This is a genomic window from Pararhizobium gei (assembly GCF_029223885.1).
Lineage (GTDB): Bacteria > Pseudomonadota > Alphaproteobacteria > Rhizobiales > Rhizobiaceae > Pararhizobium > Pararhizobium gei.
The window spans coordinates 3,372,501-3,484,193 of the sequence record NZ_CP119409.1; the positions used below are offsets into that span (position 1 = coordinate 3,372,501).

Annotated in this window: 118 protein-coding genes and 2 tRNA genes (1 of these 120 cut by a window edge); 59 read left to right on the top strand and 61 right to left on the bottom strand. The window is 59.5% G+C overall.

Features of this window, described 5'->3' with window-relative positions; genetic code table 11:
* From PY308_RS16360 to PY308_RS16370, 3 genes are all read left to right on the top strand, one after another.
* A protein-coding gene (locus PY308_RS16360) for a M23 family metallopeptidase (RefSeq protein WP_275784537.1) crosses the window boundary here: on the top strand, positions 1-87 show its final stretch. Its footprint begins 1,878 nt before the window's first position; 87 of the gene's 1,965 nt are visible here — the last part of the coding sequence; the start codon falls outside the window, past its left edge; it ends in the stop codon at positions 85-87.
* Positions 88-297: 210 nt separating this feature from the next.
* Entirely contained in the window at positions 298-1,044 is a 747-nt protein-coding gene (ubiG, locus tag PY308_RS16365; protein WP_275784540.1) for a bifunctional 2-polyprenyl-6-hydroxyphenol methylase/3-demethylubiquinol 3-O-methyltransferase UbiG, read from the top strand.
* A gap of 26 nt (positions 1,045-1,070) precedes the next feature.
* Entirely contained in the window at positions 1,071-1,982 is a 912-nt protein-coding gene (locus PY308_RS16370; RefSeq protein WP_275784543.1) for a DUF3616 domain-containing protein, read from the top strand.
* A gap of 31 nt (positions 1,983-2,013) precedes the next feature.
* Here PY308_RS16370 and PY308_RS16375 read toward each other — a convergent pair whose 3' ends face one another.
* Genes PY308_RS16375 through PY308_RS16390 form a run of 4 tightly spaced genes read right to left on the bottom strand, consistent with a single transcriptional unit; the run spans position 2,014 to position 4,389 of the window.
* Positions 2,014-2,442: a DUF1178 family protein gene (locus tag PY308_RS16375; protein WP_275784545.1), complete on the bottom strand. Its 429-nt coding sequence runs from the start codon at positions 2,440-2,442 to the stop codon at positions 2,014-2,016.
* A complete protein-coding gene (locus tag PY308_RS16380) occupies positions 2,439-3,296 on the bottom strand; it encodes a carbon-nitrogen hydrolase family protein (protein ID WP_275784547.1) in 858 nt (285 codons plus the stop codon). The genes PY308_RS16375 and PY308_RS16380 overlap by 4 nt, the downstream gene beginning before the upstream one ends.
* 11 nt (positions 3,297-3,307) lie before the next feature.
* Positions 3,308-3,565, bottom strand: a complete 258-nt coding sequence (grxC, locus tag PY308_RS16385) for a glutaredoxin 3 (protein WP_275791169.1) — start codon at positions 3,563-3,565, stop codon at positions 3,308-3,310.
* Between the two features lie 47 nt (positions 3,566-3,612).
* Positions 3,613-4,389 carry a ComF family protein gene (locus PY308_RS16390; RefSeq protein WP_275784549.1) on the bottom strand — a complete coding sequence of 259 codons (777 nt, stop codon included), beginning with the start codon at positions 4,387-4,389 and terminating at the stop codon, positions 3,613-3,615.
* A gap of 57 nt (positions 4,390-4,446) precedes the next feature.
* Here PY308_RS16390 and PY308_RS16395 point away from each other — a divergent pair, with 57 nt between their 5' ends.
* Positions 4,447-5,334 (top strand): methyltransferase domain-containing protein, encoded by an 888-nt coding sequence (locus tag PY308_RS16395; protein WP_275784551.1) that lies wholly within the window; start codon positions 4,447-4,449, stop codon positions 5,332-5,334.
* 1 nt (position 5,335) lies between these two features.
* Here the strand turns inward: PY308_RS16395 and PY308_RS16400 are convergent, their stop codons facing one another.
* The 6 genes from PY308_RS16400 to PY308_RS16425 form a co-directional block, all read right to left on the bottom strand.
* Positions 5,336-5,539 carry a Flp family type IVb pilin gene (locus PY308_RS16400; RefSeq protein ID WP_434064264.1) on the bottom strand — a complete coding sequence of 68 codons (204 nt, stop codon included), beginning with the start codon at positions 5,537-5,539 and terminating at the stop codon, positions 5,336-5,338.
* Positions 5,540-5,632: 93 nt separating this feature from the next.
* Positions 5,633-5,953, bottom strand: a complete 321-nt coding sequence (locus tag PY308_RS16405) for a hypothetical protein (RefSeq protein ID WP_275784556.1) — start codon at positions 5,951-5,953, stop codon at positions 5,633-5,635.
* A gap of 182 nt (positions 5,954-6,135) precedes the next feature.
* The gene (mutT, locus tag PY308_RS16410; protein ID WP_275791170.1) at positions 6,136-6,549 is read right to left on the bottom strand and encodes an 8-oxo-dGTP diphosphatase MutT; all 414 of its coding nucleotides are present in this window, start codon (positions 6,547-6,549) and stop codon (positions 6,136-6,138) included.
* Positions 6,549-7,349 (bottom strand): GNAT family N-acetyltransferase, encoded by an 801-nt coding sequence (locus PY308_RS16415; RefSeq protein ID WP_275784558.1) that lies wholly within the window; start codon positions 7,347-7,349, stop codon positions 6,549-6,551. The genes mutT and PY308_RS16415 overlap by 1 nt, the downstream gene beginning before the upstream one ends.
* The gene (gene argJ, locus PY308_RS16420) at positions 7,330-8,571 is read right to left on the bottom strand and encodes a bifunctional glutamate N-acetyltransferase/amino-acid acetyltransferase ArgJ (protein WP_275784559.1); all 1,242 of its coding nucleotides are present in this window, start codon (positions 8,569-8,571) and stop codon (positions 7,330-7,332) included. Before argJ ends, PY308_RS16415 begins: the two co-directional genes overlap by 20 nt.
* Before the next feature lie 145 nt (positions 8,572-8,716).
* A complete protein-coding gene (locus tag PY308_RS16425; protein ID WP_275784560.1) occupies positions 8,717-9,577 on the bottom strand; it encodes a peptidylprolyl isomerase in 861 nt (286 codons plus the stop codon).
* A 233-nt stretch (positions 9,578-9,810) separates the two neighbouring features.
* Here PY308_RS16425 and secA point away from each other — a divergent pair, with 233 nt between their 5' ends.
* The 3 genes from secA (at position 9,811) to PY308_RS16440 (ending at position 15,623) form a co-directional block, all read left to right on the top strand.
* Positions 9,811-12,522: a preprotein translocase subunit SecA gene (gene secA / locus PY308_RS16430; RefSeq protein ID WP_275784562.1), complete on the top strand. Its 2,712-nt coding sequence runs from the start codon at positions 9,811-9,813 to the stop codon at positions 12,520-12,522.
* Positions 12,523-12,921: 399 nt separating this feature from the next.
* Positions 12,922-14,343 carry a lipopolysaccharide biosynthesis protein gene (locus PY308_RS16435; RefSeq protein ID WP_275791171.1) on the top strand — a complete coding sequence of 474 codons (1,422 nt, stop codon included), beginning with the start codon at positions 12,922-12,924 and terminating at the stop codon, positions 14,341-14,343.
* The gene (locus PY308_RS16440) at positions 14,340-15,623 is read left to right on the top strand and encodes a GNAT family N-acetyltransferase (RefSeq protein WP_275784564.1); all 1,284 of its coding nucleotides are present in this window, start codon (positions 14,340-14,342) and stop codon (positions 15,621-15,623) included. Before PY308_RS16435 ends, PY308_RS16440 begins: the two co-directional genes overlap by 4 nt.
* Here PY308_RS16440 and PY308_RS16445 read toward each other — a convergent pair.
* From PY308_RS16445 to PY308_RS16460, 4 genes are all read right to left on the bottom strand, one after another.
* Positions 15,616-17,253 (bottom strand): AMP-binding protein, encoded by a 1,638-nt coding sequence (locus tag PY308_RS16445; protein ID WP_275784566.1) that lies wholly within the window; start codon positions 17,251-17,253, stop codon positions 15,616-15,618. The two genes, PY308_RS16440 and PY308_RS16445, sit on opposite strands and share 8 nt — an antisense overlap.
* 109 nt (positions 17,254-17,362) lie before the next feature.
* The gene (locus PY308_RS16450; protein WP_275784568.1) at positions 17,363-17,584 is read right to left on the bottom strand and encodes a hypothetical protein; all 222 of its coding nucleotides are present in this window, start codon (positions 17,582-17,584) and stop codon (positions 17,363-17,365) included.
* 426 nt (positions 17,585-18,010) lie between these two features.
* Positions 18,011-18,244: a DUF6894 family protein gene (locus PY308_RS16455; RefSeq protein WP_275784571.1), complete on the bottom strand. Its 234-nt coding sequence runs from the start codon at positions 18,242-18,244 to the stop codon at positions 18,011-18,013.
* Between the two features lie 2 nt (positions 18,245-18,246).
* Positions 18,247-18,429: a hypothetical protein gene (locus tag PY308_RS16460; RefSeq protein ID WP_275784572.1), complete on the bottom strand. Its 183-nt coding sequence runs from the start codon at positions 18,427-18,429 to the stop codon at positions 18,247-18,249.
* Between the two features lie 182 nt (positions 18,430-18,611).
* Between PY308_RS16460 and PY308_RS16465 the strand changes: the two genes are divergently transcribed.
* From PY308_RS16465 to PY308_RS16475, 3 genes are all read left to right on the top strand, one after another.
* Positions 18,612-18,761, top strand: coding sequence for a hypothetical protein (locus PY308_RS16465; protein ID WP_275784575.1), 150 nt, complete (start codon positions 18,612-18,614; stop codon positions 18,759-18,761).
* A 135-nt stretch (positions 18,762-18,896) separates the two neighbouring features.
* A complete protein-coding gene (locus PY308_RS16470; protein WP_275784578.1) occupies positions 18,897-19,616 on the top strand; it encodes a Crp/Fnr family transcriptional regulator in 720 nt (239 codons plus the stop codon).
* Between the two features lie 74 nt (positions 19,617-19,690).
* On the top strand, positions 19,691-19,894 hold the full coding sequence (locus tag PY308_RS16475) for a hypothetical protein (protein ID WP_275784581.1): 204 nt from the start codon (positions 19,691-19,693) through the stop codon (positions 19,892-19,894).
* 31 nt (positions 19,895-19,925) lie between these two features.
* On the opposite strand, the gene PY308_RS16480 is transcribed toward PY308_RS16475, so the two are convergent.
* Both PY308_RS16480 and PY308_RS16485 read right to left on the bottom strand, forming a co-directional pair.
* On the bottom strand, positions 19,926-20,312 hold the full coding sequence (locus PY308_RS16480) for a response regulator (RefSeq protein WP_275784584.1): 387 nt from the start codon (positions 20,310-20,312) through the stop codon (positions 19,926-19,928).
* A 126-nt stretch (positions 20,313-20,438) separates the two neighbouring features.
* Entirely contained in the window at positions 20,439-20,690 is a 252-nt protein-coding gene (locus PY308_RS16485) for a hypothetical protein (RefSeq protein WP_275784586.1), read from the bottom strand.
* An 87-nt stretch (positions 20,691-20,777) separates the two neighbouring features.
* On the opposite strand from PY308_RS16485, the gene PY308_RS16490 reads away from it, so the two are divergent.
* Both PY308_RS16490 and ku (PY308_RS16495) read left to right on the top strand, forming a co-directional pair.
* Complete coding sequence (locus tag PY308_RS16490; RefSeq protein WP_275784590.1) at positions 20,778-21,014, top strand: hypothetical protein; 237 nt, start codon at positions 20,778-20,780, stop codon at positions 21,012-21,014.
* A 35-nt stretch (positions 21,015-21,049) separates the two neighbouring features.
* A complete protein-coding gene (ku, locus tag PY308_RS16495) occupies positions 21,050-21,844 on the top strand; it encodes a non-homologous end joining protein Ku (protein ID WP_275784593.1) in 795 nt (264 codons plus the stop codon).
* A 101-nt stretch (positions 21,845-21,945) separates the two neighbouring features.
* Here the strand turns inward: ku (PY308_RS16495) and ku (PY308_RS16500) are convergent, their stop codons facing one another.
* Positions 21,946-22,809: a non-homologous end joining protein Ku gene (gene ku / locus PY308_RS16500; protein ID WP_275784596.1), complete on the bottom strand. Its 864-nt coding sequence runs from the start codon at positions 22,807-22,809 to the stop codon at positions 21,946-21,948.
* 155 nt (positions 22,810-22,964) lie between these two features.
* Here ku (PY308_RS16500) and PY308_RS16505 point away from each other — a divergent pair, with 155 nt between their 5' ends.
* Positions 22,965-23,255, top strand: coding sequence for a hypothetical protein (locus PY308_RS16505; protein WP_275784599.1), 291 nt, complete (start codon positions 22,965-22,967; stop codon positions 23,253-23,255).
* Positions 23,256-23,366: 111 nt separating this feature from the next.
* On the opposite strand, the gene PY308_RS16510 is transcribed toward PY308_RS16505, so the two are convergent.
* Positions 23,367-23,451: transfer RNA gene (locus tag PY308_RS16510), tRNA-Leu, on the bottom strand.
* A 177-nt stretch (positions 23,452-23,628) separates the two neighbouring features.
* Between PY308_RS16510 and PY308_RS16515 the strand changes: the two genes are divergently transcribed.
* Entirely contained in the window at positions 23,629-24,216 is a 588-nt protein-coding gene (locus PY308_RS16515) for a YqaA family protein (protein WP_275784601.1), read from the top strand.
* Positions 24,217-24,232: 16 nt separating this feature from the next.
* A complete protein-coding gene (locus PY308_RS16520; protein WP_275784604.1) occupies positions 24,233-24,742 on the top strand; it encodes a disulfide bond formation protein B in 510 nt (169 codons plus the stop codon).
* Between the two features lie 47 nt (positions 24,743-24,789).
* Here PY308_RS16520 and PY308_RS16525 read toward each other — a convergent pair whose 3' ends face one another.
* Both PY308_RS16525 and PY308_RS16530 read right to left on the bottom strand, forming a co-directional pair.
* Positions 24,790-25,347, bottom strand: coding sequence for an HNH endonuclease (locus tag PY308_RS16525; protein WP_275784607.1), 558 nt, complete (start codon positions 25,345-25,347; stop codon positions 24,790-24,792).
* 108 nt (positions 25,348-25,455) lie between these two features.
* Positions 25,456-26,103: a DNA-3-methyladenine glycosylase family protein gene (locus PY308_RS16530; RefSeq protein WP_275784609.1), complete on the bottom strand. Its 648-nt coding sequence runs from the start codon at positions 26,101-26,103 to the stop codon at positions 25,456-25,458.
* A gap of 94 nt (positions 26,104-26,197) precedes the next feature.
* Here PY308_RS16530 and gluQRS point away from each other — a divergent pair, with 94 nt between their 5' ends.
* Complete coding sequence (gene gluQRS, locus PY308_RS16535; protein WP_275784611.1) at positions 26,198-27,085, top strand: tRNA glutamyl-Q(34) synthetase GluQRS; 888 nt, start codon at positions 26,198-26,200, stop codon at positions 27,083-27,085.
* On the opposite strand, the gene PY308_RS16540 is transcribed toward gluQRS, so the two are convergent.
* Positions 27,080-28,006, bottom strand: a complete 927-nt coding sequence (locus PY308_RS16540; protein ID WP_275784614.1) for a YihY/virulence factor BrkB family protein — start codon at positions 28,004-28,006, stop codon at positions 27,080-27,082. The genes gluQRS and PY308_RS16540 overlap by 6 nt on opposite strands.
* An 86-nt stretch (positions 28,007-28,092) precedes the next feature.
* On the opposite strand from PY308_RS16540, the gene PY308_RS16545 reads away from it, so the two are divergent.
* The 7 genes from PY308_RS16545 (at position 28,093) to PY308_RS16575 (ending at position 33,631) form a co-directional block, all read left to right on the top strand.
* Complete coding sequence (locus tag PY308_RS16545; RefSeq protein WP_275784617.1) at positions 28,093-28,926, top strand: SDR family oxidoreductase; 834 nt, start codon at positions 28,093-28,095, stop codon at positions 28,924-28,926.
* A 24-nt stretch (positions 28,927-28,950) separates the two neighbouring features.
* Complete coding sequence (locus PY308_RS16550) at positions 28,951-29,148, top strand: twin transmembrane helix small protein (RefSeq protein WP_275784622.1); 198 nt, start codon at positions 28,951-28,953, stop codon at positions 29,146-29,148.
* A 3-nt stretch (positions 29,149-29,151) separates the two neighbouring features.
* Positions 29,152-29,730, top strand: coding sequence for a cob(I)yrinic acid a,c-diamide adenosyltransferase (locus PY308_RS16555; protein WP_275784625.1), 579 nt, complete (start codon positions 29,152-29,154; stop codon positions 29,728-29,730).
* A 33-nt stretch (positions 29,731-29,763) separates the two neighbouring features.
* Positions 29,764-30,558 (top strand): rhomboid family intramembrane serine protease, encoded by a 795-nt coding sequence (locus tag PY308_RS16560; RefSeq protein WP_275784627.1) that lies wholly within the window; start codon positions 29,764-29,766, stop codon positions 30,556-30,558.
* Between the two features lie 272 nt (positions 30,559-30,830).
* Positions 30,831-31,580 (top strand): electron transfer flavoprotein subunit beta/FixA family protein, encoded by a 750-nt coding sequence (locus PY308_RS16565; protein WP_275784630.1) that lies wholly within the window; start codon positions 30,831-30,833, stop codon positions 31,578-31,580.
* A 23-nt stretch (positions 31,581-31,603) separates the two neighbouring features.
* Positions 31,604-32,533 (top strand): electron transfer flavoprotein subunit alpha/FixB family protein, encoded by a 930-nt coding sequence (locus PY308_RS16570; RefSeq protein WP_275784632.1) that lies wholly within the window; start codon positions 31,604-31,606, stop codon positions 32,531-32,533.
* 225 nt (positions 32,534-32,758) lie between these two features.
* The gene (locus tag PY308_RS16575) at positions 32,759-33,631 is read left to right on the top strand and encodes a 3-hydroxybutyryl-CoA dehydrogenase (RefSeq protein WP_275784634.1); all 873 of its coding nucleotides are present in this window, start codon (positions 32,759-32,761) and stop codon (positions 33,629-33,631) included.
* A 150-nt stretch (positions 33,632-33,781) separates the two neighbouring features.
* Here PY308_RS16575 and PY308_RS16580 read toward each other — a convergent pair whose 3' ends face one another.
* The 4 genes from PY308_RS16580 to argH all read right to left on the bottom strand — a co-directional run bounded on the left by PY308_RS16580 (position 33,782) and on the right by argH (position 39,535).
* Positions 33,782-36,415, bottom strand: a complete 2,634-nt coding sequence (locus PY308_RS16580) for a TIGR02302 family protein (RefSeq protein WP_434064160.1) — start codon at positions 36,413-36,415, stop codon at positions 33,782-33,784.
* A 156-nt stretch (positions 36,416-36,571) separates the two neighbouring features.
* The gene (lysA, locus tag PY308_RS16585) at positions 36,572-37,840 is read right to left on the bottom strand and encodes a diaminopimelate decarboxylase (RefSeq protein ID WP_275784638.1); all 1,269 of its coding nucleotides are present in this window, start codon (positions 37,838-37,840) and stop codon (positions 36,572-36,574) included.
* Positions 37,841-37,852: 12 nt separating this feature from the next.
* Positions 37,853-38,047 carry an LPS translocon maturation chaperone LptM gene (gene lptM, locus PY308_RS16590; RefSeq protein ID WP_275784641.1) on the bottom strand — a complete coding sequence of 65 codons (195 nt, stop codon included), beginning with the start codon at positions 38,045-38,047 and terminating at the stop codon, positions 37,853-37,855.
* 84 nt (positions 38,048-38,131) lie between these two features.
* The gene (argH, locus tag PY308_RS16595) at positions 38,132-39,535 is read right to left on the bottom strand and encodes an argininosuccinate lyase (RefSeq protein ID WP_275784644.1); all 1,404 of its coding nucleotides are present in this window, start codon (positions 39,533-39,535) and stop codon (positions 38,132-38,134) included.
* A 42-nt stretch (positions 39,536-39,577) separates the two neighbouring features.
* Between argH and tlpA the strand changes: the two genes are divergently transcribed.
* Positions 39,578-40,246, top strand: coding sequence for a thiol:disulfide interchange protein TlpA (tlpA, locus tag PY308_RS16600; protein ID WP_275784647.1), 669 nt, complete (start codon positions 39,578-39,580; stop codon positions 40,244-40,246).
* Positions 40,247-40,350: 104 nt separating this feature from the next.
* Here tlpA and PY308_RS16605 read toward each other — a convergent pair whose 3' ends face one another.
* The gene (locus tag PY308_RS16605; protein WP_275784649.1) at positions 40,351-41,394 is read right to left on the bottom strand and encodes a DUF2125 domain-containing protein; all 1,044 of its coding nucleotides are present in this window, start codon (positions 41,392-41,394) and stop codon (positions 40,351-40,353) included.
* Positions 41,395-41,570: 176 nt separating this feature from the next.
* Here PY308_RS16605 and PY308_RS16610 point away from each other — a divergent pair, with 176 nt between their 5' ends.
* A complete protein-coding gene (locus PY308_RS16610; RefSeq protein WP_275784651.1) occupies positions 41,571-42,116 on the top strand; it encodes a gamma-glutamylcyclotransferase in 546 nt (181 codons plus the stop codon).
* Here the strand turns inward: PY308_RS16610 and PY308_RS16615 are convergent.
* The 4 genes from PY308_RS16615 to ftsE all read right to left on the bottom strand — a co-directional run bounded on the left by PY308_RS16615 (position 42,107) and on the right by ftsE (position 45,429).
* A complete protein-coding gene (locus tag PY308_RS16615; RefSeq protein WP_275791172.1) occupies positions 42,107-42,892 on the bottom strand; it encodes a lysophospholipid acyltransferase family protein in 786 nt (261 codons plus the stop codon). The two genes, PY308_RS16610 and PY308_RS16615, sit on opposite strands and share 10 nt — an antisense overlap.
* Before the next feature lie 103 nt (positions 42,893-42,995).
* Entirely contained in the window at positions 42,996-43,676 is a 681-nt protein-coding gene (locus tag PY308_RS16620; protein WP_275784653.1) for a YdcF family protein, read from the bottom strand.
* 90 nt (positions 43,677-43,766) lie between these two features.
* Positions 43,767-44,777, bottom strand: coding sequence for a cell division protein FtsX (locus PY308_RS16625; protein ID WP_275784655.1), 1,011 nt, complete (start codon positions 44,775-44,777; stop codon positions 43,767-43,769).
* Positions 44,770-45,429 carry a cell division ATP-binding protein FtsE gene (ftsE, locus tag PY308_RS16630; protein WP_275784658.1) on the bottom strand — a complete coding sequence of 220 codons (660 nt, stop codon included), beginning with the start codon at positions 45,427-45,429 and terminating at the stop codon, positions 44,770-44,772. The genes PY308_RS16625 and ftsE overlap by 8 nt, the downstream gene beginning before the upstream one ends.
* Positions 45,430-45,681: 252 nt before the next feature.
* Between ftsE and PY308_RS16635 the strand changes: the two genes are divergently transcribed.
* The 3 genes from PY308_RS16635 to PY308_RS16645 all read left to right on the top strand — a co-directional run bounded on the left by PY308_RS16635 (position 45,682) and on the right by PY308_RS16645 (position 47,470).
* Complete coding sequence (locus tag PY308_RS16635; protein WP_275784660.1) at positions 45,682-46,326, top strand: hypothetical protein; 645 nt, start codon at positions 45,682-45,684, stop codon at positions 46,324-46,326.
* Positions 46,327-46,410: 84 nt separating this feature from the next.
* A complete protein-coding gene (gene hpt / locus PY308_RS16640) occupies positions 46,411-46,956 on the top strand; it encodes a hypoxanthine phosphoribosyltransferase (RefSeq protein WP_275784662.1) in 546 nt (181 codons plus the stop codon).
* A 154-nt stretch (positions 46,957-47,110) separates the two neighbouring features.
* A complete protein-coding gene (locus PY308_RS16645; protein ID WP_275791173.1) occupies positions 47,111-47,470 on the top strand; it encodes a response regulator in 360 nt (119 codons plus the stop codon).
* 89 nt (positions 47,471-47,559) lie between these two features.
* Here PY308_RS16645 and PY308_RS16650 read toward each other — a convergent pair whose 3' ends face one another.
* The 3 genes from PY308_RS16650 to PY308_RS16660 form a co-directional block, all read right to left on the bottom strand.
* Entirely contained in the window at positions 47,560-48,486 is a 927-nt protein-coding gene (locus PY308_RS16650) for a prephenate/arogenate dehydrogenase family protein (protein WP_434064161.1), read from the bottom strand.
* Positions 48,483-49,589: a histidinol-phosphate transaminase gene (gene hisC, locus PY308_RS16655; protein ID WP_275784666.1), complete on the bottom strand. Its 1,107-nt coding sequence runs from the start codon at positions 49,587-49,589 to the stop codon at positions 48,483-48,485. Before hisC ends, PY308_RS16650 begins: the two co-directional genes overlap by 4 nt.
* Positions 49,590-49,716: 127 nt before the next feature.
* Complete coding sequence (locus PY308_RS16660) at positions 49,717-50,463, bottom strand: class I SAM-dependent methyltransferase (protein WP_275784668.1); 747 nt, start codon at positions 50,461-50,463, stop codon at positions 49,717-49,719.
* A gap of 91 nt (positions 50,464-50,554) precedes the next feature.
* Between PY308_RS16660 and gloB the strand changes: the two genes are divergently transcribed.
* Together gloB and PY308_RS16670 are read left to right on the top strand one after the other, a co-directional pair.
* Complete coding sequence (gene gloB, locus PY308_RS16665; protein WP_275784670.1) at positions 50,555-51,325, top strand: hydroxyacylglutathione hydrolase; 771 nt, start codon at positions 50,555-50,557, stop codon at positions 51,323-51,325.
* Positions 51,325-51,768: a cupin domain-containing protein gene (locus tag PY308_RS16670; protein WP_275784672.1), complete on the top strand. Its 444-nt coding sequence runs from the start codon at positions 51,325-51,327 to the stop codon at positions 51,766-51,768. The genes gloB and PY308_RS16670 overlap by 1 nt, the downstream gene beginning before the upstream one ends.
* Positions 51,769-51,770: 2 nt before the next feature.
* On the opposite strand, the gene yddG is transcribed toward PY308_RS16670, so the two are convergent.
* Together yddG and PY308_RS16680 are read right to left on the bottom strand one after the other, a co-directional pair.
* Positions 51,771-52,661: an aromatic amino acid exporter YddG gene (yddG, locus tag PY308_RS16675; protein WP_275784674.1), complete on the bottom strand. Its 891-nt coding sequence runs from the start codon at positions 52,659-52,661 to the stop codon at positions 51,771-51,773.
* A gap of 25 nt (positions 52,662-52,686) precedes the next feature.
* Positions 52,687-53,463 (bottom strand): DUF3108 domain-containing protein, encoded by a 777-nt coding sequence (locus PY308_RS16680; RefSeq protein ID WP_434064162.1) that lies wholly within the window; start codon positions 53,461-53,463, stop codon positions 52,687-52,689.
* A gap of 351 nt (positions 53,464-53,814) precedes the next feature.
* Between PY308_RS16680 and rpmB the strand changes: the two genes are divergently transcribed.
* Together rpmB and PY308_RS16690 are read left to right on the top strand one after the other, a co-directional pair.
* Positions 53,815-54,111 carry a 50S ribosomal protein L28 gene (rpmB, locus tag PY308_RS16685; protein WP_275784676.1) on the top strand — a complete coding sequence of 99 codons (297 nt, stop codon included), beginning with the start codon at positions 53,815-53,817 and terminating at the stop codon, positions 54,109-54,111.
* Between the two features lie 148 nt (positions 54,112-54,259).
* Entirely contained in the window at positions 54,260-54,898 is a 639-nt protein-coding gene (locus tag PY308_RS16690; RefSeq protein WP_275784678.1) for a VUT family protein, read from the top strand.
* Between the two features lie 21 nt (positions 54,899-54,919).
* On the opposite strand, the gene PY308_RS16695 is transcribed toward PY308_RS16690, so the two are convergent.
* The 4 genes from PY308_RS16695 to PY308_RS16710 all read right to left on the bottom strand — a co-directional run bounded on the left by PY308_RS16695 (position 54,920) and on the right by PY308_RS16710 (position 59,637).
* On the bottom strand, positions 54,920-55,888 hold the full coding sequence (locus PY308_RS16695; protein WP_275791175.1) for an esterase-like activity of phytase family protein: 969 nt from the start codon (positions 55,886-55,888) through the stop codon (positions 54,920-54,922).
* Between the two features lie 121 nt (positions 55,889-56,009).
* Positions 56,010-57,911: a cobaltochelatase subunit CobT gene (gene cobT / locus PY308_RS16700; protein WP_275784679.1), complete on the bottom strand. Its 1,902-nt coding sequence runs from the start codon at positions 57,909-57,911 to the stop codon at positions 56,010-56,012.
* Positions 57,912-57,914: 3 nt separating this feature from the next.
* The gene (gene cobS, locus PY308_RS16705; RefSeq protein ID WP_275784681.1) at positions 57,915-58,910 is read right to left on the bottom strand and encodes a cobaltochelatase subunit CobS; all 996 of its coding nucleotides are present in this window, start codon (positions 58,908-58,910) and stop codon (positions 57,915-57,917) included.
* A 91-nt stretch (positions 58,911-59,001) separates the two neighbouring features.
* Positions 59,002-59,637, bottom strand: coding sequence for a J domain-containing protein (locus PY308_RS16710; protein WP_275791176.1), 636 nt, complete (start codon positions 59,635-59,637; stop codon positions 59,002-59,004).
* 141 nt (positions 59,638-59,778) lie between these two features.
* Here PY308_RS16710 and PY308_RS16715 point away from each other — a divergent pair, with 141 nt between their 5' ends.
* Positions 59,779-60,060: a BolA family protein gene (locus PY308_RS16715; protein WP_275784683.1), complete on the top strand. Its 282-nt coding sequence runs from the start codon at positions 59,779-59,781 to the stop codon at positions 60,058-60,060.
* 47 nt (positions 60,061-60,107) lie between these two features.
* Here the strand turns inward: PY308_RS16715 and PY308_RS16720 are convergent, their stop codons facing one another.
* From PY308_RS16720 to PY308_RS16730, 3 genes are read right to left on the bottom strand one after another with little or no spacing between them, the layout of a single operon-like run.
* Positions 60,108-61,421, bottom strand: a complete 1,314-nt coding sequence (locus tag PY308_RS16720; RefSeq protein ID WP_275784684.1) for an HlyC/CorC family transporter — start codon at positions 61,419-61,421, stop codon at positions 60,108-60,110.
* Positions 61,418-62,551, bottom strand: a complete 1,134-nt coding sequence (aroB, locus tag PY308_RS16725; RefSeq protein WP_275784686.1) for a 3-dehydroquinate synthase — start codon at positions 62,549-62,551, stop codon at positions 61,418-61,420. Before aroB ends, PY308_RS16720 begins: the two co-directional genes overlap by 4 nt.
* Positions 62,552-62,555: 4 nt before the next feature.
* On the bottom strand, positions 62,556-63,134 hold the full coding sequence (locus tag PY308_RS16730) for a shikimate kinase (protein ID WP_275784689.1): 579 nt from the start codon (positions 63,132-63,134) through the stop codon (positions 62,556-62,558).
* A 128-nt stretch (positions 63,135-63,262) separates the two neighbouring features.
* Between PY308_RS16730 and PY308_RS16735 the strand changes: the two genes are divergently transcribed.
* From PY308_RS16735 to PY308_RS16755, 5 genes are all read left to right on the top strand, one after another.
* Complete coding sequence (locus PY308_RS16735) at positions 63,263-63,412, top strand: hypothetical protein (RefSeq protein ID WP_275784691.1); 150 nt, start codon at positions 63,263-63,265, stop codon at positions 63,410-63,412.
* Positions 63,409-64,365, top strand: a complete 957-nt coding sequence (gene xerD / locus PY308_RS16740; RefSeq protein ID WP_275784694.1) for a site-specific tyrosine recombinase XerD — start codon at positions 63,409-63,411, stop codon at positions 64,363-64,365. The genes PY308_RS16735 and xerD overlap by 4 nt, the downstream gene beginning before the upstream one ends.
* A gap of 77 nt (positions 64,366-64,442) precedes the next feature.
* A complete protein-coding gene (locus PY308_RS16745; RefSeq protein ID WP_275784697.1) occupies positions 64,443-65,396 on the top strand; it encodes an acetyl-CoA carboxylase carboxyltransferase subunit alpha in 954 nt (317 codons plus the stop codon).
* Between the two features lie 203 nt (positions 65,397-65,599).
* Entirely contained in the window at positions 65,600-67,060 is a 1,461-nt protein-coding gene (locus tag PY308_RS16750; RefSeq protein WP_275791177.1) for a L,D-transpeptidase family protein, read from the top strand.
* Entirely contained in the window at positions 67,060-67,302 is a 243-nt protein-coding gene (locus PY308_RS16755) for a sulfurtransferase TusA family protein (protein ID WP_275784700.1), read from the top strand. Before PY308_RS16750 ends, PY308_RS16755 begins: the two co-directional genes overlap by 1 nt.
* Before the next feature lie 5 nt (positions 67,303-67,307).
* On the opposite strand, the gene PY308_RS16760 is transcribed toward PY308_RS16755, so the two are convergent.
* Together PY308_RS16760 and PY308_RS16765 are read right to left on the bottom strand one after the other, a co-directional pair.
* The gene (locus tag PY308_RS16760) at positions 67,308-68,459 is read right to left on the bottom strand and encodes a CobW family GTP-binding protein (protein ID WP_275784702.1); all 1,152 of its coding nucleotides are present in this window, start codon (positions 68,457-68,459) and stop codon (positions 67,308-67,310) included.
* 20 nt (positions 68,460-68,479) lie between these two features.
* The gene (locus PY308_RS16765; protein WP_275791178.1) at positions 68,480-69,529 is read right to left on the bottom strand and encodes a D-alanyl-D-alanine carboxypeptidase family protein; all 1,050 of its coding nucleotides are present in this window, start codon (positions 69,527-69,529) and stop codon (positions 68,480-68,482) included.
* A gap of 207 nt (positions 69,530-69,736) precedes the next feature.
* Here PY308_RS16765 and PY308_RS16770 point away from each other — a divergent pair, with 207 nt between their 5' ends.
* The 3 genes from PY308_RS16770 (at position 69,737) to PY308_RS16780 (ending at position 71,948) form a co-directional block, all read left to right on the top strand.
* The gene (locus PY308_RS16770) at positions 69,737-70,900 is read left to right on the top strand and encodes a M20 aminoacylase family protein (RefSeq protein WP_275784704.1); all 1,164 of its coding nucleotides are present in this window, start codon (positions 69,737-69,739) and stop codon (positions 70,898-70,900) included.
* A gap of 20 nt (positions 70,901-70,920) precedes the next feature.
* Complete coding sequence (locus tag PY308_RS16775; RefSeq protein ID WP_275784709.1) at positions 70,921-71,385, top strand: Lrp/AsnC ligand binding domain-containing protein; 465 nt, start codon at positions 70,921-70,923, stop codon at positions 71,383-71,385.
* A gap of 200 nt (positions 71,386-71,585) precedes the next feature.
* A complete protein-coding gene (locus tag PY308_RS16780) occupies positions 71,586-71,948 on the top strand; it encodes a hypothetical protein (protein WP_275784712.1) in 363 nt (120 codons plus the stop codon).
* Positions 71,949-71,997: 49 nt separating this feature from the next.
* Here PY308_RS16780 and PY308_RS16785 read toward each other — a convergent pair whose 3' ends face one another.
* Positions 71,998-73,035, bottom strand: a complete 1,038-nt coding sequence (locus PY308_RS16785; protein WP_275784714.1) for an NAD(P)-dependent alcohol dehydrogenase — start codon at positions 73,033-73,035, stop codon at positions 71,998-72,000.
* Between the two features lie 226 nt (positions 73,036-73,261).
* Between PY308_RS16785 and PY308_RS16790 the strand changes: the two genes are divergently transcribed.
* Together PY308_RS16790 and PY308_RS16795 are read left to right on the top strand one after the other, a co-directional pair.
* A complete protein-coding gene (locus tag PY308_RS16790; protein ID WP_275784716.1) occupies positions 73,262-74,203 on the top strand; it encodes an AraC family transcriptional regulator in 942 nt (313 codons plus the stop codon).
* Between the two features lie 204 nt (positions 74,204-74,407).
* Positions 74,408-74,641 carry a hypothetical protein gene (locus PY308_RS16795; RefSeq protein WP_275791179.1) on the top strand — a complete coding sequence of 78 codons (234 nt, stop codon included), beginning with the start codon at positions 74,408-74,410 and terminating at the stop codon, positions 74,639-74,641.
* 127 nt (positions 74,642-74,768) lie between these two features.
* On the opposite strand, the gene PY308_RS16800 is transcribed toward PY308_RS16795, so the two are convergent.
* A complete protein-coding gene (locus PY308_RS16800) occupies positions 74,769-77,792 on the bottom strand; it encodes a calcium-binding protein (protein ID WP_275784719.1) in 3,024 nt (1,007 codons plus the stop codon).
* Positions 77,793-78,255: 463 nt separating this feature from the next.
* On the opposite strand from PY308_RS16800, the gene PY308_RS16805 reads away from it, so the two are divergent.
* Together PY308_RS16805 and PY308_RS16810 are read left to right on the top strand one after the other, a co-directional pair.
* Entirely contained in the window at positions 78,256-79,053 is a 798-nt protein-coding gene (locus PY308_RS16805; RefSeq protein ID WP_275784722.1) for an alpha/beta fold hydrolase, read from the top strand.
* Entirely contained in the window at positions 79,050-80,696 is a 1,647-nt protein-coding gene (locus PY308_RS16810; protein WP_275784725.1) for a PAS domain-containing hybrid sensor histidine kinase/response regulator, read from the top strand. The genes PY308_RS16805 and PY308_RS16810 overlap by 4 nt, the downstream gene beginning before the upstream one ends.
* A gap of 83 nt (positions 80,697-80,779) precedes the next feature.
* Here PY308_RS16810 and PY308_RS16815 read toward each other — a convergent pair whose 3' ends face one another.
* Positions 80,780-81,718: an XdhC family protein gene (locus PY308_RS16815; RefSeq protein ID WP_275784727.1), complete on the bottom strand. Its 939-nt coding sequence runs from the start codon at positions 81,716-81,718 to the stop codon at positions 80,780-80,782.
* A gap of 250 nt (positions 81,719-81,968) precedes the next feature.
* On the opposite strand from PY308_RS16815, the gene PY308_RS16820 reads away from it, so the two are divergent.
* Positions 81,969-82,592, top strand: a complete 624-nt coding sequence (locus tag PY308_RS16820) for a nucleotidyltransferase family protein (RefSeq protein WP_275784729.1) — start codon at positions 81,969-81,971, stop codon at positions 82,590-82,592.
* 142 nt (positions 82,593-82,734) lie between these two features.
* Here the strand turns inward: PY308_RS16820 and PY308_RS16825 are convergent.
* The 3 genes from PY308_RS16825 to PY308_RS16835 form a co-directional block, all read right to left on the bottom strand.
* A tRNA-Met gene (locus tag PY308_RS16825) sits at positions 82,735-82,811 on the bottom strand.
* A gap of 161 nt (positions 82,812-82,972) precedes the next feature.
* Positions 82,973-84,178, bottom strand: a complete 1,206-nt coding sequence (mnmA, locus tag PY308_RS16830) for a tRNA 2-thiouridine(34) synthase MnmA (protein WP_275791180.1) — start codon at positions 84,176-84,178, stop codon at positions 82,973-82,975.
* Between the two features lie 148 nt (positions 84,179-84,326).
* Positions 84,327-85,067 carry a helix-turn-helix transcriptional regulator gene (locus PY308_RS16835; protein WP_275784732.1) on the bottom strand — a complete coding sequence of 247 codons (741 nt, stop codon included), beginning with the start codon at positions 85,065-85,067 and terminating at the stop codon, positions 84,327-84,329.
* A 462-nt stretch (positions 85,068-85,529) separates the two neighbouring features.
* Here PY308_RS16835 and sciP point away from each other — a divergent pair, with 462 nt between their 5' ends.
* Entirely contained in the window at positions 85,530-85,805 is a 276-nt protein-coding gene (sciP, locus tag PY308_RS16840; RefSeq protein ID WP_004430042.1) for a CtrA inhibitor SciP, read from the top strand.
* Between the two features lie 132 nt (positions 85,806-85,937).
* The gene (locus PY308_RS16845; RefSeq protein ID WP_275784809.1) at positions 85,938-86,219 is read left to right on the top strand and encodes a GNAT family N-acetyltransferase; all 282 of its coding nucleotides are present in this window, start codon (positions 85,938-85,940) and stop codon (positions 86,217-86,219) included.
* Between the two features lie 125 nt (positions 86,220-86,344).
* On the opposite strand, the gene PY308_RS16850 is transcribed toward PY308_RS16845, so the two are convergent.
* Positions 86,345-86,695 (bottom strand): flagellar export protein FliJ, encoded by a 351-nt coding sequence (locus PY308_RS16850; protein ID WP_275784812.1) that lies wholly within the window; start codon positions 86,693-86,695, stop codon positions 86,345-86,347.
* Positions 86,696-87,138: 443 nt separating this feature from the next.
* Between PY308_RS16850 and ctrA the strand changes: the two genes are divergently transcribed.
* Positions 87,139-87,837 carry a response regulator transcription factor CtrA gene (ctrA, locus tag PY308_RS16855; protein ID WP_056339603.1) on the top strand — a complete coding sequence of 233 codons (699 nt, stop codon included), beginning with the start codon at positions 87,139-87,141 and terminating at the stop codon, positions 87,835-87,837.
* A gap of 195 nt (positions 87,838-88,032) precedes the next feature.
* Here ctrA and PY308_RS16860 read toward each other — a convergent pair whose 3' ends face one another.
* Together PY308_RS16860 and chpT are read right to left on the bottom strand one after the other, a co-directional pair.
* Positions 88,033-88,395, bottom strand: a complete 363-nt coding sequence (locus tag PY308_RS16860) for a response regulator (protein ID WP_275784822.1) — start codon at positions 88,393-88,395, stop codon at positions 88,033-88,035.
* Positions 88,396-88,489: 94 nt separating this feature from the next.
* The gene (gene chpT / locus PY308_RS16865) at positions 88,490-89,149 is read right to left on the bottom strand and encodes a histidine phosphotransferase ChpT (protein ID WP_275784824.1); all 660 of its coding nucleotides are present in this window, start codon (positions 89,147-89,149) and stop codon (positions 88,490-88,492) included.
* Between the two features lie 317 nt (positions 89,150-89,466).
* Between chpT and PY308_RS16870 the strand changes: the two genes are divergently transcribed.
* Together PY308_RS16870 and PY308_RS16875 are read left to right on the top strand one after the other, a co-directional pair.
* Positions 89,467-90,000, top strand: coding sequence for a DUF1134 domain-containing protein (locus PY308_RS16870; protein ID WP_275791181.1), 534 nt, complete (start codon positions 89,467-89,469; stop codon positions 89,998-90,000).
* 146 nt (positions 90,001-90,146) lie between these two features.
* Positions 90,147-91,328, top strand: a complete 1,182-nt coding sequence (locus PY308_RS16875; RefSeq protein WP_275784826.1) for a hypothetical protein — start codon at positions 90,147-90,149, stop codon at positions 91,326-91,328.
* Between the two features lie 6 nt (positions 91,329-91,334).
* Here PY308_RS16875 and PY308_RS16880 read toward each other — a convergent pair whose 3' ends face one another.
* Positions 91,335-92,162 (bottom strand): TrmH family RNA methyltransferase, encoded by an 828-nt coding sequence (locus PY308_RS16880; RefSeq protein WP_275784828.1) that lies wholly within the window; start codon positions 92,160-92,162, stop codon positions 91,335-91,337.
* A 6-nt stretch (positions 92,163-92,168) separates the two neighbouring features.
* Complete coding sequence (locus PY308_RS16885) at positions 92,169-92,552, bottom strand: hypothetical protein (protein WP_275784831.1); 384 nt, start codon at positions 92,550-92,552, stop codon at positions 92,169-92,171.
* Positions 92,553-92,584: 32 nt separating this feature from the next.
* Here PY308_RS16885 and PY308_RS16890 point away from each other — a divergent pair, with 32 nt between their 5' ends.
* The 6 genes from PY308_RS16890 (at position 92,585) to serA (ending at position 99,099) form a co-directional block, all read left to right on the top strand.
* On the top strand, positions 92,585-93,613 hold the full coding sequence (locus PY308_RS16890; RefSeq protein ID WP_275784833.1) for an RluA family pseudouridine synthase: 1,029 nt from the start codon (positions 92,585-92,587) through the stop codon (positions 93,611-93,613).
* A gap of 85 nt (positions 93,614-93,698) precedes the next feature.
* Positions 93,699-93,956: a DUF2171 domain-containing protein gene (locus tag PY308_RS16895; protein WP_275784835.1), complete on the top strand. Its 258-nt coding sequence runs from the start codon at positions 93,699-93,701 to the stop codon at positions 93,954-93,956.
* Positions 93,957-94,188: 232 nt separating this feature from the next.
* Positions 94,189-95,094: an RNA polymerase sigma factor RpoH gene (gene rpoH / locus PY308_RS16900; RefSeq protein WP_275784839.1), complete on the top strand. Its 906-nt coding sequence runs from the start codon at positions 94,189-94,191 to the stop codon at positions 95,092-95,094.
* Positions 95,095-95,300: 206 nt separating this feature from the next.
* Positions 95,301-96,095 carry an outer membrane protein gene (locus tag PY308_RS16905; RefSeq protein WP_275784842.1) on the top strand — a complete coding sequence of 265 codons (795 nt, stop codon included), beginning with the start codon at positions 95,301-95,303 and terminating at the stop codon, positions 96,093-96,095.
* 152 nt (positions 96,096-96,247) lie between these two features.
* Positions 96,248-97,426 (top strand): phosphoserine transaminase, encoded by a 1,179-nt coding sequence (locus PY308_RS16910; RefSeq protein ID WP_275784844.1) that lies wholly within the window; start codon positions 96,248-96,250, stop codon positions 97,424-97,426.
* A gap of 77 nt (positions 97,427-97,503) precedes the next feature.
* Positions 97,504-99,099 (top strand): phosphoglycerate dehydrogenase, encoded by a 1,596-nt coding sequence (gene serA / locus PY308_RS16915; protein ID WP_275784847.1) that lies wholly within the window; start codon positions 97,504-97,506, stop codon positions 99,097-99,099.
* Positions 99,100-99,334: 235 nt separating this feature from the next.
* On the opposite strand, the gene PY308_RS16920 is transcribed toward serA, so the two are convergent.
* On the bottom strand, positions 99,335-100,219 hold the full coding sequence (locus PY308_RS16920; protein WP_275784850.1) for a DMT family transporter: 885 nt from the start codon (positions 100,217-100,219) through the stop codon (positions 99,335-99,337).
* Between the two features lie 205 nt (positions 100,220-100,424).
* Here PY308_RS16920 and PY308_RS16925 point away from each other — a divergent pair, with 205 nt between their 5' ends.
* Positions 100,425-101,723 carry an adenylosuccinate synthase gene (locus PY308_RS16925; RefSeq protein ID WP_275784852.1) on the top strand — a complete coding sequence of 433 codons (1,299 nt, stop codon included), beginning with the start codon at positions 100,425-100,427 and terminating at the stop codon, positions 101,721-101,723.
* 60 nt (positions 101,724-101,783) lie between these two features.
* A complete protein-coding gene (locus tag PY308_RS16930; RefSeq protein ID WP_275784855.1) occupies positions 101,784-104,273 on the top strand; it encodes a hypothetical protein in 2,490 nt (829 codons plus the stop codon).
* Positions 104,274-104,509: 236 nt separating this feature from the next.
* On the opposite strand, the gene PY308_RS16935 is transcribed toward PY308_RS16930, so the two are convergent.
* From PY308_RS16935 to ybgF, 5 genes are all read right to left on the bottom strand, one after another.
* Positions 104,510-105,340: an outer membrane protein gene (locus PY308_RS16935; protein WP_275784857.1), complete on the bottom strand. Its 831-nt coding sequence runs from the start codon at positions 105,338-105,340 to the stop codon at positions 104,510-104,512.
* Positions 105,341-105,559: 219 nt separating this feature from the next.
* Entirely contained in the window at positions 105,560-106,912 is a 1,353-nt protein-coding gene (gene glmM / locus PY308_RS16940; RefSeq protein ID WP_275784859.1) for a phosphoglucosamine mutase, read from the bottom strand.
* 283 nt (positions 106,913-107,195) lie between these two features.
* Positions 107,196-109,139: an ATP-dependent zinc metalloprotease FtsH gene (ftsH, locus tag PY308_RS16945; RefSeq protein ID WP_275784861.1), complete on the bottom strand. Its 1,944-nt coding sequence runs from the start codon at positions 109,137-109,139 to the stop codon at positions 107,196-107,198.
* A gap of 93 nt (positions 109,140-109,232) precedes the next feature.
* Positions 109,233-110,579, bottom strand: a complete 1,347-nt coding sequence (gene tilS / locus PY308_RS16950; protein ID WP_275784864.1) for a tRNA lysidine(34) synthetase TilS — start codon at positions 110,577-110,579, stop codon at positions 109,233-109,235.
* Positions 110,569-111,558 (bottom strand): tol-pal system protein YbgF, encoded by a 990-nt coding sequence (ybgF, locus tag PY308_RS16955; RefSeq protein WP_275784866.1) that lies wholly within the window; start codon positions 111,556-111,558, stop codon positions 110,569-110,571. Before ybgF ends, tilS begins: the two co-directional genes overlap by 11 nt.
* Positions 111,559-111,693: the final 135 nt, after the last annotated feature.

A 111,693-nucleotide genomic window follows, 5' to 3' on the forward strand; every position in this document is an offset into this window, starting at 1 on the left:
CTTGCACAGTTCGAAAAGGAACGCTCGCGCATCGACGAACTCTTGGCCAAGGACAATGGCGGCGCGGAACTGGCGGCGACACAGTAAAAGATCGTCGGAGCCGGAGACGGATGTCCCGCTCCTTGCAAAACGGTTACGAGAAGTTGCAACCGCAGCAAACCGTAAATCGCAATTCGATACGCCGACATTCGGCCGTTGCTCGGAGCAGCGCCGATCGCCGCAGCCTCTGCCCGACCCTTGACTTTCGCCCCCCACCGTCCGACTTCCAGTGCGGACAAGTTTTACGGAGCAAATGCCATGAGCGACGCTGCCCGCAGTACAATCGATCAGGCGGAAATCGACCGGTTTTCGGCCATGGCCGCCGAGTGGTGGGATCCGAAAGGAAAATTCAGGCCGCTGCACAAGTTTAATCCGGTGCGGCTCGCCTATATCCGTGAGCACGTCTCGGACAATTTTAGTCGTGACGCCAAAGCGCCGCAGCCGCTGAAGGGTTTGCGCGTTCTTGATATCGGTTGCGGTGGCGGGCTGCTGTCCGAGCCGATGGCCCGCATGGGGGCCGACGTCATCGGCGCAGACGCCTCGGAAAAAAACATCATGATCGCCAAGGCTCATGCGGCTGGCAGCGGCGTCCCTGTTGATTACCGTGCCGTCACAGCAGAAGCACTGGCCGCGGCGGGCGAAACCTTCGACGTCGTTCTGAACATGGAAGTGGTCGAGCATGTCGCGGATGTCGAATTCTTCATGACGACCTGCGCGTCCATGGTCCGCCCCGGAGGGCTGATGTTCGTCGCCACCATCAACCGCACCCTGAAGGCCGCGGCCCTTGCGATCTTCGCTGCCGAAAACATCCTGCGTTGGCTGCCGCGCGGCACCCATCAATACGAGAAGCTGGTCCGACCGCAGGAACTGGAAAAGCCGATCCATTCGAGCGGCATGCAGGTGACGGCTCGCACCGGTGTATTCTTCTCGCCGCTCTCCAACCAGTGGTGTCTGTCCAAGGACATGGACGTCAACTACATGCTCGTTGCCAAACGGCCAGCATGACCCCGGTCCATAGGAGGACGGATATCTTGACGGCACTGCCGCTGCAGACATTTTTCAACGCCAGCGCCCAGCCCGGGCAATCGGAACCGTTTCTCTATTCCGGTCTTTTCGAAGCCTCTGCGGCTACCGCTTTGGAGCATGATCATTTCGTCGTTGCCAGCGATGAAATCAACAGGCTCCAGATCTACAGGCGCGGTACCTCGGGCCCTGTCGGGTCGGTGCAGCTGAAAAAATTCATCGGCAGCCTCAAATCCGACATCGAAGCCAGTGCTCGCATCGGCAGGCGCATCTACTGGATTACCTCCCATTCACGCAAGGACGGCAGCAAGGGCGGCGCCAAGAAACGCTCCGTTCTGTTTGCAACCAAAATTGGTGGCAAAGGCGGCCCTCCAAAACTGAGGGGCGTCGGTACGCCACACCGGAAACTGCGCAAAGCGATCCGAAACGCAACCGGGATCGAACCGAGACACATCAACATCGAAGGCCTCGCCGACACGTCGGAGGGCATGCTGCTCATCGGTTTCCGCAGCCCCCTGGCGAGCAACGGCAACGCGCTCGTCCTTCCGCTGAAAAACCCGGCCGCTGTCACGCAAAAGGGCCGTTCCCCGCGTTTTGGTAAATTGCTTGAACTTGATCTGGGCGGCCTTGGCATCCGCAGCATCGACAGGCTCGACATGGCCGATGCCTCCTATCTGATCCTTGCCGGCCCGCAAACGGACGAAGGCGATCGTTTCGCGCTCTATTCCTGGACTGGCGGAACAGAAGCTCCGGTGCAAATCTCAGAACTTAAGATCAATGATTTCAAGGCGGAGGCTCTGGTTTTCTATCCGGAAAGCCGGACGATCCAGATCCTCAGCGATGACGGAACGGCAATGCATGACGATGAAAAAACCCCGGAACAGGAGCGCCGATTCCGCAGCATCGACATGCATTACTGAGGGAGGGCAAACTCTTCTGTGTCAGATGGGGTCAGTTGACATCGTCGGGCAGCACCGGCAGCGGTGCGATCTCGATACCCTCGTCAAGAAGCGACCGCACTTCGTCCACGGAGGCCTTGCCTATCAAGCCGCGTTGCTCGGCTTCGCCGTAATGGATCTTGCGGGCCTCTTCAGGAAACTTTTCGCCGACATCCACCGCGTTCTCGCGGATCGCCGTCACCAGTTCCCGGATCTTTCCGATGGCTTCCTTGCGGGCCTTGTCCATCATGAGGACCTGGGACTCGTCGCGTTTCCGGCTGGTGGATACCGACGGCGCCATCAGCTCTTTTCCGATTGCAGCGGAGCCGCAGACCGGGCAGGAGACCAAGCCCAGTTCGGCCTGGCGGTCGAAATCCGCACCGGAGGAAAACCAGCCCTCGAAGGCGTGGCCGGTGTCGCAGGACAGCGTGTATTTGATCAAGCCGCCACACCTCCGGCGGCAGACAACGGCACTTCATCCAGCGAAAAAACGCGACCGTTCTTCAGGTTGGGAATTTTGCCCCGTGCCGCCGCAACGGCAGCGACATTGATGTCGGCGACAATGATGCCCTCGCCGGTTCCGCCGGCAGAAGCAAGCACCGCGCCCCAGGGGTCGATGATCATCGAATGACCATAGGTCTCCCGGCCATCCTCATGCAGCCCGGCCTGTGCGGCAGCGATGACGAACATGCCGTTCTCGATTGCCCTCGCCCGAAGCAGCACGGCCCAATGCGCCTCACCTGTCTGGCGCGTAAAGGCCGCGGGCACGGACATGATCTCGGCCCCGGCCTGGGCCTGCATACGGAAAAGATCCGGAAAACGAATATCGTAGCAGATGGCGCAGCCAAGCTTTCCGAACGGAAGGTTGATCAGGCGCGCCGTAGCCCCCGGCGTATAGGCGGAGCTTTCGCGCCAGCTCTCGCCATTGTCGAGATCGACATCGAACATATGGATCTTGTCATAATGCGAGATCTTGCCGCCGTCCGGACCGAACAGAAAGCCGCGATTGGCCATCTTGCCGTCTGCGAGACCGATCGCCGTTGAACCGACATGAAGATAAATGCGCAGTTCGGACGCCAGTTCCGACGCCATCCTGACGATAACGTCGTTTTCCTCGTCCCGTAAATTGGCTTTCATAGCAGCACGGTCGCGCTGCAGGGCGCCGGTCATTTCCGGAGTCTGAATGTAAATGGCCCCATGGCCCGCGGCTTCGCGCACGAGCCTGTCCATTGCCTCGGCATTGCGCTGGGGCTCGACACCCGAGCACATCTGGACGGCAGCAGCTTTGAACGTCATCGCAGATCTCCTCAGGCGGCAAGCATTGCGTCCAGTTTGCCGGCACGATCCAGCGCGTGAAGGTCGTCGCAGCCTCCGACATGGACATCGCCGATAAAAATCTGCGGAAAGGTGGTTCCACCGTTCGAGCGGCTGATCATCTGCTGGCGCAGTTCAGGCGCATAGGTCGCGTCATGCTCCTCGTATTGCGCTCCTTTGGAGTCCAGAAGCTTCTTCGCAGCCGAGCAATAGCCGCAAAACTGACGGGTATAGATGACCACAGAAACCATGATATCGACCTGCTTCTCGGCCGGCCCTTTGCCGGCGCCCATGCCCTTCATATAGGACCGGATATCGCTCTTGCAAAGGTCAAAACCGTGACCTCGACGGCCCCTGCCTTCTTCAAGGCCCGGGTCGCAGCCGAAACCGTCGCTCCTGTCGTGTAGACATCGTCGACCAGAACAAGCCGTTTGCCAAATACCTCAGCCTTGCCCGTTTCCGTTACGGCAAAGGCCCCGCGCACATTGTCTTCGCGCGCCGTCGCGCCCAGCCCGACTTGCTGCATCGTTCGCTTGGTGCGGATAAGACCCGTCGCCAGAAAAGGTTTGCCGGAGAGACGGGCGATGGCGCGTGCAAGTTCGGCCGATTGGTTGAAACGGCGCCGCCAAAGCCGCGTGGCATGCAGCGGAACCGCGATGATCGCGTCCGAAGCCGCAACCCTGCCGTCGCTTGCCCGGATCATCCAGCCGGCCATCATGGGCGCGAGGTCCGTGCGATCGCTGTATTTCAGGCCATGCACCAAGGACTTAGCGATGGTCTCATGAATGACCGCGGATCGCAGCCTGTCGAATACCGGTGGATGGGCAATGGCGTCGGCACAGAGAATGCCCGTCCCGAGATCATGTGAGAATGGCAGGCCAAGCACTTCGCAATAGGGTCGCTCAATTTGCCGCAAACTTGCCCAGCAGGCCGGGCAGGTTGCGTAATGTTCGCCGACCATGCGTCCACATGCGCTGCAAACCGGCGGATAGACAACATCGACCGCTGCGGCCCACAGATTGTGCAGCCTGCTCACGAGCCTCCAACCTGGATTTTCTGACCTGTTCCCTTGCATAAGATTGACTTTACTGCCAGCCAGGCGTCATTGCGACGAGAATCTTGGAGAGCTACCATGGATATCGTTTTCGACCAGGCGCTGATAGAGGCGCGCCGCAAAAGGGCGCTTCTCCACGGTGATCCGAAAGCGCAGTTTCTTCTCGAAATCGCCGCCCGGGAAATTGCCGAGCGACTGAGCGTTGTCGAGCGTCATTTCGAAAAGGCCGTCGAACTCCACGGATATACGGGCCTGACAGCGGCATTGCTGGCACAAACAGGCAAGGTTTCCGAAATCGTCCGGATTGAAACGGACGATGACTTCGCCAAAGAAAAAGACACGCTGACTGCAGCTTCGCTCGAAACCGTGCCGCTGCCGCCGCAATCGGTCAATCTTATCGTCTCGCCGCTGTCGCTGCATCTGACGAACGACACGCCCGGCGTCTTCATTCAGGTGCGCCGTGCCCTGAAGCCGGACGGCCTGTTTCTCGCGGCGATACCGGGCACCGGCACGCTTCAGGAACTGAGGGAAGTGTTGCTTCAGGCCGAAAGCGAGATTTCAGGCGGCGCCAGCCCCCGCGTCATCCCCTTCGCGGATGTTCGCGACATAGGCGCATTGCTGCAGCGTGCCGGCTTTACCCTGCCAGTGGCCGACACCGAGACCTATACCGTTCGCTACGATTCGCTTTTTGGCCTGATGAGAGATCTGAGAGCGATGGGCATGACCAATCCGCTGGCGGCGCGCAGCCGGGCTCCTGTTGACCGGAAATTTTTCGTTCGCGCCGCCCAACTCTACGCCGAGCGGTTTTCTGACCCGGACGGCCGAATCCGTGCAACGTTCTCAATCATCTATATCTCGGGCTGGGCGCCACATGAAAGCCAGCAGAAGCCTTTGAAGCCCGGTTCGGCGAAACAGAGGCTGTCGGATGCACTCCGCACGAACGAGCGACAGCTCAAGGAAAACTGATTTACGTCCCTGCGCCCTGCATTGCTGCCGTAATCGTCTCAAAAACGATGAGCAGTTCGTCCGAGAAGTTCGAGAGACCGGATATCATCGCAACGGAAATGAGCCCAGCGAGCAGGCCGTACTCCACTGCGGTTGCGCCGGAAACGTCAGAAAAAAACCGAAACGAAAATATCTTCATGCGCTCCCAGCCTTGCTTCCCGTGCATTGCCCGGACATACCGGTCCGCGGGATACACATTATGATATCGAGCCTTTAAGGCTGGGGCCGGCAGCGCGCGCGGTAAAGTCGCCGCCACGCGTCAGCAACCGCTCCTGCTCCCGTCTCCATCGATGATGCAAACCGCCCCCGGCATCTCCTGCAGCACACTGCGGCGGACCGTATAGCGCTTGCTGGTGTTGCCGTTCGGAATGGAGCCGGTCGTAATGTTGTCATAGTCGATCGGCGCATCGGCAAGAACCTTGTTCTCGGTCTTTGACGCCAGCATGGGTGTCAAAATGAGAGTGAGAGCGATGACGGCAGTTCCAAACAACAGCGATAGATTGAGTACGCCGGTCCGGCGGCTCTGGCCGGTCGCCAAATCCTTGTCCTGAACCGTTCTCCAGAAATCGTCATCCACCATGTCTGCCTCTCGAATGCCTGCGCCAACCGGAACGGCGGCGGTCACCGCCCTGTCAGCGCCGATACAAAACCGGCGTTCCCACGGGAATTATCGTGAATCTGCACGCCAGCGCATAACCAAGCCCGATTTTGAACGAGGGTGATAAATGTTCGATTAATAAAATCGAAATTTTCCCGTGTAGCTCACAGCAAATCGATCAAATACGGGATGAGCGGCTCGTCTGCCGGGGGCATCGGATAATCGCGCAGGGCCTTGGGCCGGACCCATTTGATGGCCTGCCCTTCACAGCCATGAGCCACGCCTTCATAACGCCGGCAAACATACAGCGGCATCAGCAGGTGGAATGTTTCGTAAGTATGGCTGGCAAAGGTCAGGGGCGCGAGACAGGCCACTTTCGTCTGGATTCCAAGTTCTTCGTCCAGTTCCCGGATCAGCGTCTCCTCCGGCGTCTCGCCCGGCTCGACCTTGCCGCCTGGAAACTCCCAGAGCCCGGCCAGCGATTTTCCTTCGGGGCGTTGCGCCAGCAGAATGCGGCCATCGCCATCGACCAGCGCGCAGGCGGCGACCAGCAGGATCTTCCGGCTTGCTGCTTCCATCACTTGCACGGCCTTCTGTAGCAGTAGCGGTAAACGTCGCGAAACCCGAATTTGCGGTAAAGCGCAATGGCTGGCTCGTTTGCGGCCTCAACCGCCAACCAGCCCGTCCGCGCGCCGCGAAGCCTCGCCCAGCGAAGCGAAGCATTGACGATCGCCGCACCGACTCCCTTCCGCCGAACCTGCGGTGAAACAGCAAGCTGCAGGATACCGGCAAGATCATTGTCCTGCACGGCAAGTGACACGGCAATCGGCCCCAGTTCCTGATCCTCGAACAGAAACAGTCCGCATTCAGGCTTGATAGCATTGATGACTTCGGCAAGACCCGCCTTCTGATCGGGGCTTTCTCCCGATATCTTCAAGCGCGCATCCACGAAGCGGCCGACATCTCGCAAGGGCAGATGTTCGATCGCCTCGGTCGTATCGTTCGGTGGAATATCCGCCATCATCACGATAGACTCGGAAAGGGACAGCCAGCCCTGCCTGTCCATGAGATCGATAAGCTGTGGCGGCGTCAGGGGCGTCTGCCGCACCGTTAACGGCAGGTCGTATTCGGTAAAACGCCGGGCGGCCTTCTCGATCCGGGATTCAACGTCGCGGTAATCGGAAGGGTCAAGCGGATTGAGCGAGTTCAGCCGTTTGGACGCATGCCCCGCCGTCAGCCGAATGAGCCAGCTTCCATCATACTGAACAGAGGTCGCAGGCCAGGCGCGAAAGGCGACCGCTTCGAGGCGGCGAACATTCGGCAGGTCGGCCTTCAGGATTCCATTCCGCACGTTGATGTCAGCTCCGGTAGTCGCCATTGATTTCGACATATTCCTTGGTCAGGTCGCATGTATAGACCGTCGCCCGGCCTGCACCGAGCCCGATTTCGACACGGATTGCGATGTCTTCCTCTTTCATCACGGCAGACGCCGCGTCTTCCGAGTAGGACGGATCGCGCTCCCCTTCGAAGGCAACACGGATATTGCCGAACCAGATCGCCAGCCGGTCCCGGTCGGCCATCTCGCCCGACTTGCCGACAGCCATGACGACGCGGCCCCAATTGGCGTCTTCCCCTGCAACCGCCGTCTTGACCAATGGCGAATTGGCGATCGACAGGGCAATGCGCTTGGCGGCCTCATCGCTTTCCGCGCCTTCGACGGTGACCGCCACCATCTTGCGGCCTCCCTCGCCGTCCCGCACAACCTGGAGCGCCAGATCATGTAACAGGTCGTTCAGGGCCAGACGGAAACCGGCAAGGACCGGATCGGCCGCATCGACGACCTTCTTCTGGCCGTCCTCGGCCGCTGCCGCCGTCGCAAAAAGAAGAAGCGTATCGGATGTCGAGGTGTCGCTGTCGACCGTGACAGAATTGAAGCTGGGGCCGGTCCCTTCGGACAAGAGCACCTGTAGCGCGTCAGGCGCGATATCGGCATCCGTGACGACGAAGGACAGCATCGTCGCCATATCCGGCGCGATCATGCCCGCGCCCTTTGCGATGCCATTTATGATGACGCTTACACCACCGATGTCTGCGCTGCGTGTGGCAACCTTGGGATAGGTATCGGTGGTCATGATGGCCTTGGCGGCTTCGAACCAGAAATCGCCGGTAGCATTCCGGGTCATGTCTCCGAGGACGCCAGCGAATTTGGTGGCGTCCAACGGTTCGCCGATCACCCCGGTCGAGGCCAGAAACACTTCGTCCGTGGCACAGCCGACCGCCTGAGCAGCGGACTGCGCCGTCAGTTCCGTCGCCGCCCTGCCCTTCTTGCCGGTGAAAGCATTCGCATTGCCGGAATTGACGACGACGGCGCGGGCTACGCCGTTCGACAGGTTCTGGCGGCAGAAATCGACGGGCGCGGACGGGCAACGCGAGCGCGTGAAAACACCGGCGACCGCAGCCGGCTCGTCGAAGACCATCAGCAGCACATCCGTGCGGTTCTTGTACTTGATGCCAGCGGCGGCCGTTGCCATGCGCACGCCGCGCACCGGCGGCATATCGACAAAGGATTTCGGGGCGAGCGGCGAAATGGAACCGGACATGATCAACCTGCGCAAACAAAAAGCCCGGAATGCGGGCCAAAACGAAATCCCGAAGAGCTTTCAGCTCCCGGGATTCCGGACAATCTTGGCTTCATCTTGAACCACAAAGACATGACCGCTCCAAGACGAGCGATCCGTCAGGCCCTCAATTCGCCGCTTCTTCCTTGTTGGCCTCGTCATAGGCCTTCTTCAGAGCAGGATCGGTGATATCGACCCCGGCATCGGCCTTCGCCTTGGTCAGAAGCTCGATATATTTGTCGCGCATGACGAGTTGCTTGACCTGCGGTTCGACCTGTTCCAGCGGCGGTGGCGCCTGCTTGCGCTTATCCTCAAGCAGGATGACGTGATAGCCGAACTGTGTCTTGACCGGGGTTTGCGTATACTTGCCCTTCTCCAGCTTGAAGGCTGCCTCGGAGAATTCCGGAACCATGCGGTCCTTGGTGAAGTATCCGAGATCGCCGCCATCGGCCTTGTTCGGATCGGTCGATTTTTCCTTGGCAAGGGTCGCGAAATCCTTGCCGCCATCCAGATCCTTGATGATCGCCTTGGCTTCGTCCTCGGTCTTCACCAGAATGTGACGGGCCTTCGCTTCTTCCTGGGCCGGGATCTTGGCGATTTCGGCATCGTACCGCGCCTTCACTTCGTCCGGCTTGACGGCATCGACCACATGTTTCTTGAAGAAGGCGTTATGCAGTTCGCGCTCCGTCAGATAGGCAAGGCGTTTTTTGAAGGCTGCGTCGTCCTGCAGACCTTCCTTTTCCGCATCCTTGGCCAACAGCTTCACGTCGATCAGCCCGGACAGCGCAGCTGCGCGCTTCTGCTCTTCCGGCAACTGCGCCAGCTGAGGGTCAAGACCCGTCATCGCAAGATCGAGTTCCGACTTGTGAATTGCCGCTCCGGCGACCTTGGCAATGACCGGATCTGCGGCGTCCTGCGCAAACGACGGCGCTTGGACAGCCATGACGGATATCGCGGCAACGGCCGCAAGCAACTTGTATTTCAACATTCTCATACCTTCCAATTCGAGCAGTCGAAGCCTTCGTTTCGGCCAGCAATACTGCTTAACATCACCAGATTGTGGCCGTTGTTAAGCCTGAAAGGCCGCCTCAACTCCCGTTGACATAATTCGACCCCCCTCTTATCTGTCACGCAACCTCGCGTCCAGAACAGTTCCGGGCGTTTTCTAGGATTTCGCGGAAATTCGCCCGCGTTGGCGACATACAAGAAAGGACCATTCTTATGGTCAGTCTCGGCGGCCTCGCCCGCAAAATTTTCGGGTCATCGAACGACCGGCGCGTGCGCGGTTACAAGGCCAAGGTCGATGCCATCAACGCACTGGAAGCCGAAACACAGGCGCTTTCCGATGAGGCGCTGGCAGCAAAGACCGTCGAATTCCGCCAGCAGCTTGCCGACGGCAAGACATTGGATGATCTGCTCGTGCCGGCATTCGCGGTCGTGCGCGAGGCGGCGCGCCGGACGCTGGGCCTGCGCCCCTTCGACGTCCAGCTGATCGGCGGCATCATCCTGCATGAGAAATCGATCGCTGAAATGAAGACGGGTGAAGGCAAGACGCTGGTAGCGACCCTGCCGGTCTATCTCAATGCGCTCGCCGGCCGCGGTGTGCATGTCGTGACCGTCAACGACTACCTCGCCGCCCGCGACTCGGCGACCATGAACCGCATATATTCGTTTCTCGGCATGACCACAGGCGTCATTGTTCACGGCCTGAACGATGACCAGCGCCGCGAGGCCTATGCCTGCGATATCACCTACGCCACAAATAACGAGCTCGGCTTCGACTATCTCCGCGACAACATGAAATATGAGCGCAACCAGATGGTTCAGCGCGGCCATTTCTTTGCGATCGTTGATGAAGTGGACTCGATCCTTGTCGATGAGGCGCGGACCCCGCTGATCATCTCGGGACCGCTTGACGACCGCTCGGATCTCTACAATACGATTGATGCCTTCATTCCGCTCCTGTCGCCGGAGGATTACGAAATCGACGAGAAGCAGCGCTCGGCGAACTTCTCCGAGGACGGCACGGAAAAGCTCGAAAATCTTTTACGGCAGGCCAATCTGCTGAAGGGCGAAACACTCTACGACATCGAGAATGTCGCCATCGTCCATCACGTCAACAATGCGCTGAAAGCGCATAAGCTGTTCCAGAAGGACAAGGACTACATTGTTCGTAACGACGAGATCGTCATCATCGACGAGTTCACCGGCCGTATGATGCCGGGCCGCCGCTATTCGGAAGGTCAGCATCAGGCGCTGGAAGCGAAGGAAAAAGTGGCTATCCAGCCGGAAAATCAGACGCTAGCCTCCGTCACCTTCCAGAACTACTTCCGCATGTATGAAAAGCTTGGCGGCATGACCGGCACCGCCTCGACCGAAGCTGAGGAATTCGGTAACATCTATGGCCTCGAGGTTGTGGAAGTACCGACCAATCTGCCGATCAAGCGCATCGACGAGGACGACGAGGTCTATCGGACCACCGAAGAAAAGTTCAAGGCCATCATCGCCGAGATCATGGACAGCCACAAGCGCAGCCAGCCGGTTCTGGTGGGCACCACCTCGATCGAGAAATCCGAGTTGCTGGCCGGGCTTCTGAAGCAGACCGGCTTTACCGATTTCCAGGTTCTCAACGCCCGCTATCACGAGCAGGAGGCCTATATCGTTTCCCAGGCCGGCGTTCCCGGTGCGGTAACGATCGCCACCAACATGGCGGGCCGCGGCACCGACATCCAGCTCGGCGGCAACCTTGAGATGCGCATCGCCGCCGAACTGGGCGACATGGAGCACGGACCTGAGCGTGACGCCAAGGAAGCCGCGATCAAGGCCGAAGTCCAGCGCCTGAAGGACGTCGCGCTTGCCGCCGGCGGCCTTTACGTTCTGGCCACCGAACGCCACGAAAGTCGCCGCATCGACAACCAGCTGCGTGGCCGTTCGGGCCGTCAGGGCGATCCGGGTCGCTCGAAATTCTTCCTGTCCCTGCAGGACGACCTGATGCGGATCTTCGGCTCCGACCGCATGGACGGCATGCTGCAGAAGCTCGGCCTCAAGGAAGGCGAATCCATCGTTCATCCCTGGATCAACAAGGCCCTGGAGCGCGCGCAGAAGAAGGTCGAGGCCCGCAACTTCGACACCCGCAAGAACCTCCTGAAATATGACGACGTGCTCAACGATCAGCGCAAGGTGATCTTCGAGCAGCGTATCGAACTGATGGATGCCACCGATATTTCCGAAACCGTGGCCGACATGCGCCACGAGGTCATCGACGATATCGTGACCAAGCGTATCCCGGAAAAGGCCTATGCCGAGCAATGGGACGTTCAGGGTCTGAAGACCGACGTTCAGAATTCCCTCAATCTCGACCTGCCGATCGTCGAATGGGCGGCCGAGGAAGGCATCGATGACAGCGATATCCGCGAGCGCATCACGGCGGAAGCAGACAAGGCCGCCGCGGATCGTGCCGAGCGTTTCGGGGCCGAGATCATGCTCTACGTCGAACGCTCGGTGGTCCTGCAGACGATTGACCATCTGTGGCGCGAACACATCGTCAATCTCGACCATCTGCGCTCCGTCGTCGGCTTCCGCGGCTATGCCCAGCGCGACCCTTTGCAGGAATACAAGTCTGAAGCCTTCGAACTTTTCCAGGCCCTTCTGGCGAACCTTCGCCAGGCTGTAACGGCGCAGTTGATGCGTGTGGAACTGGTGCGCGAAGCCGCCGAAGCCCCGCAGCCGGTGCCACCGGAGATGGTGGGCCATCATATCGATCCGCTGACCGGCGAAGACGATTTCGGGGCGAGTGCCGGACTGAACTTCGTCGAACCGCAGAACCGCGATCCACAGGATCCCTCAAGCTGGGGCAAGGTTTCCCGCAACGAGCCCTGCCCCTGCGGTTCGGGCAAGAAGTACAAGCATTGCCACGGCGCGTTCGAAGCGTAGTTTGCTCGATACCTTGCATTTACGACGTGCAGGGTTTATTTCTGGAGTGGCAGACGGGACGGCTATCCCGCCTGCCTTGAACTTATTTTGTGAAATTGACCCGAACGGCTATCGACCAGCCCGTTCGGGTTTTTCGCATAATAAGCGCGATACTAAATGGTTTTTGCCACATAGATCACCTCCAGATTCGACGGCAAGGCTGTTACCTCAGCCGGGAAGCCCGTCTTCCCGGTGGCGCAAGCTGATATCGCGCACTCTGCTTCTGCCGCCGAATGCAACTGACAATAGCACAACGGTTGCTTTTGTCAGCAAAGCCGCCTTTGCAACCTCACTGTTTGTTAACGCTGTTGTGGCAAGACTGGTGACCTGTATTGCGTAGTTTCGGGTACTTTCTTGTTCATGGCAGCGTGTCACACGGCCGGACGTTTATTGCCGCCCGCATTGCGGGACCGGTTGTCGCCGTTGTTCGCCAGGCTCGAGCCGGTTCTCACCAGCAGCGATGCGAAATATCTTGCGCAGCGAACCGCACTTGTCGCCTTTGCCATACGTGTCGTCAGCGCCGCGATCGCTTTCGTGTCCCAAATCATTCTCGCCCGCATCATGGGCGAATTCGAATATGGCATTTTCGTTTTCGTCTGGGTGCTGGTCGTCCTGTTCGGCAATCTTTCCTGCCTCGGCTTTCACACCGCCATCATCCGTTTCCTGCCGCAATACCACGCGCGGGATGCCCTGCCCGAAATCCGGGGACTGACGACGACGGTGCGCGTTTTTGCCCTCCTGTCGGCAACGGCGCTGGCGGCAGTCGGGATCGCTGGCCTCTGGCTTTTCGGCGACACCATCGACGCCTTTTATCTCGTGCCGCTTTATCTCGGGATATTTTCCCTGCCAATGATTGCCCTGGGCGATGTCATGGATGGCACGTCACGGGCGCATAGCTGGGCAGTCTCGGCGCTAAGCCCGACCTACCTCATCCGCCCGCTTCTCATTCTCGGTTTCATGATGCTCGCCATTGCCGGCGGGGAGCCACATAGCGCCCGAACAGCCATGATCGCGGCGATGGCCGCCACCTATGTGACGACCGTCACGCAATTTTTCATTCTCGGCAGACGGTTGCGGCGACGATACTTGAAGGGGCCACACCGCATCGAATTCGGCACATGGATCCGGGTGGCGCTGCCGATCTTCCTGATCGAGGGCTTTGGCTTCATGCTGACCAATTCCGACGTGATCATCGTCGGCCTTTACCTTGATCCGCAAAGCGTCGCCATTTATTTCGCCGCAGCAAAAACCATGGCGCTGGTGCATTTCGTGATGTTCTCGGTCAAGGCTGCGGCGTCGCCACGCTTTTCGGCGGCCATGGCGGATCCGGATCGACAGCAGCTCGCCGTCATTGCCATCGAGAGCGCCAAATGGTCCTTCTGGCCGTCGCTGATCGTGGGCGGAGCGGTGCTGGCCTGCGGCACGCTGTTGCTGTCCCTGTTTGGTGCGGCCTTCGTTTCCGGTTATCCGCTGATGGCGATCCTGTTTGCAGGGATCATGGCAAAAGCGCTTGTCGGACCTGCCGAGGCCTTTCTGACCATGGCCGGGCAGCAGACGCTCTGTGTCTTTCTCTACGCTGGCGCGCTTCTTGCGAATCTGGCCCTCAACGCCACGCTCATACCGCTTTTCGGTCTCACCGGCGCGGCACTTGCCACGACAGGCGCGATGATCGTCGAAGCCACACTTCTTCATATCGCGGTCCGCCGCACGTTCGGTATCGTCCTTTTCGCCTTTGCCGATCCGCACGCAAGACTCATCAAACCGGAGGCAGCCCGATCATGACTGGCAACCAGCATATTCCGGATGACGCCAACAGCCGTTCGGCCCGTGTTCTCGGCGGCCTCGTGCCGCCGCCGCCTGCTCGCCCCCTTGCCGAAAACACGATCGCGATCGGCCGTCCGGGCCGGGAACTTTGCGTCTATCCCGCCCGCCACGGCTACGAATTGCAGGCCGAACTGGACTTTCTGTCCCATCGGGCCTTGGAGCCCAACGTGTTCTTCACCGGGCGCTTCCTCGCTCCCGCCATGCCGCGACTGGAGGACCGGATCATCCGTCTGGCCCTGATCCGCGACAATGACGAGCGTCGCAGCCGGATCCGTTTCCTCATGCCGTTCTCAATCGAAAAACCCGGATTTTCCATGGGCGCGGCCATCATTCGCGCCTGGTCGAACCCCTTCGGACCGCTGGGTGTACCATTGCTCGATGCGGAGGAAGCGGCAGAGACGATCGACAATCTTTACGAAGCGCTCGCCGACCCCTCGGCTGGAATGCCCGGCGTCCTCGTCCTGCCTGATATTCGGCTGAAGGGAAAATTCGCCCAGATGGCGCGCGCGGTTGCCATCGGCCGCAACCTGCCGCTCACCGTCACGGACACGTTTACCCGACCCATGCTGGAAAGCCTTCAGGACGGCGATACCTATCTGAGCCAGGCCATAAGCTCGCACCACGTGCGCGAACTTCGGCGCCAATGGAAAAATCTGAGCCTGCTTGGGCCCCTCTCCTACAATGTGGCGCGCCAGCCGACGGAAATCCGGCTGCGCATGGAGGAATTTCTTGCGCTGGAGGCAAGCGGCTGGAAGGGGCGGCAGCGCACGGCCATGGTGCTCGATCGATACCGCGCCGCCTTTGCGCGGGAGGCGATCACCAATCTTGCCGAAGCCGACAGCGTCCGCATCCACACGATCGACCTCAACGGCACAGCCATCGCGTCGATGATTGTTTTCATGATGGGCGGTGACGCCTATACTTGGAAGACGGCCTTTGACGAAGCCTACGCAAAATATTCGCCCGGCAAGCTTCTGATGACGGAATTGACCGAGTGGCATCTCGACGACGCCAACATCGTTCGCTCAGACAGTTGCGCCGTGCCGGATCACCCGGTGATGAGCCGCTTCTGGCAGGAGCGCGAGGATATGGGCACGCTGGTGATCGGTCTTGCCCAGAACCGTGACCGCGATGTGCGGCAGGTTGCGGCGCAGTTGCATCTCTACCGCAATACCCGCAACATGGCGCGGCTGCTACGCGACAAGATCAGGGCACTGGCGCCACGCCGGTCTAAGTAGCACCGGCATCCGCTGCCGCCCGTTCGCGCAGCAGGCGTCGAATGACCTTTCCCGAGGTCGTCAGGGGCAGGCTGTCGACGAATTCGATTTCGCGCGGATATTCGTGCATGGACAGCCGGCTCTTGACCCAGTCGCGAATCTCCGCGGCAAGATCCGGGCTCGCCACCTGTCCGGGCTTCAGGACGATATAAGCCTTGACGATCTCCGTGCGCACGGGATCCGGTTTCCCGATGGCTGCTGCAAGTTGAACCGACGGATGGCCGGCGAGACAGTCCTCGATTTCCCCCGGGCCGATCCTGTACCCGGACGACGTAATCACATCGTCATCGCGCCCGAAAAAGGTGATATAACCTTCGCTATCCATGACACCCTGGTCGCCTGTCGTCATCCAGTCGCCGATGAATTTGGCGGTCGTCGCCGCCTCGTTACGCCAGTAGCCAAGGAACATCACAGGATCGGGCCGACGAACGGCAACCTGTCCGACTTCATCGACGCCGAGTGCGCGCCCATTGAGATCGATGATGGCAACCTCGTGTCCGGGCGCAGGCTTTCCCATCGAGCCAGGTTTCAGAACACCGAGATTGGCCGCGGACGACACAACGATGTTGCATTCGGTCTGCCCATAAAACTCGTTGACCGGAACGCCGAAGGCTGCGCTTGCCTGTTCGAAGGTTTCGCGCCCGAGCGCCTCCCCGGCCGAGCCGATCGTGCGCAGATTGAGCGTGTAGATCGAGCGGGGATTTTCGATCGCCTTCATCAGGCGAAGGGCTGTCGGGGGAATGAAGGCGTTGCGAACATCCATCTCTTCCAAAATGCGGAATGCCGTGTGCGGATCGAACTTCTGTCCGGGCGAAGAAACGACGGGGACGCCCAGCATCAGCGATGGCAGGAGCGCATTCAAAAGCCCCCCGGCCCAGGCCCAGTCGGCCGGCGTCCACATCCTGTCGCCCGGCTGAGGCAGAAAGGCGTGGTGGAACTGGAAGCCGGGAATATGGCCGAGCAGGACACGGTGTCCATGCAAGGTGCCCTTGGGCGGCCCGGTCGTTCCGGACGTATAGATCATCAGGGCCGGATCGTCCGGTGCCGTATCGGCGGGAACGAAATCTGCCGCGTCATGGCTGGACACGTCATCAAACGACACGGTGCCGGACGCTTCGTCCTCGGTCAGAATGATCGATTTCAAATCCGGCAGGCGATTCCGGACAGCAGCCAGCCTCTCCAGTCCGAACCTGTTGGTGACGACAGCACAGGCACCTGCGTCCCGGAGGCGGTACTCCAGCGCCTCGGCCCCGAAAAGCAATGCGAGCGGCAGGGCAATGGCCCCGAGCTTGTAAATGGCGGCGTGGGCAATGGCAGTCTCGAAGCATTGCGGCAACAGAATTGCGACCCGGTCTCCCGTGCAACAGCCCTGCGCGAGAAGCCCTGCGGCAAAGGAGGACGACCGCAGCGCGAAGTCGCCATATGACAGCGAGAGGTGCCGCCCGTCCGGACTGAAATGCTGCAGGCATATGCGCTCGGGCTCATGCAACGCCCAGGCATCGCTTACGGCCGTGCCGATATTGAACGTCTCCGGAATCTGCCAGCAGAAATCACGCCGCAAACTCTCATAGGTCTCTCGGATCGGAAGCATGGGTCGCCGTCAAATACTGTTGCATTGCGACTAGCATTTTCGGCCCACAAATCCAATTGTCTTACGACAGCCGGATTTTGCGCGAGAAGCACAGATCAGATGGCCAGCATCAGGAGAACGTGATCTCCGTGGCGTCCCGGCTGCTCAGGGCACCCAGAATTTCGTCCTGGGTCGTATAGCCGGCCAGGAAAAGATCAATGACCACGCTGGCCGCGCTGACGCCTTCCTGACTGCGTAAACGGATGCTGCGCTCGGCGCACCATGAAAAAAGCGCGCCGGACAGTGCTTCGACTTCTTCAAACGCCGTACCGGATGTAACAGTCTGGAACATTCCCACTCTCCCTTTTTCGCAGCCGGGGGCCGAATTTCTCACAGATTGAGCACGGAATGCACGTTTAGCAATCGCGATGCAGGATACAGGTTAACGCCTCCACATACGTGTCTGGTTTTGGCACAAAGGGCGCATGGTCGAGTGCACGCTCGCCTCTCTCACCTTTGCCGGACGCCGGCTCAGAGATTTTCGCGATCCAATCCAACGTTCAAGCCACCTGGCGGAACAAACGCGGATCGCTGCGGTTTCCATACCGGGAGGAAGACTGAGATGAACACTTTCATTTTCTTTACTGCAGGCGCATTACCGCTCATTGCCGTCCTGGCGATACTGTGGATCGGCCCGATCTGGCGTGGCCCGCGAAACTGACGGAGGCCTATCGCTCTGGTTCGGCTTCGTTGGCGCAAGCCTTCGAACAAGGCGAAACTACGGGTACGCGATCTCAAGCCTAAGAGAAACCTTGGCGAGCGGCACGTGATGTTCGTCCTCCAACTGCACTTCCAAAATGCTGTTCTGATTACTCGGGAGACCGTCGCGGGCGATTTCGGCAAGCACGATCTTCGCCTGTGCAACGGCAACCTCGAGATCAGTAAACTCGAAGGGCTCATCTCCCGGCATCACGCCATCGTTGTCAGTCACTTGAAAGTAAAAGAAAGCCATCATCAACCCCGATCGCTGGAGGTCTCCACCCAGCCCTGTTTGCGGCAATAGATTTCAGCGGCGGCCAAGGCTGTCTGGCGGTCTGCGAACGGGCCGGGAAGAATATGCGCTCGCCCCTCGCAGTGCACGAGGACTGTTTTGTCTACCGTATCGAAAACAATGGTCATATCTTTCGGCTGCTTCATGTCCGTCTCCACGCGTCCTGCGTCAAAACAGGCGGGAGAGCACATAGTTCCTGAAATTTCCACCATACCGAGGCGAGAGAGTGTCTCACCGATAGCGCAGTTTGGCGCACATGGCTGAGGAGTTCACCTGCGATGGGAACAAAACAACCTTGTGGTTGTTCTTTTTAAAAGGAGATCGCAAAATGGAAAACTACGTTTGGCTTTTTGCTATTATCGGCGGCACTACGATTCTAGGTCTGGCGCTAGCGTACGGGACAATTAGACAACACCGCTTATCGGCCGTGAAGCAGCAGCGTCAGGACGACAAGGTCGACCAGCTTTATAAACGATAAACAGTCGCGATCCTTAGGCGGTGTCACAACGCCGCCTCGCATTCACCATCCGCCAATTCGGATACGGTGAAATTCTTGTCGATCTTGCAAAGGCTGTGCAAGGCTTCTCCTATTGAGGGGACTTTGGAGACTGCTGTGATCAATCCACTGATTTCCAATTTGAAATCACATGATACGCTGACGCTGCATGAGGAAAAGGTACTCAGTCGGTTGTTCACGCGCGACAAGCGCGTCCTCGTCGATGAGGATATTGTACTTCAAGGGTCGCGCCCGCCTTTCAGTACGCTGCTTCTGGAAGGCATCTCTGCGCGCTACCGGGTCATGGAAGACGGCAGTCGGCAGATAACGGCTATCAACATCGCCGGGGATTTTGTTGATCTCCACGCTTTCATGGTCAAGACCATGGATCATGGCATCGTCGCCTTGACACCATGTCATATCGCTTTCGCAGATCATTCCGACCTGAAAATCCTGACCGAGCAGGAGCCCCATCTAACGCGGCTTTTCTGGCTCACGACCGTCATCGACGCCGCGATTCATCGAGAATGGATTGTCGCGATGGGCAGGAGAACAAAGAAAGCCCATCTGGCACATCTTGTCTGCGAGTTGTTTCTCCGCTTACAGGTCGTGGGGCTTACCATAGGAAGAAGCTTTTCGCTCCCTTTGTCGCAGGTGGAGCTCGCCGATGTTCTCGGCCTGTCGGTCGTGCATCTGAACAAGACGCTGCAGGGCCTGCGCAAAGATGGTGTATTGACCTGGGCCGACCGCACTGTGGAAATTTTCGACTGGGATCGGCTGCTGGAAATTGCAGAGTTCGATGCGACTTATCTCAACCTGGCCGTCGAGCCACGGTAGCGGCACGAAACGACACTCACGTGATTAAAAAGTTAAATGCGGGGCCCCTCAGAGCCGTGGCAAGGTGATGTCAATTGCAACAATGGATCGACGAATTGGCGAAAGAGGAAAAAGAGAAAACGACCCGTGGGTCTTCCCCCCGGGGCGAATTTGAGAAATCAAAAGCATATGCGCTTGCGGAACAGGCGGCTCAAGCAGCTAAGCGGCAGATCAAAACGGAGGCCCTGCGTGCACTTCGTCTTGGTGTTCGAGGAAAGCGCGAGACAGATGAAGCATGACAAGGGAGCGTGAAACCCCGTGGCACAAACATTAGATTTGCGTACCAGTTCCACCGTTGATCAGTTGAGAGATCGCGGTGACCAGTTGGGCCATTGCAAAGGGCTTCTGTAGAATAAGACTGTTGGGCACTCCTTTAGACGCCCAATCGTGGGCGCTGTCACCCGTCATATAAACGACCGGCATCTCCGGCGTATGCTCACGGGCACGCTGGGCCACTTGCCAGCCGGAGATTTTCGACCCCAGGCGAATATCGGTGATCACGCCTTTGAAACGCGCAGCATCTGCATCCAGTTCAGTCGTGGCGGCGTCGCCGCTCGATACAAACAGCACGGCATAGCCGGCCTCTTCCAGGGCGTCCTCGATTGCCAAATGAAGAAGGGGCTCGTCTTCCACCACCAGCAGGAGCGGCTTTTCCATAGAACTATGATCCTAAGCACTGCGTCATTTCATAACAGGAAGGTGTTAATTCTTACCCTTGATCAAGTCCCACGCCCAGCGCTCGCCTAAAAGTCCATGCACAATGAACGGATGAACCGCTTGTCGTCAAGGAGCAGAGGCTGGCCAATCATTGGCTGGATCAGTTTCAACCGGAGTATCCACCGGATCCGGATCGGCGCTGTAGACGGAACGTTGCGCCTTCACGACTTCTTCGATAGCCATGAATATCTCCGGTGCAGTCCAACCTGCCGTTACCGCCTCATCGACGAGCTGTCTGATCGGTGCGTCCAGATGCCCCTCACATTCCAGGCTTCGGTTCATATCCCCAACGGGATGGGTTGGTGCCGCGATGCGCATACTGCTCTCCTTTCAGGGCAGAAACTCCAGGCGGGGTACAACGTTCCGCACAGCTTGGCGATTTCCCTCATACGGATGAGGTCCGGGTTGAAAGCGCGCGCCGACGCGGTGGGAACCATCGTGCGCCTTTTACGTTTCGGTCCAAAGGAGAACCTCATGTCGAAAATCAAAGACTACGTGAAGTCGCTGGCCACCGAGGTGAACGGAAAAGCGGAAAAAACCGATCCGGAGAAAGGCGATGTCAAAACGAGATCCATGCCACAGAAGCCGGACCCGGAAGAAGTGCAATATCCTGGTTATTTCAAGGACGGCGGCAGCCTCTAAACCTTTGCCAAGACAGCAGCAACAGAGTTCTTCCCATGGCGTCGCGATCTTTCTGGAAGGGTTACCTGAAATTATCGCTGGTGACGTGCCCTGTGGCCATGGTGCCGGCCACCACCGAAACGCAACGAGTCCGTTTTCACACCCTTAACCGAAAGACGGGCAACCGTGTTTCGAGCCGTTATGTGGACGCCGTGACCAACAAGCCTGTTGACGAAGATGATGAGGTGAAGGGCTATCCCCGCGGCGAGGATGATTATGTCATGCTTGAAGACGAAGACATCGATGCGGTAGCGCTTGAAAGCACCCGCACCATTGACATTGATGTCTTCGTTCCCCGCGAAAACATTGATTGGATTTGGTACGACACGCCGCATTATTTGACGCCGAACGACAAGGTGGGAGAAGAGGCCTTTGCGGTTATCCGGGAAGCAATGGCCAAATCAAAGGTGGTCGGGATATCGCGGCTGGTTATGTACAGGCGTGAAAGGGCAGTCATGCTTGAGCCGCGCGGAAAAGGTATCATTCTATGGACCCTGCGTTACGGCGACGAAGTCCGCGATCCCCAGGATTACTTCAAATCTGTCGGCAAGACGAAGAGTAGTGGCGAACACCTGAAACTGATGGAAAAATTTATGACGGTGCATTCACGATCTTGGGATCCGTCGATCGTCGAGGATCCCGTTCAGGACCGTCTCTTGGATATCATCGCGGCCAAAAAGAAGGGCAAAAAGAACAAAGCAGCACGTCCACCCAAGGAAAGCGCGCCAAGCAATGTGGTCAATATCATGGATGCGCTACGAAAGAGCCTGGCGGAAGGAAAGCGGAAATAGGATTCGGTTAGCCGGCGCATCAGTCCAGTCTGCCGTCGCTAGTGACCGTTAGTCGGGACGCGTGCTTCAAATGCTGCGAAATGTCCGCACTTAGATAAGAATTAGCTGGCCTTTTTCGCCGGTGTTTTCCTGGCGGGTGATTTTTCAGCAGACTTTGATGCTGCGGTTTTCTTGCCTTTGCTCTTGGCGGTCCCGGTACCCGCACTTTGCCGCAATGCCTCCATGAGATCGACCACCTTGGTCGGCTGAAGCGCCGGTTTCGGCTTGATCTTGCGGCCTTCGATCTTAGCCTTGACCATTTCGGCGAGAGCCGCCTCATATCTGTCCTCGAAGGTCCCCGGATCGAACCTCCCCATCTTGGTGTTGATGATATGGGCGGCGAGATCCAGCATTTCGCTCTTTATTTCGAATTCAGGAGCGTCCTCGAAAGCCTCGTCGGCCGAGCGAACCTCATAGTTGAAATTCAATGTCGAAGCCATCAGGCCCTGGTCGTGCGGCTGAATGAGGAGCGTGCGCACCCTGCGAAACAGCACCGTTTCGGCGATCGCCGCCATCTTCTTCTTTTTTAAAGCGTCACGAACGAGTCCGAAGACCTCCTGGCTCGCCTTGTCAGCCGGCGCCAGATAATAGGGCTTGTCCAAGTAGACGTCGTCAATATCGCTCCAGCCGATAAATGCCTCGACATTGAGGGTCTTGTCTGCGTGCGGAACGGCAGCGGCGACTTCATCCGGTTCAAGGACAACATAATCGCCGTCCGTGACCTCATAACCCTTGACTTGATCCTCCCGCTCCACCGGCTTGCCAGTCTCGCTGTCGACAAACTCCCTGTGGAGACGATTCCCGGTTTTTCTATTGATCATATGGAAAGCAATGCGTTCCGCCGTCGAGGCGGCCGTGTAAAGCGCCACGGCACAACTCAATTCGCCAACCTTCAGAAAACCCTTCCAGTTCGCCCGCGGCGCCATGCCTTACTCCAATCGATTGGCAGGGGAATGCGGTGGCATTGTTTTGGTTCCGGAACGTTTGACAGGCAAAAAATAAAAATGACTGGAACTTATAGAATCGACGCCGGTTTTTTGATCCGTAACGGCCCTGTTAACGAACAATGAGGAGAATGATCATGAAGATTTTCGCAATCACCGTCTTGGCACTTGGCATGGCAACCGCACCGTCCTTTGCCCAATCCACAACCGTGGATACCATGCAGCCAAAAGCTGAAAACTGCACCGTTCCCGGCGCAGACAACGTCAACTGCAAACCCAATGCGGCTGGTGGAGCCATGAGCACCGATACGATGAGCACCGGCGCTATCGCGACACCGATGGAAGCTGATCCGAATGCCAAAGCCCGGTCGCAAGCTGACTGCGAAGTTCCAGGTGCCGACAACGCAAATTGCCGCGCCGGCCAGTAATGATTTTACAGGCCAGTGATGACTTCAAGGGGATCCGGCGAGCTCCGGTTCCCCTTTTTATGCCATCTCTCATCAAACTGAATAATTCTCGGCGGCTCGGCGGAAGGCGAATGGTGCCCCATGCCGGAATCGAACCAGCACTCCTTTCGGAACTCGATTTTGAGTCGAGCGCGTCTACCAGTTCCGCCAATGGGGCACGGCTATTTCCAGCGGTAGCAGAAAGCGTTTACACGATGGGTTTCGCGCCGGTCAACCGTGATTTTGACGAAGCGGCTGCCGGATTCACAAAACTGTGCGGTTCGCATCTGCAGCAAATGATTTACAGCATTGGCATTCCTGCCTAAAAGGCTTCGACGCCAACGGGAATGCCCTTATGCTGCGCAGACTGTACGATTGGACCATGTCGCTTGCCGGCCGTAAATCGGCAGAGGTTTGGCTCGCTGTTATCGCTTTTGTCGAAAGCTCGGTTTTTCTTGTGCCTGCCGACGTGCTGTTCCTGCCGATGGCCCTGGCACGGCCTGAGCGCGCATGGCGCTATGCGCTTGTGGCAACGGTCGCCTCGGTGTTGGGGGGCATTGCCGGATGGTACATCGGCCATTATGCGTTCGAGACGCTGGCCAAACCCATCCTGCATTTCTACGGCAAACTCGAAGCCTTCGAGACGATGAAGTCCTCGGTCGGCTATGAGACCCTCGTTCTGCTCCTGGTGACGTCAGGCCTGGCGCATCTGCCGCCTATCAAGGTCGTGACGATCCTGTCCGGTGCCGCCAATATCAATCTCGGCCTGTTTATCGTCACGGCCATTGTGGCGCGGGGCGCGCGGTTTTTCCTGCTGGCCTGGTTGCTGCGTCGCTACGGCGAGGAAATTCGGCATTTCATCGAAAAACGGCTTGGGCTTCTGGCGGCTGTCGCGGCCGGCTTGCTGATAGCGATGTTTGCAGCCTATCGTTTCCTTGTCTGACCTGGTGGAGCATTCCTTGACCGATAGCATCATCCGGCCCGTCCGCGGGCTTTTCAGTTCCCTCGCGGTCACCCTTGGCATGGCCGTGACTATAGGAGGCGCGCTGGCCTTCGAGCATCTCGGCGGCTACATCCCCTGCGCGCTCTGCCTGATGCAGAGGACGCCCTATTACTGGGGCATACCATTCGGCATTCTCGCCATCGTCACCTGCGCATTGAAAATGCCGGCCTGGCTGACCCGCCTGCTGTTGGTGATTATCGGCCTGCTGATGCTGGCAGGCGCTGGCATTGGGATCTATCATGCCGGGGTCGAGTGGCATTTCTGGGCAGGCCCTGCCAGTTGCGCCACGACCGCATCGGGCGTTTCCTCGAATGTCGGCGATCTGCTCGGCGATCTCGACAGCAAACATGGACCCTCCTGCACGGATGCGGCCCTCCGGGTGCTGGGTCTATCTTTTGCCGGATGGAACGTCATCGCCAGCCTCGTGCTCGCGGCAATTGCTTTGCGCGGTGCCGCAAAGGCGTAAGCGTCGCCACACCTGCCCACAGCTAACGCACCCTTTGCGGCCAACCGTTATGGCTGCAGCTCGACATCCCAGTAGAGGTAATCCATCCAGCTGTCATGCAGATGGTTCGGCGGAAAAAGCCGGCCATTGTTGTGCAGGTCCTGAACCGTCGGGTGAAACGGCTTCTGGTGCGGGAACATCCCGGCCTGCTTCGGCAGCTTGCCGCCCTTTCGCAGATTGCAGGGCGAACAGGCGGCAACGACGTTTTCCCAGGTCGTCTGGCCGCCGCAGCAGCGGGGGATGACATGGTCGAAGGTCAGGTCGTCGGGAGAACCGCAATACTGGCACTCGAAACGGTCCCGCAGAAACACATTGAAACGTGTGAAGGCGGGATGGCGCGAGGGCTGGACATAGCTTTTGAGGCAGACGACGCTTGGCAGACGCATCGAAAAACTGGGTGACGAAACCTGGTGGTCATATTCAGCCAGGATATGCACGCGGTCCAGAAAAACAGCCTTGATCGCGTCCTGCCAGGACCAGAGCGACAAGGGATAGTAACTCAGCGGCCTATAGTCAGCGTTCAGCACGAGCGCCGGTAGGCCGTGTGGTGAGACTGCAATCGTCAAGCCAGTATACTCCTGCTCGATTCGGCACTTTCACATTCTATATTAGGCGTGTTGCGTCAAGATTGTGAAGCCAAAACCAAAAAGGAAACATAAGATTCGCTTTTGTCCTCAAAGTCCCGTTGGAACGCCGTCCCGCCGCATCTGCGTTGCGTAATAAGCCCAGAACAACCGCGCGGCGACGCTGCGCCAAGGAGCCCAGAGCTCCGTCAGTTGTTCGAGTTCACGGGCAGACGGCCGGACCTCCAGCATCAGCGCGTGGCCGACGGCATTCTGCAGCGCGACATCGCCGACGGGGAAAACATCCGGGTGCCCGGCGCAGAACAAGAGATAGACCTCGGCCGTCCAGCGTCCGACGCCCTTGATCGCGGTCATCTTGCGGATGGCGGCGGCCGCCTCCATCTCGCAGATGGCCGAAAGGTCGAGGTCTTCCGCACCCACGGCATTCGCGACCGCGCGCAAGGCGTCGGCCTTGGCGCGCGACAGGCCTATCTCGCGGCAATCCTGATCCGTGACGGCAAGAAATGACGCGGCGGTAATTTTGCCCAGCCGCCCCTCCATCCGCTGCCAGATGGCTGCCGCACTGGCCTTCGACACCATTTGCGAAACAATGATATTGGCGATGCCGGAATAGCCCGGGTCCATGCGGCGAAGGGGCACAGGCCCTGCCTTGACAACTACCGGCTCCAGCCGCGCATCAAGCATGACCAGTCCCTGCAAACCGGCGGCGATATCGTCATGTGTCCGAATGATCCGCATCGTCCGTCCTTCAGCGCTTGCAAGTCGAAATCGGGAACAAATTGCAGGACCAGAAACCATGGCTCGGCAGTTTCTTCCATGGCAAGATGAAGCCATGAATCCGCTTTTGTCAAAACCACGTATCTTCCGCTTCGCACCCAGCCCCAACGGCCGGCTGCATCTCGGGCACGCCCTCTCCGCCTTCCTCAACCATGACAAGGCACGAGAAAAAGGCGGACGGTTCCTGCTGCGGATCGAGGATATCGATACGACACGCTGCACGCCGGAGTTCGAAACCGCGATCTATGAAGATCTGGCCTGGCTCGGGCTCGCATGGGAAAACCCGGTGCGGCGGCAGTCGGACCATCTCGATCTTTACCGGGACGCTCTCGACAGGTTGTTCGAACGCGGTCTTGTCTATCCGGCTCTCCTCAGCCGCGGCGAGATCAAGGCGGCTGTCGCAAGATTTGAGGCGGAGGGCAAACAATGGCCCCGCGATCCCGACGGCACGCCGCATTATCCGGGGACCGAGCGGACATTGTCATCGGCCGGCCGACGGGAAATCCTCGATAGCGGCAGGCCGCACGCATTGCGACTCGATATGGGTAACGCGATCGCACAGCTTGATGCCGGGTTGAGCTGGCAAGAAACAGGCGCCGGTCCGCAAGGTGAAACAGGCCTGATTGCAGCCGACCCGGCCGCATGGGGCGACGTGGTTCTCTCGCGGTCGGACGCACCCTCCAGCTACCACCTGGCCGTCACGGTCGATGACGCGTTACAGGGCGTCACCGATGTCGTGCGTGGCCGTGATCTTTTTCACGCAACGGCGGTGCACAGGCTGCTGCAGCACCTGCTCGGCCTGCCTGAACCGGGCTATCACCATCACCGCCTGATTCCGGGAGCCGACGGGCGAAAGCTCTCCAAGAGCAACGGGGATACCGGCATTGTCGCCTTTCGCGAAGCAGGACGATCGCCCGGCGACATCAGGGCCATGGTCCTATAGGACGCGCTCCTTGGGCACCTCATTGGATATGTCGCCCATCTGTTCCGTTCCGTCCCTTGCGTTGCGGAACCGCTGGATCACCATGCGCTTGACCTTGTATTTCATGATCGCGGCATTGATTTCCGCGCCGATGATGAAGATCGCGCCGACGATGTAAAGAAACACCAGGGCCACCATGATCGAGGCAAGGCCCGCATAGGTCGAGACATAATTGGCGAAGGTTGCGAGATAGGACGCGAAGACATAGGCACCGACGGACCAGGCCACCAGCGTCAGGATAATGCCCGGTAATACATCCATGATCTTGCGCTTGCCGTCGGGCAACCACAGATGACTGACGATCAGGCCTGTCGTGAGCATGACGAAGACGCCGGCGAGGCTCCAGCTATCGATCACCGACAACAGTCCGTTGAGCCAGGGAAGATATGTTCCCGCATAGCGGATCGCCAGCGGCACGGCGACGAGAAGAATGCTGACGATGGCGAGGACGAGGACGCCGGCCAGCACGAAGGCGAGGCTGGCGATGCGCGTCTTGTACCAGGCCCGGCTTTCCGCCACCCGATAGGCGCGATTGAGCGACACCCTGAGCGCCTCGACGCCATTCGAGGCAAAATAGGCGGCAGCCAGCACCGAAACGGTCAGCAGGCCACCGCGCGGAATGGTCAGGACCTGTACCACCTCATCCGAAATCGGCTTCGCAATCGATTCCGGCCATGTGTCGAAAATGAAGTGGACCGCCGTGATGGCGAACTGGTCGGCACCGAGAAAGCTGCCGAGCGCCGTTCCGAAGATCAGGAACGGAAAGATCGCAAGCAAGGTGGACAGGGCGACATGGCTCGCCATCGCCCAGCCGTCATCCTCGCTGAAATGCCAGACAGCGTCGAACACGACCTTCCAGGCGATACGAACGAAAGCCGGCATTCAAACTGTCTCCCGCTGCTGCCCGGATTGTAACCCGTTCCCGAATATGGGAAACCGGACTGCAATTTCTACAGGGATAAACCAGAATGACCGACCGTCCCACGATAATCGTCACCGGCTGCTCGTCAGGCATCGGTGCATGGTGCGCCCGGGCGCTTCAGAAAGATGGCTGGCGCGTGTTTGCGACCGTGCGGCAGGAAAAGGATCTGGCCCCCCTCGAGCAGGACGGCATCGAAGCCTTCCGGATGGATTACACCCAGCCGGAGGAGATAGCCGCCCTCGTCGACCAGGTCTTTGCCCGCACCGGCGGCAAGCTTGACGCGCTGTTCAACAATGGCGCCTATGGCCAGGCCGGTGCCGTGGAAGACCTGCCAGTAGAAGCTCTGCGGCTTCAACTGGAAACCAATGTGATCGGCTGGCACGACCTGACCCGGCGTGTCATTCCGGTCATGCGGGCGCAGGGCCACGGACGCATCGTCCAGTGCTCATCCATCCTTGGCATCGTCCCGTACAAATGGCGGGGAGCCTACAATGCCTCGAAATTCGCTCTGGAAGGACTAAGCCTGACGATGCGCATGGAACTGTCGGGAAGCGGCATCGAGGTGAGCCTGATCGAACCCGGGCCGATTGCATCGCGCTTCACGGCAAATGCCGCGACCTATATAGAGCGCTTCATCGACCTGAAAGGATCGGTGCATGCCAGGGAATATGAACGGCAGATGCGCCGGCTGAAAGGCGAAAGCGCGCCGGCGAAAGGCAGACTGGAACCGGATGCGGTGTATGCTGCGCTGAAACGCGCATTGACGGACAGATATCCGAAGCCACATTACATCGTGACGACGCCGGCGAAGCAGGGAGCCATGCTGAAGAAGCTGCTCCCTGCAGCGGTGTTCTACAGGATCATCGGGCGTCTCGGCTGACACCAAGGACGAAAGTAAATCGACATGAACAGTTTCCTGACCTTCCTGACGTTGCTCGTCATGGGCCTCGTGGTCATCGTTCTCATCCGCGGTCTCTTCAACATGGCCAAGGGTGGCAACAGCAACACGTCCAACAAGCTGATGCAGGCGCGTGTGCTTCTGCAGGCCTTGGCTGTCGCACTTATTATGCTGACGCTCTGGTTGACCGGCGGCGGGCGCTGACGGATGGTCAAGCTGAACAAGATCTACACCAGAACCGGCGACGACGGCACCACGGGGCTGGCGCTCGGCCCGCGGCGTCTGAAAAGCGACCTGCGCGTCGAGGCCTACGGCACGATAGACGAGACCAATTCCGTCATCGGCGTCGCCCGCCAGCACACCGGCGCGTTGAGCGATCTCGACGCGATGCTCATGCGCATCCAAAACGACCTGTTCGATCTCGGAGCTGATCTTTCCACGCCGGACACTGGGGAAACCCTGGCTTACGAGCCCCTGCGGATCATCGCAGCGCAGGTCGATCGTCTCGAGGGTGAAATCGACGCCTTGAATGCGGATCTCGATCCCTTGCGCTCCTTCGTCCTGCCTGGCGGTACTGCCGCTGCAGCAGCGCTTCACGTTGCCCGCACCGTGGCACGGCGCGCAGAGCGGCAGATGGTCGAACTGGCCCGTGTCGAAGGCGAAATCGTCAGCATCGAAGCACTGGCCTATATCAACCGGCTTTCGGATTTCCTTTTTGTCGCGGCCCGCTGGACCAACGACAGGGGTCGCGGGGATGTGCTTTGGGTTCCGGGAAAAAACAGGTAGGTTCAGGCTTTACCATCGGCGTTCGGGGACCCCATGTTTATACCGCTGCACGACGCGAACGCCCTGAAGCACATCAAGGTCCAGTATGTCACGATCGGCCTGATCCTCATCAATATTATCGCCTGGCTCGTCACCGGTCCGCTTCTGGCGCCTGAGAGTTTTTCCAATGCGACGCTGATGGGGCTCGGATATATTCCCGCCGTTTCCTTCGACTTTGCGCGGTTGACGCCGGAACTGATACTGGTGCCCGATGAGGCGACCTATGTCACCTATGCCTTCCTGCACGGCGACTTCTGGCATCTGGCAAGCAACATGCTCTTCCTTTGGGTCTTCGGGGACAATGTCGAGGACGCGCTGGGCCATGTCCGCTATCTGATCTTCTATCTCCTGTGTGCTGCAGCCGGCGCTCTCGTCCACGGACTGATCAACACGGCTTCGGAAGCTCCGCTGATCGGCGCATCGGGCGCAATTTCCGGTGTCGTCGCGGCTTATTTTCTCCTGCATCCGAAGGTGCGGGTCTGGGTACTGGTGTTCTTTCGCATTCCGCTGCCCCTGCCGGCCTTCATCCCGTTGGCGCTCTGGATCGGCCAGCAATTCATCATGCTGGTCATCGATCCGGAAAGCGGCATCTCGTGGGGCGCGCATGTCGGCGGTATTCTCGCCGGGCTCCTTCTGGTGGTCTTTCTGCGACGTCGCGGGGTGCCGCTTTTCGACCGCACCATCGTCACGCCTCGCGCTGTTGAGCATGTCGAGGCAACGGCGGTGAGTCCACAGCCTCCCCACTCAAGCGACGGTGCAAAACGAACGCCTTGGGGCAGACCCTCCTGAAGTGAACTCCATGTCCAGCCGCGATCCCTTAAAACAGTCCCATGAAGTTCATCTGCCTGCGGACATCCCAAGCCGGCACTAAATCGAGACAGGGCCATTATGCATATTGACGCGCACGTAAACGTCAGTATTTTTCACGCGGCAATCTGACGGCAACTGGTACGGCGAAGATTGTAATTGGAGAAAAAACGCGTATCGATGTCGCCATCCGACGATCGGGCCAGAGCCTGAAAGCGCATTTTCCGGGCAGACATTTCCTAAGGAAGGACATCATGAAAATCCTTGTCACCGTCAAACGTGTCGTCGACTACAATGTAAAGATCCGGGTGAAGCCGGATGGTTCGGGCGTCGAACTGACAAACGTGAAGATGTCGATGAACCCGTTCGACGAAATCTCCGTCGAGGAAGCCCTTCGTCTGCGGGAAGCCGGCAAGGCGACCGAGGTTGTCGTGGTCTCCGTTGGTCCGGCCAAGGCCGAGGAAACGCTGCGCACTGCGCTTGCCATGGGCGCCGACCGCGCCATCCTGGTCGAGACCGAGGATCAGGTCGAGCCGCTTGCCGTTGCCAAGATCATCAAGGGTGTGGCGGAAGCCGAACAGCCCGGCCTGATCATCGTCGGCAAGCAGGCGATCGACGACGATTCCAACCAGACCGGCCAGATGCTGTCCGCCCTCTTGGGCTGGGCGCAGGGCACCTTCGCCTCGAAGATCGAAATCGGTGACGGCAATGCCTCGGTCACCCGCGAGGTCGATGGCGGTCTGCAGACGATCGAAGTTAAGCTGCCAGCCGTCGTTACCACCGATCTGCGGCTGAATGAGCCACGCTACGCCTCGCTGCCGAACATCATGAAGGCAAAGAAGAAGCCGCTCGACAAGAAAACACCCGCCGACTTCGGTGTTGACACGAGCCCACGGCTCAAGGTTCTGAAGACCGAGGAGCCCTCCGGCCGCAAGGCGGGCATCAAGGTCAAGACCGTCGCCGAACTGGTCGAGAAACTCAAGACAGAAGCCGGCGTGCTCTAAGCAACGGATAGGAGATCAGACATATGGCCATTCTTCTTCTGGCTGACCACGACGCCGCAACCCTGTCCGACCAGACCGCCAAGGCGCTGACGGCTGCTTCCAAAATTGACAGCGATATCCACATTCTCGTCGCCGGCAAGAACGCACAAGCCGCGGCCGATGCAGCGGCAAAGCTCGCGGGCGTGACCAAGGTCCTGCTCGCCGACAGCGACGACCTTGTCAACAACCTCGCCGAGCCGCTTGCCGCCCTCATCGTTTCGCTGGCGCCCGCCTATGACACGATCATCGCAGCGGCCACATCGACAGGCAAGAACGTTCTGCCGCGCGTTGCAGCCCTGCTCGACGTCGTCCAGATCTCGGAAATCACGGAGGTTCTCTCGGCCGATACGTTCAAACGCCCGATCTATGCCGGCAATGCCGTCCAGACGGTGCAGACGAGCGAGGCGAAAAAGGTCATCACCGTTCGCACCGCCTCGTTTGCATCTTCAGGGGACGGCGGATCGGCTGTCGTGGAAATCGTCTCGGCGGCGGAAAACCCTGGCCTCTCGACCTTCGTCGCGGACGCGCTGTCCTCGTCGGACCGGCCGGAACTGACCTCGGCGAAAATCATCATTTCCGGCGGTCGCGCGCTCGGCTCCTCCGAAAAGTTCCAGGAAGTCATCCTGCCGGTGGCCGACAAGCTCGGCGCCGCCGTCGGCGCATCGCGTGCAGCAGTGGACGCGGGCTACGCCCCCAACGATTGGCAGGTCGGCCAGACCGGCAAGGTGGTGGCGCCGCAACTCTATATCGCCGTCGGTATTTCCGGCGCCATCCAGCATCTGGCAGGGATGAAGGATTCAAAGGTCATCGTCGCTATCAACAAGGACGAGGAAGCCCCGATCTTCCAGGTCGCGGATTATGGTTTGGTCGGCGATCTCTTCGTGATCCTCCCGGAACTCGAAAAGGCGCTGTGAAAGCCTCCTGTTCCGATTTTTACGGCCGCGTCTTTCAGGCGCGGCCGTTTTCTTTTGGCGGGCTCCTTGCCTGTTTTGTGGCGCGATATGGATGGAATAAAGGCTGGAAAAACCCGTGGGATGCCTTTATCACTTGACGCAGAAGCGCCCGCGCTGACACGGGTTTTACCCTTCAGGTAAAAACGCCAGCGCGCCCGCCCTTTCTCACGAATGGAAATCGGCTCGATGATCAAAAATGTCGGAATTGTTGGTGCTGGACAGATGGGCTGCGGCATTGCCCAAGTATCGGCCACGGCGGGGTACAAGGTTCACATTTACGATATTTCCGGCGACCGTATCGAAGCCGGCCTTGCGACCATCAACGGCAACATGGCGCGGCAGGTGTCTTCCGGGAAACTCACGGACGATGAACGCAAGAAGGCCCTGTCCCTGATCAAGGGCTCCTCCGACGTCAATGACCTCTCCCAAGCCGATCTGGTCATCGAGGCAGCGACAGAGGACGAGAGCGTCAAGCGCAAGATCTATGGCCAAGTCTGCCCCGTGCTGAAGGATGATGCAATTCTCGCCACCAACACCTCATCCCTGTCGATCACGCGCCTTGCCTCGGCGACAGACAGGCCGGAACGCTTCATGGGCATTCATTTCATGAACCCCGTCCCGATCATGAAGCTGGTCGAACTGGTACGCGGCATCGCCACCGAGGAAAAGACCTTTGCATCCGCCAAGCAGTTCGTGACGGCGCTCGACAAGACCATCACCGTGGCCGAGGATTTCCCGGCCTTCATCGTCAACCGCATTCTCCTGCCTATGATCAACGAGGCCATCTACACGCTCTATGAAGGCGTCGGCAGTGTCGATGCGATCGATACGGCAATGCGGCTTGGCGCAAACCATCCGATGGGCCCTCTGCAGCTTGCCGATTTCATCGGGCTCGATACGTGTCTGTCCATCATGCAGGTGCTCCATGACGGTCTGGCCGATTCGAAATACCGCCCCTGCCCGCTTCTGGTAAAATATGTCGAAGCCGGCTGGCTCGGACGAAAGTCCGGCCGGGGCTTCTACGACTATCGCGGCGAGACACCGGTGCCGACACGGTAACTGCCGCGTGCAGCAAGCCAGCGACTGGTGCCCGTCCCTCGGCTCATTTCAGACAAAGCACACCTTGGCCTGCCGCGAGAGAATACGTGCTCGATGTCATCGCTTGATGCCTCAAAACAGTCCATGCTCGAACTAAAGAGTAGCTGGCGTTTACCGTATATCCAGCAACCGCTCCAGATATTGCCGCTCGGTTTCGGGCGATGAATTGGTCCCGAGGCGGCGGCGGATTTCTTCCAGGATCTCGCGGGCGCGCTGCGTATCGATCTCATCGGGAACCTTGACCTGATCACCAAAATCAGGCCCAGCATTCTGCTGGCGGCGTCCAAGCGGATCGCGGCCGTTCTGCCCGTACTGGGGTACACCCGGTCCCTGGCCCTGACCCTGGCCTTGCCCTTGACCCTGCTGCATCATTTCCTGGGCACCCTGACGGAGCGCCTGCAGGGCACGGCCTTGACTGCCAAGCGCCTGCTCGCCCTGGCCCTGGCCGAGGGCTCCCGCGGCCCCCTTCATTTCACGTCCGGCCTCGCCAAAACCCTTGCCCGGCTTGATGCCCATGCCTTCGAGACCCTTCTCGACCTCGCCCAGCTGCTTGCCAAGCTGCTCCTGCTGCGCCTTCAGATCCTTCAGGGCCTGCTTCAACTGCTCTTCGGTCATCTGGTCCATAGGCCCAGGCTGCTGATTTTCGCCCTGCTGCTGTTGCTGCTGCTGGTCGAAAAGCTCCTGATCTTCGCCGAGCGGGTCGCCGCGCTGCATGCGGTCGCGCAGCGCCTGGTCGAATTTGAACGTCTCGTCCATCAGCTGCTGTTGCTGCTGCATCAATTGGCCGAGCTTGTCCATCTGCTCGCGCATCTGGCTGTTTTCCTGCCCCTGCTGCTGTTGCTGTTGCATGCGCCCGGCCTGAAGATTGTTCATCATCCGCTGCATTTCGGCGAGCAACTGCTTGGCTTGATCCTTGGCTCCGGACTTGGCGAGGTTTTCGATCTGGTTCATCATCTTTTCCAGATCCTGCTGCCGCAGCACATGGTTCTGGTCGGGATTGGCAGCCATCTGCGGGTTCTTCGCGGCCTGTTTTGCCAGCGCCTCCATATATTCCTGCATCGCCGCGCGCAGCTCCTGCATAAGCTTGGCGATCTCCTCGTCCGGCGCACCTTTTTCGAGGGCTTCGGAAAGCTTCTGCTGGGCATCCCTCAGGCGTTTGTCGGCCAGCGCCATATCGCCGTCCTCGATACCAAGCGCAATCTCCCAGAGATGGCCGGCAGCGTCGCGCAGCATATCGTCGTTGCGGGCCATGGCCATGCGGCTGCGGGCGGACTTCAGCAAAAGGAAATGGGTGAGGTTCGGGATCGTCTCATCAGGGCGCACCATCAGCGCGTCATTGAGGTCCAGGGCCTCCGGCAACTGATTGGCGTCGAGGGAGAAGACCTGCCTTTGCTCGGCGACGGCACCAGCCAGCGGCTCGAAGAACTGACGCGCCGGCAGCACCATCTCCTGCGGCACGCTGCGCCCCTCCTGCCCTGCAGCATCCCTGGCGACCAGGGTTATCCGCACGGACTTGCCGGAAAGAGGATGTTCGCTGAGGTTTCTGCTTGCCATCCCCTTGGCGTCACGGGCATTGCGCCTGGGCAGGTCCAGCCTGTATTCCGGCAGGGGATAGAGCGGACGGACGCCTTCGGCCGCATCCTCGAGCGGCACGATTTCCGCCCAGGCGTCCTGAAGACCGTAGTCGTCCTTGGCGACAAAGCCAATTTCCAGCGCGGCATTTACAGTCGCCCGCGGAATGCCATCGAAGGCGATGTCCGGCACGCTATCGGGAATAACGGTGAAGGACCATGTTTCCTTGCCAACCGAAAGCGATCCGTCCCTGGTTATCTTCAAAAGATGGGTCTGGCCGCTCTGGGCGCCGCTTGGAACGGCAGCCTGCTGGCTCTGAGCTTTGTCTATCTCCGCCGGTTTCTCTTCCTTGACCGGCACGACCAGCGGCTGAGCCGCGCCCTGCTCTTGATAAACGACGGCTGTCGGCTCGCCACCGCCCGTGATGCGCACTGTGAGTTCGCTGAACTGCGGAATACGAAGGACGTCATTGCCGGCAGGCGAAGGCTCGGCACCCTCGCGGGCCGTCAGGAAAACCGGCGCCTTGCCGGTATAGGCCGGAGGTGTTACCCAGGCATCGATACGCACGTCCGGCTTCATCTCCACCGGCTGGGGCGGGTGAAAGATATCCGAAAGCTGTCCGGCACGGTTCGAATAGGAATAGGCAAAGGCAAGGCAGGCAATCAGCACGGGAACCGCACGCCAGCCGTACCGGTCGGTGCGGGCAATATCCGGCCGTGGCAACCCTGCCTCCAGCGTCCCTATCATCCGCGCCATGCGCGTCTGGTGCTCCTGCCACAGCGCCTGACCAAAGGCGCCGCTGGTCGCGGGCCGGTCCTCCTGCACCCTGATCGCCTGATGCGGCAGATTGTTGCGCTCCTCGAGCATCCGGTCCGCATCGCCATCGCCGGGAAGGCGCAGCCGGAGAAGCGGTACCAGCGTAAGCACGAACAGAGCCGCAAAGGACAAGAGTACCGTGGCATGAAGCCACCCTGGCATCGAACGGAAAAGGCCGAACCACGCTGCCGACACGAAAATCATGATGACGCCGAGCAGCGGCAGCGCACGGGGCGCGGCACTTTCAGCCAGAAGAACGGCGCGCATCGATATCCGCTTGGCAGCAAGGACCCTCGCAAGGCCTGCTGTAGCCGGATCTGCTTTCGCTATAGGGACGTCCTGCCGGATTTTCGTCATACGCTCCCTTTCGGCGTCGCCGGAGTCTGCGTTCGAAGCTGAAAGAAGGATAACATTCTTTGTGGCAAAGACGAGGGCGGTCGCGTGATCGTGATCGCTTTTCCCGGTTGCAACGAGACAATGCCCGCGATCCCCTATCGAAAGGGCTTGATCATATCAGGCAAGCCAGTCCGGAACGGAATCGAGACCGATCAGCGCATCGTAGCTGCCGCGTGGCCGAATCACGTGAAAACGGTCTTCCTTGACCAGAACTTCAGGCACGAGAAGGCGGCTGTTATAGGTGCCAGCCTGCACCGCGCCATAGGCGCCGGCCGTGCCGATGGCGAAGAGGTCGCCGGGCTTCGGCATGGCCATTTCCCGGTCCAGCGCCAGATAGTCTCCGGTTTCGCAGACCGGTCCGACAATGTCAGCCTTGATGCGCGGCGCGTTGGCAGCGGAAATCCGCACTGGCCGGATTTCATGGTAGGCGTCGTAGAGCGTCGGGCGGATCAGGTCGTTCATCGCGCCATCGACGATGACGAAAGTCTTCGAGCCGCCATCCTTCACATAGATGATCTCGGTCACAAGAATACCGGCATTGCCGACGATCAGTCGTCCCGGTTCCATGACGATCTTGCAGCCGAGTTCGCGCAGCTGATCCTTGACGATCTCTGCGTAGGCATCCGGCAGCGGCGGCGGATTGTTGTCCTCTTTGTAGGGAACGCCGAGACCGCCGCCGACATCGACATGATCGATCGCGTGGCCATCAGCGCGCAACAGGTCCACCAATTCGCGCAGCAGCTTGAACGCATCCTCGAACGGCTGCAGCTCGGTGATCTGGCTGCCGATATGCATGTCGATGCCTGTCACGCGAATTCCCGGCAGGGTCGCGGCATAAGCATAGACGGCCCGGGCGCGCTCATAGGCAATACCGAACTTGTTTTCTTTTCTGCCGGTCGAAATCTTTGCATGCGTCCTTGCATCGACATCCGGGTTGATGCGGAACGAGACATGGGCCTGCTTGCCGAGACGCACAGCGCGGGAATTGAGGATTTCCAGTTCCGGCTCGGATTCGACGTTGAAACAGTAGATACCCGCCTCAAGCCCGAGGTCCATTTCGCCTGCCGTCTTGCCGACCCCGGAAAACATCACCCGGTTCGCCGGAATGCCCGCCGCCATCGCACGACGCAATTCTCCGCCCGAAACCACATCGACGCCGGCACCGAGGCGGCCAAGCGTCTTCAGCACCGCCTGGTTCGAATTGGCCTTCATCGCGTAGCAGATCATTGCATCCACGTCGGAAAAGGCTTTCGAGAAGACCGAGTAGTGTCGCTCCAGCGTCGCGGTGGAGTAGCAGTAAAATGGCGTTCCAACAGCCTTGGCGATGTCGATAACGGACACGTCTTCGGCAAAAAGAACGCCGTCGCGATAGTCGAAATGGTTCACGGGAATGCTCTGTTACAGGAGGGGATCAAGCAGGAACGGTCGGTCCGGCGTCTCGGGCTGTTTCTGCTCACTACCGGCTTGCTTGCGCGTATTGACGGGTTCGGCGGAGCCGGGCCGATCGAGATCGCCCTTTCGGCCGCAGCTCGACAAGGTCAGCGCGGTGACAGCGAGTGCCGTAAGCAGGAGTTTTGAGTGTCGCAGATGCATGATGCTTCCCGGTCGGGCGTCTCTGACGGTGGTTGTAGAAGACACATATCGGCTTTTCAGGGTGTTGTGCACCCTGTTTTTTGCTCAGTTCCGCGCCCGCCACCAGGCGATCTGCTTCTTCACCTCGCTCGGCGCCGTGCCACCGAAGGACGTCCGGCTCGCGACCGACGCCTCGACGGTCAGCACATCAAAGACTTTGTCTGTGATATCGGGATGAATGGCCTGAAGCTCCTCGAGCGAAAGCTGAGCAAGTTCGCAGGCCTTCTGCTCGGCAAGCGCCACGGCCCGGCCGGTGACATGGTGAGCGTCGCGGAAGGGCAAGCCGGCTTCCCGCACCAGCCAGTCGGCAAGGTCGGTTGCGGTCGAATAACCTGATCCCGCAGCCGCCTTCATTCGGTCCACGCGGATCGTCATGTCGCGCACCATGCCGGTCATGGCGGCAATCGCCAGTTCCAGGCTTTCGGCACTGTCGAACACCTGTTCCTTGTCTTCCTGCATGTCCTTGGAATAGGCAAGCGGCAGACCCTTCATGACGGTGAGCAGCGCGATCAGGGAGCCGTTGATGCGGCCGGTCTTGGCGCGCACCAGTTCAGCCGCATCCGGGTTCTTCTTTTGCGGCATGATCGAGGAGCCGGTGGAAAAGGCATCCGACAGACGCACGAAGCCGAATTGCGGCGTCGACCAAATGACGATCTCCTCGGCGAGCCGGGACAGATGCACGGCGCAGATCGAGGCGATCGACAGGAATTCCAGGGCGAAATCGCGGTCCGACACGGTATCGATCGAGTTGCGCGTCGGCTCGCGGAAACCGAGCGCCTTGGCTGTCATATGGCGGTCGATCGGAAAGCCGGTGCCGGCCAGCGCCGCAGCGCCGATCGGGCTTTCGTCCATATGTTCGATGGCATGGCGCACGCGCTGCCGGTCGCGGCCGAACATCTCGACGTAAGCCATGCAGTGATGGCCGAAGGTAACCGGCTGGGCGGTCTGCAGATGGGTGAAGCCGGGCATCACCGTCTCCGCATGCTCTTCGGCGCGGTCAAGGAAGGCTGAAATCAAGGCCGTAAGCATGCCTTCGCATTTCTGCAGCTCTTCCTTCACCCAGAGGCGAAAATCGAGCGCCACCTGGTCGTTGCGCGAGCGGGCGGTATGCAGGCGTCCAGCGGTAGGGCCGATAAGATCGCTCAGCCGCGCTTCGATATTCATATGAATGTCTTCGAGCCGCCGGGAGAATTCAAACTGGCCGCTCTTTATTTCTGACAGGATCGTGTCGAGACCGTGAACGATCTTGTCTTTATCCTCAGTCGAAATAATGCCTTGATGCGCCAACATGGTTGCATGCGCCATTGAGCCGCGGATGTCTTGGGCGAAAAGCTTCTTGTCGAACCCGATCGAGGCATTTATCTCCTCCATGATCGCCGCCGGTCCTTCGGCAAAGCGTCCGCCCCACATCTGATTGGAGGATTTCGGTTCCGATGTGCCGTCAGCCATGAAGATGCCCGCCTTGAGGATAGTTCCGCTTTGGAAAAACAGATGACAGACAGGAAGAAACGTCTTCCCGCCGCCAGACTGGTGATGATCGCAGCCCTTTTCGGGCTGATCGCCGGTGCGGCAGCGGTATACGTCAGGGAAAGCGGGTCTGGCAATGGTGCCGCAGCCGAAATAGCTGCCGCTGATGCCTGTCTCATGGCGAAGGACAAGGTCGCGGCGATCACGCCCTTCCTCAAAGGACAGGTGGCCGCGATGGCGCCCGTCGCCATACCGCGCCCGCTGACAGGACTTACCTTCAAGGACAAGGACGGCAAGGATCTGACACTGGATGATTTTGCCGGAAAGACCGTGCTCCTCAATCTCTGGGCGACATGGTGCGTTCCGTGCCGGGAAGAGATGCCTGCCCTCAATGCGTTGCAGACGGTCGAGGGCAGCGAACGGTTCGAAGTCGTTGCCGTCAACATCGACATCGGCGACGACGACAAGCCGAAACGTTTTCTCACTGAAACCGGCGTGCACGAACTCGCCTATTATCGGGATGCCTCGATGGGCGTTTTCAATGCGCTGAAGAAAGAAGGTCTCGCCTTCGGTCTTCCGGTGACGTTGCTGATGGATGACAGGGGCTGCCTGATCTCATCGATGAACGGACCGGCTGCCTGGGACAGCGACGATGCAAGGGGGCTCATCCGAGCCGCAGTCAACCGACAGTGAGGACAAGAGACCTTGTCGATCAAAATCGCGGTATTCAGAAGCCTTCTATTGACATGGTAAGGTACCGCCGGTCAGACACGAAAAACGTGGATCTGTAGGAAGCATCATAGCTGCGGCAGTTCCCCGATCGGAAAAAAGGCCAGAAATGCTATTCCGTCGCGCACGTTGAGCTTCACGGTCGCCTCGTTCTTGCCGTCGGCAAGGGCCGTCAGCATGTTGGCGATGTTGTTGATCATGACCGTGCCCTCCTTGTTTGAAAACACCTTGACGAGATTCTGGCGCCAGCCTTCGATATTTTTCATCGTGACGCTGAATTCGCCGGAAATCAGACCCTGATCATTGATCGAGAACGGGCCTGTCGCGGTGGTCACCATGCCATTGCCGAGATCGAGCGACAAATTGCGCATCTCGCCTGTGCTGTCGTGCAAGGCGCCTGGTGCGAAGCCTCCGGTGTTCATCAGCCCAGCGCGGTCTATCAGCGTCAGGTCGATGGCGCCGTTCAAGGGCGGCAGCAGGCTAGGTCCCTTGTTGATCCTGGCATCGAACTTCTCGATGGTCATCGCGGCGTCGAGATCGGTGCCGTTTTGCCGGAAATGCGCTTCCCCATGGCCGGCGCCGAAGGTCAGCGCGAGGGGCACGCCGGTCCCCAGATCGTTTTCGAGAGGTGGGAGAAGCGCGGTTCCGGCAAGATTGTCGTAGGTTAGAGAGCTGCGGTCGAGGCCGGAAAGCGTCGCCTTGATGCTGGCGTGCAGCAGCGACCAATCGGCCGAAAGCGACACAACGGGCGCGACACGGATTTCCGCGGGACCGTCTAGTTCGATCACAGCGTGGCCGGGCTGGTAGACCTGTGCTGCCGAGCGCAACGCGCCAAACGTCGCCGATGCGCCGCGGCTTGAGTTATCCAGGCGTACCCTCTCGCAGAAGACGCCAATGCGGAAGGGAAAGCCGCGGACGTCGAGCTTGTCGCATTCGGCAAAGGTGCCAGCCTGCCTGTTCGCGTCGAGGAGGGTCGGCAGCCTTTTCCTGATCTGATCTGCCGCCAGATACCAGGCACCGGAATAAGTGGCGAGAAACAACAGGATCGCAATCGACAGCCACTTTATCTTCCGTCCTCCGCGGTGGGTGTCGGCGATCTCTGTGGTGGTCATGGTCAACTCCGGGCATTCGGCCGTCTCCGACGCGCTGGCATCAGGACGTGGTCTGATTGATCGAGCCTTGGCCACGGTTTCGCCGGGAATTCGATATCGATTGCCGGTCTTGTGCGCTAGGAAGGCTTGCAAGATGATCCGCTTTGACCGCGTGGCTAAAGCGGCGGCTGGCATGGATGGCAGTGGATATGGACGATTTTTGGGTCTTTGGCTATGGCTCTCTGATGTGGAATCCGGGCTTCGCCTATGAGATGAAGACACCGGCCAAGACATTCGGTTACCGCAGATCTCTCTGCGTCCGGTCCTTCGTTCATCGCGGCACACCGGAGCGCCCCGGTCTGGTGCTGGGGCTCGATCGCGGCGGTTCGTGCCAGGGCATGGCTTTCAAGGTGGCGGCGAAGACCTCGGCCGGTGTCCTTTCATATCTGCGCGAGCGGGAGCTGGTGACCCATGTCTACAGGGAGCGCGTCATGCCCGTGCTGCTGCCCGGTGGGCAACGCATAGCAGCACTCGGCTATGTCGTCGATCGCACCCATGCGCAATATGCGGGAGGCCTTAGTCCGCACGAAGCGGCGGCCATCGTCTCCGTTTCCAGCGGAAAATCCGGCGCTAATCCGGAATATGTTTCCAACACGCTCGCCCATCTCCATGAAATGGGCATCCGCGATCCCTGGCTGGAAGATGTGGTCGCGCTGGTGGAGCAGATGCAGGGTCAGCCCTGAGGCTGCAATTCCCTCAGCCGCTGCACCGCCGTCGGCGGCAGGGGCAAATGCGGGTTTTGCTCTACTGTTTCCACCAGAAGAGCGTCGCTGGCCGCTTCCATCGTTTCGATCAGCCTCTTGAGAAAGACATCCGGGTCAAGGCCGGGTTCGATTGCCGGGAGGATGCGGACCTTGAAATGGCCGGGAAACCGCAGGAACTTGCGGCGAGGCCAGAACAGGCCGGGATGCATGACAACGGGGACAACGGGCATACCGAGATCCCGATAGAGACGGGCGACACCGTATTTGTATTCGGGCGGTGCGCCCGGCGGGCGGCGGGTGCCTTCCGGGTAGATGATCAATTGCCGGCCTGCGGCCATTTCCGCCCGCGCCCGCTGCATCACCGCCACCATGGCCTTGCCCCGGGCGGCCCGGTTGACGGGAACCATCCTTTGTTTGCGCACATAGGAGCCAAACAGTGGGATCCAGGTCAGTTCCCGCTTGAGAATGAAGAAGGGGTCAGCAAGCCACGGCAGAAGCGCGTAAACGTCCCAGAACGACTGATGCTTGGGTGCGAAAATATAGCCGCCCTTGGGCAAGTTCTCCAGCCCTTCGATTTCGAAGGTGGTGCCGACGATCACCCTGAACAGCCAATGATTGCTGCGGGCCCAGTTCTTCGGCACGAACCAGGACGCCTTGCGCGACACGATGAAATAGAACGGCGTCATGACGATCATCTGTGTGATCAGATTGGCGTAGAAGACCAGATTGAACAGAACCGAGCGCAGGATGATCATCGGAAGGCTTTCGGGATCGAGGATGTCACGCTGACTACACGAAACCATCCGCAAGGAAAACTGTTTCGCTGGCGACTGCCGCCTTCGTCGTCGCGCGGCGAGGTCACTCCCCGCCGTCCGTTCGAAGGCCGCTTGCCCGATGCGCACCCAGCGCCTCGCGCACCGAGGCAATCGTCAGCTTGGCATATTCGGACAGGATCGTCTTCCAGACCATAGGGTTCGTAAGCCAGTTGGCGCTCTTCAGATCCGAATTGACCACCGGATAAGCAGTGAATTCAATGTCGGGATTGGCCCGGCGCAGTTCGAGCAGACTGCGCGGCATGTGATAATTGTTGGTGACGACCAGAATGCTCCGGTATTTATTGTTGCGAATCCAGTTCGCCGTTTCATTGGCATTGCCAATCGTGTCCATCGCGTCATGGCCGATATCGACGCAGCATTTGAAGAGATCGGCGGAACTCTGGGTATTCCGGCGGATCTGGCCGCCGGTTGTCGAGGGATTGACGCCGGAAATCAGAAGACGCCTGCCGGCCCCGGTTTTGAGGAGTTCGACCGCCTGGTCGATCCGTTGGAACCCTCCGGTCAGCACCACGATGGCATCGGCTTTGGGATTGGCCGGCGGCTGCAGCGAGGCGACGGAATCGGCGAAATAGAGAAAGCCGCCAGCGTAAATGCCGGCGACAAGCAGCAGCACGTAGAATGTCAGTCGCAGCAGACGGCGGCGAAAGCTCACACGCCTGCGCGTCCGCAGGGCCTTCCGCGGCATGCCTTCATCGTCGCTCATTCCTGTTCCAGGCAGTTCGCCAGCCATCGTGATTCGTCCATAGCGGAAGATTGCGGCAAGGAAGCGATACGAAACAATGCAATCATGTCGTCAACTCTGAGGCATATCGATGCGTGCCGGGTCCGACCGGATCTGGTCAATCTCGTAGATCGTCCGCATCACCGTAAAGCGCGCGGTGAGCGTCGTCAGCAGCGCGATGATGATCATGACGGCTGCAATGCCGAGATAGCCGGTATAGCCGATTGAAAAGCTGCCAAACAGGGCGGTCGCTTGGTCGCTTTCCGGCGTGGCGATCGAGCGCGACTGCCAGAAACCGGCAACAGCAAAGCTTGCCGCCGCCAGCAACCCGCCGGCCCCGGCTCCCTTCAGGCTGATCTTCAGGAAATGCTTCTGAAACTCCGAGGCAACGAAACCCGCTTCCGCGCCGACGAAATGCAGGACTTCGACGATATGCCGGTTTCCCGAAAGCGTGCCGCGGGTGGCAAAGACCACGGTAAGCACCATCGCGGAAAACACCAGAACCAGCACCCCGGTGCCGATCAGCGCCGTCGTATGGGCCATGGCCACCAGCCGGTCGACCCAGGTTCGGTGATCGTCAAGATAGGCCTGGGGAATGGCTTCGGTCAGTGCCGTCCGCATGGCGGCGAAATCCGGCGGGTTCTCCTCGTCGATGGTGATGATGACGAGGCGCGGCACGGGCAGGTCATCGAGATCGAGGCCCTCGCCGAGCCAAGGTTCCAAAAGGCGCGCCGTTGCGGCCTTGTCGACGATATTGCCGTTCGTGGTGCCGTCGAACGTCATGGCGAGATCGCGGGCATCGGCCAGCGCTTTCTCCATGTCGAGCGTGTCATCCGGCTTGATCTGGATGGTAATCTCGCGGGAAATCTGGCTTTGCCAGCTCTGGGCTGTCGATCGCACCATGCTGACAGCGCCCAGCGTCAGGCATGCCAGAAAGGCCATGATGGCGATGACCAGCATCAGCGCATGCCCCGAAACATTGCCGGGAGGAACGATCGGCGCCATCGGCCGCACGCGCAAAGACGCCTTGCGCTCCTGAGGAGCGGCCGGTTGAGACCGTGCCGTGGGCCGGACGTCACTCATAGATATCCAGCCGTCCCTGCGAGAGGATCATGCGGCGCGCCTCGACCTGATCCATCAGCGAGAGATCATGGGTCGCGATGACCACGGCCGTGCCGAGCCGGTTCAATTCCAGGAAGAGGTTGAGAAGCCGCCGCGCCATGGGAGGATCGACATTGCCGGTGGGCTCGTCTGCAAGCAGGATCTCCGGCCGGTCGATCAGCGCTCGGGCAATGGCCGCTCTCTGCTTCTCACCTCCGGACAGGACCGGCGGCAAGACATTGATGCGCTCGCCGAGCCCGACCCAGCCGAGCAGTTCCAGCACGTCGGATCGATAGGACGATTCGTCCTTGCCGCGCACTCGAAGCGGCAGCGCCACATTCTCGTAGGTCGTCAGATGATCGAGAAGCCGGAAGTCCTGGAAAACGATACCAACCCGGCGGCGCAGCATCGGGAACTCGTCGCGGGGAATGCTGGAAATATTCCTGTCGAACATGCGGATCAGGCCGCGTGTCGGCTTCAGGGAAAGAAACAAAAGACGCAGCAGCGTCGTCTTACCCGCGCCCGAAGGGCCGGTCAGGAATTGAAAGGACTTTTTGGGAATGTCGAAGGTCAGGTCGCGGAGAATTTCCGGACCCATTCCATAGCGCAATCCGACATTTTCAAAATGAATCAAAGGGCTCAGTCCAGCTTTTCGTCAGGCTTGATGTCAAAGATTTCCGGCGGGTTGATGGCCTGGGCCGGATGAACAACCGAGCCGCCAGTGCTAAGCTCCCAACATGGTTAAACAATGGTTAAAATTCCGTGAAGGACGGGTGCCCGGCAAGCTCGTTTCCAATACTTTAACCATTTCGGTTTACGTCTGGGAAAGGTTTGTTTCAATGCCCTGATTCTGGCCCTTTGCCGGCGGGCTGCGAGAGGAGAGACCATGACCGCCTTCCGCTCCCGTACCGCCGATGCCGTTCAGGGCATGGACCTTCTCCCGCCCGACCGGCAGGGACGCCGGCCCGAGCGGACCGTCCGCCGCACGGCGGAGATCATCGATGTCGAATTCGAGACCGTTTCTGGGCAAAGCCGCCGTTCTTCCCACCCCGTCTTCAACGACAACAAGCGCAATGCGACCGCTCCGCTTGAAGCGCCGGGCGGCGGACTGTCCGGCAAGGTTTTGCACGGCCTGGAACATCTTTTGCAGACGGCATCCCCCAAAGCCTTCGCCATACTGGTAACCTGCCTTTGCGCGCCGGTTTTCCTGCTGTTTGCCGGTCTTTTCGAGTATCGGTCCCCCATCACTCCCGTGCCGGCGCTGTCGATCAACAACGTCACGACAACACTCGATGATGCCAACGGAATGAAGGTCGTTTCCGTTTACGGCGCGGTCGAAAATCGTTCCGATACGCCCGAAATCATCCCGGTGATACAGGTGGATATCGTCGCCGCCGGGCACAGCCGGACTGCAAGCCGCATATTTGCCGGCCACAGCATCCTGTCCCCCGGCGAGACCCGGCCTTTTTCGGCGCGGCTTCCACACACAGGTGGAAAACTGCCGGAGGTCAAGGTTTCCTTCACCCATTAAGGTGATTCGCGTTGCCGACTATGCTAAGCGGCTAGCGTCCGGAGGCATCAAAGGCAGTCTCCCTATCCGATCTGGAGATACCCTATGCCCGTCGTTCGTGGGAAAAATATCGAGCCGCTCTACACCGCGGAAACCATCGCAGCCCGCAATATCGAGCTTGCCGAAAGCATCGGTCGGGAACCGCTCAACGACCTTCTGGTCATCGCGGTGCTGAAAGGCTCCTTCATCTTCGCGGCCGACCTCATTCGCGCCATGCATGCGACGGGACTGGCACCGGAAGTCGAGTTCATCACCCTGTCGAGCTATGGCACGGGAACGGTCTCGCAGGGTGTCAAAATCATCAAGGACATCGACAGCGATGTCCACGGCCGCGACGTCCTTCTCATCGACGATATTCTCGAATCGGGCCGCACACTGAGTTTCGCCAAAACGCTGATGATGGAACGGGGCGCGAAATCGGTATCGATCGCCGTGCTGCTCGACAAGAAAGTCAAACGTCAGACCAGCCTCGAGGCTGACTATGTCGGTTTCGAATGCCCCGACTACTTCGTCGTCGGCTATGGCATGGATGTGGCCTATGCCTTCCGCGAATTGCCTTTCGTCGGCATCGTGACCGGGGACGCCGAATAGAGGCGCGATCCCGCATGTGCCGGATCAGGCCATCCGGCGTTTACGAAAAACAAACGCGACTCTGGTGGTGTGGCCCCGCAGCGATTCGGCTGCGGCGAGAACGGCGGTGATTGGCTTCGCTGTTCGTGCAAGCTCTATTGAACCGGAGGCCATGATGGCGAAGATCCTGATTACCGAAGATGAGGACGGCTTGCGCCGTTTCGTGGCGCGTGCGCTGCAACTGGACGGTCACGAAACCGTAGAGGCTGCCGATGGCGCAGAAGGCCTCGCCTGCCTTGGAAGCGAGCGCTTCGATCTGTTGCTGTCCGATATCCGGATGCCTGTCATGGACGGCATCGAACTGGCGCATCAGGCGTCAGCCGCCTTCCCTGCGCTCAAAATATTGCTGATGACGGGATATGCGGAACAGCGCGAGCGCGCCGACAATCTCAACGGCAAGGTCATCGACGTCGTCTCCAAACCCTTCAGCCTGCCGGATATCCGCAAGGCGGTTGCGGTGGCCCTGACCGCATAGAGCGGAACACGGGGCAGCGACTCACGATGGCCGATGCCCCATTGCTGCGGAGAGCGCCGGTGCAATTGCAGCCAGAACAATGATTCCGACTATTTCTGATCCATCGCATGCCGACCGAAATCAGCCATGTCGGTGTCCTGACCGGCCTGGACGATCGAGCGGCGAATGGCGCGGGTGCGGGTGAAAAGATCGAACAGCTTGTCGCCGTCGCCCCAGCGGATCGCACGCTGCAGATAGGCGAGATCCTCCGAGAACCGGGCCAGCATTTCGAGGATCGCATCCTTGTTGTGCAGGCAGACGTCGCGCCACATCGTGGGATCGGAAGCGGCGAGACGTGTGAAATCGCGAAAGCCGGAGGCGGAATATTTGATGACTTCCGATTCGGTCACCGCCTCCAGGTCATCCGCCGTGCCGACGATGTTATAGGCGATGATATGTGGCAGGTGGGAGACGATCGCCAGCACCTTGTCGTGATGTTCCGGGTCCATGTCATCGACCATCGAGCCGAGCGTTTCCCAGAATGCGCGCAGCTTCGCCTTGGCCGCCTCGTCCGTGTCCGGTAGCGGAGTCAAAATGCACCAGCGTCCCTTGAACAGGCCGACGAAGCCGGAATCGGGGCCGGAATATTCCGTTCCCGCAATGGGGTGCCCAGGGATGAAGTGCACGCCTTGGGGAATATGCGGCGCCATCTGGGCGATGACGGAGCCCTTGGTCGATCCGACATCGGTCACGATTGCGCCGGGCTTCAGATGCGCCGAAATTTCCGCGGCCACCGTTCCGGATGCGCCGACAGGCACGGAGACGATGACGAGATCGGCATCCCGGACCGCGTCGGCAGCCGATATCGTATAGCGGTCGCCAAGGCCAAGCTCTTCCGCCCGTTTCAACGTCGCCTCGCTGCGCGTGGAGATGGTGACAAAGGCTGCAAGGCCCTTGTCCTTGATCTCGCGGGCGATGGACGAGCCGATCAGCCCGATGCCGATCAGCGCGATCTTTTCGAACTGCTTTGCCATCACGCCCGGCCCATGAACTCGGTCAGCGCGGCGATGACGCCCTCATTGGCTTCCTCGGATCCGATCGTCATCCGCAGCGCATTGGGCAGACCGTAGCCGCGCACCGCGCGCAGGATATAACCACGGCTCGTCAGGAACACGTCCGCATCCGCTGCACGCTTGCCGTCGATATCGGGGAAATGGATCAGTACGAAATTGGCAACGGAGGGAGTGACCTTCAGATCGAGCGAACTCAATGCACCCGTTACCTTCCCAAGCCAAAGCAGATTATAGTCGACGGCCTTGGCGGCAAATGCCTGATCGCTGATTGCAGCCGCACCTGCGGCAATGGCCGGAGCGTTCATGTTGAACGGCCCACGCACACGGTTAAGAGCATCGATGATGGCAAGCGGCGCGTACATCCAGCCTATGCGCAGGGCAGCAAGGCCATGGATCTTCGAGAAGGTCCGAGTCATCACCACGTTCTGGTTGGATGAGACCAGTTCCAGCCCGGCCTCGTAGTCGTTGCGGCGGACATATTCGGCATAGGCGGCATCGAGAACGAGAATGATATTCTTCGGCAGACCGGCCTGCAGCCGGCGAACCTCATCCACGGGAACATAGGTTCCGGTCGGGTTGCCCGGATTGGCGAGAAAAACCATCCTGGTCTTCGGCGTCACCGCAGCAAGGATTGCATCGACCCCAACCCGGCAATCATCTTCCTTGACGGTGACGGGCGTAGCACCGGCGCCCATGATCTGGATCTTGTAGACGAGAAAGCCGTGTTCGGTGATGATCGCCTCATCGCCCGGCGCCAGATAGACATGGCAGAGCAGGCCGAGCAGTTCGTCGGAGCCGTTGCCGCACATCAGGTTGGCGATGTTCAGGCCATAGACGGAGGCGATCGCTTCGCGCAGCTCGATCGCCTGCCCGTCCGGATAGATTTCCAGCTTCGCGGCAGCCTTCTGAAACGCCTCGATCGCCCGGGGGCTGGCGCCCAGCGGGGTCTCGTTGGAAGACAGCTTGTAGACCTTTGCCACACCCGGCGCGTGTTCCTTGCCCGGCACATAGGCGGCAATGTCGAGAATACCCGGACGGGGGACGGGGCCTTGCAAGTCTACGCTCATGGGATCAGCTTTCCGGCGACAGGGACGAAGGCCCAGCCAATACCGGCGAAGACGGTTTTTGTCGAGTGTGATGCGATTTTCTTCGTTCCCGCTCGTTGCCCATTCCGTCAGCAAGAATGCAAGAAAACTAACGCCCGGCATCCCGCGTGGTCGGAACCCCCTGCGGTGCAAGGACAGGCACAAAGACCCGGCGGGATGCGCGGGCCGCGACGGGCAGGCCCTGATAGAGCCGCTTCTGCGCCTCGACGATGATGACGCCGGAAAAGATCGGCCAGAGCGACCGGCCGAGGCGCTCGAACCCCCGCCGCAGCTTCAGCACGGTCTTGAGCTTGGAGGGTGGAAAAAAAAGCGCATCCGAGGAGGCTCCGGGGGTGAAGTTCGTTTCCCGCAGCAGCGTCGTGAGCTGGCCGCGCGAATAGGGCCGGCCCGAGCCGAAGGGGGTATGCTCCATGCGGGCCCAGACCCCGCGGCGGTTGGGCACCACGATGACGAGGCGACCGCCCGGCGCCAGAATGCGCCAGAGTTCCTTCATCGTTTCCCGGGGATTTTCGGCGAACTCCAGCGAATGCACCATCAGGACCCGGTCGATCGACGAATCGGGCAGCGGCAATTCTTCCTCGAAGACCAGGGCGGTCGAGGAAAGTTCGCCCACCGGCCAGTTCACGGCCCCCTGTCCCGCCGGCATGAACGCGAATGTCCGTTCCGTGTCGGTTCGGAAACGCTCCAGATACGGGACGGCGTAACCCAGTCCGACCAGCCGCTCCTCGGGAAGCCGCGCCCAGATCGATGACAGGGCCATGGTGATCGACTGTTCGGCGAAGCGCCCAAGCCGCGAATGATAGAACTGACGGAGATCGACTATATCTGCATGCATGAGGCTCATGTTAGCCGCGAACGGGTAGACTTCAAGACGCTGCTCGCTACATTCCTGTCAGACCCACCGCCGTCCCCTGCCTGGAGCCATCATGGCCAATCTCGAAATCGAACTGTTTATCTGCCGCGCCGATAATTTCGGTGTGCTGCTGCACGACCCTGAAAGCGGCGCGACGGCGTCCATCGACGCGCCCGAGGAGGAGCCGATAATCGCGGCCCTGAAGCGCCGCGGCTGGACATTGACCCATATTCTGACGACCCATCATCACAATGATCACGTCGCCGCAAATCTGGTTCTCAAGGAGGCTTTCGGCGCGACGATAATCGGGCCGGTAAACGAAGCGAGCAAAATCCCCGGCATCGACCAGATGATCGGCAATGGCGGCACGTTCGAGTTCTCCGGACACAGGGTCGATGTATACGAGACGCCGGGACATACGGCTGGACATATCTGTTTTCACTTTCCAGACGACAAGCTGCTGTTTTCCGCCGACACGCTGTTTGCGCTCGGCTGCGGCCGGCTGTTTGAAGGTACCCCGGCCGATATGTGGGCGTCCCTGCAGAAGCTGATGGCTCTGCCGGACGACACGACCGTTTATTTCGGTCACGAGTATACGCTGTCCAATGCCCGTTTCGCTGTGACCGTCGACCCTGAGAATGCGGAACTGAAGGCGCGCGCGGCCGACATCGAAGCGCTCAGGGAAAGCGGCGTCTTTACGGCGCCGACGACACTGGGACTGGAGAAACGAACCAATCCGTTCCTGCGTCCGCACGATCCGGGCATCAGAAAGCAACTGAGCATGCAGGATGCTCCCGATGGCGAGGTCTTTGCCGAGATCCGCAAGCGCAAGGACAATTTCTGATGGATGCGCAACTGCCGCTATCGGCGCCAGCCATCATCGAGACCCTTCGGCTCGAGCGCCACCCGGAAGGCGGATGGTACAGGCAGACCTTTCGCGACGAGGCAGGTGGCGCACGGGGTCATTCCACGGCCATCTACTACCTGCTGGAACGTGGCGACCGGTCGCACTGGCACCGGGTGCACGATGCGGCGGAAGTCTGGCACTTCTATGCCGGAGCACCGCTTGCGCTGACGATCGCCGAAGACGGCAAGTCCGGTGTGAAGGTCACACTAGGATCGAATATCCTCAAGGACGAACATCCCCAGGCAGTGGTGCCGGCGAACTGTTGGCAATCGGCGGCCTCGCTCGGTGCCTGGACGCTGGTGGGCTGCACCGTTGCGCCGGGTTTCGACTTCGCCGTCTTTGAAATGGCCCCGCCGGGATGGCAGCCGCCGCAGGAATGAGCTTACTCTGCAGGCTGCGTTGCTGAAGACCGGTCGCGGAAGATGACATCCTTCGCCGCAAGCACCGCGCCGCCGGTGACGAAAAGGCAGGCAAGCGCGATGCGCCATGAGGGCTCGGCGAAGCCGAACAGGATGAGCACCAGCGTCGACAGAACCGGCGCTGCATAGCTTGCGACGCCGAGGATCTGGATGTTGCCGTTCTTGACCCCGTAATCCCAGGCATAGAAAGCCGCCCCGACCGGCAGCAGACCGAGCCCGACTATCGCGAGCCACTGCGCCGATGTATCCGGCCAGACGGTGGTCTCCAGACCGAGGTGGCACAGCAGCGACAGGAGCGCCGTTGCAAGGCAAAAGCCTGTGACGACGTCGGTCGATACCGCCTCGAAACGTCGCGTGAGCAGGGAATATCCGGACCAGGTGAAGGCGCAGGCGAGCGCTGCGGAATAACCCAGCACATAGGCCTCATCGAATGCGACACCATTGCGCGCCACGATGAGGATCGTGCCGACGAGACCGCAGACAGCGCCAAGCAGATGATACCAGCGCAGCCGCTCGCCCGGCAGAAGGGCCGAGCCGACCACGATCAGCAGGGGCCAGAGATAGGCGATCAGCCCCGCCTCGACCGCCGGCGCATTGCGAAGCGCCGTGAAATACAGAAAGTGATAGCCGAACAGGCCGGCGATGCCGACGATCCAGACCTTGGCCGGCTGCTTCAGGAGTACCAGCCGCTCCGGATTGAGCAAAAGCACGACGATTCCCGGCAGGCTGCCGATGGAGAAGCAGATTGCCGAAAGCTGGAACGGCGGCATTGTGCCTGACGCGGCTGTAAACAAGGCAAGCAGTGACCACATGAGAATAGCCGAAAAGCCGATCAGCGTTGCCTTGACCTTCATGCGCGCCCCTGCTGCGAAGAGAGTGTCAGCCGCCAAACCGGGTGGCCCACACCGTGACCGGTCCAAGCTTCGTCGGGATCCGGACATATACGGGGGCATATACATTTACCGCTTCCGCCTTGGCAAACCATATCTCCATGGTTTCCAGCTTGCGCAGGTAATCCACATCGTCGCGGCCTTTGCGATAGCCGGACTTCGGCATGAACTTGATGCCGCAGACAATGACGTCGCCCTGAAATCCCTCGGTCTTGAACGGCTTTGTCCCCTTGGAAGACAACCGGATGTCCATCCGCGATTCGCCGTCGAAGATCGGCACGCTCTTCGGGCAGACCTTCGTGTCGGCGGGAAAGATGAGGCCGGAGAGCGGATCGACGACGTCGCGCATGTCGGCTTTCGTTACCGGCACCCAGTTTTTCGGGATCTTGCGCGGCGGGGTCATCGAGGCCGATACGACATCGCCATTGCGAAACCGCACGGAAATCGCGCGCCGTTTCTTGCCTGTCTGGTAATTGGCCTGATACTGCGACGCGTTCAGGCGATCCCGGCCGACCACGCCGGACACCGACGTCTCGCCGGACGTCTTGGCAAAGATGTCCGCAAGTCCGGCAGAATTCATGCTGCCGGAAATTCTGTAGCGATCGGCATCGAACTCCGTGTCGAAGGACGCACGGGCAATAGGAAGCCCGGACAATGAGATGCTGTACTCGGTCTTGTGGGACATTTCCGCGGATTGCGCCGCACCCATTGAAAGCATCGGCGCCGTACAGGCCATGAGCGTCAGGAGACCGGTGCGCCAGTTCATTCTTCAAACCTTCCCAAACCGATTATACAATCCTTGCAGATAGGGACGGTTTGCGGCATTTCTACGCCAAGCGCCTGCTCCCTGCAGCATGCTGTAACGCGTTATGATATAGACTGTAATGGCGTGCCAGAAGGATCGGCCCAGGCGGTCGCGGTTTTTTCTGCAACAGGCCGACGCCTCGCAGAACAGCCTGTGGATTTGAAGAGTTTTGGCTGAAAATGCAGGTTTGGCTTGACGTGGCGGCTCCGCCTGACTATAGAACCGCAACTTTCCAATCATGGCCAACGGAATGCGGCCTGGGCTTATGGCCCGCCAACGCATGGACCGAAGGCGAAAAGAAATAGGTGCATCATGTCCCGTAGTTGCGAATTGACCGGCAAAGGCGTCCAGTCGGGCAACAATGTGAGCCACGCGAACAACAAGACCAAGCGCAAGTTCCTGCCGAACCTGTGCCAGGTCACGTTGATCTCCGACGCGCTCGGCCAGCGTTACCGCCTGCGCGTTTCCGCCGCAGCCCTGCGTTCGGTCGAACATCGTGGCGGTCTCGACGCTTTCCTGATCAAGGCGAGCGAAACCGAACTGTCGATGCGCGCCCGCCTGTTGCGCCGCCAGATCGTCAAGAAGACCGCAGAAGCAGTCGCCGCTTAATCGTCAAGCAGCCTGCAAGAGATTGAAAGGCTTGCCCGGGCAACCGGCAGGCCTTTTCTCATTGCGTTTCACTTGCTCCCGCCGTCTGTAAACGTGGCGCGTGGGAGCGGATTTCCCTCCAGCTGGTGGCATACCCCAGGATAAAAAAATGCTGATGAACAGAACTTTCATCGTCTATGTGCTGATGATGACCGCCGTGGTGGTCGCCTCCAATTTTCTTGTTCAGTATCCCCTACCCGGCGCCATCGGCGGCTTGCAATTGGGTGATTTGCTGACCTGGGGCGCGTTCAGTTATCCGGTCGCCTTTCTCGTCACCGACCTCACCAATCGCCAGTTCGGGCCTGGGGTCGCCCGCAGGGTCGTCATCGCCGGCTTTGCCGTGGCGATCCTCCTGTCCTTCCTGATCGCCACACCGCGGATAGCCATCGCCTCCGGCTCGGCATTCCTTCTGGGGCAGTTTCTCGACATTTCCGTGTTCAACAGGCTGCGGGCCAGAAGCTGGTGGCGTGCACCGCTCCTTGGTTCCCTCTTCGGCTCCTTCCTGGATACGGCGATTTTCTTCTCCTTCGCCTTCTCCCCGGTTTTTGCTGTCCTCGGCCCGAATGATCCTTTCGCACTCGAAGCCGCTCCCCTGCTCGGCGTTCTCACAGGCGAGGCACCCCGCTGGATTTCCTGGGCGCTCGGCGACCTCGGCGTGAAGATTGCAGTCGGCCTGCTGATGCTGCTGCCCTATGGGGCCTTGATGAGTGTGGTCAAGCCGATGCCGGGTGTGAAGACCGGCATTTAATTGTCTGGGAATTGGCCGTCGTCATTCGGCGAGCCGGAACTCCAGCATCAAATTTCGCTGCAGAATCGAATGGTTGTCGTCAGAGACGAGGAGGATGCGAACGTCGCCGTTCGCAGCGTTGACGACGTCGATGCCTTCCATGTTGTCGATCTGGAAGCCCATATCCGCCTGGATCAGCACCTCGCCATCAACGACCGCACCCGGCTTGATGGTGTCGCCCGAAATGCGCCGGATCTGCATGCCGACGCCTTCCGCAAAGCTGAAGCGGCGCTCCAGCAGTAGGAGATCGCCGTTTGGAAGAAAGGCGCCATCGGTGACCGCAAAGGGCTCCTTCTGCACCACCGCAAAAATGCCCTTGCGCGGACCGTTCAGTACAGCTGCATAGAGATGTCCAGCTTGATCGAAGCTCAACTCGGCGACAGTCACAACGCCGCCGGCCAGCGGACTGCCCTTCGGTGAGACCGCAACGGTTTCCAGGCCTCGATTACCGCGCAATTCCCCGGCTGGAATGAGAATCGGCAGGCTGGCGATCGGCCTCGACTGTGCAAAACCGGGGTCCGGATAGACATCGACCCGGCTGCGGCGTTCGCAGCTGACCAGCGCTTCCCCTGCCCGCAATGCCAACCCCTCGCAGTCCATCAGGGCCTTGACCTGCTCCGCATTGCCGTTCGCATCAATCATCGAGGTCGCGGCAACGCCGCTGACGCCTGACAGTCGCCCCTTGTCGTCGCGAAGAATTTCACCTTCCAGCCAGTGCCCGGTGTCCATGACCGCCAGAAAATGCTTGCCATCCGGCCGAAAGCGGATCGAGGAGATCGCCCCCAGCAACGCATTGCTGGACGACATCTCGATGCCGCCAATGAATTCCAGCTTTCCGACGCGTGTCACGCCGCTGCCGAACTTGAAGGTGTCGATCTGCCGGCTCTGCACCGGCAGGCTTTCCTTCGGCGGCAGCGTGCCCGCCAGGGTTTGCGAAGAAACGCTCAGCATTGCACACAGACATAGGGTGCGGAAAAAATTCGCGTCGCTCAAGCGGATGTCCTTGCGGCTTGCCGGGAGACGCACGCAATGGCGTCCCCGAAATAGAAACGAATCAACAGCCGCCGCTGGATTAGCTGGCGCGGCGGCGTGCGGGCACCGAGCGACGGCGGCTTTCATCGTCAAACAGGGAGGCAAGCTGCTCCGTCATTGCGCCAGCCAATTCATCCGCATCGACGATCGTCACCGCACGCCGGTAGTAACGTGTCACATCGTGGCCAATGCCAATGGCGAGCAGTTCGACGGGTGAGCGGGTCTCGATCTGGTCGATCACGGCCCGCAGGTGCCGCTCGAGATAGTTTCCCGGATTGACCGAAAGGGTGGAATCATCGACCGGCGCGCCGTCCGAGATCATCATCAGGATGCGGCGCTGTTCCGGCCGCGCAAGCAGCCGGTTGTGAGCCCAGATCAGAGCTTCGCCGTCGATGTTCTCCTTCAGCAAGCCTTCGCGCATCATAAGCCCGAGATTGCGGCGTGCGCGACGCCAAGGGGCATCGGCGGACTTGTAGATGATGTGGCGCAGGTCGTTGAGCCGGCCTGGCGTTTGCGGCTTTCCGCTGGCCAACCATCTTTCACGCGACTGCCCGCCCTTCCAGGCCTTCGTCGTAAAACCGAGAATCTCGACCTTGACGCCGCAGCGCTCGAGTGTCCGGGCAAGGATGTCGGCACAGGTGGCGGCAACGGTGATAGGCCGGCCGCGCATCGAGCCAGAATTATCGATCAGCAGCGTCACAACCGTGTCGCGAAAATTCGTGTCCTTCTCGCGCTTGAAGGAAAGCGGCTGCATCGGGTCGATGATCATCCGCGTCAGGCGCGCCGGATCAAGATAGCCCTCTTCGAGATCGAATTCCCAGGATCGGTTCTGCTGCGCCATCAGGCGACGCTGCAGCCGATTGGCAAGACGACCGACGGCGCCCTGCAAATGAGCAAGCTGCTTGTCGAGAAAGGCACGCAGCCGATCGAGTTCCGCCTCGTCGCAGAGTTCCTCGGATGAAATGGTCTCATCGAACTCTTCGGTGAAAACGGTGTAATCGACCTTGTCGTTGAAATCGTCGAAGGGGTGGTGCGGACGCTTTACCTCGCCGGGCGTCTCGCTGTCGTCCTCGCCGTCATCCGACATGTCGTCATCGGAGATTTCCGCACCGTCCATCTCGCCTTCGTCCATCTGCTCTTCGGCAGATTCGTTTTCATCGGCAGGCGCCGCATCAGAGCCGGCATCCTCGTCGGAGCTGTTTTCGTCCTGCTCCTGGCTGCGCGGCTGATCCTCGTCGGTCGAGCTTTCCGCATCCTCGGGCTCGACCTCGTCGTCGCCGTATTTTTCCGCGACATCCATGGCGCTCAGAATATTGCGCACGACGCGGGCGAAGGCCTGCTGGTCGTTGACAGCCGACGACAGGTTCTTGATGTCGCCGGCGGCTTTTTCCTCGATGAAATCACGCCAGAGATCGAGTACCTTGCCGGCCGAAGCCGGCGGGGCCTGCCCCGTCAGCTTTTCGCGCACCATCAGCGCGACCGCCTCTTCGAGCGGTGCATCCGCCTGGCGTTCGATCGTGCCGAAATTGGCGCGGGCATATTTGTCGTCGAGCATCGAAGTCAGATTGCCGGCGACCCCGCTCATCCTGATGGACCCTATGGCTTCCACGCGCGCCTGCTCGACCGCGTCGAAGATTGCCCGGGCATCCGACCCCTGCGGCGACATGGTGGCGTGGATGCGGGCATCGTGGCAGGCCTTGCGCAGCGCCATGGAATCGCCGAGCCCTCGGGTGATCGCCAACTCCTGCCGTGTGGGCCGCTTGGAGATTTCGGGCAACCGGACACGCTCGCCGGCAAGGCCGGGACGTTCGTTCGCAAAAACCACCTCGATTTCCGGGTCGCCGGCAATCGAGCGGATGCAACCGGTCAGCGCGCGGCGGAACGGCTCGACGTCAACGACACCAGCTGGTCTTGTCTTCGAATTGTCGCCGCGGCCCGCCATCGATCAGGCCGTGGCTTCAAGCACGATATTGGCGGCGCTTTCCTTCAGCTCGACGCCGAAGGCGCGCTGATAGTGTTCCGCCACCAGCGCGCGTTCGAGTTCGTCGCACTTGTTGAGGAAGGTGATGCGGAACGCGAAAGCGACATCGCCGAAGATATGGGCGTTTTCGGCCCAGGTGATCACCGTGCGCGGGCTCATGACGGTCGACAGATCGCCGTTCATGAAGGCCGCGCGGGTGAGGTCGGCAACACGCACCATCTTCGATACGGTGTCGCGGCCCCTGTCCTTGGTGAAACCCTTCACCTTGGCGGCGACGATATCGACCTCGTTGTCATGCGGCAGATAATTGAGCGTCGTAACGATCGACCAGCGGTCCATCTGCGCCTGATTGATCTGCTGCGTGCCGTGATAGAGGCCCGTCGTGTCCCCCAGACCAACCGTGTTGGCGGTGGCGAACAGCCGGAACGCCGGGTGCGGGCGGATGACGCGGCTCTGGTCGAGCAGGGTCAGGCGACCCGACGATTCCAGCACGCGCTGGATGACGAACATCACATCCGGGCGGCCGGCATCATATTCGTCGAAGACGAGCGCGACATTGTGCTGATAGGCCCAGGGCAGAATGCCGTCCTTGAATTCGGTAACCTGCATGCCGTCCTTGACGACGATGGCGTCCTTGCCGACAAGATCGATACGGCTGACATGGCTGTCGAGGTTGACGCGCACGCAGGGCCAGTTGAGGCGAGCGGCGACCTGTTCGATATGGGTTGACTTGCCCGTGCCATGATAGCCGGACACCATGACGCGGCGGTTATGGGCAAAACCTGCGAGAATGGCGAGCGTCGTTTCCCGGTCGAACAGATAGTCGGGATCGAGATCCGGCACATAGGCGTCGGCACGGGAATAGGCCGGCACACGCAGGTCGCTGTCGATGCCGAAAGCATCGCGGACGGAAACGGTCGTGTCGGGAAGATTGGAAATATCGAGGTCTACCTTGCTCATCATGTCTCCAGCACGGACGCTCCCCTGACTTTCCTGGGTAGGGAGGCATCACGTCGATGCTATAAATATCTGATCGTCTTAAAACGGGTTCCTAGCAGAAGCCAGCCTGTTTTAACATTTGATACGCCTGGATCACGGCGCGAAAACGCTCTTCCGATCCCCTGTCCCCGCCATTTGCGTCGGGGTGGTGCTTTTTTACAAGCTCTTTATAGGCGGTCTTGACATCGGCGGGCGTGGCATTGGCATGCAGCCCAAGCGTTTCGAAGGCTTTCGCCTCGAGCGTCTTCAGCTTGCGCAACCGTGGCTCCTGCCGGGCCGCGCGCGCCCGCGCCTGCTCGACAAAGCCGAAGGGATCCCTCATCCGCGCCTGGGCGCCGGCCGAGCCGGAACGCTGCTGCGATTGCTGCGGCGCATTTCTGGCATTCTTGTTGACCCCCACCGTCCAGGTCGGGCGATGTCCCGTCAAGGCTTCCTTCTGGTAGCGGGCAATCTCGTTGTCCGACAGGCCGGAGAAGTAGTTGTAACCCTTGTTGTAGTCCTTCACATGCTCGAAGCAGAACATGAAGAATTCATTTTCGGCATTGCGCCCGACAGGCGCGCGATGCATGCCATTTTCCTCGCACCCGTCCCATTGGCATTTGGGCGCCATAGGCTCGGGTTTCTGGTTCACCCTGCGGCGCGTCCGGATCCCGTCGAAGTATTTTGAATCAAGCTTCATGGCGCTAATTATGGGGCGTGGCAGGCACCACGACAAGAATTGACAAATCGGAATGTTGCTGGCTTTGTAAAACTATTTTGCACCGTGCGAAATGCAATCCGAATGGTGTCGTTCCAGTCAACCGAAAAGCCGGAAGAACGAGGCCAAAACATGTCGCTGCAAACCCGCATCGAAGCAAAACTGAAAGCTGCCTTTTCTCCCGAGCGGCTGATGGTGCTCAACGAAAGCCATCTCCATGCCGGACACCAGCCGGACTTCGATGGCGGCGGGGAAACGCATATGCGGGTGCGCATCGTCGCACAGGCCTTTGCAGGTCTGAGTCGCGTTGCCCGGCACCGGGCGATCAACGAGGTTCTAAAGCAGGAATTCGACGACGGATTGCATGCGCTGGCGGTCGAGCCCGCAGTTCCGGGTGAGGCAACCCGCTGGTAGCGGCCCGGTCTGCCCGCCAAACGCCCTTCGAATGGATTGCCTTCTCCCTATTTGGGCAGAGGCGCCGCTGCCTCATCCGCAGGCCGGATTCGCAGGCGGGTAATGCGGTTCTTCTCCCGCTTCATCACGGTGAAACGCTTGCCGTAGAAGGTGAAGGCCTGCCGCTCCTCGGGTATCGTCTTCGATTCATGAATGACGAGACCGGCGACCGTGGTCGCCTCATCATCGGGCAGATCCCAGTCAAGCGCCCGATTGAGGTCGCGGATCGGCACGCCGCCGTCAACGACGATCGAGCCGTCCGCCTCTTGCCGCACGCCCTGGATTTCCAGATCATGCTCGTCGGAAATATCGCCGACGATTTCTTCGAGAATATCCTCCAGCGTCACCAGACCCTGCACCTCGCCATATTCATCGACCACGACGGCGAAATGCATCTTCCGGCGCAGGAAGGCGTTCAGCTGGTCTTTCAGATTGGTTGTTTCCGGAACGAACCATGGCTTTTGCGATATCTTGACGATATCGAGGTTTTCCGGCTCCACATCCGGCTCGGCCAGGGCGCGCAACAGATCCTTGGCGTGCACCACGCCGATGATGTTGTCGGCCGATCCGCGCCAGACAGGCATACGGGTATAGGGGCTTTCGAGAACCGCACGAACCGCGACTTCGGGCGCATCGTCGGCATTGATGCCGCGCATCGAGGTGCGGTGGATCATGATGTCGGAGACTTCGAGTTCGCCGAGATCAAGCACACCTCCCAGCCTGTCGCGATCCGCCTTGATGACGGAGCCTTCGCGATGCATGAAATCGACCGCACCGCGCAATTCCTCATGCGCGGTCAGCATCGACACCTCGGAGGAGAGGTTGATGCCGAAAATACCGAGGATGTGCCTGACGATCCAATTGACCAGGCTCGATACCGGCCCGACGACAATGACGACCACACGCACGATGGGCGCTACCGTGAGAGCAAAACGATCCGGGGCGGCGATTGCCCAGCTTTTCGGAAGAACCTCGGAAAAGATCACGAGCAGTGCCGTCATCACCAAGGTTGCAATGGCAACGCCGGACGTGCCGAACAGGCCGAGAAACAGGCTGGTGGTTAGGGACGACGCCAGAATGTTCACCAGGTTGTTGCCGATGAGCAGCGTTCCGATCAGCCGGTCGCGGCGGGCGATCAGCGATGTCACAAGCTTGGCACGTTCATCCCCGTTGACTTCAAGCGTATGCATCCGGGCGCGGGAGGCGGCGGTCAACGCCGTTTCAGACCCGGAAAAAAAGGCGGAGCAGGCCAGCAGGCCGAGGACGGAGACGATAATCAGCCAGTATTCGGCCAGAAACGCTGTTACAATTTCGAAGGTCATTCTGGATGCTGTTCCTCAAGGAAACGCAAGACTTCGCTGGCCGGCACATCGTCGGCTACGAAGGACTGGCCGATCCCCCGCGTCAGGATGAAGGTCAGCTTTCCGCCTTTCACTTTTTTGTCCTGCGCGATGGCATCCATCAGTTTATCTGCTGGCGGGAGTACGCCCGGAATATCGGCCATCCGCGTCGGCAAGCCGACCGTCCGCAGATGCGCCTCGACCCGCCGCGCATCGTCAGGGCTTGCAAGGTTCATGCGCGCCGAAAACTGATGCGCCAGCACCATGCCGATCGCAACACCCTCGCCATGGACGAGCCTTGCACCATCATAGTGCGTAGCGGCTTCAAGCGCATGCCCGAACGTATGGCCGAGATTGAGCAGGGCGCGCCGGCCGTTCTCGCGCTCGTCGGCGGCAACGACGTCGGCCTTTGCCTGGCAGCTGATGGCAACCGCCTCGATGCGAGCCTCGCCGCCAGCAAACACCGCCCGCCAGTTGTTTTCCAGCCATGCAAAGAAATCCGGCTTGTCGATGAGACCGTATTTGGCCACTTCCGCATAACCGGCCCGGTATTCGCGCGGACTCAACGTATCGAGCACATCGGTGTCGGCAAGCACCAGATCCGGCTGATGGAAGACCCCGATCAGGTTCTTCCCGTGCGGCGAATTGATGCCGGTCTTGCCGCCGACGGACGAATCCACCTGGGCAAGCAGCGAGGTCGGGATCTGGATGAACCGAGAACCGCGCCGGGCGATGCCCGCCGCAAAGCCGGTGAGATCGCCGATCACGCCGCCGCCAAGTGCGATGACCGCATCGTTGCGTTCGATGCGCGCACCGAGGATCGCGTCGCAGACCGGAATGAGATGCTCGAAGCTCTTGGTCTTTTCGCCGGCAGGCAAAACAAGGCTGACGGTTTCGATCTCTTTCGCCTTCAGGCCCGTCATCAGCGCATCGAGATACAACGGAGCGACGTTTTCGTCGGTGATCACGGCCATCCTGCGGCCCTTCAGCCGGCCTGCAATCTCGGCAGCAGCGGTGGCGATGAGACCGGGGCCGATCAGAATGTCATAGGAACGCTCGCCGAGATCGACGCGGACGGTTCGTGTGGTAACGGCAAGGCTGGCATCTGTCATTGTTTCACTTCTTCGGCATGGCGGCGAGTGCGGAAAGAACTTCTTCCACCATCACCTCCTTCTTCACATCCCGCGAAATCACGGTCAGGTCTGCTTCCGCATAGACGGGATAGCGGAGATGCATCAGCGTTTCGAGGGTCTGCTTCGGGTTTTCGGTTTTCAGGAGCGGTCGCGTGTCGCGCTTGTTGACACGCTCCCACAACACGTCAAGTTCGGCGTTCAGCCAGACGGACAGGCCGTGCTTCCTGATATGCCGCCGCGTCACCTCGTTGATGTAGGCCCCGCCGCCCGTGGAAACGACCCGCGGGCCGGTTTTAAGCAGGCGCTTGATAACCCGGCCTTCGAGCGCCCTGAATTCCGCTTCCCCATAGGCTGAAAACAGTTCGCTGATCGTCATGCGGGAAACACGCTCGATCTCGTGGTCTGAATCGACGAAAGGAATGCCCAGCACGCTGGCCGTCATGCGACCGATCGCGGATTTTCCAGCCCCCATCAGACCGACAAAAACGAGGTTTCGCCGCCCGAGTGACCCTTTCGCTCGTTCTATCAGCGCCTCCGAAACCGGTTCGATCACGTCGCTCATCAAGTTTCCGTTCCCTGTTCCGCTCCGGTATCGACAAATCGGCGGGAGGCGTCAAGGGATCGCCTTGCCGGCGGTTCTTGCGCTTGCGCCCGGCCATGGTCATATAGGCGCAGACCAAGGAGTAAGAAATGCCGACCCTGTTCCGCTTCCTGTCCATCTGCGTCCTGATCGCCGGTGTCATCTACGGAAGCATGGTTGCGCTGGTGACATTCGTCGATCCGGTCGAGCGGGATGTGACCATTCGCATTCCATCCGAGAGGGTCAACAAGAGCCCATGATCGATCTTTCCGCAGCCCATATGGAATCGTTCCTGGAGATGATGAGCGCTGAGCGGGGAGCAGCCGACAACACGCTTCTGTCCTACGAGCACGACCTCGATGATGCCTCCTCCTTCCTGAAGCAGCGCGGCGTCAAGCCGACGGAAGCATCCTCCGACGATCTGCGCGCCTATCTCTCCCATCTTGCAAAGCAGGGGTTCAAGGCATCGTCCCAGGCAAGACGGCTGTCGACGCTGCGCCAGTTCTACAAATTCCTCTATGCCGAGGGCCTGCGCACCGACGACCCGACAGGCGTCCTCGACGCGCCGAAGAAGGCGCGTGCGCTGCCGAAGGTCCTGAGCATCGACGACGTCTCGAAGCTCATTGACCGGGCCGGGCAGGAAGCGACGACACCGGGAGGGGACATCGTCGGACGCCTGCGCATGCATGCGCTGATCGAGCTTCTCTACGCGACCGGCATGCGCGTCAGCGAACTCGTCGCCCTGCCCGCCTCGGTGCTCGCTCAGAACGGCCGCTTCCTCGTCATCCGCGGCAAAGGCAACAAGGAGCGCATGGTGCCGCTGTCGCATTCGGCGATCCGTGCCATGCAGACCTACGGCAGCGCCATGGCCGCAGCAAATGCTGCAGAAAAAACGCCGCCTGCGGAAACGCCGTGGCTGTTTCCCTCCGCAGGCAAGGCAGGCTATCTGCCCCGCCAGGTTTTTGCGCGCGAACTGAAGTCGCTGGCTGCACGCGCGGGCATCCGCGTCGCCTCGATCTCGCCCCATGTGCTGCGCCATGCCTTCGCAAGCCATCTTCTCGCCAACGGCGCCGACCTGCGTGCCGTCCAGGAACTTCTCGGACATTCGGACATTTCAACAACGCAAATCTACACGCATGTGCTTGAAGAACGGCTGCATCAGCTCGTCCAGAATCATCACCCTCTTGCCAAACAGGCGAAAAAACAGGATTAGGAGCGCCAGAACACTTGGCCGCTCCTGTAATCTTCATATCGGCGGCCACGGGCGCAATCTGATCGGAAACGCATCACATGCACAATTACCTCGATTTCGAAAAACCGATCTCTGATCTCGAAGGCAAGATTCACGAGCTGAAGAAGATTGCCAGCGAAGACGAGAGCATCGACACGGCGGACGAAGTCGAACGCCTCGAAGTGCGCGCCCGCGAGGCGATGGCTGAAATCTACTCAAAGCTGAACCCCTGGCAGAAGACGCAGGTGGCCCGTCATCCGCAGCGGCCGCACTTCGAGGACTATGCTGCAAGCCTGTTTACCGAATTTACGCCACTGGCCGGCGACCGCAAATTCGCCAATGACGAGGCGATCCAGGCCGGATTGGCCCGCTTCCAGGGAATGCCCGTTGCCGTCATCGGTCAGGAAAAGGGCAACGACACAAAGTCCCGCATCAAGCATAATTTCGGCAGCGCCCGGCCCGAAGGCTATCGCAAGGCGATCCGCGTCATGGAGATGGCCGATCGCTTCGGCCTGCCGCTGATCACGCTGATCGATACGGCCGGCGCCTATCCCGGCATTGGCGCCGAGGAGCGCGGACAGGCGGAAGCAATCGCTCGCTCGACAGAGATGTGCCTCAATGTCAAAGTGCCGATCGTTTCCGTCGTCATCGGCGAAGGTGGTTCCGGCGGAGCGATCGCGATTGCCACGGGCAACCGCGTTTATATGCTGGAGCACGCGATCTACAGCGTCATTTCCCCGGAAGGGGCTGCGTCCATCCTCTGGCGCGACAGCACCCGCGCCCGGGAAGCGGCGACCAATATGAAGATCACCGCCGAGGACTTAAAATCGCTGGGCATCATCGATGGCATCATCGAGGAGCCCGTCGGCGGCGCACACCGGGATGCCGATGCCGTCATCGAGAGAACAGGCACCGTCATCGCCGATGCGCTGAAGGAACTGTCCGGCCGAAATGGCGACGAACTCCGCTCCGACCGCCGCCAGAAATATTTGTCCATCGGCCGTCAGCTTTAAGATCTCCTTGTGGGCTCGGCGGCACCGGCGGGCAAATTTGAGCTGAAGTCCTACTGAGGCCATAATCTTGTCGTTTGCAAATGGCCGGGGCAAGCTGGATCTGTAAGGTTAAGTTTTTGTAAACGTCGTGGATGTACTGATTCTCGTCGTTAGCCTCCGAGCAAAAGATGCGTTCGACAGTCAATCCTGATAGGCCCTTGCCGATGCGCCTGAAATATCTCGTCTCGACCGCCATGATTGCCGTCATGCTTGCAGGCTGCACGGCGAATGAAGCCATGGAGGACACCGTCGATGTCGACCTGAAAAAGGTGTCGAGCAAGACCAACTACCAGTTGTCGGGCAAGATCGTCCAGAAGATGCAGGCGATGAGCATGGCGAAGGAATCGCCGATCACGCTGCGCATCTTCAAGGAAGAAGGCGTGCTGGAAGTCTGGAAGGCCAACACTGCCAATCGCTACGAGATGCTGCGCCAGTACAAGATCTGCGCCTGGTCGGGCAAGCTCGGCCCGAAATCCAAGGAAGGCGACAGGCAGGCCCCCGAGGGCTTCTATCCGATTACGCCGGGTCAGATGAACCCGAATTCCAGCTATTATCTGGCGATCAACACGGGCTATCCCAATCGTTTCGACCAGGCGAACGGCCGCAACGGCACGAACCTGATGATACACGGCGCCTGCTCGTCGTCCGGCTGCTATTCAATGACCGACGAGCAGATGCTGGAAATCTTCGCTCTATCGCGCGATGCCTACAAGGGCGGCCAGCAGTCGATCCAGTTGCAGGCCCTGCCCTTCCGCATGACGGCGGAGAACATGGCGCGGCATCGCAACAGCCCGCATATCGGCTTCTGGAACATGCTGAAACCCGGCTATGACCAGTTCGAGATCACCAAGCGCCCGCCTGAGGTGAATGTCTGCGAGAAGAAATACGTCTTCAACCAGCAGACCGACGGCAAGTTTTCGCCCAGTGGTCAGTGCCCGGCCATGTCAACCCCGCCGGCAATGCAGGCAGCCCTTGCCTCCTACAACAAGAAATACAACGACGACTATGCCAAGGCGATGAAGAAGCTTGACGGCATGGCCTGGTACGAGCCGTCCGAGGCCGAACGCAAGGCGATCGTCGCCAAACAGCGCGTCGGCAAGGAATTGGCCTATGCGCCGACCGGCACGTCGCTTGACGCGGGCAAGCTGATGAAGGTGGCCGAACTCGAAAAGCAGGAAGCCCGACGCCGCGAGCTTGAAGAAGCCAAGAAGGCCATCGACATCCAGAAGGCCGAACTCGAGAAGACGACCCGCAACGGCAAGAACGTGCCAGTCCCTGTCGAGAACCCCATGCCGCGCCCGGTCGAGCAGGCCGCCGTCGAGCAGAAACCTGCGAAGAAGGGTTTCTGGGGCCTGTTTTCCAAGAATGGTGACGAGGCCCGGAAACTTGAACCTGCGCCGGTCGCCGTAGCCCCTGTCGATACGGCAGATCAACCACGGGCCGGAAAGAAGCCCGTGACGGAAGAGGCCGCGCCGGCCAAGGCGGAGCCAGAGGCGACGGCGGCGGCAGCAAAGCCGGCGAAGGCCGCGACCGAGACGACAGAGGTGGCGCCACCGGCCGAGCAGGCCGCTGTCGTCGAGCAGCAGCCGAAGAAGCGTCCGTTCTGGAAACTCTGGGGCAATTGATGCCCGGAGCGGAAGACGTAATTTACGACTTCAGGGGCCTGAAATGTCCCCTGCCGGTCTTGAGAACCCGAAAACGCATGAAAAGCCTGCCTCCCGGCACGCTGATCACGGTGGAAACGACCGACCCGCTGGCCGCGATCGACATCCCCCATTTCTGCAATGAGGATGGACATGGGCTGGAGAGCACGGAACCGATGCCCGGCGGCCATCGGTTTGTCATCCGGAAGAATGCCAGGCTTTAGAGCGACTACATTTTAAGCCCTGGCACAGCCAGCGGATTGCTTTCCAGTGCCTGCCTGTCCGGACGGTCGATGCGCGGCTTTCCGGTGAAAGCGTCGAACAGATCGCGCACGAAGGCTTCCGGCAGATCCTTGGTGATCAGCACCATGCGCGTGCGCCGGTCGGACGGGTCCGGCCAGGCGGACATGCGCTGGGGCGCGTGGAAGACCGTCTGGACGCCGTGCAATACAAGCGGCCTCTCAGGGTTATCGGACATCGCGACAATCGCCTTCATCCGCAGCAGTTTTTCGCCATGGGCGGAGCGCAGGAGATCGATAAACATCTCCAGCGCCATGGGATCGATCGGCCGGTCGTGGACGATGCTAAAGGAACGGATATCCGAACCATGGCGATTTTCGTCATGGTGATGGTGATCATGACCGCAATGGGCATGATCGTGATCGTCGTGATGATGGCCCGCATACTCGCCGTGCCCCTCGCCCGCAGTCTCGTCCTGGAGCCAGCGCCCGACGTCGGCGATCTTGGTTGCCGGATCGTAGAGCCCGCAGTGGAAAAACTCCGCTTTGCCAGCCTCCGGCAAATCACCGTCAATCATCAGCGCCCGCGGGTTGAGCGCCCTCAGCCGCGTCTTCAGCAACGCCACCGTCTCCACCGTCGCCAGCGAAAGCTTGCTGATCACCAGCCTGTCGGCCATGGCCACCTGCTTGACCGCTTCCTCATGATTGTCGAGCGTCGACAGGCCGTTGACCGCATCGACCACGGTGACCACGCCGTCGAGCCGGTAGCTCTGGGCGATGACCGGATTGCCCATGACAGACTGAAGCACCGGCGCCGGATCGGCAAGCCCCGTGGTCTCGATGACGACGCGCTTCAAGGGCCTGATCTTGCCTGTCTGCATCCGGTCCATCAGGTCGGCCAGCGTATCCACCAGTTCGCCCCTAACGGTGCAGCAAAGGCAGCCGTCCGAAAGCTCGATGATGCCGTCACTCGATGCTTCCACGAGAAGATGATCGAGCGACACATCGCCGAACTCGTTGATGATAACAGCGGTGTCGGTAAGGTCCGGGTCCTTCAGCAGCCTGTTCAGCAGCGAGGTTTTACCGGCGCCGAGAAAGCCGGTGAGGATGGACACCGGCACGGCCTTAAGAAACTGGCTCATGGCCTGTCCGATCTATCGGGTTAGAAAACCGGCCGGGGAACCGGGATCGGGATATTGGCGACGTCGCCAAGCGCTGCCTGATTCTGGGCCTTGCCGACTTTTTCCGTGCCCGGAATGAGACCCGCGGCGACCAGATTGAGCGGTCGGTTGATTTCGTGAATGAAGGGTGAGGTCAGCTTCTGCCGGCCGACATCGTCGCGGTTTTCCGCGCGAACCTTCGCTGCCTTGGGATTGCAGATCTCCTTGCTGATGTCGGCCACCATGTCGCGCCCTTCGCCATAGGGCGCAATCTGCCCCAGGCCCGGTTTTCCCGCACCACTTGAGGTCAGCCCGAGTTGCAGGAGACGCGCGGATTCATCTGCCCGACCCGCAAGACTGTCGGCTCCCAGCACGACGGACACAACGGCACGACCATTGCGGGTCGCAGACGAAACCTGATTGAAGCCGGAAGCGCAGATGAACCCCGTCTTCATGCCATCGGCGCCATCGAAACGGCCGATCAGCATGTTGAGATTGGGGTAGTTCTTCTTACCCGTCGTAAAGCCTTCATAGGCGAAATAGGCCGCATATTGCGGAAATTCGCGTTTGATGGTGATCGCCAGCACGGCAAGATCGCGCGCTGTCGTATACTGGCCGGCGCCGGGCAGGCCATGCGGGTTGATGAAGTTGGAGGATGTCATGCCGATGCGGCGAGCCTCGGCGTTCATCATGGCGATGAAGGCGGGCTCCGAACCTCCGACGGTCTCGCTGATGGCGACGGCAATGTCGTTGGCGGATTTAATGAGCAGCATTTTCAGGGCGCTGTCGAGCGTCAGCGCCTGGCCGGGCTTGTAGAACATCTTGCTCGGCGGCTCGGCCGCTGCATTCTTTGTCATCATAACAGGTGATTCGAGCGTCAGGCGGCCCGCCTTGATCGCGCGGAAAGTCGTGTAGGCCGTCATCAGCTTGGTGAGCGAGGCGGGATACCATTTCAGAAAAATGTCTTCCTGCTCATAGACCTTGAGCGAGTTGACATCCACGACCATCTTTGGATTGGCGGCAGCAGGAGCGGCGGCAGCCACAAGGGACATGCAGACACCTGCCAGAACGAAAAACCGCTTCAACTTGCAATCCGTCCGGATTCCATTCGTCACCACAATCAAACCTCGAAATTCGGGAATTGCCTCGTATCGTCCGGTTATTTAACCTATATGGCGAGGTGATGGCAAAGACCAATCTTGAGATCGATGCCGAAATTCGCCTGCCCAATGCCCGCAATGGACCGACAGGAACCGACTATGCCCATCCTCAACCGTGCAGCAGAACTCCAGACCGAAGTCGCGGAATGGCGCCGTCATATTCACTCCAGGCCCGAACTCCTGTTTGCAGTCGAAAATACCGCAGCCTTCGTGGAAAACAAACTGCGCGAATTCGGGGTTGACGAAATCGTGACCGGTCTCGGCCGGACTGGCGTGGTGGGCTTGATCAGGGGTAATCTCGGCGCAGGCCGCACCATCGGGCTGCGCGCCGACATGGATGCTCTGCCAATGACGGAAACCAGCGGCAAGCCCTGGGCATCGACAACGCCCGGAAAGATGCATGCCTGCGGCCATGACGGCCATACGGCCATGCTCCTGGGCGCTGCCAAATATCTGGCGGAGACGCGCAATTTCAAAGGCGCCGTCGCCGTCATTTTCCAGCCGGCCGAAGAAGGCGGTGGTGGCGGCCATGAAATGGTCAAGGATGGCATGATGGAGCGTTTCTCCATCGAGGAAGTTTACGGCATGCACAACATGCCGGGCATGCCCGTCGGGCAATTCGGCAGTCGCGTCGGCCCGATCATGGCGTCCACGGATGAATTTTCCATCACCATCGACGGACGCGGCGGCCATGCGGCGCAGCCGCACAAGACGATTGACCCGATCGTCATCGGCTCGCAGATCGTCAACGCGCTGCAAACGATCGCCTCGCGCACCGCCGATCCGCTTGCCTCAGTGGTGGTTTCCGTGACGAAATTCAACGCTGGCTTTGCCCATAACATCATTCCGGAACAGGCGACGCTGGCCGGCACCGTTCGCACCCTGGCGCCGGACGTTCGCGATCTGGCCGAGGCGCGAATCCGGCAGATTTCCGAAAGCCTTGCCAGTGCCTATGGCGCCAAGGTTCGTGTGTTTTACGGACGCAATTATCCGGTCACCGTCAATCACCGTGAGGAAACCGGGCATGCCCTGGCCGCAGCGATGACGATTGCTGGCGAAAGCCAGGTCTCCGGCGATCTCGACCCGATGATGGGCGGCGAGGATTTCTCATACATGCTGCTGTCGCGCCCCGGCGCCTTCATTTTCATGGGCAATGGCGATACAGCCGGGCTGCACAACCCGGCCTATGACTTCAACGATGAAGCCATTCCCCATGGCATTTCCTACTGGGTGAAGCTCGCTGAAATGCGACTTTCGGCATAGCCATCGAAGGGCGCGCGCCGATGTATGAAATCGACAGGACAGACCGGCGGATCCTCAACATCCTGCAGGCCGACGGACGCATCACCAACCTCGACCTTGCCGACCGCATCGGCCTGTCGCCGACCGCGACCAGCGAGCGCCTGCGCCGGCTGCTGAAGGAAGGTTATGTCACCGGTTTCGGAGCCCGTCTCGATCCGCACAAGCTCGGGTTCGGCCTTCTCGTCTTTATCGAGGTCATGCTCGATAAAACGACGCCCGAAGTCTTCGACAGGTTCGCCGCCGCCATCAGGAAAGCGCCGTCCGTGATCGAATGCCACATGGTGGCCGGCGGCTTCGACTACCTCGTCAAAACCCGGTTCGAGGACATGCACGCCTACCGCAATTTTCTCGGTCAGGTTCTCTGGATGCTGCCGGGCGTGAAGGAAACGCGGACCTATGCCGTGATGGAAGAAATCAAGAACGATGGGCCACTGCCGCTGGCTTGAGACGCTGCCATTTACCGGTCAACTGAGAACGGGGCATTGATTTCACGAGGACTTGTCCGCCGGTGCTTTCGTTTTGTTGAAAAAGCAATTTTGAATATATCTCGGCCGATGGATGTTCGCCCTCTTTCAAACCGCCGCGATTGCGCCTAGCATTTCTTGTCGACCACTGGCTGGCGGCATTTTTTGTTGGGGGGAAATTCATGAAAAAAATCATACTTGCCGCGGCATTCCTGCTTGCGGCCGCATCCGCCGCACATGCCCAAACGGTGAATGCCGGAAAATACACGGTGGAGGGCACCAATCTCGATGGTTCCGGCTATTCGGGCACCGCGGAAATCACGCTCGCCAGCGATACGACCTGCGTTATCGAGTGGGACACCGCCGGGGTAAAATCCACCGGCGTCTGCATGCTCAATGGCGACGCTTTTGCCGCTGCCTATGTGTTGGGGGATGCGCTGGGGCTCGTTGTCTACAAGGTCAACGGCGATGGAACGCTGAGCGGCACATGGACCGTGACCGGCAAGAACGGTTCCGGCACGGAAACGCTCACCGAAACCAATTGATGGCTCGGAAGACCGGCGCGTTGTTCGCGCCGGTCTTCCATTTGTTGAATTAAAGCGTCGCCATGTCGATGACGAAGCGGTAACGCACGTCGCTCTTGATGACGCGTTCATAGGCTTCGTTGACCTGATCCATGCGGATCAACTCGATTTCCGAGACGATGTTATGCTCGCCACAGAAGTCGAGCATGTCCTGTGTTTCCTTGATCGAACCGATCATCGAGCCGGCAATGCTCTTGCGGCCGGGAACCAGCGAGAAGGCATGCACCGGCACCGGATTTTCCGGAATACCAAGCAGAACCAGCGTGCCATCGACCTTCAAAAGTCCGAGATAGGCGTTCCAATCGATCTCTGCAGAGACGGTGCAGAGGATGAGATCGAAGGTGCCAGCGAGCGCCTTGAAGGTTTCGGCATCGGCAGTTGCATAATAATGATCGGCGCCGAGCTTCAGGCCATCCTCTTTTTTCGACAGCGACTGGCTGAGAACTGTGACATCGGCACCCATGGCATGGGCGAGTTTGACGCCCATATGGCCGAGACCGCCCATGCCGAGGATCGCGACCTTCTTGCCAGGACCGGCACCCCAATTGCGCAATGGCGAATACAGCGTGATCCCTGCGCACAACAGCGGCGCTGTCGCCTCGAAGGGAAGGTTTTCCGGAATGGAGAGCACATAGCCCTCCTTGACGACGATATGGTCGGAATAACCGCCCTGCGTCGGCGTGCCGTCAGCCTCGAAGCTATTGTAGGTTCCGACGAGCCCGGGCTGGTACTGTTCCAGATCGATATCGCGGCTGGCGCAGCCGACGCAGGAATCGACGAAGCAGCCGACGCCGACCCGGTCACCGACCTTGAACTTCGACACGCCAGAGCCAACGGCTGTAACGATGCCTGCGATTTCGTGCCCCGGCACCATGGGGAAAGTCGAGTTGCCCCATTCGTTTCGCGCCTGGTGGATGTCTGAGTGGCAGATGCCGGAATATTTGATGCTGATGACGACGTCATCCTCGCGTGGTTCGCGCCTTTCGAAGGTGAAAGGCTCAAGCGGCTTGGACGCATCCGTCGCCGCATATCCTCGTGCCATGGCCATGGTTTTTCTCCGGTGTTGAAGGGGAACTGCAATGATAATCGAGATGGAACAGGGAGCAGCCTCCCCAAAACTTCCTATGCCAAACAGGCATTGCATCGCTACCGCGATCCTGCAAATTTATTGCACGATTCTGCCGCGCGCCTAACTCGGTTGTCACGCATGTAAGGTAAACCACTATATGTCTGAACGCGAGGTCGAATCTAAATAACTGGAAAGATTTTCGATTATGACGCAGGCAAGTTTACTGCAGAAGGCGGAGTTCATCGATCTCCTTGCCTGTTTGACGCATGCCGATGGTGATTTCGACACAACGGCGCCCGGCTTGACGCTTCACCGGCGCTCCCGGCGGGGCACAAAGATTTGCGGCTCGTACAAGCCCGGCTTTGCGCTGATCGTCCAGGGTGCCAAGCAGGTGATGCTGGGCGACGAGATTTACCGCTATGGCCCTGGCGATTATCTGCTCACCTCGATCGACCTTCCCGTTGCGACGCAGATTGTCGAGGCCTCGCCGGAGATGCCCTATCTGAGCATGACGGTTCAGATCGATACCGCCGGGATCGCCGGGCTGATGGCTGTAACCGATGGACAGAATGCGCCATTGCCCGCTGCGTTGCGCGGCATGGCCGTCAGCGCCCTGACGCCCGAGCTGGAGGATGCAGCCCTGAGACTGCTGCGCCTGGTCAGCCGCCCCACAGACATTCCGGCGCTCGCGCCGCTGATCGAGCAGGAAATCCTGTACCGCCTGCTGACCGGCCCACAGGGCGGGCGGCTGCGCCAACTGGCTGTGACCGACAGCCAATCCCATCAGATCAATCGGGCCTGCCTGTGGCTCAAGGAGCACTATACCCTGCCCCTGAAGATAGAGGAACTTGCCAGCCGCGTCAGCATGAGCGTCTCCTCGCTGCATCACCATTTCAAGGCAATCACCGCCATGAGCCCCATGCAGTACCAGAAGCAGCTGCGTCTGCAGGAAGCCCGCCGGCTGATGCTGGAAGAGATGCTGGATGCCGGCTCGGCCGGACATCAGGTCGGTTATGAGAGCCAGTCGCAGTTCAGCCGGGAATATGCCCGGCAATATGGCGAGCCGCCACTCAGGGATGTCGGCCGGATCCGCCGAAGTCTGATGGACGGTTTATCGAACAACGCCGGGCTTGTGAGCGAGGGTTAGCTGCTCGGCCCCGGGCGACGCGTCTCCCACATGAGGCTGTTTGTCTCGACAACGCTCCATGCGGACATAGGCACGGTTGGAAGGAAAGGCTCTTTTGAGTGAAGAGGACCGACCGCTTTCAAGTCTTCGCGAGGGCGTTGTCGTGCTGTATGTCAATTTGCCATTTTGTGGTATCCGGCGCTTTTAAGACGCAAAGGAGTACACATCGTGAGCGAACAGACCGTCGCCGAGGTAACCGACAACATTTACGCATCGCTCCAATCGGACAATGCCAACATCGACCAGCATATCGTGACCCTTAAGCTGGCTCTGGCGCGTGAAGGCGCCACTGAAGCCGTCTTCGATCCGACCAGACTGGCACAAAACAACCGTTCGGGACGCAAGATGATGCAGGCGTATTTTCGGCAGCGCGGTGTGAGCGTGAAGTTCTCGACCTGACAGGCTGGCGGAGTGTGGGTTCCCCTTGACCGCGCAAGACGACCGTAACCGGGGTAGCAGGTGTCACATGGAGATTGACACAGCCCGCATTCCGAAAATACGGGCTGTGTCGTTTTCAATGGACAGATCAAATCAGAATGAAATCGCTCGTGCCCAGTGTCGTCACGCCGTCCAAGGTTGCGATCAAAACGGCTTCGTGGTCGCCATCTTTGCCATCTTCATCGAACCAGAGCCGCTGCGTGTCTTTCTCGTAAAGGAACGTGGCACCGGCTGTCGTGAAGTCGGCCTCGTCGGCAAGCACTAGCTTGATGGCACCACCCGCGCCGAGACCGAACGCAAGTTTGTCGATTGCGATCCTGTCTTCGCCACGCTTGAAGTCGGTGATCTGGTCTCCACCGTCGGCTAGGTTACCGAACTGGAACGTGTCTTTGCCGGTGCCGCCGGTCAGCAAATCTCCGCCCGAGCCACCGATCAGCGTGTCGTCGCCGCCTCGGCCTTCCAGGATATCGTCCTTGCCGCCGCCCGAAATCCAGTCGCTTATATTCGAGCCGCGGATGTCGTCATCCTGGCTTGTCCCAAGGATCTGTTCGATATTTTTGACCGTGAGGCCACGAGCAAGGCCGTCGTTTTTCGAATTGTCGAGCAAATCGAGTTTTACCGAGGAATCATTGCCATAGTAGTTGAAATCCAGCGTATCGATGCCGGAACCACCGTCGAAAACGTCTTTACCTGTAAATTCATTCCGGGTGAAAGAGTCGTCTCCCGCACCTCCCGACAGGATATCGTTGCCCGCGTCATCGTAAAGTCTATCCTTGCCGTCGCCGCCATTGAGCGTGTCGTTGCCGGCGTTACCGCGCAGAACATCGTCGCCGGAACCTCCCGTGACGGTATCGCTTGCCTTGGTGCCGGTAAAATCCAGTGATTCCATGCCGGAAAATGACGTTGTGGAATTGACCACTACCGTGCCGGTGCTGAAGGCAAATTTGACGCCGGCTGTCAGGGCGGAGACATCGACATAGACCATGTCCGTGCCGCTTCCACCGATGGCACTATCGCCGCCATTGATATGGATGAAATCGTTTCCGGCTCCGGCATCGATGCTGTCCGCGTCCGTATCTCCACTGCTTTCTGCTGCCCAGATTGTGTCTGAACCGTCGCCGCCCTTGAGGGTGTCGCGGCCGTCGCCACCATAAATCCAGTCGTCACCGCCCAGTCCATCGATCGTGTCGTTGCCAACATTCCCGTCGAAAGTATCGGAAAGGCCACCGCCGGTGAACGTGTCGGCGCCTGAACCGCCTGTGATATTGACGCGTTCGAAATTCTTGAGTGTGGCGTCACCATTGACGAGGGTGGCATTGGCACTCAAAATGAAGGTCAGCGCCTTGGTGGTTTCACTGCGATCGATTTGAGCAAGGTCGGTACCGCTCCCGCCTTCGGCAATCAGTTTGCCGAAAGTCTTGCCAATGCCGGCGTTGAGTTCAACGATGTCATCGCCGGCACCGAGATCAAGCGTTGTCGTATCGCCGCCGCTGTGCGCCTCGAAGATGGAAAGCTTGACCGTGTCATTTCCGTCTCCGGCGAAAAAGCTATTGTTACCGCCGAGATCGTACAGCACGTCATCACCCTTGCCGGCGACAATTTTGTCGCTGCCGAGCCCGCTGTCGAGCACATCGCTGCCCTCACTGCCATAGAGCTGGTCGTTGCCGTTCGATGATTTGAACCAGACGCTCTGGGCATTCCCGGCTTTCAAAATGTCATTGCCATAGGCGGTGAAGATATTGAAAATCTCGGTATTCTGGGCAAACGACCCGTTGGACAGTGTTCCCTTGCCATTTATGACGTCGAATGTGTAGCCGGTCGCCTGATAGCCGGAGACGTCGATATAGGCCGTATCGATGCCTGAGCCTCCATCGACCGAGTCTTTCCCGCCTCCGGCAAAGATCGTATCGTCGCCCACTTCGCCGTAAAGCCTGTCATCGCCTGCTCCGCCATCGATATAGTCGTCGCCGGCACCCGCTTTTACGGTGTCGCTGCCATCGTAAGTGACAATCTGGTCGTCGCCGCCGAGCGTCAGGATCGCATTCGCTGCGTTGGTGCCATAAATGTCGTAGTTCTCGATATTGACGATGGTCGAGCCATCAGCAAGTGTGTTGACGACGCTCGCGGCCTTGGCGCCAAAATTTCCGACATTGCGAATCTCGAGTTCGTCATTGCCGCTGCCGCCGTCGATCGCGTCCTTGCCATTGAACAACGTCATCAGAATCTGGTCATCGTCGGAGCCGGCATTCACGGTGTCGATGCCACCGCCGGTGATGATGTAGTCCGCGCCCGCATCACCATTCAGCGTATCGTTGCCATCTCCACCAGAGAGGTAATCGCTACCGTTGCCGGCACTGAGCGTATCGTTGCCATCCTCTCCGTGGAGCGCATCATCCCCGTTGCCGCCGGTGATTATGTCATTGCCGACACCGCCCTGCAGGTAGTCATTGCCGTAACTGCCGGACAGGCCGTCGTCTCCCTCGCCACCGAAGATAAGATCGTCGCCCTGGCCTCCGGACAGCATGTCCTTGCCTTCCCCACCGTCGAGAAAATCATTGCCGCCATTGCCGTTAAGCCTGTCAGCTCCGTCCTGGCCACTGAATTGGTCGTTCCAGCGACCACCGTTCAGCGTATCCGCAAAGCCTGTCGCCGAAATCGCGTATTGCTCGACGCCGATGGCCGTAAAGCCAAAGATCTTGGTCGTTGCCGTCGGATCCTGCGCGGTGAACGCGATGCCGGCTGTACTGGACTGAAGGTTGATATCGACGGTATCCGTTCCCAGTCCGCCGTCTACGATATCATTTTTCCAGTCGCCTATGGCATAATCGCTAAAGCGGTCATCTCCCAGTCCACCAGACAGGGTGTCAGCGTTTGCTCCGCCGAAAATGATATCGTCGCCCTGGCCGCCGGAAATCGTATCCGCGCCAAGCTCTCCAAAGAGCGTGTCGCCTTGAGAGCCGCCGCTGATCGTGTCATTGCCGTCGCCGCCCATGAGAATGTCGGCGCCGAACAATCCGTAGATCTTGTCGTTGCCGCCCATGCCGTAGATGTAGTCAGAGGCGTTCCCGCCGATCAGCGTCTCCGATGCCTCGGTTCCATATTTAATTGCCAATTTGCTCACCATGAATATGTGTTTCAGAAAATTGCAGCCCCTCGCACATCCAGTCCCGGATGTGGTCGGCACCGTCGCAACCGACGCTTAGTCGTCCGTAGCGATGTGTTTCTGCGCACGCACATCTGGCTCCAGGGCGGGACCCATACCTGTATCCGCGGGAACAGCGTTTCATCCGCGAACCACACAGGGACCGTTTTTTCGAGAGAAAATGCGACGACACGTGGATGCGGTGTCAGCAAGGCAAACAGCTGCTCCATCAGCTGGTTGGACGTGGCCAAGATTGGCTTAAAAACTCGAAGCCTGCGCGCCTATAACGGGGATCGACGATAGGGCTCCCATAGGCTCCTATCGTCGATCCCCGGTATTACTTGACCAATGCTCACGTCTGCGAATATCACAGCTCCACGTCTAGCAAAGCGGTCAGCCTTTATCTTTCGAGGCAAAAGAAGGGGTCTAATCCATGTCGGTCGTCCGTCGCAACAATGTGAAGATTGCCGGCAAGGGCGCCCGGGCGATGCTTTTCGCTCACGGGTTCGGTTGCGATCAGAACATGTGGCGCTATGTGGCGCCGCAATTCGAAGCCGATTTCCGCGTCCTGACCTTTGACCATGTCGGGGCTGGCGGCTCCGACCTTTCCGCCTATGATTTCGACAAATACAGCACGCTTGAGGGCTATGCCTCCGACATCGTCGAGATCGGGCGGGAGCTTGGGATCGAGGACGGCATCTTCGTCGGCCATTCCGTCAGTGCCATGATGGGCGTGCTTGTCTCGTTGAAGGCTCCGGGCATGTTTTCCAAGCTGGTGCTCATCGGGCCGTCGCCGCGCTATATCAACGACGGTGACTATCACGGTGGTTTCAGCCAGGAGCAGGTCGATGAGCTCCTGGAGTTCCTGGACAGCAACCATATGGGCTGGTCCCAGGCCATGGCGCCTGTCATCATGGGCAATCCTGAACAGCCTGCGCTCTCCGAAGAGCTGACCAACAGTTTCTGCAGAACCGATCCGGAAATCGCCAAGCATTTTGCGCGGGCGACGTTTACTGCCGACAACCGTGCCGATCTCGACACGGTTACGGTTCCATCCCTTATCCTGCAATGTTCCGAGGACGTGATCGCTCCGGTATCGGTCGGGCACTACCTGCATGCCAAACTGCCGGACAGCAAGCTCGTCCTCCTGAAAGCCACGGGTCACTGCCCGAACCTCAGCCATCCCCAGGAGACAACTGAGGCAATCCGGTCGTTCGTGAGCGCCGAATGAACTCGAACACTGGCAGCGATGTCGATGATCTCGTCGACCTCTTCGAGAACGCACCCTGCGGCTATATCTCGGCCGCACCGGACGGGCGCATCATGCTCGCCAACAAAACGCTGTCCTTCTGGCTTGGCGTGTCCAGCGACAAGATTGTCGGACGCAAGTTTATCGATTTCCTGACCATGCCGGGCAAGATCTATTTCGAGACGCATTTCGCGCCGTTGGTGGCGATGCAGGGGGCATTCAACGAAGTCGCTCTCGACATGGTGAAGGCGGATGGAACCCGTTTGCCCGTGCTGGTGAACGCGGTTGCGCGTATCGCCGAGGAGGGAGCCGTCCGGTTTATCCGGATTACCATCTTCAACGCGACCGACCGGCGCCGCTACGAAAGGGAACTGCTTGAAGCGCGAGCGGCGGCAGAGCGTGCGGCGACGGCGCTGAAGGACCTGAACGCAAGCCTGGAAGAACGTATCGCAAGGGCCGTGCATGAAAAGATCACGGCTGAAAGCGCGCTTCATCAGGCGCAAAAGATTGAAGCGCTCGGTCACCTCACAGGTGGCGTTGCCCATGACTTCAACAACATGCTTGCCGTGGTGATCGGTGGCCTGAGCATGGCGCAACGACGAATGGCGAAAGGCGCGTTTGACGACCTCCCCAAACTGCTTGCCTCTGCCCTGGATGGCGCAAACCGCGCCGCGACGCTGACCCAGCGGCTTCTTGCCTTTTCCCGCCAGCAGCCTTTGTCGCCGGAAACCGTGGATGCCAACAAGCTGGTTGCGAACATGGCAGAGATTCTTGCCTCCACTCTCGGCGAGACCATCCAGAAGGAAACGGTGCTGGCGGCCGGATTGTGGCGGACCAAGGCCGATGCCAACCAGTTGGAGAACGCCGTCCTCAATCTCGCCGTCAACGCTCGGGACGCCATGCCCGATGGCGGCAAGCTGACGATCGAAACCGGGAATGCGTATATTGATGAAGCATATGCGGCGGCCCATGACGTTGCGCCTGGCCAGTATGTAATGATTGCGGTCACGGATACCGGCTGCGGCATGCCGCCGGATATCATCACAAAAGCGGTCGACCCGTTTTTTACGACCAAGCCGGTCGGCAAGGGAACCGGCCTTGGCCTTAGCCAGGTCTTCGGTTTTGCCAAGCAGTCCGGCGGGCATATGAAGATCTACTCAGAGGTCGGCATCGGCACGACCATCAAGATCTACCTGCCCCGTGAATATGAACCGGACGATGCCGTGCAGTCCATTCGAGATGAGAGCGTGCCGCGAGGATCTGCGCGCGAGGTCATCCTTCTGGTAGAGGACGACGCCAGCGTGCGCGAAGTCCATACCCGGATGCTGGAGGAACTGGGCTACGGGGTGATGCCTGTCGATGGTCCGGTTGCGGCACTCGCCGCCATTGACGAGCGCCCGGATGTCAGTCTGCTGTTCACAGATATTGTCATGGCACCAATGAATGGCCGCATGCTGGCGGACGAGGCGCGACGCAGGCGTCCGGGGCTGCCGGTTGTTTTTACGACAGGGTACAGTCGCAATGCGGTCGTCCATAACGGCGTGTTGGATCCCGACGTCATCTTCTTGCAAAAGCCCGCCACGCTCGGGGACATCGCCCGCAAACCGCGAGCCGCTCTCGATTAGGAGCCACGCATTCGTCCGTGCATGAATGGCACTTCGCACCTGAATTCAGTCGTGCACTGCGGCTTTTGGATCGAGCGGATCAATCAATCTGATGCGGCCGAATAGGCTTGGGCAATGTCTGCCATGACTGAAAGTGCGAGCGCATTCGCATCGCGCGCCGGTCCGAACATTCCGATCGGCGCCTTGATCAGATCTGTCTGGGCACGTGAGAAGCCGAGTGCCCACAGCGCCGCGCAGCGACGCTCATGCGTTCGCTTGCTGCCGAGCGCACCGATATAAAATGGTTTTCCGCGCAGCCCCGCCAACAGCCAGGGCAGTTCCTGGTCGAGATCGTGAAACAGCAAAGCGACGGCTGTGTCCTGGTCGATGACGCTCGTGTCGAAATTCTGGGAGGTCTGATCGAAGGACAAGACTTCGAATTTCGAGGCAAGAGCAACCCTGGATGCTGTTGCAAGTTCGATCCCGCGTCCGCAAAGTATCAGCCGGAGCTTCGGCTTGTAGGATCGCATGAAGGACGGCTCGCTCCAGGTGCCCGCTGCTTTCCCCTGTGGCTTGACCGCAGTGATCGCCTGCACGCCGGGATCGTACCGCAGAGTGATCCTCTTGCGCTTCTGAAGAGCCGACAAAATTTGGCGGAGCGGCTTCACGTCCTTGACGACATGGATCGCCAGTGTGATGCCTCCGCCGCAGGGAAGGACGATGTCGAAGAACTGCGAGCCTTCGCCGAGGCGGAGGTATCTGTCCATGCCTTTGTTGATTGCCGCAACCGCCTCCGCAGCGACCGCCGCTTCGGTACAGCCGCCCGAGACATAGCCGCAATAGGCGCCGTCACCGCGGACCGCCATCTGAGCGCCGAGTGCGCGCGCAGCCCCTCCCCGGATCTCGACAAGTGTCACTAGCGCACTGCCATATTTTGTCTCGGCACCATCGGCCGCATACTTGACGATCGCCTCGGCGTCATCGGTCATGAAGGCGCAGAATGGCACAGGTGGAGTGTGAAGCATGGAAAGCGGCGTCGGCATGCGGGGATCCTAACACGTTGGACCGCTACGGCAATGCGCTGTTGCAGTGGTCATCTCACCCGACCCGGATTTTCCAGCATGATTGGAAGGCTGAAAATGCGGCTTCTGACGTCGTTCAGGGTATCGCTGCTGGTCGAAGAGCCTCACGCGCGCTATCTGCTGTCCTGGTGGACAGAGGGCAGTCACATGCTGCAGCATAACATCTTGGGCGAGGCCGATCACGGAGCCGATGGTAGCAGACCGAGAAAACATGCAACATCGCGATAGCATTTCGGTCGCAGCCATCTTGCTGGCGGCGGGACAGGCACGTCGCATGGGAGAAAACGGTCCGCATAAGCTGCTGGCCGAGTTCGATGGTATGCCGCTGGTACGGCGTTCTGCAGCCGTCTTGCTGGCCTCGAATGCGACCCCGGCCATTGCCGTGACAGGGCATCGGCGGGACGATATCGAGCAGGCCTTGGCGGGCCTTGGGATCGACATTGCATTCAACCCATTCTACCGGACCGGCATGGGCAGTTCGGTCGCTTGCGGGGTGTCGCATCCTCAAATTGCCGGGTGCGATGGTGTGCTTGTCATGTTGGCAGATATGCCCGGCATCATGACCGAGCATATCGATAGTCTGGTATACGCCTTCCAGCGCTCGGGCGGAGAAGTCATCGTGCGTGCCGGTTTTCGCGAGAAGCCCGGACATCCCGTCGTATTCCCCAAAGTGCTCCATAAAGATCTGAGGGCACTGACAGGCGATTTTGGCGCACGAAAGCTGATTGTCGAAAGCAACCTCCCGGTCGCGACGATCGATATCGGTCCTGCAGCCTTGCTTGATGTCGATACCCCGATGGCCATTATCGAAAATGGAGGCGTATTGCGCACTTGAGCCGCCTCACAGGCGCCCGCTCAGGATAACTGCCGATTCCGTCGACTTCGACGTCTGTCCAGTGACATAAGAATTTCATTCACTGCCGGAGCGAGCATGGCGCCATCTTCAGGCGCGTGCTGAACTTTTCATCGTTGAAAAGTGGTAGCGGGAGAGGGACTCGAACCCCCGACCCCAGGATTATGATTCCCGTGCTCTAACCAACTGAGCTACCCCGCCGCCGCGACGAAAACTGCAGCTTTTGCCGCGTTGCCATCGTCAGATGGCGGCTTATAAGGTGCGGTTCATGCCGGTGTCAAGCCGAGCCGTTTTAAAAAATCGACGCTTTCCAAAGCGGCTGGACGGTTAAGGGGACTGCTCCAGCATCCCAATGCGTGACGTCAGGCTGCGGCGACCGTTTGCAGCAGATCGCGCAACGCGGCTTGCGCCGCGGGCTCCCGTTCGGACCTCAGGATGAAGCCGCCGCCATAAACCCGTGCGTCTTCGCCTGTACCCGAATACAAGGCGCAGGCCTGGCCGGGCGCGACACCTGCCTCCCCGTCCAAGAGGTCCACGAAAATGCCACCGGCATCGGCATGCAGAACGGCCGGGGCCGGCTGCCGGGTGGAGCGAACTTTTGCGAAACAGGAGAACCCGTCTTTCGCCATAGTGCCAATATCGTCGTCGCCGAGCCAGTTTACGTCGCGCAGATAAACCCGGCGGGTTTCAAGCGCTTCCTTCGGGCCAACGATCACCCGGCGCGAGCGTGCGTCGAGATGGACGACATAGAGCGGCTCGCCGGTTGCAACGCCGATGCCGCGGCGCTGTCCGATCGTGTAATGCAGAATACCGTCATGCCGGCCGAGAACCCGGCCGTCCAGATGTACGATATCGCCGGCCAGAGACGCGTTCGGCTTCAGCTTTGAGACAATATCGGAATATTTCCCCTGCGGCACGAAACAGATGTCCTGACTGTCAGCCTTCTTGGCGACGACAAGACCCATGTCTTCAGCCAGCGCGCGCGTTTCCGACTTGGTCAGATGACCAAGCGGAAACCGCAGATAGTCGATCTGCTCCTGTGTGGTGGCAAAGAGAAAGTAGCTCTGGTCGCGATCCGCGTCGGCCGGCCGGTACAGCGCGCGGCGTCCGGGCGCGCCTGGACGGGGATGGGCCTTGGAGCGGATATAATGGCCGGTCGCCAGTGCATCGGCACCGAGGTCACGCGCCGTTGCCAGGAGATCCGCGAACTTCACCGTCTGATTGCAGGCAACGCAGGGGATCGGCGTTTCGCCGGCCACATAGCTTTCGGCGAAGGGATTGATCACCGTTTCGCGAAAGCGCTGCTCATAATCGAGGACATAATGCGGTATGCCGAGTACGTCGCAGACGCGGCGGGCATCGTCGATGTCCTGTCCGGCGCAGCAGGAGCCGGCGCGATGGACAGCCGCGCCATGGTCGTAGAGCTGCAGGGTGATGCCAAACACATCATATCCCTCACGCTTCAAAAGACCGGCAACGACGGAGGAATCGACGCCACCGGACATAGCGACGACGACGCGCGTTTCTTCGGGCTTGCGATTAAAATCTAGACTGTTCAAGGCTTCCATCCGGCACTGAGCGGGCGTCTGGTTACGCCCTGTGCGACCATACCCTGTTTCCAGCAAGCGGCCAACACCCCGGCAAAGCGGGCTAGGTCCTACCCCCACTCATATAGAAAGTCTCATGGGCTCGAACAAGAGTGCCGGCGCAAGCTGATCAGATCAGCTTCAGGCGCATGGCCCGGGCGATGGCCTGCATTCTGTTGACGGCATCAAGCTTGCGTGTCGCCGTCTTGAAATAGCTTGAAACCGTATAAACCGAAATCCCGAGAATGATGGCGATTTCGTCGCTGCTTTTTCCAGCGGCTGCCCAGCGTAGACATTCGGTTTCCCGGGCTGAAAGTTTTTCGCGCTGGGATGCCGCTGGCCTGAAGGTCTTTTCCAGGATTTCGAACAATTGCACGAGCGTGAGATAGAGATCGGCGGTCTCCTGCCGGCCCGGCTCCCGACGTTCACCGGACAAGAGCGCCACGAAGGCCTCGCCTTCGGTGCTGTGAAGCAGGACTGCAAAGGCGTGGCGGCCAATGCACGTGGTGAGCAGCTCCGCCGGCAAAGCAACGCCGTCGGGTTGTGCCAAAAGATCGATCGTCTGGCCGAACACCGGCAATTTGGTCCGCCGGAGACGCTCTATCAGTACGCAGCCCTGGAATGTCACGGCGGCGTCGTAGTCGCGAACCGTGTTGGAGGGCCAGTTGCTGAGAACCAGGTGCCCTGCAAAACCCTGATGGTCCCCGAACGGCATCCGGGCAATCATAAACTGGCTGAAGCCGAACCGCGCGGCGCACTGGCGCATCAAATGAGTGACTTCATATTCCGTGCGGATTGTGGAGGGCCCTTTTCCAGAGACAAAATCGTCATAGGCATCGCTGTGCAGGGAGGATTTTTCAGAAACTTTCATATATCTCACGACCTGCCGGCCATTCGCCGGCACCTTCGAAATCCGCCAACGCCGATACCCGCAGCGCAAACCGTCCCCAAAGGGCGCCGGTTAAACGGCGCCTCGAAGGGCGATCAAAACAACGGCTCGAAGATCGGGGGGCGATAGGGCGCCGCTTGGCACCCGGAGCATCAGGATGATGTCTCCCTTCAGTTAAGGGAGCCTATCTAGCAAATTTCACCTTTGATTATATGAATATATCTGCATGGCTCCTATGCAGCAGCACCCGCCCCAGGCGCTACAACGATGAAATTCACCGTCACGCTCAAACGCAGCGACCTTGCGCCGCCCCGCGTCGTCAACATCAGCTTTGCGCGGAAGTCTCTAAAATTATGAGCAAATTGTTACCACTGGCTTAGGCAAATGTTAAATGTGGCAGAGTAAGTTGTCTGGATATGGTCTTGAGTATGTGTAGAGAGTCCAATGACCGAAATGATACGACCCCGCGTGAAATATGTCATCGGTCCCGATGGCAGTCCTTTGACGATTGCAGATTTGCCGCCCGCCAACACCCGTCGCTGGGTTATCCGACGCAAAGCTGAAGTCGTCGCAGCCGTTCGCGGCGGGCTTCTGAGCCTGGAAGAAGCCTGTGAACGTTATACCTTGACCGTAGAAGAATTCCTGTCCTGGCAATCATCGATCAGCGACCACGGTCTTGCCGGACTTCGGACAACCCGCATTCAGCAATACCGCCACTAGCGGCGCAGTTGCTATACACGTCTCGGGCGGCAGTCGTGAAACGGCGGGCCGCCCGCAGCATTTTGCACTTCACACGCCCTCGCCCTGCGGGCAAGATGCTGTCGATGCACACTGCAAAAGACGGGGCGGGAAATGCAAATCGAAAAGTCGGACGATGGCGTCCATGGCCGCTACAGCCTGTCGGTTGATGGCCAAACAGCCGAAATGACCTATTCCAGATCATCACCGCATCTGATCATCATCGACCACACTGCGGTTCCCGACGCATTGCGCGGCAAGGGCGTCGGCCAGGCGCTGGCAGCCCATGCGGTAGCGGACGCGCGACAGGGCGGTTGGAAGATCATACCTCTGTGCCCGTTCATGCTGGCGCAGGTACGACGTCACGCGGAATGGCGCGACGTCGTTGCGGCCTGAGCCAAAGGCAGTTGCGCAGCGGTCTCGACGTTTTCCAAACACCGTTTTCCGAAATGCGAAAGCCCTTCTCACGAACTCTCACAAGTCCGTCAGAAGGGCTTTCATACTGATCCGTCGTCCCTTCGTCAGGCGCGCATACGCGTGCCGCCGTCCCGCTCCTCGAGAGCTGTTGCCTTGGCGAACTCCGCTTGGACTTCCTCCAGGGCCAGCTCTGCCGCATCCTGCTGAATTTTCAGTTCGCGAACCGAAACCTGCAGGTTGTCGGCCCTCTGCCGCGCCGCCTTGGCGAAAGTCGGATAGGCAAAATGCGAAGGATCCGTAATCCCCGATTTCTTTTCCTCGAACGTGATCTGGTTTTCCAATTCCTTGGTCATCCGCTCAAATTCGGCCATCATCATTTGAAGCTGGTTCAACTGACGCTGTTTCTCCTTCACCTGAAATTCCTTCAGGCGAACAAGGCTCTCACGTGACTTCATACGCAATACTCCGTGGATGCGAGACCCCGGTTACCGGATTATGACCCGTTCAACCGACCTATCCTGTCGGAAAATAAAAAAATCCCAGCGATCTTAACAAAATCCTACCGCTGGTAACCTTTCGTTTACGGGCATCGTTAATCATAGGGACGATCATTTAAGGGTCGGTAAATGACAAACACCAAATTTGATGTTCGTCATAGAATGAGTCGAATGAGTCGGATAGCGCGACTTCTTAATGTCGAAGATTAAGAAAGCGATTTCGGATTAGCGTGCAAAAACAGGGGAATGCCAAAAATATTTAACAATTTCTACTCTCTTGCCAGAGTGAATCAGAATTTGTTAACCATTTACTGGCAGCCTCCAAATCAGGCAACGACTGGATCCGTATCGCGTAAGACGGCCATCACACGACCTTCGCGGCGGCGGAAAAGGGGACAATTATGCGGGTTCTACTCATCGAAGACGACAGCGCGACAGCGCAGAGCATCGAACTGATGCTCAAGTCGGAGAGTTTCAACGTCTACACCACCGATCTCGGTGAAGAGGGCGTCGATCTCGGCAAGCTTTATGACTATGACATCATTCTTCTCGACCTGAACCTTCCGGACATGTCCGGCTATGAGGTTTTGCGCACGTTGCGCCTGTCCAAGGTCAAGACACCGATCCTCATCCTGTCCGGCATGGCCGGCATCGAGGACAAGGTTCGGGGCTTAGGCTTCGGCGCCGACGATTATATGACCAAGCCTTTCCACAAGGACGAACTGGTTGCCCGCATCCATGCGATCGTACGCCGTTCCAAGGGTCATGCACAGTCGGTCATTTCGACGGGCGAACTGATCGTCAACCTGGATGCAAAGACAGTCGAAGTCGGCGGTCAGCGCGTTCACCTGACGGGCAAGGAATACCAGATGCTGGAGCTTCTTTCGCTCCGCAAGGGTACGACGCTCACCAAGGAAATGTTTCTCAACCACCTCTATGGCGGTATGGATGAGCCCGAGCTGAAGATCATCGACGTCTTCATCTGCAAGCTGCGAAAGAAACTGGCGAATGCCGCCGGCGGCGCAAATTACATCGAGACCGTCTGGGGACGCGGCTATGTGCTGCGCGAGCCGGAAGGTGATCTGGCCGAAAGCGCCTGATCGACCGGTAGATCGGCCCCTCCCCCGCCCGCATGGAGGTAGCGTTGCCGGTTTCTTCGGTTCAAAGCACGGTTATAGCGAACCCGCCTCACGGCGGGTTTTTTCATGCCGATCCCTTCTCCAGAAACTCGCGCCATCACATGCAAAAAGCCGCGACAGAGCGCGGCTTTCCGGCATCAAACTGTATCTCGGCGATCAGGCGGCGAGAGCCAGACTGCCGAAAACGCTGGTGAGGATCTTGCGGTCGAAGGGCTTCAGCAGGAAATCGTCGGCGCCGGCGCGCTTGCCGGCCATCATCTTCTTCAGATCCGCTTCGACGACGCAGTAGTAGATACGGACGCTCTTGCCGTTCGGCAGGGTGCGGATATTGGCGATGAGTTCCAGCGCACCGTCGAGACCAGCATCCACGATGATGATATTGGGAAGTTCGGCCTCGCAGCGCACAAGAGCTTCAAGCCCGTTGGCAGCCTCGGACACAAGAAAGTTCAACCCCGAAAGAATGCGTTTGCCGACCTTGCGCACGACGTCTGAATCATCGGCAATCATCAAGCGCTGCATCTTTGGCTCCTTTTTTACATCGAAACGGGAGTCTCTCCCATCACAATCGTAAACCGGTTTGGCAAAGAATTTCTTACCACGGCCGCCCGAATTCTCATTGTGTTGGAGAGATTTCAGCCATCCTCGCCGAGAAGACGATTTCCTCGGCCGTCGAGCTCACCTCGATCTCCATGCCCGCCTCTTCGGCGAGAAGCACGGTATAGTACGGCTGGATCGTGTGCGCATCGACGTCTTCCTCAAGCGTACCGGAAAGCAGTTCAACGAGTTTCGGAGGAACCCGCATCATCCGCCCCTTGGCGATCAGCTTGAACACCGCGTCATATTCGGGATTCTCGAGGATCACGTCGACCACTCCGCCACGCGGGATGCTGCCATAGGCAATCAGAAACAGGTTGAGCAGCAGCTTCACGCGGTTCTTGGCGATGATAACGCGCGGACCGCTCCAGGTGACTTCCGTCTTCTTCTCGACCAGAGCGAAATCCTTAGCCGCCTTTTCGGCCTCTCCCGTGTCGATGGACGCTCCTACCGAACCGGACGCGCCAAAGGCGAGCCGGGCGAATTTCAGCCGGACCGACGCGTTGAGCGCGCTCGTGCGGATAAGATCCATAGCATCGGCATCGGCGCCGCCTTCGTCGAGAAGTTCGAGCCCGTTGTTGATCGCACCGACAGGCGAAATGATGTCGTGGCAGACCCGGCTGCACAAAAGCGCCGCAAGGTCGGGACCGGTCAGGGTCAGGTTCGGATTTTTTGCCATGTCGTTTCCTTGCTAGCTGCAACCGGCCCGGATGTGGCCTGACAACTGTCGATGAGAATGTCTTACCGCTTGTTAGCCCGCGAAGATTGCGCGCACATAGCGTCAAGAAAGGCAATCATAAAGACACCACATTTGGTAAACCGATTATTAAGACGATCGGTTCAAATTGCTGACGATCGACGCGAAATCGCCGCAGGCGCGAAGGGCCGGACAACCGGCCTCCGCGAGCCATGCAGCCGCTCCCGGACCAGGAGAAAATTATGCAGCTTATTCCCAGTATCGTCAAAGATGTCCTCCGGGGAATTGTCCTTGCCCTGATGGTAGCCTTCGGCATTCTTGCGCCAGCCCATGCGCAGAGCGCCAACAGCAGCCAGTACACAATGCAGGAAATCATCGATACCGGCCACGGTTTTTTCGGATCGGCATCCGGTGGCCTTGCCAAGGTGGTCGAGCGGGCCTTTCAGAGTTACGGCCTGCCGAACGGCTATATTCTCGGCCAGGAAGGCTCCGGCGCTTTTGTGGCGGGGCTGACCTATGGCGAGGGCGACCTCTACACCAAGAATGCCGGCCAACATAACGTCTTCTGGCAAGGGCCCTCGCTCGGCATCGACTGGGGCGGACAGGGCAGTCGCGCGATGGTTCTCGTTTACAATTTGCCAAGCGTTCCCGCACTCTACAAACGCTTCGGCGGCGTTTCGGGCTCCGCTTATGTCGTCGCGGGCGTCGGCATGACGGTGCTGACCGACGAGACCATCGTGCTTGTTCCGATCCGGACAGGCATCGGCGCACGTCTCGGCATCAATGTCGGCTATCTGAAATTGACCGAGCAGCCGACCTGGAACCCGTTCTGAAGCAGGTACGCCACATTATCCATGCTGTTCAAGATTTGGCCACCGCGTCTTGAAAAAAAGTCACGTTGGCCGAATAGTCGCGGTGGTAGTGGTTCGAGCGATGGAGCCGGAATCCTGTCGCGCGCTTCGAATGAGATGGCCAGGCCTTGATTGAATTTGTACTTTTGTTCGCACTGGGCTTCCTGACGGCGGCGATCCTCGGTCTGCTGGTGGCGCCGGCAGTGCACAGGCGCATTATCCGGTTTGCGGAAGACCGGCTGAAGGCCACAATGCCTTTGTCGCCACAGGAAGTGCGGGCCCAGAAAGACGCCGCCCGAGCCGGCTATGCCGCAGAGAATGCGCGCACTAGTCAGACCCTGAAGCGCGAACGCGACAAGAATGTCGCGCTGATGATCAGGAATGGAGAGATCCTGAAGGAGGCGCAGCGCCTGGGCGGCGAGAATGCCGACCTGCATACGCAGCTTGCCGACATGAATGTCGAGGCCGCTGACCTGCGATCGGCAATCCGGCAGATGGAGCAGACCACCGCAAGACTGAAGTCGAGCCTCACGGATGTCGAGCGCGACAATGTCAAAAAGGCGATCGACATCAAGACCCTGACGCGCCAGATCGATCATCTCGGCTCGGAAATAGACGGCATGAGGATTGATGCGGCCGCTCACCAGACAGAAACCGAGCATCTGAAGAGCCGCATAGCCGGCCTGCGGGACGAACGCGAAGGTCTGAGAAACGAGTTGAAAGCCGAGGCGACCAAGGCCAGGGAGATGGAAGCGCGACTGGCACGCGAGGAGACCCGTATCCGCCAGTTCGAGACAAAGCTTGCGCGGGAAATCGCGTCCAATGCCGACAAGGAGAATGCGCTCGAGCGGCGTGCTGCTGAAATCGACAGGCTGAGATCCCGGCTGAAAGAAAGCGGTGCGGATCTGCGGCAAGCCTCGAAGGCCTTGCGTGCCGGGGCCTTGGAACAGCCGAACCACAAAATCGACATCCCCGCCACGCCGCAGGATGACACTCCTTTGCCTGAGGCCCTGCCGTTGGATGCCAATGTCCCGGACGAGGCCAGCCTTGCAATCCCCGCGGAATATGCGCGAACCCGAGCAACGGCGCTGGCGGAGCGGCTCATCAACTCGAAAAATACCACCCATGATGACGCAATGCGCGAGGAAATGGCCGATATAGCGGCGACACTGGTTGCGCTGACCGCGCGCAAAGAGGGCACCGGTTCGCCGATACCGGGACTTGTCGCCTCAAAGGAAGCTGCAAGGGGGAACGGCAACGGCGGTCTCGCGTCCCGTATCCGAAGCATGCTGCCGCCCGAAATATCGTGAACGGCGTCAGAGAATCTCTTTGATCGTCGCGATCTGATGGAGCGCGATACCTGTAGCCGTTGCAACGTTGAGGCTGTCGAGACCCGGACGCTGGCGAATTCGGGCCGTGCGGATGGAGGACAGAATGTCGACTGGAAGCCCCTCCCCCTCGGTGCCCGCAACAAGCGCGATGCGCGGCGCCGCCGGAATATGCTGGAGGTCCGTCTTGCCGCGCGGAGAAAGCCCCCATATCGCGAAACCTGCATCCCGAAGCAGAGACAGGAGGTGGTGGATCGATCCCTGGCGCGCAAACGGCAGGGTGAGCGCGGAGCCGACGGAAACGCGGATCGACTTGCGGTACATCGGATCGCAGCTGGTTGCGTCCATCAGGATCGCATCGACGCCGAAAGCCGCAGCGTTGCGGAACATCGATCCCATATTGTCGTGATTGGAAATATTGCAAGCCGCCAGCACAAGGCTTTTTGCAGGAAGGCTGGCAATCAGCGTCTGGAGTCCGGGCGCCGCATCCCGCTTTCCGAGCGCCAGAACACCGCGATGCATATCGAAGCCGGCAATGGCATTGAAAACGGTCTTGTCGGACACGAAAACCGGAACATGCGCCGGAAAAGCGGCGAGAATATCCGCGATGCCGGCCAAACGGCTTTCCAGAACCAGAACAGCCTCGGCTTCTACGCCCCTTCCAGCCCGGTGCGCTTGTGCCAGCATGCGCAGAACCACGGTACCCTCGGCAATGAAGCGGCCATGCCTGCCGGTGAGATCCCGCTCCTTGATGGAGACGAAACCGGCGATGCGCGGATCCTGCGGATCAGCAATCCGGATTGGAAGCGCCCTCACGGCGGTTCAGTTCGCTGTGACTGCGATATCGCTGACGATCCGCCCGGCGCCTATATCGAAGACGATCGCCTTGCCCTCACCCCCAGGCATGATCCCGTAGAACAGAATCTGGCCGCCCGACAGCGCGACATCCGAAACCTGGAAACCAGGCGGCAGCGCCGCCGTTGCGGCGACCGGCGCGTCGCTGGGCACCGTCGCAGCCGCGCTGCCGGCGCCCTCCCGGTCGTCCAGCCGCGTTAGCTTGTAGACAATCGCGCCGAGCACGACCATAAGCATGACCATCATGACACCGGCCGAGACGAGCTGCAGACGGATCATCTTGCGGCGCACGTTCTCCATCACCGGATCGAGCGGCTTGTCTTCCTGTTCGACTGGCTTCTGACTAGACATGGCTGTGAAACCTTGCGGAATGGAAATGAAGAATGAGCGACCCCTTTAAACAAGCCACGGCAATTAGGAAAGTCCTGACGGCAAATGAGGATGCCGAGGGCCGGATGGATGCCTTTCTCACGCAAGCCTTGGGCGGCGAATTCTCCCGCAACCGCATCAAGAGCCTGATCGAACAGGGCGAGGTCTCCGTCAACGGCAAACCTGTGACGGAAGCCAAGAAGAAGGTTCAGCCCGGCGACATCTTCGAGATCGGCCTGCCGGAGCCGGAAGATCCTGAGCCAAAGGGCGAGGCGATCCCGCTCGACGTGCTCTACGAGGATGCCGACGTGATCGTACTCGTCAAGCCGCCGGGGCTCGTCGTCCATCCGGGAGCCGGCAATTGGACCGGCACCCTGGTCAACGCGCTGATCCACCATTGCGGCGATAGTCTTTCCGGGATCGGCGGCGTCAAGCGGCCAGGCATCGTCCATCGTCTCGATAAGGACACGAGCGGCGTCATGGTCGTTGCCAAGAACGATGCCGCCCACCGCCATCTCTCGGACCAGTTTGCCGATCACGGTCGCACCGGTCCGTTGGAGCGGGCGTACCGGGCAATTGTCTGGGGACGGCCGCGCGGACTGAAGGGAACCATCGATGCGCCGCTTGGGAGAGCGGGAGACCGTGTCAAGCGCGCCGTAAAGCAGGAGGGCACCGATGACGCACGCGAAGCCATCACCCATTACGAGGTTGTCGAACGCTATCATGAAAAGCCGGACGCGACGGCCCTTGCTTCAATGGTCGAATGCCATCTCGAAACGGGACGAACGCACCAGATTCGCGTGCACATGGCCCATATAGGCCACCCGTTGATCGGCGATCAGGATTACGGGGCCGCCTTCAAGACCAAGTCCAATCTGCTTCCGGACGCGGCGAAAATCATTGTCGATCGCTTTCCCCGTCAGGCGCTGCATGCCTTCATGCTGGCGTTCGAACATCCCTCGACGGGCAAAACCATGCACTTCGAATCCCCCGTGCCCAACGACATGCGGGAACTGGAAGCTGCTCTCAAAATGACCTCGTGACCCTTAATCTTTCCCCAATGAAGTACTGCATGCATCTTTTTTAAGCTCGGCGCGTTTCTCTTCCGGTACAATAAGGAGAGAACCAATGATCGATGCATCAAAGATCAACGAGCATGCCGAAGTCATCAGCGCGGATGGTGTCCATGTCGGAACCGTGGATCGCGTCGAAGGCGGCCGCATCAAATTGACCAAGAAGGATAGCGGCGCAGGCCACGAGGATCACCACCATTTCATCGAACTGGCGCTTGTGGAAAGCGTCGATGAAAATCGTGTCCGGCTGAGTGCCAGCAGCGCCGAGGCAATTTCGGCGGAAGAAGAAGAGAGCGGCTCATCCGTTCACTGACCGGACCCGGGTGCGGCAGCGAAAAAAGCATTCCATTTCCTTGATATTTTCGCGCGGCAACCCGATTTACGTTCTACACCCATACAGAGCGAAAGTTCTCCCGCCTTCACGTATCTGTGAGGCGGGAAACCTTGAATCGCGCTTTCGCGGCTCTTATTTATAAGAATGTGGGGTCGACAGACCCACAATCCCGGCCAGCCAAAAGGTGACCGGAACGCGAAAGGGGTGCAGAATGGCCCGCAGTACAATGCCAAGCATTGCCGCCGGCGAAGGCGGTCTTAATCGTTATCTCGACGAAATCCGCAAATTTCCCATGCTCGAGCCGCAGGAAGAGTACATGCTCGCCAAGCGGTATCAGGAGCATGATGATCGCAAGGCTGCTCACCGGCTCGTGACAAGCCATCTGCGCCTCGTGGCGAAGATCGCGATGGGCTACCGGGGATATGGCTTGCCGATCGGCGAAGTCGTATCGGAAGGCAATGTCGGACTGATGCAGGCGGTCAAGAAATTCGACCCGGAACGCGGCTTTCGTTTGGCGACCTACGCGATGTGGTGGATCAAGGCATCGATACAGGAATACATCCTGCGCTCATGGTCGCTTGTCAAAATGGGCACGACGGCCAACCAGAAGCGGCTGTTTTTCAATCTGCGCCGTCTTAAGGGCAAGATCCAAGCGTTGGATGAAGGCGATCTCAAGCCGGATCAGGTGAAGCATATCGCGACGACTCTGAATGTCTCGGAAGCCGAGGTGATTTCGATGAACCAGCGCCTGTCCGGCGACGCTTCGCTGAATGCGCCGATCAAGGCGGGCGAAGGCGAATCCGGTCAGTGGCAGGATTGGCTGGTCGATGATCACGATACGCAGGAAGACATGCTGATCGAGCAGGACGAACTGGAAAATCGGCGCGGCTTGTTGTCGAACGCCATGAAGGTCCTCAACGATCGCGAACGCCGCATCTTCGAAGCTCGTCGCCTGGCGGAAGATCCTGTTACACTCGAAGACCTTTCCACGGAATTCGATATCAGCCGGGAGCGTGTCCGCCAGATTGAAGTCCGCGCCTTTGAAAAGGTGCAGGACGCCGTCCAGAAGGCGGCACTGGCGCGTCAGAACGCCCTTAGGGTCGTCGAAGACGCCTGAACCATCGACAGCGCTTGATCTAAAAAATCACGCCGAAAGTTCATCCGTAACTTTCGGCGTCATTGATTCCGGGCCAATTTTCTCCGTCAAAACCTCATCCGGTTAACAGACATGCTTAACCGAAGGTTAACCAGTGGGTGTGATGATCGCGGCTGACAGGCGCTGTGCGACAATGACACCGCGAACGGTTTTCCAAGGACGGTACGATGAACTGGCGGCCCATTCTCTTTTCTGCATGCTGCACGGCCGCGTTACTTGCCGGTGGTCCAGCGATGGCGGCGGACGATCTTCTCGATGCACCGGAAATCAGCATCGCCGCAGCAAAGGCGGGAGGCCAGGGCTTTTACCTGCGAGGAGATCTCGGTTACGCCCCCTGGACGGATGAGGGCGATGCATCGCTGCAGCTTTTTGACGGTGACACCTTCGACTTCAACGCCGATTCGAGCAAGCCATTCTCCGGATCCCTGGGCATAGGATATCAGATCAACGATATGGTCCGCGCCGACCTGACCGGCGACTATTTCGACGGCCGTTTCGATGGCAGCGGTCAAGCGGATATCCCCTGCGCCGGCGAGGCGGCAGGCACATCGTGCGCGGGCGACCTGCGGGCCAGCTACAAAGCCGTCGGCGTCATGGCGAACGGCTATGTCGATTTGGCCACGGTTGCCGGACTGACCCCTTATGTCGGAGCCGGCCTTGGCGTAACCCAGTTACGGTGGGACGATGTCGCACTGCGGACAGACTGCGTGACGGGCACCGCGGCCTGCTCGGGGGCCGCTCCGGTCGATCAGGCTTTCGACGGAGAAACAAGCTGGCGTCTCACCTATGCGCTGATGGCCGGCGTGTCCTATGACATGACGGAGCGACTGAAGCTCGATGTCGGCTACCGCTATTCAAAGATCGGCGATGGCGACATGTTTGCAAGGGGCGGCGTTGACGGACGCGACGACGGGCTTGGCCGTCACGAACTGCGTGCCGGGTTGCGTTTTTCGCTCTGGTAGGCGAACGCTTCGTAGGCCGGCCGAACCTGGAAGCGCCAGAAATCTTTCTGCAAGCGACACAAGCATCTTGACATCCTTCCGGTCCCGCCATATCCACCGGAGCAGGCCACCTCTCCCTAACGAGAGGCTTTCTATCTGGAAGGATAGCTCAGATGACGACACCTGCCACGCCGGAATTGCGTCCGGCAAACACCCATTTTTCTTCTGGCCCTTGCTCGAAGCGTCCCGGTTGGTCGCTCGACGCGCTCTCTGATGCAGCCCTAGGTCGCTCGCATCGCGCCAAGGTCGGCAAGGCCAAACTCAAACAAGCCATCGACCTCACACGCGAAGTTCTGCAGGTTCCCGCAGACTACCGCATCGGCATCGTCCCGGCGTCCGACACCGGCGCCGTCGAAATGGCGTTGTGGTCGCTGCTCGGCCAGCGCGGCGTCGATATGGTCGCCTGGGAAAGCTTCGGCTCCGGCTGGGTTTCCGATGTCGTCAAGGAACTGAAGCTTCCCGACATACGGAAATTCGTGGCCGATTACGGCAAGATCGTCGATTTCGCCCAGATCGATTTCGACCGCGATGTCGTCTTCACCTGGAACGGCACAACCTCGGGCGTCCGTGTACCGAACGCCGATTTCATCCCGGCAGACCGCAAGGGCCTGACGATCTGTGATGCGACGTCCGCCGCCTTTGCGCAGGACCTCGATTTTGCGAAGCTCGATGTCGTTACTTTCTCCTGGCAGAAGGTTCTTGGCGGAGAAGGCGCGCATGGCATCCTCATTCTCAGCCCGCGTGCTGTCGAGCGTCTGGAAAGCTATGAACCATCCTGGCCGCTGCCGAAGATCTTCCGCATGACCAAGGGCGGCAAGATCATCGAAGGCATCTTTCAGGGCGAGACGATCAACACCCCCTCGATGCTCTGCGTCGAGGATTATATCGATGCGCTTGTCTGGGCAAAGTCGCTGGGTGGCCTCAAGGCGCTGATCGCACGGGCAGATGCCAACGCGCAGGCCATCGAGGATTTTGTCGCAAAAACGGACTGGATCGCCAACCTCGCAGTCGATCCGGCCACACAGTCCAACACGTCGGTTTGCCTGAAGATCGTTGACGCCGACATCGCTGCTCTCGATCCTGCCGGACAGGACGCCTTTGCCAAGGGCATGGTCGCACTTCTCGAAAAGCAGGGTGTAGCTCACGACATTGGCGCCTATCGCGATGCCCCCTCCGGCTTCCGTATCTGGGCTGGCGCCACCATTGAGACGTCGGATCTTGAGGCATTGATGCCCTGGTTCGACTGGGCCTTCGCGACGCAGAAGGCGACGCTTTCACAGGCTGCGGCCTGACCGGCAGATGCCGCGCCTTTGTCGGCGCGGTATTCCCATCCCCTTTCCATTTTTGACGAACCCAATGGAGGCCTCCCATGGCACCGCGCGTACTCGTATCCGACGAACTCTCCGAAACCGCCGTCCAGATTTTCCGCGATCGGGGCGTGGACGTCGATTTCCAGCCGCAACTCGGCAAGGACAAGGACAAACTTGCCGAAATCATCGGCAATTATGACGGTCTTGCGATCCGCTCCGCCACCAAGGCGACGGAAAAGCTGATTGCGGCTGCGACCAATCTCAAGGTTATCGGCCGCGCCGGTATCGGCGTCGACAATGTCGATATCCCGGCCGCCTCGCGCCGTGGCATCATCGTCATGAACACGCCGTTCGGAAACTCGATCACCACCGCGGAACACGCCATTGCACTGATGTTTGCCGTCGCCCGGCAATTGCCGCAAGCCGATACGTCCACCCAGGCCGGCAAGTGGGAAAAATCGAAATTCATGGGCGTCGAGATCACCGGCAAGACCCTCGGCGTCATCGGCGCCGGCAATATCGGCGGCATCGTCTGCGCGCGCGCCATCGGCCTGAAGATGCATGTGCTGGCCTATGATCCCTTCCTGTCGAAGGAGCGGGCCGAGGAAATGGGCGTGACCAAGGTCGAACTGGACGAATTGCTGGCCCAGTCCGATTTCATCACCCTGCATGTGCCGATGACAGACAAGACGCGCGGTATACTCAACCGTGAAGCGCTTGCAAAGACGAAGCCCGGCGTGCGGATCATCAATTGCGCTCGCGGCGGTCTGGTGGACGAGGCAGCCCTTGCCGACGCCATCAAGTCAGGTCATGTCGCCGGCGCCGGCTTCGACGTGTTCGAAGTCGAGCCCGCAAAGGAAAGCCCGCTTTTCGGCCTGCCGAATGTCGTCTGCACACCGCATTTGGGTGCTTCCACAACCGAGGCGCAGGAGAATGTGGCGCTTCAGGTTGCCGAGCAGATGTCCGACTACCTCGTCAAGGGCGCTGTATCCAACGCCATCAACATGCCTTCGATCACGGCAGAAGAAGCGCCGATCCTGAAGCCCTTCATTCGGCTTGCGGACGTTCTCGGGGCGTTTGTCGGCCAGGTGACGGAAAGCGCCATCAAGGAAATCGAAATCCTTTACGACGGCTCGACCGCCGCAATGAACACCAAGGCACTGACGAGTGCAGCACTAGCCGGGCTGATCCGCAGCCAGGTTTCCGACGTCAACATGGTGTCCGCACCTGTGATGATCAAGGAAAAGGGTATCATCCTGTCCGAGGTCAAGCGCGACAAGTCGGGCGTCTTCGACGGCTATATCAAGCTGACGGTTACAACCGGAAACCAGAGCCGTTCGATCGCCGGGACAGTCTTTTCGGATGGCAAGCCGCGCTTCATCCAGATCAAGGACATCAATCTGGATGCCGATGTCGGCAACCACATGATCTACATCACCAACACCGACGTTCCCGGCATGATCGGTTTTATCGGCATGACACTCGGCGATGCCGGCGTCAACATCGCCAACTTCCAGCTCGGCCGTGCCCAAGCCGGATCGGACGCGATCGCGCTGCTTTATGTCGATGGTCCGGTGTCGGATGAGGTTCTGGACAAGCTGCGGGCGAATGCTGCAATCCGCCAGGCCAAGCTCCTGACCTTCAACGTCGAATGAAGCGTTGAACCTATGTGAATATCCGGCACGCCACCTTTTGAAGCACTGGCGTGCCGAACCGGCTTTCAGCCCACAGCGTTGCCGTCCCTCCATCTCCTGTGCAGCCGGCAATAGGGCAAGCCCGCCTGCTTATGGGAATGACGCCGGACCACGCTAGACAAGGCGCAGGCTTCCGACAGCGCCTGTCGACAGCAGCAGTTTCGTATGCCAGGCCATCGATCGTCGGAAAACCCTTTTACCCCTTCGGTCTTCCCCGCTCCGCAACCCCGATACCACCAAGCACCAGAAGCATCGCGATGATGTGGAACGTCTGCAAATCCTCGCCAATCAGCGCGATCGACAACAGCGTGCCGAAGATCGGGATCGTGTTGATGAAAAGGCCGGCCCGGTTGGGGCCAATGAGTTCGACGCCCCGCACGTAGAGAATCTGCGCCATAAGCGAGGCAAGAAGTCCCGCATAGGCAATGATCGCCCATCCCGTCATATCCGGCCAGTTGACGTTTCCGCTCGAAAATTCCCACAGGACCAGGGGAAGACTGCTCAGCAAGGCACCGAAAGCAGAAACCGCTATCAGGCTTTTCCAGTGAATATCGGGCTTCCACCTGAGCGCGACCGTATAGGCGGCATAGACGAGCACTGCGGCCAACATCAGTGCGTCGCCCCGGTTGAGCTGGAGGGACAGGAGCGTGCTCAGGTCGCCATGCGAAGCGGTGAGCGCCACGCCGAACAGTGTCAGCGTAAACCCGGCAATCTGCGCAACCGAGATAGCTGTCCTGAATAGAGCGTAGTTCAAAACAAAGATCACCATCGGAATGCCGGCCTGTTCAATGACGGCATTGATGGCGGTGGTATATTGAAGCGCGGAATAGAGGAAGGCGTTGAACGCGGTGAAGCCGATCGTGCCGTAGCTCAACAGCAGCAGCCAGTTTTTCCGAAGTGCCGGCAAGTCGCGACGCACTTGTGGCGCAGCGAAGATCAACAGCACGGTGCAGGCAATCACCCAGCGCAAACCGGTAAGCATCATGGGGCTGACATGGCCGACCGCCATTTTCCCGGCGACTGAATTTCCACCCCAGATCAGCGTTGTAATGCAAAGAATGACATAAGCTTGAAGATTCACGAGACGTCATTCCTTGCAATGCTGTTCGAGCCGATACCGATCCGCAGGCGCCTGAAGCTCTCCTGATATAGGCTAAACCGCGCAAATACCATGCAAAAAGCCGGGATGCAGTTGAAACGGGGTCGCTTTCTAAAAAACAAAACAGTATAGATGCGCGGGTTTGAAGACAGCGCTTTGCGAGCGCGTGGCAACGGGAAAGCTTTAGATGACGAATGTCGTGGTGGTCGGTTCGCAATGGGGTGACGAAGGCAAAGGCAAAATTGTCGACTGGCTTTCGGAACGTGCCGACATTGTCGTGCGCTTCCAGGGCGGTCACAATGCCGGCCATACACTGGTGATCGACGGCACCAGCTACAAGCTGTCGCTTCTGCCTTCGGGCGTCGTACGTCCAGGCAAACTTGCGGTCATCGGCAATGGCGTCGTCATCGATCCGCATGCCCTGATCGCCGAGATCGAAAAGCTCGACAAGCAGGGCGTGACGATCACGCCGGAAAACCTGCGCATTGCCGATAACGCCACGCTGATCCTGTCGCTCCACAGGGAGCTTGACGGCATTCGCGAAGACGCGGCCTCCAACAGCGGCACCAAGATCGGCACGACACGCCGCGGCATCGGCCCGGCCTATGAGGACAAGGTCGGCCGCCGCGCCATCCGCGTCATGGATCTCGCCGATCTCGACACGCTACCCGCCAAGGTCGACCGGCTGCTGACCCATCACAACGCGCTGCGCCGTGGGCTAGGCGAGGCGGAAGTCGGCCACGATGCAATCATGGCCGAGCTGTCGTCGATCGCCGCCCGTGTCCTGCCGTTCATGGATACCGTGTGGCTGCTGCTTGACCGTCATCGCCGCAAGGGCGCGCGTATCCTGTTCGAGGGCGCCCAAGGCACGCTGCTCGATATCGACCATGGCACGTATCCCTTCGTGACCTCGTCCAACACGGTGGCCGGGCAGGCCGCAGCCGGGTCGGGCATGGGGCCGGGTTCGCTCGGATATATTCTGGGGATCACCAAAGCCTATACCACGCGCGTCGGAGAAGGTCCGTTCCCGACTGAGCTTCATGACGAGATCGGCCAGTTCCTTGGTGAAAAGGGGCACGAGTTCGGCACCGTCACGGGACGAAAGCGGCGCTGCGGCTGGTTTGATGCGGCTCTTGTTCGCCAATCGGTCGCCACGAACGGCATTACCGGCATTGCGCTGACCAAACTCGACGTGCTGGACGGCCTTGACGAGTTGAAGATCTGCGTCGGTTACACGCTCGACGGTATCGAGATCGATCACCTGCCGGCAAGCCAGGCCCAGCAGGCGCAGGCAAAGCCGGTTTATATAACGCTGGAAGGATGGAAGGAATCGACCGTCGGCGCCCGCAGCTGGGCAGCTCTTCCCGCCCAGGCAATCAAATATGTGCGCCAGGTGGAAGAACTGATCGGTGCGCCGGTCGCTCTTCTTTCGACCAGCCCGGAGCGTGACGATACGATACTTGTGACAGACCCGTTTGAGGATTAGTCTTTAACCCAGGTCTAAGGGAATTTGGCGTGATTTCGCCAATTGAATGAGAAAGTTCTGATGGCGGATTTTGTTGCAGTTATTCGAAGGACCGTCGATGGTCTGTCGGACAATGTTCCCGAGATGCGGACCAAGGTCTATGACAAGGCCCGTGGTGCCGTTCGCCGTCAGCTCGAAAATATGAAGCCTCGTCCATCGGACGAGATGATCGAACGCCAGATGACCAAGCTGGAAGCCGCGATCCGCGAGGTCGAGGATGACCACGCGGAAGCGCTTCCACCGTTGGAAGACGAGCCTGCAGCCGCCATTCCCGCCGCCACGGTACTTCCACCCGAACCCGTTGACACGCAGGTGCAGCCCGTTGCGGCGGAAAACGTGGCTCCGGCGGCGGAACTGGAACCAGAACCAGAGCGCGAACCTGACCCGGTAGTGGTTCCCGACGTCATGTCTGCCGAGCCCGCAAACGTCCCGGCCGAGGCGATCGACGAACCGTCGATCCCGCCCCAAGCAGAACCGGTTGCCGAGCAGCCGGACGAGGAACATCCGGTTGCAGAGGCAGAGCCGGTCGTGTCATCGACTGAAGATGCAGCCGAAACGCCCCTGGCCGATGACCCGGCGACTGAGCAGCAAGCGGCCGAACCACTGGCGGAACATAGTCCGGTCGTTGCCGACGAGCCGGTTGACGCTGCCGCCGCCGAGGAGCCGGAATGGCAGCAGCCGGTGCAAGCGGTGGAAACTGCGGAAACTGGGGAGGCCATTGACCATCTTCCGGAGGCAGTGGATGTCCAGCCAGCCGACGAGGAGACTTATGTCGAGCCGCCTGTGGAAGTGCCGCCAGAGATTGGCTCTCAAGATGTTGGTACGATAGAGCAGCCCCCGCTCGAGGCCGCCCAGGACCGGCCAATGCCGCCGGCGACATCGGAATGGGAATTGCCGGAGTGGAACGATCCCGTACCGGTCTCCGCGCACAGCGAACCTGTTTTGACGGTGGTCGCCGACGAGGTGACGGTTGCGGAAGAGATCCCGGATCTGTCGAGCTATGAACCCGTGGAGACGGTAACCGTACTTGACGCCGAGGGCGAAGCACCGGCATCCGCCGGCGATCCGTCCCATTCCTGGTCCTGGGAGGAAACGGATCCATTTGCCCAGACTGCTGAACCCGTGGCTCCCGACAGCAGTGAGCCGGCAATCGCCGATTGGTCATGGCCGGTGGAAAAAGCAACGTCGGAACAGGCGGATCGACCGGCCGGTTCCGGTGGCGACAATTGGAGCGAGATCGAGGAATTGCTTGCTCAGGGGACAGCGGCTTCGGCTGCCGGTGCCGCTGCGGCGTCCCGCGCCACCGGTTCTGTCGATACCGGAGTGGAGGTCGGATCGGCCCCCGCGCGGCCAATCTCCTACCGGGCGGAACCGAAGCCGTCCCGGTTCAATATCAAAGCCGTTGCGATCCTGCTCGTCGTCCTGCTTTTGATCACCGGCGGCGGTTATGCCTATTGGCAGAACAGAACGACAGTTGACAGCTGGGTTGCGTCCACGGTCGGTTCTTTGTCGGCAGAGCTTCCAGGACAGCAGGCTACGGAACAGGCTCCGACGGAAAATGCGGGCAAGGACCTCGCCGTTCCGGAAACATCTCCGCAAACAACCCCCGAGACCGCAACGCCTTCAACTACCGATGTCGCTGCGCTCGACAGCGGCAATACGACCAAGTTTACCCAGCGGCTTAAGGCCGATGGCACGGAGATCGACGAGGGTCCGGCGGCCACGGCATCTGGCGCCGCAGCAGCTTCAGCGGAGGAAGGAAAGTCGGTCGCCGCTCAAACACAAGCCAGCCAGCCGCCCCAGGATGCCGCTCAGGCAAGTCCTGCCGTGCAGTCCAATCCGACGACAACGCAAGCCGATCCCGCCGCGGGCGTGGAGCAGCCGGCGCAGACCGTTCCCGAGCAGCAGACCGCCGTCGATCCGGCCACGCAACAGATCCCGGCCGGTGCACAGAAAATGTTCCTGTACGAGGAGCGTCTCGGTCAATCGGCCCCGACGGCAATCGAAGGCAATGTCGCCTGGTCCGTGAAGGAAGAATCGCCTGGCGACGATGCGAAGCCCGAGCCGGTGATCCAGGCGCAGATCAATGTGCCGGAACGCGGCCTGACGGCCTTGATGACGATCAAGCGCAATGCCGACGCATCGCTCCCGGCGAGCCACGTCATCGAATTCGTCTTCTCACTGCCTGAGAACTTCGAGGGCGGCAGCATCGACAATGTTCAGCGTGTCTCGATGAAGCGGGCCGAACAGGAGCGTGGCGACCCGTTGATCGCCGTTCCGGCCAAGATCACCGATGATTTCCACATGATTGCTCTGAACGATTTCCCGGAAGCCGTGACGACGAACACCGATCTTCTGCGCAACCGTAACTGGATCGACATACCGCTGACCTATCGCAACGGACGCCGGGCATTGCTGACCCTCGAAAAAGGCCCGGCCGGGACTGAGGCTTTCAACACGGCGATGCAGGCATGGAGCCTCGTCACCCCGGCGCGGGCCGCCGGCCAGTAAGGATTAGACAGGTACAGGATGGAGGTGTCTGTCCTGCAAGCCGAACTTCCGCTGTGGCGTTAACCTCAAGGGCAGGCGGAACGCAGCAGTGACCTGGAGTGCCACGCCCATATCTGATTCAATGAGAAAGGCCGAACCCTGCGCTACAGGATCCGGCCCTTGCATTGCACTGAACTGACCGCCCGACTTGCAAGAGTCTGGTTCTGACCAGACCCTAAACTTCGGAAGATGACATTCTACTTGTAGATTGCCGGCTCAGCCTGCGGAACGTAGACTTCCTGGGGCGCGCAATCATTGCCGAAGGAATACCGCAGGCCGGCGCGAGCTTCGTGCAGGTACATGCCCTCGTCGGAGCCTGGACCGCTGTTTTCCCGATATCCGAACATGTCTCCGCCGAGCACATGGCGGAAGCGGTAGCCGACATCGGCCTTGAGATTGCAGGTAAGGTCGATCGCGGTACCCGCCATCAGCGCATAGGTAAAGCGCCACTTCTTCTTGCCATCATGATCGAATTCGGGATCGCAGTTTTCAGAGTTTCCGGTTTCGCAGCTGGTATTGCGCAACTTGTCCCACCGGACCTGAGTTCCGCCGATACCGGCACCGACATAGGGCGTGAACGAGCCGTAAGTGCCGATATCAACATAGGCATTGGCCATCAGGCTCCAGGCCGTCAGTGTTGCGACATCGCGCGACGTGCAGGAGAATGCAACACCGCAGGAGCCGGTTGTCGATCCTTCGAAGTCCGTCTTGCCAAGATAGTCGAGCGTCACGTCGGTGCGCAGGTAATTGTTGATCTGGTAACCGACACCGACGCCGCCAACCCAGCTATCATCCAACTCGGCGTCATCGAAGTCTCGAACATATCGGCCCGGGCCTTGGTAGAAATGCGCGCCACGCAAGTTGGTGAAGGCATAGCCGACATCGCCGCGCAGGTACCAACCATTTGCTTCGGCAATCTGCACTGGTTCCGAGATCGGCTGTTCGATCGGCGGCTCATAAAGATCCGCGGCGAAGGTCGCGGTGCTGCCGAGCAGAGCGGCAACAACGCCAATCAAAATAGTCTTCATGGCCGTACTCCGATATACTGTTAGAGGCGGGCAAAAGCGCGACCGCCAATATCTGTCATTGGAGTGTATAGTGAAGAATAAAAGTTAAGGCCCGATTAACTACGAAAATTTACCGTATTCGTTAAGCAAGATTGTCCGGACCCGAGCAACTTGACAGCGTCCGCAACAGACAAAGGCCGGGCATGCCCGGCCTTATAAAACCCTCAACGAGCCTGATGATCACGCAGCGTTGCGGGCAGCGCCGATAACGCCGATCAGTTCATCGACGATGCGTTCGACTTTTGCCCGATCGTCGCCTTCCGCCATGACGCGGATCAGAGGCTCGGTACCTGAAGGACGGATCAGCAGCCGGCCACCACTTTCAAGTTCGGCTTCTGCAGCAGCGATCGCCTGGCGGACAGACACATTGTCCAGAGCACCGCTTCCAGACACACGGACATTCTTGAGAACCTGAGGCACAGGCTCGAACCGGTTGCAGACTTCGCTTACCGTTCTGTCTTGACGTTTGACGCGCGCCAAAATCTGCAGTGCAGCGACCAGACCGTCGCCGGTCGTTCCAAAATCCGACAAGACAATATGCCCCGACTGCTCGCCGCCGACATTGAAGCCATGCTGGCGCATATGTTCCACAACATAGCGGTCTCCGACCTTTGTGCGATGCAAGTCGAGACCCCTGCCCTTCAGATAGCGCTCGAGCCCCAGATTGGACATCACGGTTGCGACGATGCCGCCCCCCTGCAACAGGCCGTCAGCGGCCCAGCTATCAGCGATGACGGCCATCAGCTGATCGCCGTCGATGATCTTGCCATTCTCGTCGACGATCAGCACCCGGTCGGCGTCGCCATCGAGCGCGATGCCGATATCGGCCCGCACTTCGTGCACCTTCCTCGACAGCGCAGCGGGATGTGTCGATCCGCATTCGAGATTGATGTTCATACCGTTCGGTTCATTGCCGATGGTCACGACATCGGCGCCCAGTTCCCATAAGGCGAGAGGAGCGACCTTGTAGGCCGCGCCATTGGCGCAGTCGATGGCCACCCGGAGCCCCTGAAGGGTCACGTCACGTGGCAATGTGCGTTTGGCATGTTCGATATAGCGATAGATATCGCCCTCGACGCGCTTTGCCCGGCCGATCTCCTGCGATTTTGCAAGCTGGCTCGACATGTCCTTTTCGAGAAGATCCTCGATCTGTCCTTCCATCTCGTCCGAAAGCTTGTAGCCATCGGGTCCAAACAACTTGATGCCATTGTCCTGGAACGGGTTGTGGGAAGCAGAAATCATCACGCCGATATCGGCGCGCAGGGATCGCGTCAGCATGGCGACGCCCGGCGTCGGGATCGGTCCGAGCAGAAAGACATCGAGGCCGGCCGCTGTGAAGCCGGCAACCAATGCGTTTTCCAGCATATAGCCGGATAGGCGGGTATCCTTGCCGATTACCACCCGATGCCGGTGCGCGCCATTGCGGAAAATCGTCCCGACGGCAATGCCGACGCGCATGGCGAGGTCCGGCGTCATCGGAAACAGATTGGACTGCCCGCGAATGCCGTCCGTGCCAAAATATTTGCGCTTCATACAAACTCCGTTCTTGCTCAGGATTCCGGTCCCGTCGTCGCCAGCCAATTTGCCCGCGGCTTTTCTGACGGTCATTCCATGTCGTGCCGATGACGTCCTTCGAAGAGGCCAAGGGAAATGAAAGATTCTTCTTTGCCACAAAAACCCAGCGGCAGCATCACACCCTATCATCAGAATTCATTACAGGCCGTTACCAAGACAAAACCGCGTCCAGCCAAACAGGCAAAAGAAAACCGCCGCATCTCCAAGATACGGCGGCTGTATCAATGTCCTGCTGTCAAATTTACTGTGGCTGCGGCTCAAACCCGCCCTCGGGCTCATCGCCCTTGTTGCCAACCGATCCGTCCTTCTTGGAACCGGCAGACGGAACGGCCGAGCCGCGATGTGGCGTCGAATCGTCACCGAGGTCGCGCGCTGGCTTTTCGCCGCGGATGAGGGCCTTGATCTCCTCGCCGGTCAGAGTCTCGTATTCCAGCAGCCCCTCGGCGATCGCGACAAATTCCGAATTCATATCCGTAATGATCCGCTTGGCTTCGACATAAGCCTCGTCGATCAGGCGGCGCACCTCGGTATCGATCTTCTGTGCCGTCGCTTCCGAGACGTTCTTGGACTGCGAGACGGAATGGCCGAGGAAGACTTCCTGCTGGTTTTCACCATAGGCAACATGACCAAGGACGTCGGAAAAGCCCCACTGCGTCACCATCGCGCGCGCCAGCTTGGTCGCTTGCTCGATATCGGACGACGCGCCGGAGGTGATGTTTTCCTTGCCGAACGTGATCTCTTCGGCCACGCGACCGCCCATCATGATGATGAGGCGCGAAACCATCCACTTGTAGCTCATCGAATAGCGGTCGCCTTCGGGGAGCTGCATGACCATGCCGAGCGCACGACCGCGCGGAATGATCGTCGCCTTATGCAACGGATCGGCCATCGGAACCTTGAGCGCGGTGATCGCATGCCCGGCTTCGTGATAGGCGGTCAACTTCTTTTCGGCTTCGGTCATGGCGGACGAGCGGCGTTCCGCACCCATCATGATCTTGTCCTTGGCGTCTTCGAATTCCTGCATGGTGACGACGCGCTTGTTGCGGCGCGCGGCCATCAGGGCGGCTTCGTTGACGAGGTTCATAAGGTCGGCACCGGAGAAACCGGGTGTGCCACGGGCAAGAACCTTGAGGTCTACATTCGGCGCCAGCGGTACGTTGCGAACATGAACCTTGAGGATTCGTTCCCGGCCGTTGATATCTGGGTTCGGCACGACGACCTGACGGTCAAAACGGCCTGGCCGCAGCAGCGCGGGATCAAGAACGTCGGGACGATTGGTCGCAGCGATCAGGATGATGCCTTCATTGGCCTCGAAGCCGTCCATCTCGACTAGCAACTGATTGAGCGTCTGTTCACGCTCGTCATTGCCGCCGCCGAGGCCGGCACCGCGATGGCGACCGACGGCGTCGATTTCGTCTATGAAGATGATGCAGGGCGCATTTTTCTTGGCCTGCTCGAACATATCACGGACACGCGACGCACCGACGCCGACGAACATTTCGACGAAGTCGGAACCGGAGATCGTAAAGAACGGAACATTGGCTTCACCGGCGACCGAACGGGCCAGTAGCGTCTTACCGGTACCCGGAGGGCCAACAAGCAGAACGCCGCGGGGAATACGACCGCCAAGACGCTGGAATTTTTGCGGGTCGCGGAGGAATTCGACAATTTCCTCAAGATCCTGCTTGGCTTCGTCAACGCCAGCAACATCGTCAAACGTGACGCGGCCATGCGCCTCGGTCAGAAGCTTGGCCTTGGACTTGCCAAAACCCATCGCACCGCGTGAACCACCCTGCATCTGCCGCATGAAAAACAGCCAGACGCCGAGGATGAGGAACATTGGCAGCAGCGTGCCGACATAGCTCAAAAAGCCGGACGAGCCGTCGGTTTCGGGACGAACCGTCACAGTGACGTTCTTGGCTTCCATACGCTCGGTCAAAGCTGTGTCGATCGCCGGAGCATAGGTCTGGAAGGAAGTGCCGTTTTCGGTATAAGATCCGATAACCCTGTTTCCGGTAATCAAGACGTCCTTGACGCGACCGCCGTCAACATCCTTCAGGAATTGGGAAAAGGGAATATCCTTCGAACCCGTCCGCTCGGTCGGCTGCTGGAACATGCTGAAAAGCGCGATCAGCAGCAGGACGATAATTGCCCAGAGGGCAAGATTTCTGAAATTAGGGTTCATCGAACTCCCCGGAACCTGTCGCAACCCTCAATGATTTGTGGCTGCATTCTTGCGCTTAACATAGGGTTGCGTGACCGCCTTGCCAAGGCAAACTCAGGTATAAGCTGACTTTTCCGTCAAAACATCGTGAACCGGAGCGGCAGCATAAGGTTCACGGCCAAACAGTCCGGCGATGCGATCAGCTATCATCAGGTCGAAACGCGGCAAAAAGGTGTCGTAAAGCGAGAGCACAGGCTCGACCGCAGCGGAGTCTGATCCAAGCGCGGACAAGTCAGGAGCCGCATGGGCCGCCCGTTTGGCCACGGCCTCTGGGCAGCCTGCGGCAATCAGTCTCGCTACCACCTCGGCACGATTTTGAACCACACCGACTCGCACCGGGGACCTACCGCGGTTTATGATCCGGAAACGGCCGTCCCAGATCTCGCTGTCGCCCGGCCCTATAACGATGTCAGGCAGTTCGCGCGCTTCTCGATAGAGATAAACCCCTGTCCGGCGGTAATCGATGACCACACGCCCGGCCGTCATGCGCCCGTCTTCACGCCGTTTCAGAAATGCAGCCAGGCGTCGGGCTGTCTCTTTGCCCGTCAGATGCGTCTTGCCGCCGGTAATCGCGACAAGGGACAACACGGCCTGCCGGCAATCCGAATTATCCATATTCTCGGCAACAGCCGGATCGAGGCGAATAATGAGCCTCTCGAATTCCTTGGCATACCGGGAGACAAGGTCCGCTGCGCGGCCACTCGATTGCAGTCGTTCCAAACCCGCGCCCGTGTTTGCGCTCCCTGTCCTCTCAGCGAGATCCTCTCGAATTCTCACCCTCTCGAAGCGGCGATTGGTATTGCTTGGATCCTCGAACCAGGCCTCCCCCTCCTCCGCCAGGTAGCTGCGGATCGCATCCCGTTCGATGCAGAGGAATGGCCGCAACACCCAGATCCTGCGATCGAAAAGCACGCCGTCCGCCATGCCTGAAAGCCCCGCGGCATCCGGTTGCGACCGGCCGGCGCGCATGACGATCGTTTCCCGCTGGTCGTTCGCCGTATGGGCTGTGACAACACAGATTGCGCGCGTATCCTCCGCCGCCTCGGCCAGAAGCCGGTAGCGGGCCTCCCGCGCAGCCGCCTGGAGTCCGGTCTGCGGCTTGTCCCCGACCCAGGTGCGAACGATGTGAGGAATTCCATGCACGGCGCAGAAGGCAGCCACGGCACGCGCTTCTCCGGCGGACTCAGGCCTCAGGCCATGATCGACCGTACAGGCGCAAAGCGAGAAATCCGCCAAGCCGTCGCCCCCGATCACCTCGTGCAGCGCCAGCAGCAGCCCCTTGGAATCGCTTCCACCGGAAACGGCAACGAGAATCGCGCCGGGCTTTTTAAAACTGGAGAGAAATTGTCCGGCCGCATCGAGCACGGTCTGTGCCGCAGACGAATGCCGCTCAGCAGGCAAGGCGGCTCTGTTCGCTGGTGACCTTGGCTTTAACAGCGGGTGAAGCCTTCGGATAGCGCTTGCCGACTTCGCGCAGCGTTGCGCAGGCCGTATCCTTGTTGTCCAGAGCGGCCAGCGACATGCCCAGCTTCAGCAACATTTCCGGCGCCTTGGGCGATTTTCCGTAGTTCTGATGCGCGTTCAGAAAGGTCTTGGCCGCATCATTGAATTTGCCCTGGGAATATTGCGCCTCGCCCATCCAGAAATTGGCGTCAGCAGCCTTCTCACCCTTCGGGAATACCTCGAGATAGTCACGGAACTCGTTTTCCGCCTGGCTATAGTCACCGGTCAGCACATGGCCGTAGGCTGATTGGTAGAGATCGCCCGGATTGTCGAGCGCAGCCGTTTGCTGCTGGGTTTCCGGTGTCTGGTTGATCCCCTGATCGACGCCGGGAAGCGTCTGCTCCAGGCTGGTTGCGGACTTGTTCGCCGCAATCGGATTGCCGTTCTCGTCGAAGACGATAGCGCCCAGCGTCGCGGGCGGCGCACCGGCATTGCCGTTTGCAGCGGTGTCCGATCCCAAACCTGCGTTGGGATCGGTTGCTGCCGTCTGATCGTCCGTTGGCAAGGAACCAGCGGACGCAGTGTCGTCGGTCGCCGGTGTCTCTACCCGGCTTTTCTTGGTGCTGCCCGAGCTTCCGCCCTCCAGATCCTGGAAACGGAACTCGTTGTCTTCCTGAAACTTGCGGATCTGCTCCTGCATCTGCAGAAGCTGAAAGCTCATTTCCTCGATACGCCCGTTGAGCGAGCGGATCTGTTCCTCGAGCTGCCCGACACGTCCGATTTCACTGGACTGTACCTTGAGCAGAGGTGCCGGCGACGATGCCTGACCCTGAATTGCGCGATTGAACAGCGCCGAAAGCGGCATGGCGGACGCTGCCGTCCCAAAGCCCGCAAGAGCAGTGAGGCCGATCATCCCCGCCACGACAAAATGTTTCATGTCATGTATCCCGTTAGACTATCTACTCTCGCCAGCCTGCCCTCTACAAATCGGCCAGGCTGCGATGCCGCACAGTTTTCCAATTGGCCCCAAAAAGCAACGGAGTTCGGTAAAACTGTGACAAAAAAGAAAAGG

Coding starts and splice junctions, on each gene's coding strand:
- ubiG (WP_275784540.1), top strand. CDS start 298: ATGAGCGACGCTGCCCGCAGTACAATCGATCAGGCGGAAATCGACCGG.
- PY308_RS16380 (WP_275784547.1), bottom strand. CDS start 3,296: ATGACGTTCAAAGCTGCTGCCGTCCAGATGTGCTCGGGTGTCGAGCCC.
- grxC (WP_275791169.1), bottom strand. CDS start 3,565: ATGGTTTCTGTGGTCATCTATACCCGTCAGTTTTGCGGCTATTGCTCG.
- PY308_RS16390 (WP_275784549.1), bottom strand. CDS start 4,389: ATGCAAGGGAACAGGTCAGAAAATCCAGGTTGGAGGCTCGTGAGCAGG.
- PY308_RS16395 (WP_275784551.1), top strand. CDS start 4,447: ATGGATATCGTTTTCGACCAGGCGCTGATAGAGGCGCGCCGCAAAAGG.
- PY308_RS16400 (WP_434064264.1), bottom strand. CDS start 5,539: ATGCACGGGAAGCAAGGCTGGGAGCGCATGAAGATATTTTCGTTTCGG.
- PY308_RS16405 (WP_275784556.1), bottom strand. CDS start 5,953: ATGGTGGATGACGATTTCTGGAGAACGGTTCAGGACAAGGATTTGGCG.
- mutT (WP_275791170.1), bottom strand. CDS start 6,549: ATGGAAGCAGCAAGCCGGAAGATCCTGCTGGTCGCCGCCTGCGCGCTG.
- PY308_RS16415 (WP_275784558.1), bottom strand. CDS start 7,349: ATGGCGACTACCGGAGCTGACATCAACGTGCGGAATGGAATCCTGAAG.
- argJ (WP_275784559.1), bottom strand. CDS start 8,571: ATGTCCGGTTCCATTTCGCCGCTCGCCCCGAAATCCTTTGTCGATATG.
- PY308_RS16425 (WP_275784560.1), bottom strand. CDS start 9,577: ATGTTGAAATACAAGTTGCTTGCGGCCGTTGCCGCGATATCCGTCATG.
- secA (WP_275784562.1), top strand. CDS start 9,811: ATGGTCAGTCTCGGCGGCCTCGCCCGCAAAATTTTCGGGTCATCGAAC.
- PY308_RS16435 (WP_275791171.1), top strand. CDS start 12,922: ATGGCAGCGTGTCACACGGCCGGACGTTTATTGCCGCCCGCATTGCGG.
- PY308_RS16440 (WP_275784564.1), top strand. CDS start 14,340: ATGACTGGCAACCAGCATATTCCGGATGACGCCAACAGCCGTTCGGCC.
- PY308_RS16445 (WP_275784566.1), bottom strand. CDS start 17,253: ATGCTTCCGATCCGAGAGACCTATGAGAGTTTGCGGCGTGATTTCTGC.
- PY308_RS16450 (WP_275784568.1), bottom strand. CDS start 17,584: ATGTTCCAGACTGTTACATCCGGTACGGCGTTTGAAGAAGTCGAAGCA.
- PY308_RS16455 (WP_275784571.1), bottom strand. CDS start 18,244: ATGGCTTTCTTTTACTTTCAAGTGACTGACAACGATGGCGTGATGCCG.
- PY308_RS16460 (WP_275784572.1), bottom strand. CDS start 18,429: ATGAAGCAGCCGAAAGATATGACCATTGTTTTCGATACGGTAGACAAA.
- PY308_RS16465 (WP_275784575.1), top strand. CDS start 18,612: ATGGAAAACTACGTTTGGCTTTTTGCTATTATCGGCGGCACTACGATT.
- PY308_RS16480 (WP_275784584.1), bottom strand. CDS start 20,312: ATGGAAAAGCCGCTCCTGCTGGTGGTGGAAGACGAGCCCCTTCTTCAT.
- PY308_RS16485 (WP_275784586.1), bottom strand. CDS start 20,690: ATGCGCATCGCGGCACCAACCCATCCCGTTGGGGATATGAACCGAAGC.
- ku (WP_275784593.1), top strand. CDS start 21,050: ATGGCGTCGCGATCTTTCTGGAAGGGTTACCTGAAATTATCGCTGGTG.
- ku (WP_275784596.1), bottom strand. CDS start 22,809: ATGGCGCCGCGGGCGAACTGGAAGGGTTTTCTGAAGGTTGGCGAATTG.
- PY308_RS16505 (WP_275784599.1), top strand. CDS start 22,965: ATGAAGATTTTCGCAATCACCGTCTTGGCACTTGGCATGGCAACCGCA.
- PY308_RS16515 (WP_275784601.1), top strand. CDS start 23,629: ATGCTGCGCAGACTGTACGATTGGACCATGTCGCTTGCCGGCCGTAAA.
- PY308_RS16530 (WP_275784609.1), bottom strand. CDS start 26,103: ATGCGGATCATTCGGACACATGACGATATCGCCGCCGGTTTGCAGGGA.
- gluQRS (WP_275784611.1), top strand. CDS start 26,198: ATGAATCCGCTTTTGTCAAAACCACGTATCTTCCGCTTCGCACCCAGC.
- PY308_RS16540 (WP_275784614.1), bottom strand. CDS start 28,006: ATGCCGGCTTTCGTTCGTATCGCCTGGAAGGTCGTGTTCGACGCTGTC.
- PY308_RS16545 (WP_275784617.1), top strand. CDS start 28,093: ATGACCGACCGTCCCACGATAATCGTCACCGGCTGCTCGTCAGGCATC.
- PY308_RS16550 (WP_275784622.1), top strand. CDS start 28,951: ATGAACAGTTTCCTGACCTTCCTGACGTTGCTCGTCATGGGCCTCGTG.
- PY308_RS16555 (WP_275784625.1), top strand. CDS start 29,152: ATGGTCAAGCTGAACAAGATCTACACCAGAACCGGCGACGACGGCACC.
- PY308_RS16560 (WP_275784627.1), top strand. CDS start 29,764: ATGTTTATACCGCTGCACGACGCGAACGCCCTGAAGCACATCAAGGTC.
- PY308_RS16565 (WP_275784630.1), top strand. CDS start 30,831: ATGAAAATCCTTGTCACCGTCAAACGTGTCGTCGACTACAATGTAAAG.
- PY308_RS16570 (WP_275784632.1), top strand. CDS start 31,604: ATGGCCATTCTTCTTCTGGCTGACCACGACGCCGCAACCCTGTCCGAC.
- PY308_RS16575 (WP_275784634.1), top strand. CDS start 32,759: ATGATCAAAAATGTCGGAATTGTTGGTGCTGGACAGATGGGCTGCGGC.
- PY308_RS16580 (WP_434064160.1), bottom strand. CDS start 36,415: ATGACGAAAATCCGGCAGGACGTCCCTATAGCGAAAGCAGATCCGGCT.
- lptM (WP_275784641.1), bottom strand. CDS start 38,047: ATGCATCTGCGACACTCAAAACTCCTGCTTACGGCACTCGCTGTCACC.
- argH (WP_275784644.1), bottom strand. CDS start 39,535: ATGGCTGACGGCACATCGGAACCGAAATCCTCCAATCAGATGTGGGGC.
- tlpA (WP_275784647.1), top strand. CDS start 39,578: ATGACAGACAGGAAGAAACGTCTTCCCGCCGCCAGACTGGTGATGATC.
- PY308_RS16605 (WP_275784649.1), bottom strand. CDS start 41,394: ATGACCACCACAGAGATCGCCGACACCCACCGCGGAGGACGGAAGATA.
- PY308_RS16610 (WP_275784651.1), top strand. CDS start 41,571: ATGGCAGTGGATATGGACGATTTTTGGGTCTTTGGCTATGGCTCTCTG.
- PY308_RS16615 (WP_275791172.1), bottom strand. CDS start 42,892: ATGATCATCCTGCGCTCGGTTCTGTTCAATCTGGTCTTCTACGCCAAT.
- PY308_RS16620 (WP_275784653.1), bottom strand. CDS start 43,676: ATGAGCGACGATGAAGGCATGCCGCGGAAGGCCCTGCGGACGCGCAGG.
- PY308_RS16625 (WP_275784655.1), bottom strand. CDS start 44,777: ATGAGTGACGTCCGGCCCACGGCACGGTCTCAACCGGCCGCTCCTCAG.
- PY308_RS16635 (WP_275784660.1), top strand. CDS start 45,682: ATGACCGCCTTCCGCTCCCGTACCGCCGATGCCGTTCAGGGCATGGAC.
- hpt (WP_275784662.1), top strand. CDS start 46,411: ATGCCCGTCGTTCGTGGGAAAAATATCGAGCCGCTCTACACCGCGGAA.
- PY308_RS16645 (WP_275791173.1), top strand. CDS start 47,111: ATGGCGAAGATCCTGATTACCGAAGATGAGGACGGCTTGCGCCGTTTC.
- hisC (WP_275784666.1), bottom strand. CDS start 49,589: ATGAGCGTAGACTTGCAAGGCCCCGTCCCCCGTCCGGGTATTCTCGAC.
- PY308_RS16660 (WP_275784668.1), bottom strand. CDS start 50,463: ATGCATGCAGATATAGTCGATCTCCGTCAGTTCTATCATTCGCGGCTT.
- gloB (WP_275784670.1), top strand. CDS start 50,555: ATGGCCAATCTCGAAATCGAACTGTTTATCTGCCGCGCCGATAATTTC.
- PY308_RS16670 (WP_275784672.1), top strand. CDS start 51,325: ATGGATGCGCAACTGCCGCTATCGGCGCCAGCCATCATCGAGACCCTT.
- yddG (WP_275784674.1), bottom strand. CDS start 52,661: ATGAAGGTCAAGGCAACGCTGATCGGCTTTTCGGCTATTCTCATGTGG.
- PY308_RS16680 (WP_434064162.1), bottom strand. CDS start 53,463: ATGAACTGGCGCACCGGTCTCCTGACGCTCATGGCCTGTACGGCGCCG.
- rpmB (WP_275784676.1), top strand. CDS start 53,815: ATGTCCCGTAGTTGCGAATTGACCGGCAAAGGCGTCCAGTCGGGCAAC.
- PY308_RS16690 (WP_275784678.1), top strand. CDS start 54,260: ATGCTGATGAACAGAACTTTCATCGTCTATGTGCTGATGATGACCGCC.
- PY308_RS16695 (WP_275791175.1), bottom strand. CDS start 55,888: ATGCTGAGCGTTTCTTCGCAAACCCTGGCGGGCACGCTGCCGCCGAAG.
- cobT (WP_275784679.1), bottom strand. CDS start 57,911: ATGGCGGGCCGCGGCGACAATTCGAAGACAAGACCAGCTGGTGTCGTT.
- cobS (WP_275784681.1), bottom strand. CDS start 58,910: ATGAGCAAGGTAGACCTCGATATTTCCAATCTTCCCGACACGACCGTT.
- PY308_RS16715 (WP_275784683.1), top strand. CDS start 59,779: ATGTCGCTGCAAACCCGCATCGAAGCAAAACTGAAAGCTGCCTTTTCT.
- PY308_RS16720 (WP_275784684.1), bottom strand. CDS start 61,421: ATGACCTTCGAAATTGTAACAGCGTTTCTGGCCGAATACTGGCTGATT.
- aroB (WP_275784686.1), bottom strand. CDS start 62,551: ATGACAGATGCCAGCCTTGCCGTTACCACACGAACCGTCCGCGTCGAT.
- PY308_RS16730 (WP_275784689.1), bottom strand. CDS start 63,134: ATGAGCGACGTGATCGAACCGGTTTCGGAGGCGCTGATAGAACGAGCG.
- PY308_RS16735 (WP_275784691.1), top strand. CDS start 63,263: ATGCCGACCCTGTTCCGCTTCCTGTCCATCTGCGTCCTGATCGCCGGT.
- xerD (WP_275784694.1), top strand. CDS start 63,409: ATGATCGATCTTTCCGCAGCCCATATGGAATCGTTCCTGGAGATGATG.
- PY308_RS16745 (WP_275784697.1), top strand. CDS start 64,443: ATGCACAATTACCTCGATTTCGAAAAACCGATCTCTGATCTCGAAGGC.
- PY308_RS16750 (WP_275791177.1), top strand. CDS start 65,600: ATGCGCCTGAAATATCTCGTCTCGACCGCCATGATTGCCGTCATGCTT.
- PY308_RS16755 (WP_275784700.1), top strand. CDS start 67,060: ATGCCCGGAGCGGAAGACGTAATTTACGACTTCAGGGGCCTGAAATGT.
- PY308_RS16760 (WP_275784702.1), bottom strand. CDS start 68,459: ATGAGCCAGTTTCTTAAGGCCGTGCCGGTGTCCATCCTCACCGGCTTT.
- PY308_RS16765 (WP_275791178.1), bottom strand. CDS start 69,529: ATGTCCCTTGTGGCTGCCGCCGCTCCTGCTGCCGCCAATCCAAAGATG.
- PY308_RS16770 (WP_275784704.1), top strand. CDS start 69,737: ATGCCCATCCTCAACCGTGCAGCAGAACTCCAGACCGAAGTCGCGGAA.
- PY308_RS16775 (WP_275784709.1), top strand. CDS start 70,921: ATGTATGAAATCGACAGGACAGACCGGCGGATCCTCAACATCCTGCAG.
- PY308_RS16780 (WP_275784712.1), top strand. CDS start 71,586: ATGAAAAAAATCATACTTGCCGCGGCATTCCTGCTTGCGGCCGCATCC.
- PY308_RS16785 (WP_275784714.1), bottom strand. CDS start 73,035: ATGGCCATGGCACGAGGATATGCGGCGACGGATGCGTCCAAGCCGCTT.
- PY308_RS16790 (WP_275784716.1), top strand. CDS start 73,262: ATGACGCAGGCAAGTTTACTGCAGAAGGCGGAGTTCATCGATCTCCTT.
- PY308_RS16805 (WP_275784722.1), top strand. CDS start 78,256: ATGTCGGTCGTCCGTCGCAACAATGTGAAGATTGCCGGCAAGGGCGCC.
- PY308_RS16810 (WP_275784725.1), top strand. CDS start 79,050: ATGAACTCGAACACTGGCAGCGATGTCGATGATCTCGTCGACCTCTTC.
- PY308_RS16815 (WP_275784727.1), bottom strand. CDS start 81,718: ATGCCGACGCCGCTTTCCATGCTTCACACTCCACCTGTGCCATTCTGC.
- PY308_RS16820 (WP_275784729.1), top strand. CDS start 81,969: ATGCAACATCGCGATAGCATTTCGGTCGCAGCCATCTTGCTGGCGGCG.
- mnmA (WP_275791180.1), bottom strand. CDS start 84,178: ATGGAAGCCTTGAACAGTCTAGATTTTAATCGCAAGCCCGAAGAAACG.
- PY308_RS16835 (WP_275784732.1), bottom strand. CDS start 85,067: ATGAAAGTTTCTGAAAAATCCTCCCTGCACAGCGATGCCTATGACGAT.
- sciP (WP_004430042.1), top strand. CDS start 85,530: ATGACCGAAATGATACGACCCCGCGTGAAATATGTCATCGGTCCCGAT.
- PY308_RS16845 (WP_275784809.1), top strand. CDS start 85,938: ATGCAAATCGAAAAGTCGGACGATGGCGTCCATGGCCGCTACAGCCTG.
- PY308_RS16850 (WP_275784812.1), bottom strand. CDS start 86,695: ATGAAGTCACGTGAGAGCCTTGTTCGCCTGAAGGAATTTCAGGTGAAG.
- ctrA (WP_056339603.1), top strand. CDS start 87,139: ATGCGGGTTCTACTCATCGAAGACGACAGCGCGACAGCGCAGAGCATC.
- PY308_RS16860 (WP_275784822.1), bottom strand. CDS start 88,395: ATGCAGCGCTTGATGATTGCCGATGATTCAGACGTCGTGCGCAAGGTC.
- chpT (WP_275784824.1), bottom strand. CDS start 89,149: ATGGCAAAAAATCCGAACCTGACCCTGACCGGTCCCGACCTTGCGGCG.
- PY308_RS16870 (WP_275791181.1), top strand. CDS start 89,467: ATGGTAGCCTTCGGCATTCTTGCGCCAGCCCATGCGCAGAGCGCCAAC.
- PY308_RS16885 (WP_275784831.1), bottom strand. CDS start 92,552: ATGTCTAGTCAGAAGCCAGTCGAACAGGAAGACAAGCCGCTCGATCCG.
- PY308_RS16890 (WP_275784833.1), top strand. CDS start 92,585: ATGAGCGACCCCTTTAAACAAGCCACGGCAATTAGGAAAGTCCTGACG.
- PY308_RS16895 (WP_275784835.1), top strand. CDS start 93,699: ATGATCGATGCATCAAAGATCAACGAGCATGCCGAAGTCATCAGCGCG.
- rpoH (WP_275784839.1), top strand. CDS start 94,189: ATGGCCCGCAGTACAATGCCAAGCATTGCCGCCGGCGAAGGCGGTCTT.
- PY308_RS16905 (WP_275784842.1), top strand. CDS start 95,301: ATGAACTGGCGGCCCATTCTCTTTTCTGCATGCTGCACGGCCGCGTTA.
- PY308_RS16910 (WP_275784844.1), top strand. CDS start 96,248: ATGACGACACCTGCCACGCCGGAATTGCGTCCGGCAAACACCCATTTT.
- serA (WP_275784847.1), top strand. CDS start 97,504: ATGGCACCGCGCGTACTCGTATCCGACGAACTCTCCGAAACCGCCGTC.
- PY308_RS16925 (WP_275784852.1), top strand. CDS start 100,425: ATGACGAATGTCGTGGTGGTCGGTTCGCAATGGGGTGACGAAGGCAAA.
- PY308_RS16930 (WP_275784855.1), top strand. CDS start 101,784: ATGGCGGATTTTGTTGCAGTTATTCGAAGGACCGTCGATGGTCTGTCG.
- PY308_RS16935 (WP_275784857.1), bottom strand. CDS start 105,340: ATGAAGACTATTTTGATTGGCGTTGTTGCCGCTCTGCTCGGCAGCACC.
- glmM (WP_275784859.1), bottom strand. CDS start 106,912: ATGAAGCGCAAATATTTTGGCACGGACGGCATTCGCGGGCAGTCCAAT.
- ftsH (WP_275784861.1), bottom strand. CDS start 109,139: ATGAACCCTAATTTCAGAAATCTTGCCCTCTGGGCAATTATCGTCCTG.
- ybgF (WP_275784866.1), bottom strand. CDS start 111,558: ATGAAACATTTTGTCGTGGCGGGGATGATCGGCCTCACTGCTCTTGCG.